Below are 113,768 nucleotides of genomic sequence, written 5' to 3' on the forward strand. Positions count from 1 at the left end.
TCCAGAAGTCGCTCAAATGCTGCAGGAGGCTATGGAGCCCGCCTCTCAAATTGACATTGAAGCGTGGCTGGCCGAGCTGTCAGAAATCGTAATTCGCCGGAGCTCTGACGATATTTCTTCGGAAATAGCCTTCGAGGCCTATCTACGACGGCTGGCTGAATACCCGGCTGACGTGGCTTACGACGCACTCCTCGTAAGGACCTGGCAATTCTGGCCCACTTGGGATGAGCTCAAGACGGTCTGTGACCAGCTCGTGTCAACGCGTCGGGTTATGCTCCGCGCCGTTTACAGCGAAGCAGCGCAATTCGACGACACTGATGCCGATAGGAAACGCGCAACGCGGGATCAGGTTGAGCAAATCCTTAAGGGAACTCGCTTTGATCCAAAAAGGATGAACAGCACGGCCGGCTGCAATCAGGAAGAGCGGGACGCCGACACCGAGCACCAACGCCATTGGTTCGAGACCGCAGCTCCGGACAGCCCGGAAGTGGCGGCGCTGAATAAGGCTCGGCAGGAGAATGAACTCATTCGTCAATCCCGAGATGCGATGGCCAAGGAGATGCGGTCCGCGCGCAAAAGTGACAATGGCTAGACACCACTTGCGAAATATCTGCGGACTCGTCGAAGCAAGCCGCTTCATGGAAGCAATTAGAAAGTAGAAAGCCCCGCATGCCGAGCAGCACAGCCAAGTCTCAACCCGGAATTCCTGAATGGGCCTTACCGTTCGTGCTCAACGCTCGACAGGCTGCGTTCGTCGACCAGTATCTGATCGACTTCAATGCGACGCAGGCCGCCATCCGCGCAGGATACAGCGCCAAGACAGCTCGAAACCAGGCATCCGCGCTCTTGGCAAAACTTAACATCCGACAGTCCGTTGAGCATCGCTTGGAGGCCCGTCTGGAGCGCATCGAGCTCGATCAGGATTTCGTGCTCAGAAGACTGCATGACGAACTCACAGCGCGCCTGTCTGAGCTCTATGACGAGCACGGCGCACTCCTGCCAGTGCACGATTGGCCGCCGGTCTGGCAGCAAGGTCTCGTGACCGACCTCGACAGTATTGAGAGGCTCGACGAGGCAGGGGCCGTGATCGAAAGCCGGCGCAAGCTGAAGATCGGCGACCGGATCAAGCGCCTTGAGCTCCTGATGCGGCATTTGGGAATGCTGGCTGACAAAGTGCAGGTGGATGCCCCGTCGCACCTATTAAGCACCACCCGCGCGGTTATCCAAGGCGCGTCCAATATGCGTCCGGGCGAGTTCGACATTGGCGACGGCGACGTCCGCTAAGTCGGGAAAAGATTGGAGATGTCGGGCTTGATCCAGACGCTTGATCAGGCTCGCGCTTGCGGATTATGTGCGTCTGCCGTCTCGTATGCCAAAAATTCGGTCGTTCCAATGGGCCGATCGTCCCACTCTACTGGTCTAAAATCGCCGAACCGGCACACTGGACATGAAAGGATGGCTCGAGTTCGGCCAATCGCGGTGGAGTCCGAGAAACAGGGCGAGATTCAAGCACTCAGGTTCTTGCGCCAGTACCGCATTCCAACTTCAAGAAGGACCGAAGCGCTGTCCCAAGCGGACATCAAACTTGTCGGTTCACTGCGGTTCCGGCCGTGCGGCAATGTTTCGGGAATGTTCGGGTACAGGATCAATTCTTCCGCACGTTTTTGAAAGGCATATAGCTTTTCGGCCAATACCTCGCCCAAAGATGGATCCATGCCACGTGTTGCGCTGCACAGGTCCGCCATCGTCTCGGAGACCGCTCGCCAGTCGGTCAGCGCCATGTGCAACAGAGAGAGCGCATAGACCTCCGAAGGATCCAGGTCGCCGAAGTCCGGCGCGTCGCTCCATTCCGGTTGATCGCGCTGGAAAACATTCCGGCGTCTCTGGACAACATACGGAAGGAACGCCCAGAAATGACCCGCTTTCCACGGTGCGCGGGATGTGATGGACGCCACGCCAGAGTCCCAGCCCGTGCGAAGATCGGAGCCCTGATGGCGCTCCGACAGGACGTCCGAGAGGCTCGCGCCGGGCTCCACCGGCGAAGGTCCGGCGGCCAGCGCCGCGGCCCACTGTTCACGCGCTTTCCGCCATGTCGACGAGCGAAGGGGCAATGCCTCGCAGGCGGCCCCGAACTGCGCGTCGTCGACGGCGTAGGGAAGACAACTGATCACCAGGCGATGTCTCGTATCATCGTTCGCGTTTTCAAGCGTCGTTTTGGAGTCGAGGAGTATGTCCTCGATCCCGTAGTGGATGCCCAGCCGCAGCCAGTCCGCATTGGAGAGCCAGGGAAAAGCAAGCCGGCTGCCCGTGCGCGGGATCGGTTTCGCCCGGTTCGGTGGGTGAGCGACGGCGCGGCAGTCATGGATCAGGCTCTCGACTTCAGCCCAGTAGCGCATTTTATTGGATCTTTGTTGCTTTCGAAACCTGTTGAATATTGTCATGCGAGCTCTAATCCGGCTGGTTGTTTGACATTCGGTAGCTGGAGAATAGGTCGGCATATCGACCCCAATGGGACCGAACTTGGATACGAACGTTGTTCGCTTCTAACGATACCAGATTGCGGCGCTGAGCCTGGTGCAGTCGCCACAGGTGCGAGTCGTTTAAATCCGAGCGCCGAAGGTCTACTTAGGGCTCAAGGGGTCATGCGCCGTCCTTGACGTCACGACCGGCCCACAGAAGGCATTCGACGCACGTTACGTTGCCGCGGCGCAGCTCACCGGACTGGCCATTCGCTACGGTTGCACGGTATGAGCAAAAGACGAACTCAACAACGCGAGGCTCTGCGGCCGTTGCCTGCAGGCCGCAGGCGTCTTGACCAAATCTATTGCGTGGAAGCCCGGAGACCTTGCCAGTAATGCCCCGCAACACCACAACCAAAACACTATGGGGCTGATGGTATGGTCAAACAACTCGTTCACAGGATCCTTTGGCGCCTTGAAAAGCTGGTGGATCGAATTGTCGGTCAACGGGACAAGCGCAGGATCATTGAACCGTATATAGGGTACGCAACGCCCGAGCATCTTATTCTCCGTGGGCGTGTGCTGACGGGGCTTCGACGCACCAAACCGAAGCCCACGCAATCGCGCTGGACAAATTTCAAGCAGATGGTCGCGCTCTTTATGACCGATGAAGTTGCCAACGTGAAAGTTGAAGCGAAAGGCGTCGTCGCGGAATCGGACGAGGAGGGGTACTTCAAATTGCTTTTGCCGCGCGGATCGCATTCGGGATGGGCAGACATCCCCTTGTCGATCTTCGGGGCTGATATCGAAACGATTTGTCCTGTGCTGATCGCTGATCACGATGCTGAATTCACCGTGATATCGGATATCGACGACACCATGCTGCAGACCGGCGCTTATTCGCTGGCGAGAAACCTTTGGACATCGCTGACCGGCAACATCAATACCCGTAAGGTTTTTCCCGACGCGGTAGCCTTTATGAACGCGGTCTCGAGGCGCGGTCTGAATCCGGTGTACTACGTCAGTTCCAGCCCATGGAACCTTTACATCTTTCTGGTCAGCGTGTTTGAGCGTTCAGGTCTTGTCAGAGGCCCCATGTTTCTGCGGGATCTTGGTCTCAGCGAAAAACAGTTCATTACCGGAAGTCATGGAGATCACAAAGGCTCGAGCATCGACGCCATTCTGGCTGCACACCCAGACCTGCCGGCGGTTCTTGTGGGCGACACCGGGCAGCATGATGCCTTCGTCTATCGGGACGCGATTGATCGCCATCCCGGACGTATCATCGCGGTCGTCCTGCGAGAGCCAGGGCCGGGGCCTGATGCTGAAAGTAAAGTAGCGATGGAAGCAATCGAAAATACCGGCACATCGCTGTTCCACGCGGTCTCCTTTGATGGTTTTGCAGAAAGAATTGTTTCTTCGACGTATCATTCGACTGCACGGTAGCGGCTGCAGCTGCAGTTCATGTGTGCCCAGCGGTACAATGCCGACTGCCGAGCCGGCGACGCCGGTTGGTAACGGAGAATTTTGAGGCGCTGTGTGGCTCGTTTTCAAGACCTTTACGTAGACGCCAATGGGTTTCGGACCCGATATTGGCATAAGGGGGATGGCGATATCCCCCTTGTGCTACTCCACGGGCTTGGCGGAACAATCGAGGATTGGGCGGGAACGTTGGCGCCCCTCGCCAAGACCCGTCGCGTCATCGCTATCGACTTGCTCGGCTGCGGTCGGAGCGACAAGCCTGTGAACTCCTCTTATTCACTTGAGGTTATGCGCGACCATGTTGTCTCGACATTGGATTCACTTGGATTGGATCGCGTCAGTTTGAACGGATGGAGCCTCGGTGGTCGGATCGCGCTTGACATATCTCATGCTGAGCCGCAGCGCGTTCACCGCCTGATCCTGACCGCGCCGGCAGGAGTTGGACGGGATACGATCCTTGACCTAGACGCGCCTGTTCTTGACATAATGAGGCAAGTTGCGACACGGCCCGGGGGCGCTGGCCTGCGGATTATGCAGAACGCAATCCGCAGCGGGGGAAGTGCCCGTTTGATGGAATTCGTCGCTCGACGTGTGTCTCTTGTCACCGATGAGACATCTCGCAACGCTTTCCTAAGGCAGCTACACAGCATTGTCGGACCTTCCGGATACCTTCCGGAACCGCGAGAGGCTCTTATAGCGAAACTGCCGCACATTTCTACACCGACACTAGCCGTTTGGGGAAGCCAGGATGTGTTCGCACCGTTTGCCCACTCAAAGATTCTAATCTCGAATATGCCGCAGTGCGCCTTGCATAAAATTGAAAGGTGCGGACATGTTCCACACATAGAATGGCCCGAACTCTACACATCGGCCGTCGATGAGTTTTTGAGATGATTATTGGCCGTGCCTACCTTCTGAAAAGACTACCCATCGACGCGACCATGCAATCGATGAAGTTGCGGACGTCACTGCCGCCGGGGGTCAGACTGTGCAGGCCGTTTTATGAGGTTGTTTGAAACCATCGCTCTGGCCCCAAATGCCGTTGGAGCGTAGGCGCCGCGGCGACTTTGGCGAAGCTGTCGTGGCAATCGGTGGGGTCGAACAGAAGGCGCAGTTTTGAGCTGAATCTGCCGCACAGCGACGCCTGCTATATCCGGGCCTCCCCGGCAGCGATGGCGGAGGCCTATGCACGGTCACGTCCGCACCTTTGTGTCCTTCGCCAGCTTGCCAGTATCGGCCCAGAGGAGACATTGATCGCCAACGCGGATGCCGCGGTGCGGCTTCGCCAAACCGGTCTTTCGCTGAACTGCAAAAGCGTGGCGAACACCCTTTTGCTAAAAGTTGCTCCGGGGAAATTTCGCGGTTGCTCGGGGTGCGACCTGAAAGCTCGCCATGAGGCGAATATTGCTGCAGTCGCCAGGTTGCAGTCCCGGCTTGAGAAGGGCTGACACTCGAAAGCCTGAAAACTAGGATTCTCCCGCGTTTGCATCACGGTCAGCTGTACTCATGAAGCGAGCTTGAGCTCCCGGTTCTGGGCTTCTAAGCCGTCCGGCCCGACAGTGGCCCGCAATAGGCGCTCACCCGGCGGCTGATGGAGGCGTTTCTGCAATATGGCGAAGTCCTCGTGTGTTGCTCCGTACTTCGCCACAGGCGCTAAGCCGACCGCTCAGGACGACCGGACCAAAGGTTCATTCGGCAGCTTTTTCCTGACGCGCTGATGCCCCCCCTCGTCCCGAGCCAGCGCGGCCAGACGGTAGAAGCCATGCGCCATCTTGGAATAGGGCGTCACCAAGAAAAAGGTCAGGACCGCGCCGAGGTGGAGCGGAAGCAGCCAAACCACCGCCACTGTCCCGGTGGCAGCGTAAAGCACCAGCCCGGTAGCGCTGACCGTGAAAAGCAGCAGCACGAAGGCCATTTCACCGCCCCAGGCCGCCGGTGCGCCAAGCTGCGGGTCGGCCTTCAGCTTCAGTGCTGCCAGGCCAGCGGTGCCGATGCAGAGCAGCACACCGCCCGGAAGGCCCAGCATCTTGGGCGGGGTGATGAGTCCATAGGGCGCTTCCCATCCCAACAAGTAGTGCATCAGCGTACCGCTCGCGGTGGAGGCAAAACAGAGCAAGAAGCCGTAGAGCACCGCGTGATGCAGAAGGCGGCGGGCCTGGGTGAAGCGGTCCTCGTCCTCGAAATTGCAACCATCACCGTGGCCGCCCTTCAGGTTCGTCATCCGGCCGGCGGAGCGCACGGCGGCGGAAAGGTCTCGTAGGCGGAGCCTGCCGCCGCCAACCGTCCGCCAGTAGCTGCGAAGGGAGACCGCGATGGCGGCGAACGGTAGCAGGAAGGCCGGCGTGAAAATCGCCACCATCAGCCCGTGCGATATGTAGGCATAGAAGCCCTCCCCGCTCTCTGGCCGCATGGCCTGCGCCAGCACGAAGATCAGCGCAAATCCCCATACCAGCCCGGAGGCCATCAGCACGCCGGAACGGTCGAAGAGATCGGCGAAGACGCGCGGCCAGGCATGGGCTTTCCAACTGTCCTGACGCACTTCGGCCAGTGCTTTCGGCAGGTTCAGGTCGAACTCGTGCGGGGCGGTGTATTGGCAAGCATAGTAACAGCCCCGGCAGTTGTGGCAGAGGTTGGCCAGTTGGGTGAGGTCTCCATCGGAGAACGCGCGTTCGCGGTGGAGCGCCGGGAAGACCGAGCAATAGCCTTCGCAGTAGCGGCAGGCGTTGCAGATTTCGGCCTGACGGCGGGCTTCCTGAAGCAGATCAGTTTGCATGGGCGGCGGCCTCCTTGCCTGCAATGCGTCCGAAGACGGTGCCGATGGTCATGCCGAACCCGGCAAGATAGCCCTGGCCAAGGATTGAACCCGCCATGGTCTCGCCCGCGGCCCAGAGGTTGGCGATGGGCTTGCCGTTTGCGTGGCACTGGGCGTTCTCGTCCACCTTGAGCCCGAGGTAGGTGAAGGTGACGCCGGTGCGCAGGCTGTAGCCATAGAAGGGCGGCTCGGTGATCGGGCGGGCCCAGTTGGTCTTGGGTGGCGTGAGGCCGGTGGTCGATACACCGTCCAGTTCCGTAGGGTGAAAGCCCGAGGTCTCGCCGCAGGCCGCGTTGAAGGTGTCGACCGTCTGGCGGAGCTGGTCGGGCGGCAGGTCCATCTTTGCCGCGAGCTCTTCCAAGGTGTCTGCCTTGATAGGCGGAAAGACCGATGGCATGAACAGTTCCAGCGACTTGGCGTCGATGATGACATAGCCCACCTGATCGGGCTGTGCCGCCACCAGACGGCCCCAGATGGCATAGCGCTTGGGCCAGACGTCTTCGCCCTCGTCGTAGAAGCGGTCTCCGTCGCGGTTCACGACGATCGAGAACGGCACGCAGTCCAGTCGCGTGACGATGCCGCCGTCGAACTTTGGCGCGCGGCCGTCTATGGCGACGGCGTGGCATTGCGTCGGGTCGCCGACTTGCTCGACGCCCTGGTCCAGCAGATCGGCCAGCACCACGCCTCGATTGTAGGGCGTGCCGCGGATCAGGAAGTTCTTTGCTGCCGGGCCCCAGGCGCGAGCCAGCCAGTCGGTGTCGGCCTGAAATCCGCCCGAGGCGACGACGACGGATTTCGGCGCGATGCGATGGCTTTCGCCGTTTTGCGTGTAGTCGACGTGAACGATCCGGTCGCCGTTCAGTTCAAGATGCGTCACGGCGGCTTCGTATTCGACCTCGACGCCGAGCACCTCTGCCGTCCGGTAGTAGGCGTTTACGAGCGCCTTGCCGCCGCCAAGGAAGAACGCATTCGTGCGCGCCAGCGACAGCGTGCCGGAGAGCGAGGGCTGGAAGCGGACGCCATGCGCTTCCATCCACGGCAGACACTCTTCCGAGGTGCGGATGGCGAGGCGGGCGAGGTGTTCGTCGGTCTTGCCGCCTGTGACCTTCATCAGGTCGCCGAGGTATTCCTCTTCACTGTAGGTCTCGACCAGCGGACCGAGAGGGCCGGAGTGCATGCAGCGGAAGTTCCGGGTGTGGCGTGAGTTACCGCCGCGATAGGGTTTCGGTGCGGTTTCGAGGATCAGCACGCGGGCACCGGCCTCGGCAGCTGTGATGGCGGCGCAGAGCGCGGCATTGCCGCCGCCGATGACGACGATGTCAGGGTTACGCTGTTTCATGAGGTCCTTAGCTTTCTTCGCCGCGGTCACGTTCGCGCAGGGCGCGGATGCGCAGACGCTGCGAGGCTTCGATATGGGCGCGCATGGCGGCTTCGGCCTCGGCCCCGTCACGGGATTTCAGCGCGGCGAGGATGCGGCGGTGTTCGACAAGCGCGTCTTCGGCGCGGGCGGCGTCCGACAGCATGGTCGGGCCAAGGATCATCAGGGCTTTCTGCAACGACATCATCGACTTGGCGAGGAAACGGTTCTTGGCGGCATCGAGCAGCGTGGCGTGGAAGATGCGGTTGAGACGGGCCGCCTCGGGCGTTGTGCCGGCCTCGGCCATACGGTCGTTGAGTGCGGAGAGTTCATCTATTTCCACGTCCGAGGCGGCCCGTGCCGCCAGCCGTGCCGCGGTCCCTTCGAGTACCGCGCGCATTTCGTAGAGCTCCATCACCTCGGCATAGTCCAGCTTGCGCAGGGTGGCGCCGTGGCGGGGGACGTGGGCGACCAGTCCGTCGGCCTCGAGCTGCCTGATCGCCTCGCGCACGGGCGTGCGGCTGACGCCGAGCCGTTCCGCAACTTCAGTCTCGCGCAGGCGGTCGCCGGGTAGCAGGCGGCCTTCGCGGATCTCGTCGAGAAGCCGGTGGTAGGAGGCATTGCCTTGCGGTCCGGGCTGCTGGTCGGGGATGTCGGTCATGTCGGGCTCTTGCGTTTTGTATCCAAGTGTATACAAAAGGACACATCACGTGTCAACGCCGTCTTTGAAGCGGCTGCGGAGGCCTCCTTGCCCGACGTTTCAACCCCTCTCTCGCCCTTGCAGCGGCGCCTTCTGACGCTGGTTCTTGCCGGGCTGGGCACCGGGGCCTTCTGGCTCACCGGTCTGCCGTTGCCGTTCCTTTTCGGGCCGATGACCGCCTGCCTGATCGCGGCGCTGGCGCATGTGCCGATCAAGGGTTTCGGCGAAGTCTCGAACGGCGCGCGCACCATTCTGGGCGTTGCGGTCGGCGCGTCGATCACCCCGGCGTTGTTCGAGGCATTGCCGCGCATGATGGCCTCGGTCGCGCTGATCCCGGTGTTCATCGCGGTGATCGGGTTGGTCGGCGTGCCGTTCTTTCGCCGCGTCTGGGGGTTCGACGCTCCGACGGCCTATTACGCGGCCATGCCGGGCGGGCTGCAGGACATGGTGATTTTCGGCACAGAGGCGGGCGGTGACCCGCGCGCGCTGTCGCTGATCCACGCGACGCGGGTGCTGATCATCGTGACGCTGGCGCCGATCTTCCTGACCTTTGCCTATGGCGCGGAACTGACTAATCCCATCGGTGCGCCCGCGACGGAGCTTTCGATGGCGGAACTGGCGCTGATGGTCGCGGCGGCCTGGATCGGCTGGAAGGGCGGGGAGCGGATCGGGCTGTTCGGGGCATCGATCCTCGGGCCGCTGATCGTGACGGCGGTGCTGTCGCTGGCGGGCTTTATCCACGCCCGCCCCCCGCGCGAGGCGATCCTGGCCGCGCAATTCTTCATCGGCTGCGGCATCGGGGTGCATTTCCTCGGTGTGACATGGCGTGAACTGAGCCGCGTCGTGGCCGCCGGAGTGGCCTATGTCGTCTTGCTGGCCTTGCTGGCGGCGGGCTTCACCGCCTTTGCCACGAGCCTGGGGCTGGCCGGGCCGGTCGAGACCTTTCTGGCCTTCGCGCCGGGCGGGCAGGCCGAGATGACGGTGCTCGCCATCGTCTCTGGCGCGGACCTGGGGTTCGTCATCACCCATCACCTGACACGGATCGTACTGGTGATCGTCGGCGCGCCGATCGTGGCGGGGATCATCCGGCGGGGCGCCAGATCTCGGGATTGATCATGTGGATCGGTTTGCCGGCGGCATAGGCGTTGATCTGCTCGAAGATGTCGGTGAATTGCAGGTCGAACTCGTCCTCGGTGACAAAGCCGATATGGGGCGTGCAGATCAGGTTGGGGTGCTGGAGCAGCGGATCGGTAGGGTCGGTCAGCGGTTCCTGGTCGAAGACGTCGATGGCGGCCATGCCAGGGCGGCCGTTGTTGAGCGCGTCAAGCAACGCGCCGGGCGCGATAATGCCGGCACGAGAGGTGTTGACGAAGAGCGCGCGGGGTTTCATCTGCGCGAGATCCTCGGCGGTGACGATGCCCTTGGTCGCGGGCTTCATCCGGACGTGCAGGGAGACCACGTCGCTCTCTGCAAAGAAGGCTACGCGGCTGTCGGCCACCGTCTCGCCATCGGCTTCGGCGCGCGCGCGACCGTCTTCTGAGGCCCACCAGACAACGTTCATGCCGAACGCGCGGGCGTAGTCCGCGACTGCACCAGCGATCCGGCCATAACCGTACAGCCCCAGCGTCCGCCCGCGCAGCGTCTTGCCGACGCCCATTTGCCAGTGCCCGGCCTTAACCGAGGCCATCTGCTGCGGGATCTGACGCATAGCGGCGAGGATCAGGCCGAAGGTCAGTTCGGCGGCGGCATAGGAGGGTGTATCGGAGTGCATGTTGGAGCAAAGCAGCACACCCCGGTCGGTGCAGGCCGGCACGTCGACATGCGGATAGACGCTGCGTTGCGAGATCAGCCGAAGGTTCGGCAGCCGCTCCAGCAGACCGCGCGTCACCTTGGTGCGCTCGCGGAACAGCACCAGCGCCTCGGCGTCCAGCAACCGGTCGGCCAGCGCGGCTTCGTCCGCGACGTGATCGGTCCAGGCCGTGACGTCATGACCGTCGAGCAGCCAGAAACAGGGCAAGCCACGCAGGGTGTCGAACCAGTCGTCGAGAATGTGGACTTTCATCGGCCTTCCACCCCTGCGCCGGGGGTCAGCGTGCGCGGGGTGGCCACGAAGACTTCGTGCTCCAGCGCGTTCAGGGCGTTTCGCAGCCGCGTCCGGGTGGCCAGCAGGTGGGTATACTGCGCGTCACAGCCCGCGATAGGGCCGGGATAGGCGGCAAGGTCGTGCTGAACCTCGTCCAGGGCGCGGCGCAGGTGGTGTGCGGCTAGCTCGATGTCGGAAAGGGCGGTCATGGCGTCACCTGATTGCGGTATACCACAGCATACATCAGGCGCGCGCCAGATCAAACCCGTCCGAGTCAGCCTTGGGCCGACAACGCCTTCAAGGCCTTACTGACCCGTTGGTGCAGGTCTGTCAGGGTCCGCTGGTCGCCTTCGTGGGCTTCCAGCTGCCGGGCCAGATCGGCGCGGAGCGCTTCGAGGCTGCGGATCGCGGCGCGGAGTTTTTCGTATTCGGGCATTGGTCTTTCCTCAATGCGACAGGAGAACAGGAATGCGGATGTCGCGCAGGACATGAGCGGTCACGCCGCCGAGGAAGTCCTCGCGGAACTTGGAATGCTCGTAGGCGCCCATTACCAAGAGCGACGGATCGTTGCGGCGGCAATAGGCGAGGATGGTCTCGGCGACGGGATGGGTTTCGGGGAAATCCTCGTGCACCGCTTCGACGTCGTGGCGGGATAGGTGGGTCATCAGGTCCTCGACTGGCCATCCGGCGCGTTTGCCGACGGTCAGCACGCTGACCTTGCCTTGGGCTTCGAGCAGGCGAAGGCTGTCCGACAGGGCGCGCGCCGCCGAACGGCAGCCATCCCAGGCAAGCGCCGCATGGCTGTGGCGCACTCCTGCGTCGTGGCCTTCGGGCACCACGATCACCGGCCGGCCCGAGAGCAGCGCGATACGGTCGGGGTGGACGGTGACATGCTCGTCGTCCTCGTCCATGTGCCGCCCGACGATGATTGCGTCGTAGTACCGCGCGGCCTCGGAGAGCGTGGTGTCGACGCGGCCGGTGATCTCGCGAAATGTCAGGGCGTCGCCGAGGTCCAGTTCCGGGCGCAGGGTCTCGAAGGCGTTTTCGATGTCCTTGACAATGCTGCCATTGGCCTCGGCCAGCAGGGCGCGGGCCTCTTTCGGGATCCAGCGGGAGGAACGGTCGATCACGTCGTGACCGCTGTGCGCCAAGAGCGCAGTGACATGCGCCTTTCGGGCCTTGGCCAGTGCCGCGGCATAGCGCAATGCGGCGGCGGAGGCCTCGGAGCCGTTGAAGGCGACGAGCAGGTTCATCACGGGCATGTCAGCGGCCCTCCCAGATATGCGCGGGCACATAGACGCGGCCATCCGCCAGCTTACGCGCGGTGCGCAGGAGACCGGCCGAGTTCAGGCTGAACCCGTTATTTTTTTCGAAATCGACTAGCACTTCGATGGTGCCGGAGGGGTGTTCCAGCACGACGTTGGCGGGGCTCTCGGTGGGGCGGTCAAGCAGCCCGTCGGCGATGGTGCCGGGTGTGAGCGCACAGGAGGCCATGCATTGGCTGCCGGTGACGGCCATGCTGGGGTGCGTGTCCCACGGCATGAAATAGCGCGCAGCGATGGTGCTGCCTCCGCGGGCCGGTGCAAAGAGGCCGAACTTGGGCGTCACCGATTTCGACACATCGCCCATGCCCATCCGTTTGCCTGCCTCGAGGCGGATAGCCTCCATGCGAGCGAAGAAGGCTCTGTTTTCGTTCAGGTCCGCCACGGTCTCATTTCCGGTCAGGCCGAAGTCGGCGGCGCGGGCGATGACCATGGGCATGGCGACGTCCATGCAGGTGACTTCGATGCCGTCGATTTCGTCGCGCAGGTTGCCCGAAGGCAGGAAGGCCCCGGTCGAGGAGCCTACGACCCCCATGAAGTTCAATGCGATCGGCGCGGCGGTGCCGGGCACCCCAGCGATCTCGGTGTCGCCATCGTAGGTCAGTGCGCCACTTGGGGTCTGCACCTTCGCCACAACTCGCGCACCGGTGTTGACGGCGCGGATCTTTACCTCCGTTTCATCGTCGGAGGGCGTGACCAGGCCCATCTCGATGGCAGCTGGGCCGACGCCGGAGAGGATGTTGCCGCAGGTCGGCTTGAAATCCACCAGCCGGTCCAGCACCGAGACCTGGGCGAAGAAATAGTCGACGTCGGCCCACTCGTCCTCCGAGGGCGAAAGCATGGCGACCTTGGTGGTCACCGCCACGCCGCCGCCTATGCCGTCGATGTTGATCGGGTGGCCCGAGCCGACGGCGGCGATCAGCACCTCGGCCAGGGTTTCCAAATCCTCGGGCAGGTCGGCGCGGTTGAAGTAGGGCCCGCGCGAGGTGCCGCCGCGCATGAAGACGAAGGGGATGCCGGTCTGTGTCATCTCACCCTCACTTCAGCGGCCAGGGCAGGTCGACCACGTCCTGCAACAGTCCCGGCGGGAAGTCGCGGTTCAGCGCGGCCGCCATGGCGCACATGAAGGCGATGCCGCAGGCGGTCAGGATCAGCGTCTTGGTCCATGAGGCCCCGGCGCGCACCCGAAGGAAGGCGACCATGAAGCCCACCAGCGCGAGGATGAAGCCCACGAAGTACGTGCCCACGATCAACGAAGCGAACCAGCCCAGCGTCGGCCAGAGGCCATAGGGCGCATCGGCGTCCTCGCCCGCAACCTCTTTGTCGGCAAAGATCACGTCGGTCTCGGGCCGCATCATCATCTGTGCCAGCATGATCAGGCAGCAGGCCAGTGCGACGCCACCGACGACCAGCGGCACGATCTTGTCGGTCAGGTTGAAGTCGGGGATCATGTAGGCGTTGATCAGCGCTGTCACCAGATAGGCGACGATGGCCAGAAGGAAGATTGTCGGCGCACGCTTCGACCCAGACTGCACATTGCCTTCGGCCATGATGGTCTTGGCCTGGCGGATGCCGAGCACGACAGAGACCACGGTGACGATGATCAGCACGATCACGATGGGCGAGAAGATGTAGTCCATGCCCTCTTCGAAGGACTTGCGGAAGCGGAACGACGCTATCTGGAACGCCTGGTTGGAGAACTTCTCGACCGGGTTGGACAGCACGAAGCCGATCAGGAAGGCCGGACGCGACCAGTCGAAGCGGCGCAGGAATACGCCGATCAACCCGATCACGAAGAGCGCCAGCAGGTCCTCGAAGTTCTGCCCCGACTGGAACGCCGCGAAGGAAATCAGCATGAACAGGAACGGTGCGAGGTAGGTGAAGCGGATCGTGGTCAGCTTGGCGATGCCGCCCGAGGCCGCGATGCACAGGAGCGTGCCGACGACGTTCGCCAGCGCCAGCAGCCAGACGATGGAATAGGTGATGTCGAGGTTGTCGCGCAGCATGGCCGGGCCGACCTCGATATCGCCGGAGCCCAGCAGCGCGATGGCGCCGATGAAGATCGCCATGGAGCCGGAACCGGGGATGCCGAACAGAAGAGTCGGAACCAGCCCGCCACCCTCCTTGGCGTTATTCGAGCTTTCCGGCCCGATGACGCCCCGGATCTCGCCCTTGCCGAATTGCCACTTGTCCTTGGTGGTCTGCACCGCGTGGCCATAGGCGATCCAGTCGACGACCGAGCCGCCGAGACCGGGAATGACGCCGACCAGCACGCCGATAATCGAACAACGCACCGAGAGCCACTTGTTGGCCACCCAGTCGCGCACGCCCTCGCCCCAGCCGGAGCCGAGCTTGGCGTCCTTGGCGATGGAGCGGTCTTGCCGCAGAAGCGAGACGATTTCGGGCACTGCGAAGATGCCGAGGCCGACGATCACCAGCGCGAGACCGTCGGTGAGGTAGGGGATGTCATAGGTCGCCATGCGCAGGCTGCCGCCCGCGTCAGCCTCGCCGATGGTGCCAATCATCAGGCCGAGGCCTGCGGCAGCGAGGCCCTTCAGCGCGACACGCCCCGCCAGAACGGCCACCATCGAGAGGCCCAGAATGGTGATCATCAGCATCTCGGGCAGGCCGAAGGCCAGCACGATGGGTCGGGCGATCAAGATGAAGACGGTCAGGAACATCGCGCCCACCAGCCCGCCGAAGAGCGACGAGGTGAAGGCGGCCGAAAGCGCCCGCGCCGCCTGGCCCTTCTTGGCCAGCGGGAAGCCGTCGAGCACGGTGGCCTGCGATGCCGACGATCCCGGGATGCCCATCAGAACGCTGGCAAACGTGTCCGAGGTCGGAACCACCGCCACCATGCCGATCATCAGCGCGAGGCCAAGGACCGGGTCCATGCCGAACATGAAGGGCAGCAGGAGCGACAGGCCGGCGATACCGCCCAGGCCGGGAAAGACGCCGACGCAAAGGCCCATGACGACCCCCAGCACCAGGTAGCCGAGGACGACAGGTTGCAGGATGAGGGCCCATGCGTCGCCAAGGGCGGGCAGGGCGGTGGCGAACGTATCCATCGCACCGGCTTTCTGACTGAGGGAAAACGAAATTGGTCCGGGGGAACGCGCCCCCGGACCGATCACTGCTCAGGCGTTACTTCAGCGAAACGCCATATGCCTCTTGCAGCCAGTTGGTCACGAAGGTCTTCGCCTCTTCCGACACGGTAGTGCCTTCCTTGGTGGCGCGCTCGGCGCCTTCGCCTACGAAGACCGGGTACTTGCCGACCTGTTGCGCGGCGCGTTCCTTGAAGTCGGGTGCGCTGCGCACGGCGTCGAAGGCCGCGACATAGGCGTCGCGCACGTCATCCGGAGTGCCATTGGGCAGGAAGGCGATCTTCTGGACCGGGAAACCGGCGATGAAGAAGGCTTTCCAGGCGTCCCACTGCTCGCCGCTGGTTTCGCAGCCCTCGGTGGCTTCGCAGACTTCCTTGAACGACGGGATGTCGGGGAAGGTCGGGTCGCGGACGATGTTGCCGTCCTCGTCCAGCGCGCCCCAGGTCATCATCGGCACGGCAGTGCCGGCATCGACGAGGTCCTGCGCGGCGCCGAGATAGGCAGAGGAGGTCTGGTAGTCGATGGTGGCCTCGCCACGCTCAAACATCAGGCGGCCATCGCCACGGCCCTTGATGCCGAACACCGGCTCGACGTTCATGCCCAGCATCTCCCAGGCCAGCAGCGGCACGAGGTCAAGGCGGGTGGCGCCCTGCGAGCCGTAGATGAAGTCGATGTCTTTCAGGTTGTTGGCGGAGCCGTCGAATTTCTTGCCGTCCTCGGCGTTCAGGTAGGCGACGCCGCCGGTGCCCGAGGCCATGACCGGCACCCAGTCGCTGTATTCATAGCGCACGCGCGGATCGCCCAGCAGGTAGGGGAATTGGGTCGAGCCGGAGGTGCCGAACATCACGGTGCCGTCCTCGTGTGCCTGCTCCTGGAACCAGTTGGCGCCCTTGGTCGAGCCTGCACCCGGCATGAACTTCACGACAACAGTCGGCTGGCCCGGCAGTTGCTCGCTGAGCAGCGGCGCGAAGAAGTTGGCCCACTTGGCCGAGCCGCCGGTTTCCGAGAACGGAATGATCCACTCGATGGTCTCGCCCGAGAAGTCGACTTCGGCGGACGCGGAGGTCGCGGCAAGAAGCGCGGCAGCGGCAACGGTGGATGCGAGTGTACGTGAAAACATGTGTGTCCTCCCTGGACGGTCTTGATCGCTTTGGGGTCTCCCGCCCGGTGCGATCGGCATTTCCTTCACGAGGGGAGCGATTCCCCTCATCCGATGTGCCCAAGATGCCGTTCCAAGCTTGCGCCAAACTTGCGCAACGTGACAAAGTTTTAACCATGCGAATTGCCGTCATCGAAGACAACGTGGAACTAGCGCATGGGATCGCCTATCGCCTGCAGGACCGCGGGCATTCGGTCGACGTATTGCATGACGGCGCAGAGGCCGACCTGTTCCTGGCCCGCGAAGGTGCGGACCTTTTAGTGCTGGACATCAACCTGCCGGGTATGTCGGGGCTGGACGTGTTGCGCGCCTTGCGGCTTAGGGGTGACGGGATGCCGGTAATCCTGCTGACTGCGCGCTCCGAAACCCAGGAGCGGGTGGCGGGGCTCGATGCAGGGGCCGACGACTACCTGACCAAGCCCTTCGAGATGGACGAGCTCGAGGCGCGGCTGCGGGCGCTGTCACGCCGCAAGAACCTGGAGTTTTCGGCGCAGGATTCCATCGGCCCGCTCGTCTTTGACCGCACCAGCCGCCAGCTCATGCACGACGGCGCGCCGCTGGAAATCCCCCGCAAGGAAATTGCCACGCTGGAATGCCTGTTCGAGCGCCGTGGCAGGATCGTGTCGAAGGCGCAGCTGATGGCGCATGTCTACGGCACCGGTGCCGAGCACGACGACAGCGCCATCGAGCCGCATGTCTCGCGTCTACGCAAGCGACTCGAGGGCTACGGCATCAAGATCAAAACAGCCCGCGGGCTGGGCTACATGCTGGACATCGGCGGCGCATGACCGCCACCTCGACTTCGCTGCGCACGCGGCTTTTCGTGACGATCCTCGCGCCATTACTGGTGGTCTCGGTGCTGCTGGGCATATGGCGTTATCACGCGGCGCAGGCCACTGCCGAGGCGCTGTTCGACCGGGGGCTTCTCTCCGCCGCTCTCGCCATCGCCCGCGACGTGGCGATCTCCGAGGGCGATGCGCTGTCGCCCCGCACCCGCGCGCTGATCTCGGACGCGGGAGGCGGCGAGGTGTTCTATCACGTGACCGGCCCCGGCGGCATCTATGTCACCGGCTACGCCTATCCGCCCCGGTCCGCCGAACCGATGAGCGAACGCGGGCCGCTCTACCTCATGGCCGAATACCGCGGCGAGGAGGTGCGTGTACTGCGGATGTCCGAGCGGACCACCATCGGCAACCTCACCGGCGAAACCGTGGTGACCGTCTGGCAGCGGTTGAGCGACCGCGCCGCTTGGGCCGCGCAGCTGGCGTGGCGCGCGGCGGCGCTGATCGCGGTGCTAATGGCGACTCTGGCCGTTGTCGTCTGGTTCGGCGTCGAACTGGGCCTGCGCCCCCTGCGCGACCTTCTGGACGCCATCGACCGCCGCTCCCCCGATGACTTGAGCCAGATCCGACGCCCCGTCCCTACCGAGCTTTCCAACATCGTCGCCACGCTGAACCGCCTGTTTGCACAGGTCGAACGCAGCCTCGAGGCGCACCAAGCTTTCATCTCGGACGCCGCGCACCAGTTGCGCAATCCGGCGGCGGCGCTGCTGTCGCTGGCCGAAACCCTGCCTGACGTACAGGCCCCCGAAGAGCGGCGTCGGCGCGAACAGGAGCTGATCACCGCCGCGCGCAAGTCGGCTCGGCTGGCCAATCAGCTGCTGTCTCTGGAGCGGCTGCGCTACGACAGCCCGGCCGCCGCCGAGCCTTTCGATCTGAACGAGGTCGCCGAACAGGTCGGCACCGATATGGCTCCCGATCTGCTCCACCGCGACATTGCCTTTTCCTTCGACCGCAGCCCTGCCCCCCTTCCCGTCGCGGGCGACCCGGTCCTGATCGGCGAAGCCATTCGCAACCTGATCCACAACGCCCTGCGCCACGGCGGACCCGGGCTGACGGAAATCCGCGTCGAGACCGCCCGCACCGACGACCAGGCAAGCCTCACGGTCGCCGACAACGGCCGCGGTCTGCGCCCCGAGGACGTCTCGGTGGCATTCCGTCGCTTCGGGCAACTCGACCCCGGCTCCGGCAGCGGCCTCGGCCTGCCCATCGTGAAGGAGGTTGCACGGCTCCACGGCGGCGACATCCGTGTGGAGCCCTCCGAGACTGGCGCGACGCTCAGGTTTCACCTGCCGATCCGGCACCAGGAAGCCCCCTGAGGGGAAACTCTCGGCCTACCTGTCCGGCACCGGTCCGGTGGTTTCGCGGATCACCAGTTCAGCCGAGATCTCGGAGACCGTCTTGGGCATGTCCGGCTCGCGAATTCGGTCCAGCAGGACCTGCGCCAACTTCCGCCCCAGCTTCTGCGGTGAAACCGCCATGGTGGTCAGCGCCGGGGTGGCCAGCGCCGCGTCGGCGATGTCATCGAAACCCACGACCGAGAGATCCCGCCCCGGCGTCAGCCCCGCCTTCTGAAGCCCGAGACAGGCGCCGAGCGCCACCATGTCGCCGTTGCAGACGACCGCCGTCACCTCGGGGTGCGCACGGCGCAATTCGCTCAGCGCCTGCATCCCGGCCAGTTTGGTATCGACCGATGGCCAGATGATCGGCTCTCCCAGATCGCGCGCCTTCATGGCACGCTCATAGCCCACGATCCTGCGCTGACGCACCACGGTCATTTCGGTGCCGCCAAGATAGGCGATGTGCCGATGACCGAGGTCGGCGAGGTGGTTGGTGGCCGTGTCGGTGGCCACCGCGTTGCGAATGCCCACATGATCGTAACTGTCACCAGCCGGGCGCAGGAAGGTCACCGTCGGGGTCGCCTGCACGCGCAGTAGCTCGAAGGTGGCGGGCGGCGTGTCCTGCGCCGGAACCCAGAGAAGCCCGCCACGGCCATTGCGGATGAAGGCCTCCAGCTGACGCCCCTGCCGCTCGGCATCGTCGCGGGTGTCGAGGATCGACACCAGGTATCCCTCGGCCTCCAACAGATCGACGGCGCCCGAGACGACCTCGGCGTTGAACGGGTTGGCGAACTGGTTGATGACGAAGCCGATCTCGCGGTTTTCGCCCGACCGCATAGAGGCGGCGCGGCTGTCGGGGACATAGTGCAGTTTCTCGGCGGCCTTCAGCACCTTTTCACGAGTCTTCTCGGAAATCCGGCCGGTGCCACGCATGACCTGGCTGACGGTCGGAATCGACACGCCGGCTTCCTTGGCAACGCTGCTCAGGGTGGGTTTGGCGGGCATGTTCCTCGAAGATAGATACATCGTTCTATCTTTTATCTGGCTCGATCCGGTCGCCAAGGCAAGAGAATTCCGAATGTTTGCAATCACTCTGCATTGCGGCGAGAAAACACCATTTGACAGAAGGTATATCGTTATATCATTGTGGTTGCATTGCAGGGGGTGAGTCGCGGGGCATCTGCACCGCTCAACCTTCGCGCGATGGCTGGCCAGGTCCGGGGCGCAAGACCCGGACCGGCCGTATGACAAGGGACCGACAAGGAGGTCGGGTCCGATAGCCACATTCGGGAGGAATGTATGACACTTCGTGGAAAACTCGCCGGCGCTGCGTCCGGTCTCGCAATCGCCCTGACCGCCGGCATGGCGCAGGCCGAAGTCCTGTTCTGGTCGACCCAGGCCAACCCGGTCGAGGAACAGCAGGCGATGCGCGACCAGGTGCTGTCCGGCCATGACGACGCCGTCGACTACCAGTCGAACGATCTCGGCCCCTTTCTCACCCGTTTCGACGCCGAGCTTCAGGCCGGGTCCGGCACCATCGGCCTTCTGGGCGCGCTGCACGGCAACTTCTCGGCGATGAACCCCGATGATCTTGTCGATCTGGACGATACCGGCGCGATGTCAGCCTCGGGCACGTTCAACGATCTCGCCAAGCTTGGCACCGACAGCATGCAGTACATGCCGTGGATGCAGGCGAGCTACATCATGGCGGCCAACAAGGAAGCGCTGCAGTACCTGCCCGAAGGCGCCGACATCGACGCGCTGACCTATGACCAGCTGATCGAATGGGCGGCCAATGCGCACGAAGCGGCAGGCGAGCCCAAGTTCGGCTTCCCCGCCGGTCCCAAGGGTCTGAAGCACCGCTTCTTCCAGGGTTATCTCTATCCCTCCTACACCGATGGCGTCGTGCGCACTTTCGCCTCGGACAAGGCCGTGACCGCATGGGAAAAGATGAAAGAGCTCTGGGAGCACACCAACCCGGCCTCGACCAACTTCTCGTTCATGCAGGAGCAGCTGCTGTCCGGTGACGCATGGATCGTCTTCGATCACACCTCGCGTCTGGCCAATGCCTTCAACGAGCGCCCGGATGATTTCGTCGCCTTCCCGGCACCCGCGGGCCCCGAGGGCCGTGGCTTCATGCCGGTTCTCGCCGGTGTCGCCATTCCGCGCACCGCGCCGGACATGGAGGCGTCGAAAGCACTGCTGGCGCACCTGATGAAGCCGGAAACCCAGATCGCCACGCTGAAAGCCACCAACTTCTTCCCGGTGGTCGACGTGACCCTGCCCGACGATCTGCCGCCCTCGGTCAAGGCGGCCGGTGACGCAGTCGCCAAGATGTCTGCCTCTGCCGATGCCAACCCGGGCCTGCTGCCTGCGGGCCTGGGCGAAAAGGGCGGCGACTTCAACCGCGTCTACGTCGACACCTTCGAGCGTATCGTGCTGGCGGGTCAGCCGATCGAAGCTGTCCTCGAGGATCAGAAGAAGCGCCTCGAAGCGATCATGAACGAAACCGGCGCGCCCTGCTGGGCTCCGGATGCTCCCTCCGACGGCGCCTGCCCGGTCGAGTAACCTCCCCGAAGGTGGGGCATCCCCGCCGCACCTTACATTTGTCCGGGCTTTCGGGCCCGGACACCCCAGACTTGCCCCCCCTGCCAACCATGGCGCGCGACGCGCCGGAACAAGGAGCGATTCCATGAACGCTCGGCTATTGCCTTACATGCTGATCCTGCCGGTGACGCTGTTTCTGTGCCTGTTCTTCCTTTACCCCTTCGTGCTGGTCGCCAAGCAGGCGTTCACCACCGGCGCGGGCTTCACGATGGACAACTTCCGCGAGGTCACCAGCTACTGGAAGTTCCCGATCTCGATGAAGAACACACTGCTTTTGGCTGCTGCCGTGGTTCCGATCCAGCTGGCGCTGTCGCTGCTGATGGCCACCATGGTCACCAAGATGGAAAAGGGCCGCGACCTGATCCTGTATGTCTGGACCATTCCGCTGGGCATTTCCGACCTTGCGGCGGGCCTGATCTGGCTAGCGATCTTCGAGCAGTCGGGCTTTCTCAACACCATGATGAGCGCGGTCGGCGTGGTCGACAAGCCGGTCAACCTGCTGACCTTCCAGAACCCCGGTCTCGTCTTCCTGGCGATTGCGCTGGCGGAAATCTGGCGCGCGACGGCGATCATGCTGGTGATCCTCGTGGCCGGCATCGGGCTGATCCCGAAGGAATATTACGAGGCGGCCGAAGTCTTTGGCGCATCACCCTGGAAGCGTTTCACCCGCATCACGCTGCCAATGCTGCGGCCGTCGCTGCAAACGGCGCTGGTCCTGCGCGTTATTATGGCTTTCGAGGTCTTCGCCGTGGTCGCGGCCCTTGGTGGCACACTCTTCCCGGTGCTGATGGGCGAGACCTATGCCTACCAGTTCGACCTTCTCAATAGCGGAGCCGCTGCCGCGATGGCGCTGATCATCCTCGCGATCTCGATTGCCGCGACCCTTGTCATCCTGCGCGTGCTGCGCGTCCCGAAAGGAGCCACGATATGACCCAGGCATCCATGGCGGCCCCCGTGCCCAAGCCGGAGAAGGAACCGGAGGTCGCACAGGCTGCAAACACACGCAGCGCAGGCCGCTTCCTCTATATCGCGGGCGTCATCCTGCTCTGTGCCTGGGTTCTGGTGCCGATCTACTTCCTGATGGTCAACACGCTCTCGTCGCCCGAAACCGTGAACAGCTTTCCCAAGCCGTTTTTCCCCGAGTTCGACTTCGGATCACTGCAGTTCTTCGCGGGCTTCGCTGGGATGCTGACGGCGCTGAAGAACTCGATCATCGTGGCGGCGATGACGATGGTGATGTCGATCCTGATCGGCGCACCGGCAGGATACGCCCTGTCGCGCTTCGACTTCCGCGGCAAGGAACTGTTCCGGCTTTTGATCCTGCTGACCCGGGCGTTTCCGCTACCGCTCCTGGCGCTGCCGCTTGCGGTGATGTTCATCCAGACGGGCCTCGACGACACCCAGTTCGGCCTTGCCCTCGTGCACACCACGCTGGCGATCCCGTTCGCGGTGCTGATCACCTTCTCGCTGTTCTCGGGCATCCCGCTCGAACTGGAAGAGGCCGCCTGGACGCTCGGCTGCACAAGGCTCACGGCTTTCACCAAGGTGGTGCTGCCGCTGATCCTGCCCGGCATCACGGCCTCCGCCATCTTTGCCTTCGTGATCTCGTGGAATGAGGTTTTCGCGGCAGCGGTGCTGACCATCGAGAACCGGACCCTGACCGCCTTCCTGCTGCAAAGCCTCGACACCTCGCCGCTGCATCTGAAGTTCGCGGGTGGCTTCATCCTCGTCGTGCCCGCGCTGATCTTCATCTTCGCGGTGCGCAAATACCTCTTCGCCATGTGGGGCATCGCCAACCGGTAGTCCGGCAAGCGAACCGATATAAGGAACCAATGATATGGCTGAAATCCAGATCAAGAACGTCGCCAAGAAGTTCGGAGCCTACCAGGCCCTGCACGACATCAACCTGACCATCGCAGACCAGGAGTTCATGGTGCTGCTCGGCGCCTCGGGCTGCGGCAAGACCACGCTTTTGCGGATCATCTGCGGTCTGGAAACCGCGACCGAGGGCGAAGTGTGGATCGGCGGGCGCCGTGTCGACCACCTCGCCCCCAAAGATCGGGGCATAGCGATGGTGTTCCAGAACTACGCTGTCTTCCCGCACCTGACGGTGTTCGAGAACATCGGCTTCGGTCTCAGGATGCAGAAGCTGCCCGACGATGAGGTCAAGCGCCGCGTCGAACGGGTGGCCGGGCTGATGCACATCGAGATGCTGCTGAAGCGCTACTCGGGCGAACTCTCGGGCGGCCAGCGCCAGCGTGTCGCCGTGGCCCGCGCGCTGGCAATGGAGCCCGACGTGATCCTGATGGACGAACCCCTGTCGAACCTCGACGCGCTCCTGCGGATGGAGATGCGGGCCGAATTGAAGGGCGTGCTGGCGGAATCGAAGACCACGGCCGTCTACGTCACCCACGACCAGGTCGAAGCCATGTCGATGGCCGACCGCATCAGCGTCATGCACAAGGGTGAAATCGTTCAGGCCGCCTCGCCCATCGAGGTCTACCGCAACCCGGCGGCCGAGTTCGTCGCCAGCTTCATCGGCAACCCGCCGATGAACTTCCTGCAGGCCACCTCGGCCGGCGACGGCAAGTGGAACGTTGCGGGCAAGGTCGTCGACGGCCCCCGCGCCGCCGCCAACCGCCCGCTGCAATTCGCCATCCGGCCGGAGGACATGCAGCCCGCCAACGAAGGTCTGGAGGCCAAGGTGCGCATCGTCGAACCGCTGGGCGCACACCTGTTGGTCACCTGCGACGTCGACGGCGCGATGTTCCGCGCGGTGCTCGACAGCGACATGGTCGTCAAACCCGGCGACACCCTGACCCTCGCGCCGCAAGCCGACCGCGTGCGCTGGTTCGATCCCGAAACCACCCTGGCCGTGGCGTGAGAGGCAAGACCCATGAACCATGACGAGATGATCCGGCACGCCCGCCAGGTGCTGACCGACAACGACCGCGGCACCTACACGGTGCCCACCCACGGCCTCTATCCGTTCCAGTGGAACTGGGACTCGGCCCTCAGCGCCTTGGGCTTTGCGCAATATGACGAACCCCGCGCATGGACCGAAATCGAGACCCTGATGGCACATCAATGGGACGACGGGATGGTGCCGCACATCATCTTCCACCAGCCCGACGATGGTTACTTCCCCGGACCGGAGGTCTGGGACACGGGTCGAGACGTACCGACCACCGGCATCACACAGCCGCCCGTGGCGGGCTTTGCCGTGGCCCGCATCCACAACCGCGCCCGCGACAAGGCATTGGCGACTGAGAAGGCAAAGGCACTGCTGCCCAAGATCCACGCCTGGCACCAGTGGTTCTACCGTGCCCGCGATCCGCAGGGTACCGGCCTGGTCGCCCTGCTGCACCCCTGGGAGTCGGGCCGCGACAACTCCGCCGACTGGGACGATGCCTTTGACCGGGTGCCCACCGAGGGTGTCGGCACCTTCACCCGCCGCGACACCACCCACGCCAACCCGGCGCACCGGCCCACCGACGAGCAGTACAAGCGCTACATCTGGCTGGTAAAGACCTTCCGCAGCATCGATTGGGACAACACCAAGCTGCACGATGCCTCGCCCTTCCAGGTGGTCGATCCCGGCTTTAACGCCATCCTGATCCGCTCCTGCGAGGAGGTGGCCGACCTCGCCCGCCGCCTCGGAATGAACGACATCGCGGCGGAGTCGCGCGCCATGGCCGACAAGGGGCTGGCGGCGATGGAGACGCTGTGGAACGAAGATTTCGGTCAGTACCTCTGCTACGACCGCAAGGCAGGCAAGCCGATCGAGATGCCCACGGTCGGCGGTATCCTCGCGGTCTTTGCCGGGGTCCCGAAAGCTCGCGCCGAGGCGATCAGCCGCCGCATCGCCATGCTCGCGGAGGCTTGCGAATACCTGATCCCCAGCCACGACCCGGCCCACCCCGACTTCGAGGGGCTGCGCTACTGGCGGGGCCCTGTCTGGCTGATCGTCAACTACATGGTCGCGGACGGGCTGGAGCGCGCAGGTGTGCGCGACATGATCCCGCGCATCATCGGCGACTGCCTGCGGCTGATCGAGGTCGCCGGCTTTGCCGAGTACCACGACCCCATCACCGCCGAACCCTGCGGTGGCGCCCACTTCACCTGGACCGCCGCCATGGTCATCGAGATCCTGCACACCCACGAGTTCGCCGCATGAAACGCTCCCGCATCAACGAGATCATGGCCCATGCCGACGCCATGATCCGCCACCACGGCTTCACCTTGCCGCCTTTCGCCTATTGGACGCCCAATGACTTCAAGGCCCGCAAGGACGACGCGGCCCACGTGATCGATGCCCGCTGCGGCTGGGACATCACCGACTACGGCGACGGCCGCTTCAACGAGATGGGGCTGTTTCTCTTCACCCTGCGCAACGGCCTGCTGGGCGATCTGCAAAAGGGCGGCGGCATGTGCTATGCCGAGAAACTGCTGATCTCGCGCCAGGATCAGCTTTCGCCGATGCACACCCATGTCATCAAGGCCGAGGACATCATCAACCGCGGCGGCGCGACGCTGGTGGTCGAGCTTTACGGCTCCGACGACGACGGCAACTTTGCCGAGGACCGCGGCGGCACCGTCTGGCTCGACGGAATCCGGCATGACTACGCCCCGGGCGAGAAGCTGAAGTTCGCCCCCGGCGAAAGCGTCACCCTGAGGCCCGGCGACTGGCATGCCTTCTGGGGCGAGGGCGGTGACGTGCTGATCGGCGAGGTCTCGACCGTCAACGATGACGAGACCGACAACATCTTCCGTGACCCCATCGGCCGCTTTGCAGAGATCGAGGAAGACGTGTCCCCCAAGCACCTCCTCGTCAGCGACTACAGGACATGGCTTGCCTGAGCCCTGCCCTCAAACCCCGCCGCGATCTCCCCGCGGCGGCGCACGTCCCGGAGAGGCCATGACACCGGGGCGTGCGGAAAACCGCGATGAGGAAACTGCACGATGACAGGTGTCGCAATTCCCGAAATTCAGGACCCCCGCGCCTTTCTGACGTCGCTCTTCACCGCAGCGGTGTCCCAGGCCGATCCGATGCGAGTGATCCCGCACCATCTTCCGGACCGACCCACGGGCCGTCTCGTGGTCATCGGCGCCGGCAAGGCCAGCGCCCGCATGGCCGAAGCTACCGAGGCGCATTACGGCCCCTGCGAGGGCCTCATTATCACCCGCTACGGCTATGCCCGGCCTTGTCAGGGCATCGAGATCGTCGAGGCCGCACACCCTGTGCCAGACGCGGCCGGCGAGGCGGCAACGCGGCGGCTGCTCGACCTGGTGTCGGGGCTTGGCCCCGATGACATGGTGCTGGCGCTGATCTCCGGTGGCGGTTCCGCGCTGCTCTGTGCCCCACGCGAAGGGATGACGCTCGACGACAAAATGGCAGTGAACCGCGCACTGCTGGCCTCGGGAGCGCCGATCGGCCAGATGAACGTCGTGCGCAAGCACCTGAGCCGCGTCAAGGGCGGGCAACTGGCCGCCGCCTGCCATCCGGCGGCGCTCAGGACGCTGCTGATCTCCGACGTGCCTGGCGACAATCCTGGGGATATCGCGTCGGGCCCCACCGTCGGCGTGGCAAGCACCGCGCAGGACGCGCTGGCGATCGTGCAGCAGTGGAATGTCGCCCTGCCCGGGAATGTCCGCGACGTGCTCTCCAAACCCTCTTCCGTCGTGCCTCCCGACGATCCCCGCCTTTCGCAAAGCGAAACCATCATCGCCGCCGCCCCGTCGCAATCGCTGGCGCGCGCCGCCGAACTGGCGGGCGAGGCAGGCGCCCGGGTGCAGGTGCTTGGCGACGCGCTGGAAGGCGAAGCGCGCGATGTTGCCGCGACGCAGGCCGAAATGGCGATGTCGATCCGGAAAACGCTTGCCGCAGGGGGCGCCCCGGTCCTGCTGCTCTCGGGCGGCGAATGCACCGTGACACGGCGCGGCGATGGCATCGGCGGACCGAACGCCGAGTTCGTGCTGGCGGCTGCGCTGGAGCTGAACGGCCAGCCGGGAATTCACGTCCTGGCCTGCGACACCGACGGCGTCGACGGCGCGGCAGAAGTGGCTGGTGCCTATGCCGGACCCGAGACTTTGAACCGTGCCCGAATTGGCGGCCTCGATCCGAAACGCGCGCTGGAGTGCAATGACGCCCACAGCTTCTTTCACGGCCTGGGCGATCAGATCGTGACCGGCCCGACACTGACCAACGTGAACGACTTCCGCGCATTTCTGATCATCCCACCCGGTTGAGGCGGCTATCTCAGACCGTTCTCGGCAAGAGAAACATCATCGCGGGTGATATCGTCAACCCGGGTCTTGCCTGCGAGCCCCATCGTCGTGCGGAATTCCTTCTGCAGGATTTCCAGCAGCCGCTCGATACCCGGCTGCCCCATGGCGCCACGCGCATAGATCATGGCCCGGCCCAAGAGCACGCCCGACGCGCCCATGGCGCGGGCGCAAAAGATGTCCATGCCGGTGCGCACTCCGGAATCCAGCATCAGTTCCACCCGGTCGCCCACCGCATCCGCGATCCTGGGCAGCTAGGAAATCGAACTCCCGGCGCCGTCCAGCTGCCGCCGGCCATGGTTCGACACCACGATGGTCTCGATGCCCATGTCCGCGGCGATTTTCGCGTCCTCGACATCCATGATCCCCTTGAGGATCACCGGCCCGCCCCATTCGCGACGGATCCAGTCCACGTCAACCCAGTCGAGCGCCGGGTCGACCATCTCGGCTGCCCAGGTCAGCAGGCTGGCGAGGTCTTCGACGCTCCTGGCATGGCCCACCACGTTGCCGAAGCTCACGGCAGGGCCGGTGGCGACGTCCCAGGCCCAGCGCGGGATTGGTGGAGAAGTTGATCAGGGGCTGACCAGCATGCTTAAGCGCCTCGATTGATCAGACCTCCACGACCACCTTGCCGATTGCCTTGCCGCCTTTCAGTCGCGCATAGGCTTCGCCGACATCCGGCAGGGCAAACTTCGGCTCATCCAGCAGCGGCTTGACCGCTCCGGCGTCAACCAGTTTGGCAAGGTCCGTCAGAATCGTACCGTGAGCCTCGCGCCGCACGTCATACAGCATCGGCAAAAGCATAAAGACGATGTGCAGCGACAGGCCCTTGAAATGCGCCGGGGTCAGGTCGAGGTCCAGCAGTGCGACCGTGGTGACGACCTGGGCATTGAGCGCAGCTGCCGCGAAGGAATTGGTCAGGTTTGCGCCGCCGACCGAGTCGAACACCACATCGAACCCGGTGCCGCCGGTGTGCGAGGCCACGTAGTCTTCGACCTTTTCGGCCATGAAGTCGATCGGCTTGGCGCCGAGCTTTTCGATTGCCGCCATCTGCCCGTCACCGGTGCCGGTCGAAGAGACCTCAGCGCCCAGGTGCCGCGCGAGTTGCACGGCGACATGGCCGACGCCACCTGCGCCGCCCTGCACGAGGACCTTCTGTCCCGCGCTTACACCCGCACGTTGCAGCCCTTCCCAGGCGGTGATCCCCACCAAGGGCAGACCCGCGGCCTCGCGCATGGTCAGCGACTTGGGCTTGTGGGCGATCAGCCGCACGTCGGCCAGCATGTATTCCGCCAGCGCGCCGCGGATATCGGCCAGACCGCCTGCGCAGCCATAGACCTCATCGCCCACGGCGTAGCCTGTGACGCCGTCGCCGATCTCTTCCACCACCCCGGCGAAGTCCATGCCCAGCACGGCGGGCAACGCGGGAGACAGCGGCAGGTCCTGACCAAGATCCTTGATCATCGTGTCGATGGTATTGATGCTGGTCGCCTTCACGCGGACAACGACATGTCCGGGCTTGATCTCGGGACGCGGCGTGTCGCTTTGCACGAAGGAGGCTTCGGGGCCGTATTCGGTCAGGGTCATGGTTTTCATTGGATTCTCCCGCTGAAGATTGCGTTTGACCCGAGATAGCCTGCCAAATTGCCGGAGATAATCCGCGCTGTTCTTATTTGAGTTTTCCGGTTTTGGATATAATCTGGCCACGGCCCGGTTTCAGCACGTCTGACTGTCCCGACCTGTCCCGAAGTGTCTCACCCTGAGACACATTACGCCTTCCGCGACCCCTCCCGCCGCTGAACCGTTGCTCGAAAATCGGTCAGCGCCAAAACTCCCACCAGTGTTTCAAGCGGCGACGCCGCCGCGTTCATGGGAGGAAGTCATGTCACCAACACGCGACGAACAACATTGGATGTATCGCAACATGGTCACGAGCCGCAGGTTCGAAGAGACCATTGCGAAGATTTATTTCGAAGGGAAAACGCCGGCGTTCAATATGGCTAACGGGCCGATCCCCGGCGAGATGCACCTGTCCGACGGGCAGGAGCCGGTGGCGGTGGGGGTCTGCGCGCACCTGACTCCCGAGGATGTGGTCACGGCCACCCACCGCCCCCATCACCAGGCCATCGCCAAGGGCGTCGACCTCGACAAGATGGCCGCCGAGATCTTCGGCAAGGCTTCTGGCCTATCGGGCGGGCGCGGCGGGCATATGCACCTGTTCGATGCGGATGTGAACTTTGCCTGTTCCGGCATCATCGCCCAGGGCATGGGCCCGGCAGTGGGCGCCGCGTTGAGCCGCAAGATGCAGGGCAAGCCGGGCGTGGCGGTGGCCTTTGTCGGCGAAGGCGCGGTCAACCAGGGCGGCTGGCACGAGGCGATGAACCTCGCCGCGGTCTGGAAACTGCCCTTCGTCTGCGTGATCGAGGACAACGCCTGGGGCATTTCGGTCGCCAAGGAAGCCTCCAGCGCCGTGGCCAACAACGCCGACCGCGCCGCCGCCTATGGCATCCCTGGCACGCGGGTCGAGGGCAATGATCCATTCGCGATCTACGAGGCCGCGGGCGAGGCCATTGACCGGGCGCGCCGAGGCGAAGGCCCCTCGCTGATCGAGGTCGAGACCTACCGCCTCGCCGGGCACTTCATGGGCGACGCCGAGGGCTACCGTCCCGAGGGTGAAAAGGACGGGCTGTTCAAGAAGGACCCGATCCCCGCCATGCGCGCGCGGCTTCTCAAGGACGGCGTCGCCAGCGAGGAAGACCTCGCCACCATCGAATCCGAGGCCGAGGCCCGTGTCGAAGCCGCGATCACGTTTGCCCGCGAAAGCGCGGATCCGGCTCCGGAAGATGCGCTGACCCGCGTCTTCGCGGCCTGAAGGGAGGAATACCAATGACCAAATCGAACGAGAGAAAACTGACCATCGCCCGCGCAATGGCCGAAGCCGTAGCCCAGGAAATGCGCGTCGACCCATCCGTCTTTGTGATGGGCGAGGATATCGCGGCCCTTGGCGGCGTCTATGGCAACACCCGCGGGTTGCTGGACGAATTCGGCAACGAGCGTATCCGCGACACGCCGATCTCCGAGACCGCCTTCATTGGTGCTGCCGTCGGCGCGGCGCAGGACGGGATGCGGCCGGTGGTGGAGCTGATGTTCGTAGATTTCTTTGGCGTCTGCTTCGACGCGATCTACAACCTGATGGCCAAGAACATTTACTTCTCCGGCGGCAACTTTAAGGTGCCGATGGTGCTAATGACCTCGACCGGCGGCGGCTATTCCGACGGCGGCCAGCATTCGCAATGCCTCTACGGTACCTTCGCGCATCTGCCCGGGATGAAGGTCGTTGCGCCCTCGAATGCCTATGACGCCAAGGGGCTGATGACAGCCGCAATGCGCGACGACAGCCCCGTTGTCTATATGTATCACAAGGGCTTGCAGGGCATGGGTTGGCTTGGAACCGAGGCCGGGGCGACGGTTCATGTGCCCGAGGAAAGTTACACTCTGGAAATCGGCAAGGCCAAGGTCGTGCGCGAAGGGAAAGACGTGACCATCGTCAGCCTTGGCATGGGTGTACACAACGCGCTCAAGGCGGCGAAAAAGCTCGAAGATAAAGGCGTCAGCGCCGAGGTCGTCGACCTTGTCAGCCTCGTGCCGCTGGACCGCGAGACCATCCGCGCCAGCGTTGCCAAGACCGGCAGGTTGATCGTGGTGGACGAGGATTACATGAGCTACGGCGTCTCGGGCGAGATCATCGCCTCGGTTATCGAACATGACATCTCGGTCCTCAAATCCGCCCCGAAACGTGTCGCCTTTCCGGATGTGCCGATCCCCTATGCCCGGGTGATGGAGCAGTTCTGCCTGCCCAATCCGGACAAGATCGTCGCCGCCTGGGACGACATGAAGGCCGCCTGACCCGAGACCACCACTCACGACACCCACACACCACCGGGGATACAAGGCCGCGTCCCCGGACAGAGGAGGAATTTCAATGGCTACAGATATCGTCATCCCGTCGGACCTTTGGGAAGAGGACGAAGAATGCGTCATCACGTCCTGGCTCGTCGATGACGGCGCAGGCGTCGAGGAGGGCGCGCTGGTCGCCGAGATCATGACCGCCAAGGTGCAATACGAGATCCATGCGCCCGCCTCGGGCACGCTGACGATCAAGGAAGAGGCCGATGCCGTCGTCGCCAAGGGCGCTGTGATCGGATCGGTCGAATGACCAGCGCGGCAAAAGTGGTGCCCCTGAAGGGCGTGCGCGGCATGATCGCCGACCGCATGGTCGAAAGCCTTCAGACCGCCGCGCAACTCACCCATCACGGCAGCGCGGATGCGACGGCGCTGATGGCCGAAAAGGCGCGGCTGGGCGAGGCGGGAACCAAGGTCTCGGTCGAGGATCTGCTGATGCTGGCGGTGGTGCGCGCGCTGAAAAAGACGCCGGACGCAAATGGCCGGGTCGAGGGGCGCGAGGTGAAGCTCACGCCGTCCATCGATCTTTCCGTCGCCATCGCCTTGCCCGGCAATCTGCTGGTTGCCCCGGCGATCTTTGGCGCGGAGGCAATGGATGTGACCCAGTTGCGTGCCGCCCGGCGGGACCTCGCGGCCCGGGCCAAGGTCAACAAGCTCAGCGTGACCGAGATGACCGGCGGCACCTTTACCGTCAGCAACCTCGGCCTGACGCGGGTGGAGCACTTCACCCCGATCATCAACGCGCCACAGATCTGCATCCTCGGCATCGGCCGGATGACCGACCGGGCGGTGCGCGGCGCGGATGGTGGGATCGAGCTGCGCCCCCATGTCGGCTTGTCCCTGACCTTCGATCACCGGGCGCTCGATGGCGCTCCGGCGGGCGATCTGCTGACCGCGATCTGCACCGAGATCGAAGAGATGCAGGTGTAAACATGGCGCTGCACCGGGTAACCGACGTGGGCGAGGGGCTGGCGCTTGAGGCCGATGCCTTTGCCGCCGGGGAGGCCCTTGTGCGGCTGTGGATGGCGCATGATCCGGCGCTTGTCTGCCCCGCATCCTTTCGCCGCAAACCGGGCTTTGCCGAGGCCGCCGCGCAGTCCGCCAAGCGCGGCTGGCCGGTGCATCAACGGCCCACGGGCGGCGGCGCGGTGCCGCAGGGCGGCGGGGTGTTGAATATCGCTCTGTCCTTTACCGCCGGGCGGGAGTTCAGCATCGAAGCAGGCTACCGCCTGATCACCGACGTCATTCGCGTCGCCAAGTCGCCGCGTGGGGCGGAACTGACCGCTGGCGCGACCCCGGACAGCTTTTGCGACGGCGCATGGAACCTGTCCGTGCGCGGCCAGAAGATTGTCGGGACCGCACAACGCATCCGTCCCTTGGGCAATGGCGCGCGGCGTGTTCTGGCCCACGCGCTGATCCTGGTGGACGGCGATGTCGGCCCCGGCGCTGAGGCGGTCAACGCCTTTCACAAGGACCTCGGCCTGCCGCCGGTGTCTACGCAGGCCCATACGACATTGGCCGAGGCCTTCGGCCCCGGCGCAGCAGACACACCCAAGGTCGCCCTGAGCCTTGCCGCAAGCGCCACGGCGGCCATCGCGGCGCTGAGCGTGCACATAACTGAATAACACCACCGCCGTTCGGAGGAAGACGGCATTCACCAAAAGGGAGACCCTCATGCAGAACGACACGATCCACATTCACCTGACCGTCGGCGTGCCGACGTCAAACGCCGCCGGGTTCGAAGCGCTGATGGCCGAATTGGTCGAACAGGCCCGGCAGGAGCCCGGCACACTGGTCTACGAATGGTATCAGACTGACGAGGGCACCTGGCATATCCTCGAACGGTACGCGGACCCAGAAAACGGCGATCTGCACGTGAAGAACTTTGCCGAGAATTATGGGGGGCGTTTCTTTGAATTGTCCGAAAGTTGCGAGGCCATCGTGTCGGCCAACGCCACCTCCTACATCCGCGGTGTGCTAGAAGGGCTATCGCCACTCTACATCTCGCAAAGGGCCGGGTTCAACCGGTTCTGACAGCGGGGTCAGCCGGGCCGCACCAGCCCGTGACGCTTGATCTTGCGATTGATCGTCGCGCGGCCCATGCCCAGGCGGCGGGCGGCCTCGCTGACGTTCCATCCGCTGGAGGTCAGCGCATCAAGGACCAACGTGCGCTCGTCACAGGCCAGCCTCGGCACCGATGCGGTGGGTAAAGCTTTCGAAACTGCACCGCGGGAACCGATGGACGTCGCCAGAAGATCAACCGCGGTGAGGCGCGTGCCAGCCGCGGTCATCAGCGCCCGTTCCAGCGCGCCGCGCAACTCGCGCACGTTGCCGGGAAAGGGGTGCGACCGGATCAACTCGACGGCCTTGTCGCTGAGGTCGATCTGCCGTCCGGCGATCCTGGTCGCCAGAACCTGCGCCAAGACCTTGGGCTGCTCGCGGTCTCTCAGGGGCGGCAGGGAAACCCTTGTGGCGCCGATCATGTAATAGAGATCATCGCGAAACCGCCCCTCGGCGACTGCTTGGTCCAGGGGGTGCCGGCTGAGCGACACGATGCGCGGGTGACCGGCCCCCGCAGCGCGGTCGGCCTCAAGCTCGTCCATCAGCCTGCGCAACTCGGCCTGCACCTTGGCCGGCATTTCGTCGATATTGTCGAACACCACGGTCGTGGGGGTGTCCGGCATCATGGCCGCGACGCGCGCTTGACCCAGCACCGCGCGCAACGTCTCGCTATCAGCTTGCGAGCCCGCCATCGAGGCGCAGTCGACCTTGAGGACCTGGGCCTCGCCCACCAGCGCCGCGACCAGTGCGGACTTGCCTGTGCCGGTCTCGCCCTCGATCAGGAACGGAGTGTTGGCGTGAAAGATCATGTCGGCCTGCGCGCAGATCGCGGCCATGGATTTGCTGCCCGTTGCCAATTGCCGAAGCGACGGCGTCAATCGCCGTTGGCGCACCGGCTTTTGCGGGAGTGCAGTGACGGGGTGCACAGGCTTGGCCTTGCCGAGCAAACGCGCCGAGAGGTTGATCGCCAACCCTGTCGTCACCGGGCCTTTCTTCATCTGCATCGACAGGACACGGTCGGGCACCTTGGCAAGCGCCTGGCTTTGCATGTCGAAGACCGCCTCGAACGCCTGACCTTTGAGCCTGCGCGGCGCTCCGTCGCCCAAGAGCCGTTCGACCGCCTGCGTCGCCCCGAGGATGATCCCGGCCTCGTCGACCGCGATCAACCCGTCCTCGGACAGCAGACGGCCCTGCGGGGCCGCGGACACCGATACCAACATCTCGTCCGCGAAGCGCTGCTCGAACAGGCGCTGCTGAATACGGTGCGTCGCCGTCTCCAGAAACTGCTGGGCAAAGAGGTGATCGGTGCGCTTGCCGTGGTCAGCCGTGACAAGGTTGACGGACCCTACAAGTGCCCCGTCGGCGTCAAATATCGGCGCGCCGGTACAGGCAAAGCCACGCAGCCTCGAATAGAAATGCTCGGCGCCGCTGACCGTGACGGCGCGCTTGGTCAGCAGCGCCATCGAAACGCCGTTGGTCCCGGCGATCCGTTCGTCCCAGCAAGACCCAAGCGCGATCCCGTTCCAGTCCTGCGTGCCGTTTCCGTTCTCCGCGGCCTCCAGCCGAACCAGCACGCCGTCAGCATCGGTGACGACAAGGCATCGGCTGACGTTCCATCCGACCGAGGCGATCTGACGAAAGAACCCCTGCCGCCCGCCGGTGCGTTCGACGATCTGTTCGAGGCGCGGCGCGACCTCCGAGCTTTGCAAACGCATGATCGGCCGCGCGGACTCTCTCACCAGCTTGTGCTGGTGCTCGCAGCGGTCCCATGATGCCGCGATGTCATCCTTGTCCCTGACGTTTGGGGGGCCTTTGGTCATGTCTCCTCCGCTTGCGAAATTACGGCATGCCTCGCGTTGCTGGCATAGTGTTCCTCCTCGTTACCGGCCTTCGCCCGCAAGCTCGCGGATCGCGGCCATGACGCCAGCCACGTGCCCCTTGTCGCGCGCGGCGGGGTTGGGCTGGGCGAAAGCGCCGCTGTCATTGTCGAAATAGCGGCCCGAGGCTTGCGCGAACTCATCCGACAGCGCGGCGCGGCGCAGGATGTCGGCCCCGATGGCCAGATCGTTGCCCGCGACGCCGAAGCCTTCCTTGACCATCTTCGAGGCCAGCAAAGAGCCCGGGTTCACCGCGATGAACGCGGGCCCGTCCGGATGCGCCCCGGCCATCTCCTGCGTCCAGATCGTGATCGCCAGCTTGCTTTGGGCATAGGCCCCCATGTCATCGAGGCCGTGTTGGCCACGCAGGGCGTCCACGTCCACGGGCGCCTGCGCCGCCGAGGAAAGGTTCACTACGCGGCCCGTCGCCGGGATGATCGGCAGCAGCCGCTGGGTCAGCACATAGGGCGCGATGGTGTTGACGACGAAGCGCACATCCTGCCCCTCCGGCGCGCGGGTCTGCGGCGTCTTCAGAACGCCCGCGTTGTTGATCAAGACGTCGAGCCGGTCATGGCGGGCGATGATCTTTTGCGCCATTGCCTCGACCCTGTCGAGCCGTGAGAGGTCGGCGCGATAGGTCTCCGGATCGCCGCCCACCTGCCTCGCCGCATCTGCCAGCTTGTCGGCGCTGCGCCCGTGGAGCAGCACCTCGTGGCCCTCGTTGGCAAGCGTCTGCGCCGTCAGCAGGCCGATACCGTCGGTTGCGCCGGTGATGAGGATGGTCTTGCTCATGATACTCTTCCTAACTGGTGAACTCGGGCAGAATCTCGGCTGCCAGCTTTTGCAGAGTGGGTTCGATCTCTGCCCCGTTGAACCGCAGGTTCAGCGCGACGTGGTTGATGCCAAGGTCGCGCACCTCCGAAAGATAGCGCCGCAGGAAATCCGTGCCCGACCTGAAGCCGAGGTGGATGGGACTGGGGGCGGCATCCGCCTGGTCAACAAGGTCGACGTAGAGCGATTGCATCACCGGCTTGTCCGGCAGACCCGCTTCGCTGATCCGGCGACGATACTCGGCCACCACGCGGCCCTGAGAGCCCGCGTCGCGCGGATAGGTCATCCAGCCATCGCCATTCTGGGCGACCCAATCAGGCGATTGCTGACTGCCGCCGGTGATCAGCAGCGGCAATTGCCCGCCCACAGGCTTGGGCAGCATGTCGATCCCACCGGAGAGCCTGCCTTGCGCGGTCTCGCGCCGGGGATGGTCGTCGGCCATTGCGCGTATGTAATCGACGCTGTCGCGGAACCGCGCGCCCCGGTCCTCGAACCCCATGTCCAGCGCCGGGTACTCGTCGGGCCGGTCGCCCGAGGCCACGCCCAGGAGCAGCCGCCCGCCCGAAAGCACGTCGGCCGAAGCCGCCGCCTTGGCCACATGCGCCGGGTGGCGCAAGGGAAGCACAATGCTGGCCACACCAAGTGCGATGTCGCGGGTCGAGGCCGCCAGCGCGCCAAGGTAGACGAAGGGATCGAAGATCTGCCCGACATCGCCGAAGGACGGCACGTTGAACGGCACATCGCGCAGCCAAAGCGCCGAGAGCCCCAATTGGTCCGCCAAACGGGCGCGTTCGAGATGGCCCGTCATGTCGGGCACCGCGCTGCCCGGGTAGCTTTCCAGCGGCACCACGAGGCCGATGCTCAACCGTCCCGGTTGAAAGACCTCGTTGTACGCGCGGTTGAGGCGCGGGAACGTCCTGGCTTCCGTGTCAAACATCTGTGGCCTCCTCTCGGCCCGATTGGCTCAAACGCCGTTCAGACCTTTTCGCGGATCGTATTCCTGTTGCACTCAGTCTAACTATTGTGAAATTCAGGAATACCGGCAGGTATCGGAATTCAATATTCGCAATCAGGATATAATCGGCATGGACATCGACAATCTGCGCTTCTTCGTCCGGGCGGCGGAGTTGCTCAACATTTCCGCCGCCGGGCGCGAACTCGGGCTTGCTCCTGCAGTCGCCAGCGCACGCCTTGCCAAGCTGGAACAGGAGCTCGGGGTCGAGCTTCTGCGCCGCACGACGCGCAAGGTATCATTATCGCTCGAAGGCTCGGATTTCCTGCCCTACGCGCGTGAGATCCTCGCGCAGGCGGATGCCGCAAAGGCCGCCCTCGGTGGCAGCGACGCCGGCCCGAAAGGCACCCTGCGGTTCGCCGCGCCGAGCAGTTTCGCCCAGCTGCACATCATGCCGCTGCTGCCGGCGTTCCACGCGCTCTATCCCGACCTGACCCTCGACCTGCGCCTGTCGGACACGCGGTTCGACGCCATCGAAGGCAGCTTCGACCTCGCCCTGCGCAGCGCGCCGCTGACCGACAGCAGCCTGAAGGGGCGCAAGCTTGCCGACGACACCCGTGTCCTGTGTGCATCGCCCGCCTACCTCGAGGCCCACGGCACGCCGGCCACGCCTTCGGAGTTGTCAGGTCATCGTCTGGTTGCCTGGAGCAATTCCGACCCGAAAGAGCTGATCTCCCCGACCGGTGAAACAGCCGTGCTCGACCCCGCAATGATGACCTGCCGGGCCATCCTCGATGACGGTGATGCGCAGCGCGAGGCAACGGCCGCGGGGGCCGGCCTGTCTGTGAACTCGCTCTGGAGCGTCGCCAAGGACTTCGGCTCAGGCCGACTCGTCCGTGTGCTGCCGGGGTGGAAGCTGAATGACCGGTCGGTGCTCTGGCTGGTCTACCCGCGCTCCAACGTGCTCACCCCCAAGACGCGGATCTTCATGGACTTCCTGATCGAACACCTGGGCAATCGGTCCGACTGGAGCGAATGACGGGCCGCGCCAGTGCTCTCCGGTCATTCCGCTATCGCCTGCAGGCCGTCCTGTTGAACACCAGGTTAAGCTACCGCCATTCTTACAATGGTGAAACGTGGCGCAGGGCGGGAAACGTCGATACTCGACTTCGCGCTCAGTTCGTTTTGCACATGCATTGTGCTTCCGCGTACTGGCCGTCCTTCCGATTGAGCGGGAAGCGGGCGAATGTCGGCTTTTATCGAGGCACATGGCAGGTTCGCTTCTGCAGCGAACGGCCGCTTTCCCGAAGGCTTTTCGAGGCCGGCCGCTGCGTGACGGCGGGCGTCCTGCGGGCCTCGGCCCGCGTTGACAAACGGCGCGGTGTTCGGTCGGTCAGTATTCAAAGTCGGCAAAAGGATCGCTCCTGCCTGGCAGCGAGCCGAGCCTCGGGGTTCTGTTCACGAATGTCGGCCTCGATCCGATAGAGAGAGAGACGCGATCTGCCTTAGCCCGTCTTCGGCGATGGCGGCGGTTGCAGCATCAGTCCCTTTAAACGCGAGATCGCTGGAGCCGCAGAGTTTTAAGCTCATTTCCGACAGGTGATCCCAGATGGCCACAATACAAAGCCACATTAGGTGGTTTCCCGGGTGGGCAGAAGATCCAATATCGCAATCAACATGCTGTAAATAATGCAATTTTATCATTGGATTGGTGCCCCCACACGGACTCGAACCGCGGACCTACTGATTACAAATTAGGCGGCATATACCGAACATAGGGTAATTTGGCGCAATCGGGTTAGTTTCCTACACGGTTGGCTCATGTAGCACGACTTCAAACATAGTCTTAGGTCCACTGAACCTGAGATCAAACTATACAAATACAAAGAGGCGGGAAAAATGCCCGCCTCTCTATAACACACTGATAGTTCGTTACTTATTGAAGAAGTCCAGCGTATCCGCTTCAGCTTGGAGATGCTTGGGAGCAAATCGTGCATAGTGACGTTCTGTCGTGGCAATACTTGAGTGCCCCATATATTGAGAAACTCGTTCCATGGCACATCCGCCGGAAACCATGTGCACCGCCGCAGTGTGACGAAGACTATGTGGCGTAATTTTTTCCAATCCTGGAGGATTGATTTTAGCGGCATCAGCAGCTTTGTTAAACGCTTTGGTTATGGTCGTTACACCCCCCCCATTATACTCCACTACATAGTCGGAATCGCATTCCTTTTTCCAATCGGTCAAAATTCTATAGAGACCGTCATTCATTGGAACAAAAGCTCGGTTTTTGACGTGCGGAACGTCTGTTACCTTTAGATCAACAGTCCTCTTCTCAAAATCAATGCGATCCCAAGTTAGTTCCAGAACCGCGCCAACGCGCCCCCCAGTTGAAACCATTAGGGCCACCGCGACGTAAATATGAGGTGCTGGGCGACATGCCTCCAGAAGCCTCTCGATTTCGTCCGCCTCCAAATAACGCTTGCGACGGTCAGGTCTCGGAGGTTTTTTCAGGCCTACCGGCTTCGTGATAATATTCTTCTTGTATGCATGATTGAGAGCACATTGGAGCAGATTAACATCTTGGAATAATGTAGTTTTCGAAGGTTCCCGGTTGTGCTTTCGTTTGAAATTGGCCGTCCTTTTCTTGAGGTATTTTTTGACGAGATCATCATCAATCTGAAGAGGATGATAAGCGCCAAGCTCAGGGCCAATATGTTTCCAGACATCAATCAGATCTCGGGCTGTCTTCCTTCCCTCCAAATCTGAAACATAACGGTCCCAAATGTCCTCTAAGGTCAATTCGTCACCCTTGAGAGCGAGCTGCGACTCGTATGTGCGCTGCCCTTCCGCCCACGCTTCAGCTTTGGTTGTTGCCTTCAACCGAAACCGTCTACGCTTCCACTTACCCTTTTTGTCTTTTTCTCTCCAAAAGACGACATAGCGCCCGTTGAGTTTACCGATTTCAATTGGTGTTACTTGCACTCTTCATATTTCCTTATGGCTTCAGCTGAAATTCGGATAAGTTTTTCGCCAACGCGGTAAGCCTCAAGCTCGCCTCGTGACACCATATTCCGAACCGTATTTGCAGAGCATGACCAGCGTTCAGCCAGCTGATCTGCAGAGAATGATTTTTCCATTGTGGTCCCATTTTTTGGGGGTGCTGCTTCCCACCAATTTCGATGCCGAAGGAGCAACCCCGATTTTATGTTTTAGGATCAGCTTTCGAGGTCCATTACCTCGCATTCCGGGACTCGCATTAGGCGCCCAATTCGAAACGCTTGAAGGCGCCCGTCATTGATCATTTCTCTGATTGTCGGGATTGAAACTTCCCATCGCTTGGAAAGCTCGTCTGGGGTGTAGACTTTTCTCATCGTCTTCCCTTCTTTCTGTGTGGTCGAGCACAGTTTCTCGGTGCAATCACAGCGATTGCTTCAAGACCAGAGCGGGTTGAGTCGGCTGTATTGGGTTGGCCGATCCGCTTGGCGGCAAGAACATTGGCTAAACAAACCAAAAACAAAGCATAAACATCAGTAAATCTTGTAACCCCAAGAATTTACTCGACTATTTTTCAAAAACCTGCGTCCAAGCCGATACGCTTTATGTCGTCGGGGCCTCTCAATGACCTGCCGCCCCAATTAACTTCTGCATTGTAATTAGGCGATTTTTCAGGAATCCAAACGACGGCCTCTAAGTTTTTCCGACCTGAACAAGCCTTTAGAAATGCCATCTGTTTATGGCATGAACCAATGAGATATCCGTTGAATGTTCGAATGCCGTTTGCGCTCGCCGGTCGTTCTGGGGAAGCAGGTCGCTCCCCCAAATATTCGGCGAAGACTGCACTGGGCGCCTAACTTGCTCGTCGCAACAACCAGCTGGCCTGCGTGACGGCAGAGATGCTGTCCTGCACGTCACATCGCGCCTTTTGGTAGGCCTTCCAGCGCTCGGCAAGCTGGCGAAGGCTTTCTATGTGATGAGAGAGAAAAACAGGTTCAGATACCTTTTCCCGCATGACAACATCACCATATTTGGGATGAAGGTCATTTAAAGCCTTTCGGATAGCCTCGCTCATGAGGCTCAGGGCGCTCTCGTCGTTGATGGCCATCGGTTCACCGGCCTTCAACCTGTCCAGTGTCTGAGGCAAAAGTCGTTTCAGTGGCTGAGAAACGTGAAGACCCACATTTAGCCAGTCTTCGGCCAACCATCGACCCTTCCTGATTGAAGACAGGACCATATGTTCGAGATCATCTTGCACCGATTTATGCATGTTTATTCCATTTCGCTTTTTTGATTTCGGAGGAACCGACCACCAGCCCACTTTTGAGAAGGTGGCCGAAATGCTCAGGCAGCGAACTTAAGCCGCGGGCCATAGTCCAGCCCCAGATCGTTGAGGCGACGAAGTTGTTCTTGCATCGCTTCTGCGAGCAGGCAGACATCACCTATGACTGGCGACGCAGGATCCAAATCGAAGAAGCACTCAGCCTCAATTCGACCCTCGTCGTGAAAGTTCTCCAGCGAAAGAAGACCGGTCAGCGATTGCATCTCGCTATCCAGTCGACGCGTCAGGATTGTCGTGTCCATGACGTCACTGATGAATGCTTGCATGCGCTTTAGCCAGGTTTGGCCTCCGAGCAAAAGTGAAGCGTTCTGAAGTGCTTCAGAATGGTCCCTCACGAAGTCCCTCAGGTCCTTCAGGGTGTCTTGAGTAAAATCCAACATATGGATCTCCTTGCAGCGGCCATCAACGGGATTGCCAATGGCTCAAGAGCGACGGATTCCTTCATTCCGATTGCGCTGGTTGGTGTTCACGGGGCTGCGATCCCGCACTTCGTAATTCTGGTTGTCTTTTCTGTGCGCGCTTTGTTTTTCCTTTTGTGGGCCTTCGATTAAATGGCCCCAAAACAGGGAAAACCAAAGCGCGACACAAACTTTTTTTGTCTACCCTACCTTTCGCAAGTGCCGACCTTCTCAAGGTCAGTCCCTTGTTGTTACGCATACGCAGCATGGCTATACCTAAGAAAAAATAGGGTGGGCCGAGCATGTTCGAAAACGCATTCAACAACATCGATAAAGAAATGAGGAACGAGCAGGGTTTGGCGTCCGAGCTCGACTATGCCGAGCAAACCTCTTGGATCCTCTTCCTCAAATACCTCGACGATCTTGAGCAAACCCGCCAAGACGAGGCTGAACTTGAAGGCAAGGACTACGCCCCGATCCTACTGCCCGAGTATCGCTGGCAGGCTTGGGCCGCACCCAAGAAGAACGGCCAGATTGACCGCAATGCGGCCATGACCGGCGATGACCTGATCGAGTTCGTCAACGCCAAGCTGTTCCCATATCTCAAGGGTTTTCACCTGTCGGCAACCGACGCCGACTCGTTGGAATACAAGATCGGCGAGATTTTTTCCGAGATCATCAACAAGTTCCGCTCAGGCTATGTCCTGCGTGACGTGCTCGAAATTGCTGACAACTTGTCCTTCAACACCCAAGCGCAGAAACACGAGCTGTCCGATCTCTACGAGACGCGCATCAAAAAGATGGGCAACGCGGGCCGCAACGGCGGCGAATACTACACGCCGCGCCCGCTCATCCGCGCGATGATCAAAGTGATCGATCCAAAGATCGGCGAAACCATCTATGACGGCGCCGCCGGTTCGGCAGGCTTCCTGTGCGAGGCCTTCACCTACCTGATGAGGCCCGACATCTCTGCCGACGACTATGGCACCCTGCAGCGGCGCACCTTCTATGGCCAAGAGAAGAAGTCGCTCGCCTATGTCATTGGGATCATGAACATGATCCTGCACGGCATCGACACGCCCAACATCATCCACACCAACACGCTCAATGAAAACGTGATGGATATTCAGGAAAAGGACCGCCACGACGTGATCCTTGCCAACCCGCCCTTCGGCGGCGGTGAGCGTAAGGAAGTGCAGCAGAACTTCCCGATCAAATCTGGCGAAACGGCTTACCTGTTCCTGCAGCATTTTATCCGCAAGCTAAAGGCAGGCGGCCGCGGCGCGGTGGTGATCAAGAACACCTTCCTGTCCAACACTGACAACGCCAGTGTCGAGCTGCGGCGCGAGCTGTTGGCGAACTGCAACCTGCACACGGTGCTGGATTGCCCCGGTGGCACGTTTCAGGGCGCTGGCGTGAAAACTGTGGTGCTGTTCTTTGAGAAAGGCACCAAGACCCGCGATGTCTGGTATTACCAGCTTGATCCGGGGCGCAGCCTGGGCAAAACCAACCCGCTGAACGATGATGACCTGAAAGAGTTTGTCGCGCTGCAAGCCACTCGCGCTGACGGCCCGCAAAGCTGGATCGTGCCAGTGGCCGATTTGGACGCCGAAACGCTGGATATGTCGGTCAAGAACCCCAACGCGCCCGAAGCCGAGGCCCTGCGCAGCCCCGAAGAGATCATCGAGGACATGTTGGCTCGTGATGCCGAGACTGCTGATATCCTGCAGAACATTCGGGGGCTGCTGTGAAGGCGGGGTGGGAAGCTCGGCCATTGAAAGAGGTCTGCCGTCTAATCAATGGGCGTGCATATAAGAAGAACGAGCTATTGAGCGAAGGCCCTTATCGCGTCCTTCGTGTCGGCAATTTTTTTACAAGCCAGCATTGGTATTTCTCGGATCTGGAACTTGCTCCCGACAAATACTGCGATGATGGCGATCTTCTCTACGCGTGGTCAGCGTCCTTTGGGCCGCGAATTTGGCATGGTGAGAAAACGATTTATCACTACCACATTTGGAAAATTGAGCCCGATGTCAGCCATGTGACGCGCGACTACCTGTTTTACTTCTTCGAGTGGGACAAGGAACTCATCAAAAAAGAACAAGGCGCTGGCGCTACGATGATCCATGTTTCGAAAGGTTCGATGGAAGCCCGCTCTATCCCACTCCCCCCACTGGAAGAACAGAAACGGATTGTTGCGGTTTTGGACGAGGCCTTCGCCGCCCTCGACCGCGCCCGCATCCACGCCGAAACCAACCTCAAAAACGCACGTGAGTTGTTTGAGAGCTGGGCGAAAGTTGAATTCAGAAAGATTGGACACGAAGCCGAAGAAAAAACACTTCCTGAAATTTCCGAAAACTTGGATCGCATCAGAGTTCCAATCACAAAGGGGAAGCGGAAGCCTGGAAGCATCCCATACTATGGAGCTTCTGGCGTGGTCGATCACGTTGAGGATTTTCTCTTTGACGAAGATTTGCTTTTGGTTTCCGAAGATGGTGCCAATCTTTTGGCCCGCACATATCCCATCGCTTTTTCCATTTCTGGGAAGACGTGGGTGAACAACCATGCCCATGTTCTCCGCTTCCCAAGTTTCGAGGATCAGGAATATGTCCGACTTTATCTGAATTCGATCTCGCTTGAGCCGTTTGTGAGCGGGATGGCGCAACCGAAGCTGAACCAGAAATCGCTGGGAAAAATCCCAATACCGTTCCCAGAAGAAACAACACGGAAAAGCTTTGTGGATCGGGCGAGCAAAATAACTGATTTGACCATAGCCGCAGCCGACGAATACACCCAAAAACTGGACGATCTCAGTGACCTCCGCCAATCCCTTCTCCAGAATGCTTTTGCCGGAGAGCTGACGTGACAGGCTCTTGGGCTGCTGGAAACAACGTTTCTCTGGACGTTTTGCATCAAGTCCAAAGCAGCCTGACCGTCGCGATGATCATGGCCCCGCGCCGCAACCTGATGACCTGCAGACCTGATGATGTGATTGCTGACGTCGTTGGCGGAAACATCGACTATTTCAGCTATCTTCCTGTGGTGAACGACGCCGAGGACATTGTCGGCCTGTTTCACGCTGAAGAGTGGTTCGAGCGCACCCCGCCAAGCGGGCCAGTTGGCGTTCGTTTTGAGCCATTCTCCGAACGGCTCGTGATCGGCTCGAATGCCAGCATCTACGACTTCATCCGCACAGCAGACGAACGCCCCATCCGGCTGGTCGTTTCTGGCGGCGAGGTATCAGGATTGGTCAGTCTGTCAGACCTGCAACAACTGCCCGTCCGTGCAGCGTTGTTTACGCTGGTCACGAGCCTCGAAATCGTCATGGCCGCACGGATTTCTAAGCATTGGAGCGCGCCTGAAGGGTGGATGGAGCAGCTTTCCGAGGGGCGGCAATCCAAGGTCAAAGAGGCCGTCGAGACCGCCAAGAAGAATGACAGCTTTGTAAGTGAAATCGCATTCACTCAGCTTGCGGACAAGGCAACTCTCGTTTGCAGCGGCGGCTTTCTTGATACGAGCAAACGGAAGGCCATTGATTGTTTCAAGAATATCCAACAACTTAGAGATGATCTTGCGCACGCAAACAGTTACGCGCAGTCGCCGGAGCAAGCTCGGAAGATCTGCGAAGTGGTTCGGGATATTCTGGAGATCAAGACCACGCTGTTGGGGCAATTGAACGAGTAAGAGATAAAAACGAGATCGCATTTGAGCATTCACAACGAGACCGAAGCCGACACCCGCGCAACACGCATTGACCCTGAACTGCTCAAAGCTGGTTGGGAGGGCCTAAATGCTGCGGCGGGAGCCAAGGTCAGCCGTGAAGAGATGCTCTGGCCCGGCCGCATTCTGGCAGGTGGCAAGCGTAAAGCCCCCAAGCCCGCTGATTATGTTCTGCGCGTCAATGGCCACGTGCTGGGCGTGGTTGAGGCCAAGAAGGCCGGCAAGGGCCACACCAGCGGAGTTGGACAGGCCAAGGACTATGCAGAACGCACCAGCGCCCGTTTCGCCTATTCGACCAACGGTATTGGTTGGTATGAAATCGACATGCACACCGGTGCAGAGCGGGACATTGAACCGTTCCCGACACCGGATGATCTGTGGACCCGCTGCTTTCCCACAGAAGACCCATGGCGCGACCGGTTCGCAGCTGTGCCGTTCGAAACAGGGGGCGGCAAGTGGGAGCCGCGGTATTACCAAGCCCGCGCCGTCAACGCAGCCCTTGAGGCAATCGCCGAAAAGAAAGACCGCCTGCTTCTGACGCTGGCGACCGGCACCGGCAAAACCTCGATCGCGTTCCAAATTGCTTGGAAGCTGTTTGAGGCAAGATGGAACCTGTCTTACGAGCCCACACGCCGCCCGCGCATCTTGTTCCTGGCAGATCGGAACATTCTGGCGGATCAGGCCTACAACTCTTTTTCCGCGTTCCCGTCCGATGCATTGTCACGAATTTCTCCGGATGAGATTCGGAAAAAAGGAAAAATGCCCAAGAACGCGAGCGTCTTTTTTACCATCTTCCAGACGTTCATGACCGAAGGAAAAGATGGTGAGGGAGAGGCGAATTACTACGACTACGAACCAGATTTTTTCGACTTCATCATCATTGATGAATGCCACCGAGGTGGGGCAAAGGACGAAAGCAACTGGCGCGGTATTCTGGAGTATTTTTCCCCGGCTGTTCAGCTTGGCCTGACCGCAACGCCCAAACGCAAGCACAATGCGGACACCTATTCCTATTTCGGCGAGCCCGTTTACACCTATGCCCTGAAAGAAGGGATTGAGGATGGCTTCCTAACGCCCTTCAAGGTGCGCCAGATGGCCAGCACGATCGATACCTATGTGTATGATCCTACGGATGACGTGGTGAAAGGGGATGTCGATCCGGATCACGAATACACAGAGGCCGATTTCAATACCAAGATCGTCATTCCCGAGCGCGAACAGAGTCGCATCCACGAATTCATGGATCAGATCGATCAGCGGCAGAAAACGCTGGTGTTTTGCGCGACCCAGCTGCACGCAGCGGCTGTTCGCGACTACATCAATCAAATCAAGGAAAGCGACGATCCGCATTACTGCGAGCGGGTGACGGCGGAGGACGGCGACCTCGGCGAACAACACCTCCGTGAATTTCAGGACAATGAGAAGTCGGTTCCAACGATCCTGACGACATCGCAGAAGCTTTCGACAGGTGTAGACGCTCGCAATGTTCGCAATATCGTCTTGATGCGCCCCGTAAAGTCGATGATCGAGTTCAAGCAGATTGTGGGCCGCGGCACGCGAACTTTCGACGGGAAGGATTACTTCACCGTCTATGACTTCGTGAAGGCATATGAGCATTTCAACGACCCGGAATGGGACGGTGAGCCGCTGCCACCCGACGATCCACGGCCTGGGCCTGATGGGCCAAAGCCGACACCGCCGGACCCACCGGTAGGGCCTGGAGGCGGGGAACCGGAACCACCGCCAGCCGAAAAGATCGTGATAAAACTCGCCGATGGAAAGGATCGAACTATCCAGTTTATTGCGGCGACCACATATTGGTCCCACGACGGGAAGCCGATTTCGGCCCAAGAGTTTATGGCGCAGCTCTTTGGAGACCTGTCATCTCTGGTGACAAGCGAAGATGAGCTTAGAAAGGTCTGGAGCGATCCAGACACACGCATTCGTTTGCTTCAGCAGCTTGGAGATCTCGGGTATGACTCAGAGAAACTCGACGAAATGAAGCGCCTGATCGATGCGCCCAATAGCGATATCTTCGATGTGCTTGCTTATGTTCGTTTCACACTACCGCCATTAGCCCGCACCGATCGTGCCGACATGGCTCGTTCGAATGGGTTGCAAGGCCAGGAAGACGAGATGCGCCGCTTTTTGGACTATGTTCTTCAGTCTTATGAGACACATGGCGTCGAAGAGCTGTCCCCCGCCAAGATTGGTGATTTTCTCAAAGTGAAATACGGCGGCACGAACGACGCCAAGCAGGTCTTGGGCTCCATTCCAGAAATCCGGCAGGCCTTCATTTCGATACAAAAGCACCTATTCAGCTAAACCAAATTCACCACCGGCCAAATGCGTTTGGTCCAGCCTAATGTTCAAGAAAGTATATTTATGATTGAAGACACTCCTCTGAAGTCGACTGATATTGACAGGCTTGGTTTTGGGGAAATGGCGCGCCATCTCGCCTCGTCGTTCTTAGAGAATGATCTTTCACGCGGCTTTGTCGTTGGTGTGGAGGGAGCGTGGGGGTCTGGAAAGTCCTCCTTGGTCAACCTGGCTTTGAAAGAATTGAGTCAGCGGAAGAGCGGTCCTCAGGTGGTTAGGTTTGCCCCTTGGTTGATTGGGAACCGGAACGAACTGTTGGCCCAACTTTTTTCCGATCTCGAGCCAGTCATTCTGGAGTCCGTGCCAGCCACCGAGAGGGAGGAAACAAAAGCAATATTGGGACGGTATTCGCAGGTCTCTTCTGGATTAGCGACCATTGCTGATCTTGCGGAAATGGGAGGGCTACCTTGGTCCGGGATCGCGGCAAAACTCTTCCGAAAAAGTAGTGAGAAAGCTGCAGAACTCTCAGAAAGTTCTCTGGGCGAACTGAATGAAGATTTACGTAAGAAACTTAAGAAACTCAATCACCCGATCGTCGTGTTCGTGGACGATCTTGACCGGTTAGAACCGACCGAAGCAGCGGAGGTTCTGCGCTTAGTCAAAGCTGTAGCTGACTTTCCAAACGTCGCCTATGTATTGGCCTATGATGTTGAAGTGTTGGCCAAAAGTATTGAGCGAGCGATCGGAATTTCAGATGGCAAAGCATATCTGGAAAAGGTTGTTCAGGCATCATTCAAAGTTCCAAAGGCCATGAGTTTTGACCTTCGCAATTGGTTGAAATCCGAAGTTTTGCAACTGCTCGCAGGATTGGACATGAGCTCTGAGTCCACTGATAGGCTGGAAGGTGTTTTTCACCAATGGTGTGGGCAGTTTGTCGAAACTCCTCGGGACGTTGTTAGAGTTCTAAATTCCCTAAATCTCAATTTCATGCCTGTGCGAAGTCAAGTAGATCCGGGAGACATGGTGTTCTTACAGATAGTGCGGGCAAAAAACAGCACGCTCTTCAATTGGATTGAAAGCTACGTGTCGGATCTTTCCGCGATTGGAGACTGGGGTCATATTACCCCAGGTTCGCATGAACGAATGGGGGCATCACTGCTGGCCGCTATCGACAGAGAAGGCGAAGAGCAAACTCGGTTTATTTACGCCTTAGAAGAGCACCTTCCAGGCTTTGACACGATGGCTCTACATCAGGAAGGAAGTGATTTCCGAGTATTTTCGCTTTCGGGAGTAGAGGAACTGCAATCGCTTGACGCAAGCAAACGCTTGGCGAGCCCAAACCACTACCGCTACTATTTCTCCTTTTCAGCCCCATCAGGTTCCCTAAGTGACCTCGAGTTAGATCAGTTTCTCAGAGCATGTGAAGCTGAGCCGTCCAAGGCACTGGCTCGCTTCCGACAAATGATCGAAATCCAGAGACCACAAGGTGGAAGGCTTGCGGAGGTTCTCCTGGACCGTATTTTGGGTGCCCGAACCAGCATTCCAGCTTCTCAAATCCAAGGTCTCTTTGGGATATTGGGTGAGGCGCTTGATGAATTAGTTCCCTTTGCGAAAACCGACTACGGGCGACCTGAATTTTTAAAGGGAAACAGGCGAGAAGTTTTCGGATTGATTGCGCAGGTTTCAAGCGCTGAACTACGATCAGAAATGCTACAAACGTTGTTTTCTGGCGGAAAGTCTGTGGCTTGGCTGGTCGGGATTATTAGGGAAGCAACTTTTGAGCATGGCGTTCACGGGGATCGGAGAGTCCCGGAAGACGATCGCTTATTGTCGATCGAAGAATATGAATTGATCAAGGGCGCGTTTCTCAAGCGCCTGTCTGAAACAAGCCCGTCGGAACTACTTCGAGTTCCACACTTTTTGTCTCTGATGTTTGCTTGGCATCAAATCGGCGATCCGAAAGGGGCTCTTGGTTGGATTTCACAGCAAACTGAAAGTGACACAGGCTTCTTGGATGTTCTGGAGAAGATGAAGAGCTGGAGCGAATCGTCCTCAGAGGGCGTTCAATTCAAACTTAGACCTGAAACGCTTGAAACATTCTTCGGCGAGGTGTCACTGGTCCGCGCTCGTCTAACCAAGATTTCCGCAAGTGGCGGCGGCGAGCGGGACCTCGAGTCAAGAGCCGCAGATTTGCTCGAAAGCATTGACAGCGGTCCTTGAGAAATTTCAAAGTTCCTGCTCTTGGCGATCTGCAATTGAACTCGTTTTGAAGCCTTGGCCACGTTGCGGCGAACCGCCTTTTTACTGAACTACTTTTCTTATGTGCCCCAACCCAACTTAGATGAGGAGATACGAGAGGCAGGTTTGTTTTTTCATAGCGCATAGCGCATCGCTCATTCAAAGCAGCACCGAGTTCACCGAACCCATGAGCATCCTATACGCCAGCAGCTAAATCGTTGAAAATATGGTGCCCCCACACGGACTCGAACCGCGGACCTACTGATTACAAATCAGTTGCTCTACCAGCTGAGCTATAGGGGCACGCCGCTTCGTCTAATTCCAAGCGGCACATGGAGCAAGCAGAAATTCACCCCCCATCGACACGGCTTTTCACCGGCCGGCACCGCGCTATAGTGCCGGCGACGGCCCCGAACCCGCAGGTCCCATGAAGATCATCCTCCACGCCGGCGCCCATGCCACCGATGACGACAAGCTTCTGCGGTGCCTGCTGCGCAATGCCGACAATCTGCGCGGGCGCGGCGTCGCGGTGCCGGGGCCCAGCCACTACCGGCAGCTTCTCAGCGGCAGCCTTAGCGCGCTCAGCAAGGCCGACCCGGCGCCAGAGGCGCGCGACATCCTGCTGGAAACCGTGTTGAGCGGCGACATCGACGATGTCGGCCGCACCGTGTTCAGCCACGAAGACCTGTTCTGCGTGCCCAAGATCGCCATCGGCCAGGGCCGCATCTATCCGCGCGCCCATGAACGCCTGCGCAACGCGGTACGGCTGTTTGACGGCGACCAGATCGAACTGTTTCTCGGCATCCGCAATCCGGCCACATGGCTTCCCGCGGTGCACGCCCGCACCCCGCTAACGGATTTCGATGCCTTTCTGCACGACGCCGATCCGACCTGGCTGCGCTGGTCGGAACTGATTGAGCGCATCCACGACACCCTCCCGGACCTGCCCGTCACCGTCTGGTGCAACGAGGACAGCCCGCTGATCTGGGGCGAGATCGTGCGCGCCATGGGCGGGCTGGCCTCGGGCACCAAGATCAAGGGCGCCTTCGACCTGCTGTCCGACATCATGTCCGACGAGGGCATGCAGCGGTTTCGGGCCTACCTCAAGCAGAACCCCGGCATGACCGAGCCCAAGAAGCGCCGCGTGATGATCGCCTTTCTCGAGAAATACGCCGTCGAGGACGCGGTCGAGGAAGAACTCGATATCCCCGGCTGGACCGACGCGCATGTCGACGTGCTGACCACGCTTTACGAGCAGGATGTCGACCGTATCGCGGCGATGCAGAATGTTACACTTCTGACGGTGTGACCGCCCAAAGCCCGGCTGAAAGCGGTTTGACGACGGATTTGCACCCGTCAGGCATGTTTACCTGCCGTTACCGAACGTCTAAGCATGCTGCAATGCAACAAACGGAAAGCCTGCCATGCCTGACTTTCAAAAGATCCTGATCGCCAACCGCGGCGAGATCGCCATTCGCATCATGCGTGCCGCCAACGAGATGGGCAAGAAGACCGTCGCGGTCTTTGCCGAAGAGGACAAGCTCGGGCTGCACCGGTTCAAGGCGGACGAGGCCTACAGGATCGGCGAAGGCATGGGCCCGGTCGCGGCCTATCTCAGCATCGAGGAAATCATCCGCGTCGCCAAGATGTCCGGCGCGGATGCGATCCATCCGGGCTACGGCTTGCTGTCCGAGAACCCCGATTTCGTGGACGCCTGCACCAAGGCGGGCATCACCTTCATCGGCCCCCGCGCAGAAACCATGCGCGCTTTGGGCGACAAAGCCTCCGCCCGCAAGGTGGCGATCGAGGCCGGCGTGCCGGTCATCCCCGCCACCGAGGTGCTGGGCGACGACTTCGACGCCATCGCCAAGGAAGCCGAAGAGATCGGCTATCCGCTGATGCTCAAGGCCTCATGGGGTGGCGGCGGGCGCGGCATGCGCCCGATCAACGGCCCCGACGAGCTGAAGGAAAAGGTGTTGGAAGGCCGGCGCGAGGCCGAGGCCGCCTTCGGCAACGGCGAGGGTTATCTGGAAAAGATGATCATCCGCGCCCGCCACGTCGAGGTGCAGATCCTCGGCGACCAACAGGGCAACATCTATCACCTCTACGAACGTGACTGCTCGGTCCAGCGCCGCAACCAGAAGGTCGTGGAACGCGCCCCCGCGCCCTACCTGTCGGAAGCGCAGCGCGAGGAACTCTGCGAACTCGGCCGCAAGATCTGCGCCCATGTGAACTATGAATGCGCCGGCACCGTCGAATTCCTGATGGATATGGAAACCGGCAAGTTCTACTTCATCGAAGTGAACCCCCGCGTGCAGGTCGAACACACCGTCACCGAGGAAGTCACCGGCATCGACATCGTGCAGGCGCAGATCCTGATCGCCGAGGGCAAATCGCTCGCCGAGGCCACCGGCAAGGCCAGCCAGTACGACATCCGCCTCAACGGCCACGCGCTGCAAACCCGCGTTACCACCGAGGATCCTCAGAACAACTTCATCCCCGATTACGGCCGCATCACCGCCTACCGCTCGGCCACCGGCATGGGCATCCGGCTCGACGGCGGCACCGCCTATGCCGGCGGCGTCATCACCCGCTATTACGACTCGCTGCTGACCAAGGTCACCGCCTGGGCGCAGACCCCGGAAAAGGCCATCGCCCGGATGGACCGCGCCCTGCGCGAATTCCGGGTGCGCGGCGTCAGCACCAACATCGCCTTCGTCGAGAACCTGCTGAAGCACCCGACCTTCCTGAACAACCAGTATCACACCAAGTTCATTGACGAGACGCCCGAGCTGTTCCAGTTCAAGAAGCGCCGCGACCGGGGCACCAAGGTACTGACCTACATCGCCGACATCACCGTCAACGGCCACCCCGAGGTGCAGGGCCGACCCAAGCCGCACCCCGATCTGAAACCGGCGAAACCGCCGCATGTGCCGATCGGTGAAGCCCCGCAAGTTGGCACCCGCAATCTGCTCGAGGAAAAAGGCCCGCAGGCCGTGGCCGACTGGATGGCCGCGCAGAAGCAGGTGCTCATCACCGACACCGCGATGCGTGACGGCCACCAGTCGCTTCTGGCCACGCGGATGCGCTCGATCGACATGATCAAGGTCGCCCCCGCCTATGCCCACAAGCTGCCGCAGCTGTTCAGTGTGGAATGCTGGGGCGGCGCCACCTTCGACGTGGCCTATCGCTTCCTGCAGGAATGCCCGTGGCAGCGCCTGCGTGACCTGCGCGCCGCGATGCCCAACGTGATGACGCAGATGCTGCTGCGCGCCTCCAACGGCGTCGGCTACACCAACTACCCCGACAACGTGGTGCAAAGCTTCGTCGCGCAAGCGGCCGAGACCGGCGTCGACGTCTTCCGCGTCTTCGATTCGCTCAACTGGGTCGAAAACATGCGCGTCGCCATGGACGCGGTGCAAGAGGCCAACAAGGTCTGCGAAGGCACCATCTGCTACACCGGCGACTACCGCGATCCCGAGCGGTCGAAGTACGACATGAAGTACTACGTCGAGATGGGCAAACAACTGCGCGACGGCGGTGCCCACGTGCTGGGCCTCAAGGACATGGCCGGGCTGCTCAAGCCCTCCGCCGCCGGTCCGCTGATCCGCGCCCTCAAGGAAGAGGTCGGCCTGCCGATCCATTTCCACACCCACGACACCTCCGGCGCGGGCATCGGCACCATCATGGCCGCCGCCGAGGCCGGGGTGGACGCGGTCGACGGCGCAATGGACGCGCTGTCGGGCAACACCTCGCAGCCGACGCTGGGCTCGATCGTCGAGGCGCTGCGCTTCACCGAACGCGACACCGGGCTGGACATCGCCGCCATCCGCGAGATCTCGAACTACTGGGAGGCCGTGCGCGGCCAGTACGCCGCCTTCGAATCCAGCCTTCAGGCCCCCGCGTCCGAGGTCTACCTGCACGAGATGCCCGGCGGCCAGTTCACCAACCTCAAGACCCAGGCCCGCAGCCTCGGGCTCGAGGAACGCTGGCACGAGGTCGCGCAGGCCTATGCCGACGTCAACATGATGTTCGGCGATATCGTCAAGGTCACGCCCTCCTCCAAGGTGGTCGGCGACATGGCCCTGATGATGGTCAGCCAAGGCCTCACCCGCAAAGAGGTCGAAGACCCCAAGACCGACGTCAGCTTCCCGGATTCGGTCATCGACATGATGAAGGGCAACCTCGGCCAGCCTCCGGGCGGCTTCCCGACGGGCATCCTCAACAAGGTCCTGAAGGGCGAGAAACCCAACACCGAACGCCCCGGCAAGCACCTCAAGCCCGTCGATATCGAGGCCGAGCGCGAGAAGCTTTCGAAAGAGCTCGAAGGCCTCAAGATCGATAACGAGGATCTCAACGGTTACCTGATGTATCCCAAGGTCTTCCTCGACTACATGGGCCGCCACCGCCAATACGGCCCGGTCCGCACCCTGCCCACGCATACCTTCTTCTACGGCATGCAGCCGGGCGAACAGATCACCGCCGAGATCGACCCCGGCAAGACGCTGGAAATCCGTCTGCAGGCGGTCGGCGAGACCGGCGAGGACGGCAACGTCAAGGTGTTCTTCGAACTCAACGGCCAGCCGCGCGTGATCCGCGTGCCCGACCGCAAGGCCGCCAGCAGCACCGCCGCGCGGCCCAAGGCCGAGCTTGGCAACCCCGGCCACATCGGCGCGCCGATGCCCGGCGTGGTGGCCAGCGTCGCGGTCAAGCCCGGCGACAAGGTCAAGGAGGGCGACATGCTGCTGACCATTGAGGCAATGAAGATGGAAACCGGCATCCACGCCGAACGCGCCGCCACGGTCAAGGCGGTGCACGTCCAGCCCGGCGGCCAGATCGACGCCAAGGACCTGCTGGTCGAACTTGAGGACTGACCTCCCCACACCCAGCACACCCAGTTTCAGACAAGGGCCCGGTCGCTAGCGTCCGGGCCTTTCACGTATCGGGCGCCCGCCGTGCCTTCATCTTGCCCGGCAAACTCCGGGGGTGAGGCCGCAGGCCGAGGGGGCAGCGCCCCCTTGTCGGCATCCTGCCCCGCCCGTCGCCCGCGCCCGCAGCAGGCAAAAAAATCGCCTGCGACACAGATTCCCCTTGCAGCCCGGGCGAGTCCTTTATAAATCCCCGACACCCAGTGGATATGCGGGCGTAGCTCAGGGGTAGAGCATAACCTTGCCAAGGTTAGGGTCGGGCGTTCGAATCGCCTCGCCCGCTCCATAGGGACCCCAGGCCAGCAATGGCCAAACGGATGCGGGCGTAGCTCAGGGGTAGAGCATAACCTTGCCAAGGTTAGGGTCGGGCGTTCGAATCGCCTCGCCCGCTCCAAAACTTCCCAATACGATGGTAGATAACGGCCTTTCGAGGCCCAAACAGGCTGCGCAACCTGTTTGCCCTGCTCGCCCGCGCAGCCATGCAGGCCTGCCGCCTGCGTCCTCGGCCAGCGCCCCGTCCAAAGGGTGTCCCGCCGCAATTCCTGCGCGCCCGCGTCGAGCCACCGCTCAAATGCAGGCTGGCTTGCAAGAGTGGCAGGCCATGACGCCGACGAACATGTCCGAAACAACGACGCACGGAGGGAAGGTCGGCACCAATCCGTCCAGCAGCGCCCGGGCCAGTCCCGCCCGGCGTGTTCTCCCCAGGTCTTCCCGTCAGCCCGGTCTCGGCAACGGTGACACCGCGGCTTAGTCCACCGCCCGGATCAGCTTGCGTTCCAGCACCCGCAGCACCGCCTTCAGGTCAGGCCCGCGCTTGAGCATCTGCCCTTCCATGCCGATCACCGCGTACATGCCCTGCCTTTGCCGCAGCTTCGGCCGCTTCTCGATCCGGTAGAGCGGGTTCTCCGCCGTGCGCCGAAATACCGAGAACACGGCCGCGTCCCGCAGGGTCGAGATGCCGTAGTCCCGCCACTCGCCCGCCGCCACCATGCGACCATAAAGCGACAGGATCACCGCCAGCTCCTGACGCTGAAAGGCCACTACCTCGGAGGCGGAGCCCGAAAACGGGGAATAGCTGTTCATGCCTTCAGACTTGCGTCCTTTCACCGTCAAATCAAGTTCCGGCAAATCCTCCGTGCTGCACCTGTGTCGCCCGCGCCCGCATTCCGGGCTCCGCCATGATCGACTCGAAAAGAGAACAAAACGTGAATATACTCACCCTCTCCGAGGATTCGGCCAGTATTTCAGCCTGTCAGATGTACGTCTCAAAATGTTCGCAGAACTCTCGATCACCTCGAATTTCACCTTTCTCACCGGGGCCTCCCACCCCGAGGAATACATGGCCCGTGCCGCCGCCTTCGGCATGCCCGCCATCGCCATCGCCGACGACAATTCCGTCGCCGGCATCGTCCGCGCCCATACCCAGGCGCGCGAGATCGCAAGACAGGTCCGCGACCGCCAGGCCTTCGACGCCGACCATGGCCTGATCGGCCCGCCCGCGCCTTTCGACACGCCGCAAAGCCCGCTGCTCACCGCCATGCCGCGGCTGATTCCCGCCGCGCGGCTCCGCTTCACCGACGCGCCCTGCGTCACCGCACTGGTGCAGACCCGCAAGGGCTGGGCCACCCTCTGCCGCCTGCTGTCGCTGGGCCGCCTCCGGGCCGACAAGGGCGCCTGCACCCTTCACCTCGCGGACCTGCTTCAATGCGGCGCGGACGGGCTGCACCTGTGCCTCCACGGCCCGCCCCAGGCGCCGTCCTCTCCCCCCGGCGCGGACGACTGGTATCCCCAGGCGCAGCGGCTGACGCGCCGGCTGGGCGAACACATGTCGCTGCTTCTCACCCCGGAATACGACGGCGCCGATCCCGCCCGCTTCGCTCGCCTCACCACGCTGGCGGACGATCTGGGCATTGCCACCGTCGCCTCCGCCGCGCCGCTGATGCACACCGGCCGCCGCCGCCGCATGGCCGACGTGCTGACTGCCATCCGCGAGGGCACCACCGTGGAAAACCTCGGCGCGCGCGCGCTGCCCAACGGCGAACGCCGCCTCCGGTCCGAGCGTGAGATGCTGCGCCTGTTCCGCGGTCATGAACCAGCCGTCCACCGCGCCGGCGCCCTCGCCGCCGCCTGCACCTTCTCGCTCGACGAGTTGCGCTACGAATACCCCTCCGAGATCGCCGAGGGCGAAACCCCCGCCCAACGCCTTTCCCGCCTTGCCCACAAGGGGTTGCGCTGGCGCTATCCCGATGGCGCGCCCGACAAGGTCCGCAAGATGCTCGAGCATGAACTCCGGCTGATCTCGAAGCTCAACTACGAACCCTACTTCCTCACCGTCCGCGACATCGTGGCCTTCGCCCGCGACCGCCACATCCTCTGCCAGGGCCGGGGCAGCGCCGCCAATTCGGTGGTCTGCTACTGCCTCGGTGTCACCTCGGTCTCCCCCGAAATCGGCACCATGGTCTTCGAACGCTTCGTCTCCGAGGCCCGCGACGAGCCGCCCGACATCGACGTAGATTTCGAACACGAGCGCCGCGAAGAGGTGATCCAGCACATCTACGAACGCTACGGCCGCCACCGCGCCGGGCTCTGCGCCACCGTCATCCACTATCGCGGCAAACGCGCAATACGCGAGGTCGGCGCCGCCATGGGCCTCAGCCAGGACACCATCGGCGCCATGGCCTCGCAGCTCTGGGGTTTCTTCTCGGTGCGCGGGCTGGAAGGCGCCCAGCGCCTGCGCGAGATCGGCCTCGACCCCGACGACCGCCGGCTCGCCCAGACCCTCGCGCTGGTCGAGGAAATCAACGGCTTCCCCCGCCACCTCTCCCAGCACGTCGGCGGTTTCATCATCACCGAAGGCCGTCTGGACGAACTGGTGCCGATCGAGAACGCCACCATGGAGGACCGCACCGTCATCTGCTGGGACAAGGACGATATCGACACGCTGGGCATCCTCAAGGTCGACGTGCTCAGCCTCGGCATGCTCACCTGCATCCGCAAGGCCTTCGACCTGATCCGCCAACATAAAGGGCAGGAGTGGCGCCTCGCCACGCTGCCGCCCGAGGACCCGGTGGTCTACGACATGCTCTGCCGCGCCGATACCGTGGGCGTCTTCCAGGTCGAAAGCCGCGCCCAGATGAACTTCCTCCCCCGGATGCGCCCGCGCTGCTTCTACGATCTGGTGATCGAGGTCGCGATCATCCGCCCCGGTCCCATTCAGGGCGACATGGTCCACCCCTACATCCGCCGCCGCAACGGCGAGGAGACGGTGCACTTCCCCTCCGACGCGCTGGGCGAGGTGCTGGGCAAGACGCTGGGCGTGCCGCTGTTTCAGGAACAGGCGATGCAGATCGCCATCGTCGGCGCCGGCTTCACCCCGGAAGAGGCCGACCGCCTGCGCCGCGCGCTCGCCACCTTCAAGAAGCTCGGCAACGTCAGCGAATTCCGCAACCGCTTCATGCGCGGCATGAAGCGCAACGGCTATGACGAGGAGTTCTCGGAACGCTGCTTTTCCCAGATCGAGGGCTTCGGCTCTTACGGCTTTCCCGAAAGCCACGCCGCCAGTTTCGCGCTGCTGGTCTATGCCTCGGCCTGGATCAAGTGCCACCACCCCGGCATCTTCGCCTGCGCGCTGCTGAACGCCCAGCCGATGGGCTTCTACGCCCCCGCGCAGATCGTCCGCGACGCGCGCGAACACGGCGTGGTGGTGCGCCCGGTCTGCGTCCAGTCCAGCTTCTGGGACAACGTGATGGAGCCCGACGGCCGCGGCGGGCTCGCGCTGCGGCTGGGGTTCCGCCAGATCAAGGGCATGAAGGAGGAAGACGCCAACTGGATCACCGCCGCCCGTGGCAACGGCTACCGCGGCGTCGCGGACGTCTGGCGCCGCGCCGGGCTGCCTGCCGCCATCCTCGCCCGCCTTGCCGAGGCCGATTGCTTCGCCGATCTGATGCCCCGCCGCGAGGCGCTGTGGGAGGCCAAGGCCCTGACCGCCTCGAAGGCGCTGCCGCTGTTCGACGGCGACATGGACGGCGAGGCGATCTTCGAGCCGGCCGCAAACCTCCCCGCGATGACGCTCGGCGAAGAGGTGGTCGAGGATTACGTCGCCACCCGCCTGACGCTGCGCGCCCACCCGCTGGCGCTGCTGCGCGACCGGCTCACCCCGCCCCGACCGCAGTCCCGGACCTGATCCGGGACCTCAGGCCCGGCCGCGGCAGGGGCGGTGTGACAGGCAGGCCGATCCCGTCGCCTGCCGATCCCGCCGCCGCAAAGCTTCGTGATCACAGGCGACATTTCGCCGGCGGGCTGCTAAACTACGAGTCCCTAACGAGGTTTCGGACCCCACGAAACCGTCCGGACCCTCCCGTGCAAACTGGCGGAAAGGACGGACTCATGGCAAAGACAATTGGCAATCCCCTCTCCTGGACGGCGCAAGCGCTCGGCAAAGGGGTCACCTCCACCGGCGAGATCGTCGGCGAATTGCGACATCACGAAGCCATCCCCGTCCGCATCCGAAAGATCGGCACCGCCGACCTGCGCATGGCGCTGTCCAAGGGCACCGAGGACTTCCTGGCCATGCGCAGCGACGTGCTGTGGATCGTGCTCATCTATCCGATCGTCGGCTTCGTGCTGATCTGGTTCGCGGCGACGCAGAGCCTGCTGCCCCTGCTGTTTCCGCTGGTCTCGGGCTTCGCGCTGCTGGGCCCGGTGGCCGGCGTCGGCCTCTACGAGATGAGCCGCCGGCGCGAGGCCGGGATGGACACCCACTGGAGCGACGGCTTCAAGCTGGCCTTCTCGTCGCGCACCGCACCGATCCTGGTGCTGGGCGGCTATCTCATGGCGCTGTTCATCGGCTGGATGATGACCGCGCTGATGCTCTACAACGCGACGCTCGGACCCGAGGCGCCGGTCTCGGCGATGGCCTTCCTGTCCGACATCTTCACCACCACCGCCGGGCTGGAAATGCTGGTCTTCGGCATGTTGCTGGGCTTCGTCTTCGCCTGCCTCGTGCTGACTACCAGCCTGGTGAGCTTCCCGATGCTGGTCGACCGACAGGTCGGGCTGCCCACCGCGGTGGCCACCTCGGTTCAGGTCGCGTGGAAAAATCCGGTCACCGTGGCGATCTGGGGCCTGATCGTGGCGGTCCTGCTGGCCCTGGGCTTTGCCACGCTGATGGTCGGGCTGATCTTCGTGCTGCCGATCCTGGCGCATGCGACATGGCACCTCTATCGCCGTGCGGTGGTGCCAGCGGAGGACACGCAGACCTGAGCCTCGCGTCCCTCCGCAAATGTAGGATGGGTGCTCAGCACCCATCCTACGTCACGGGCTGATCAGCCCAGTTCCTCGTCCAGCACCGCCTTGAACTCGGTCCAGGGCATGTTGGTGTATTTCTCGCCATTGATGATGAAGGACGGCGTGCTGGTGATCTGGTCCTCTTCGGCATTTTCCTGGAACCATGCCACCAGCGTCTTGGCCATGTCGGCATCCTGCAGGCAGGATTCCAGCGCGTCGTCGTTCAGCCCGGCCATCCGGCCGATCTTGCGCAACTCGCCCACGATGGTCGACGGATCGCCCGAGGAAATCCAGTCCGACTGTCCCTTGTAGATCAGGTCGGTGATGCCGAAGAACCGCTCTTCACCACCACAGCGCGCGATCATCGACGCCCAAAGCCCATAGCGGTCGAAATAGACCTCGCGGTAGACGAACTTCACCTTGCCGGTGTCGATATAGTCCGCCTTCAGGTCCTTGTACTGGTTGGCATGGAAGTTTGCACAATGCGGACAGGTGTAGCTGGCGTATTCGATCACCGTCAGCGGCGCGTCCTCGTCGCCCAGCACCATGTCCTCGATGACAGAGGTGTCGATAGCGTCATCGCTTTCCTGCGCATCAAGCGCGCCTGCGGGAATCTCGGTCTCGCCGGCACCCTGGTTGAGCAGCCACCAGCCGCCCCCGGCCAGCAGGACCAGCGCCAGTAGCGCGGCGGGGATCATACGCTTCATATCTTCTTTCCTCTCGGGGTCGCTCATGATTTCGCCTTGGATAGAACGTTCCGGGCCAGGGCTTCAAGCGCCCCCTTGAGCCCTTCGTCGGTCACATCTTCGGCATAGGCCCGTGCATCCGCCGTGACCTTGGGGTCCGGGGCCGGCGTTTGTTTGGGCTTTTTCGCATAGCTGAACTGCGCCTGCCCCTCGGCGAAACCGGTCGGCGCCGTCTGGGTGATCCTGATCCGCGCGATCGCGTTATAGCCGTAAGCGGCGTTCACCCGTTCGCGCAGCCGGTCCTTCTGCATCTCCAGCATCGGCGCCATCGCCCCGGTGGTCAGCAGGGTCAGCGTCGCGCCGATTCCGCCGCGCCCGTAGGACACGTTCACCGGCCGCGCCATGGCCGCCACGTCCTCGCCTGCGATCTCCGGCCAGTGGGTCAGCAGCCGCGTCTCGGCAAATCCCCGGCTTTCGCTGGCCCGCCGGATGCGCTGGCTCAACAGGTTCGACGTCCGGGCAAAGCCCCGCGTCGTCGCTCTTCTCCGCTCGGTCACGATTGACTCCCTCTCGCTGGCGCTATTCTAGTGCCCCTCGCGCTCCGCGCCAGCAAAACCCGACATCCGCAAGGTTTCCTGACATCCCGTGAACACCTCTCTGAAATGCACCACATCGGCCCAAAAGGCGCGAGTGCGCCCTGCCCGACCTCGGGAGGGCCTCTCAGTCTCATGGGGCCTCTGTTTCGAAGCACCCCAAGCTGTCCCATGCGTGACCGATGTCGGAATCTGCCCTCCCGGGGGGGAGGTCGGGCAGGGCGCATTCGCGCCGGACGCAGCATCTCGGAAACACACCACCCAGCCAGCCCCCGCCCATGCGTAACCCCGCCACCCTCTCCGCAGATCTCCTAAGTTGGTACGACCACCACGCCCGCCAGCTCCCTTGGCGCACCCCTCCACGCGCCAACACCAGACCCGACCCCTATAAGGTCTGGCTCTCCGAGATCATGCTGCAACAGACCACCGTTGCCGCCGTCCGCGACTACTTCAACCGCTTCACCACCCGCTGGCCCACCGTCACCGCGCTGGCAAACGCCCGGGACGCCGAGGTCATGGCCGAATGGGCCGGCCTCGGCTACTACGCCCGCGCCCGCAACCTGCTGAAATGCGCCCGCACCATCACGACCGAGCACGACGGCCACTTCCCGGCCGATCACGCCCAACTTCTGAAACTCCCCGGCATCGGCCCCTATACCGCCGCCGCCATTGCCTCGATCGCCTTCGACCTGCCGGAAACCGTCCTCGACGGCAATGTCGAACGTGTCATGGCCCGCCTGCACGATGTCCATACGCCGTTGCCCGCCGCCAAGCCCGAGCTGATGGCGCTGGCCGCCCTACTCACGCCAGAACATCGCCCCGGAGACTACGCGCAGGCCGTGATGGACCTCGGCGCCACCATCTGCACGCCCAGAAACCCTGCCTGCGGCCTCTGCCCGTGGCGTTCCGACTGCCAGGCGCGGCTTGCCGGCACCGCCGCAGACCTCCCGAAAAAGACACCCAAGAAGCCCAAGCCCACGCGCCACGGCATCGCCTATATCGCGCGGCGCGTCGATGGCGCCTTCCTGCTCGAAACCCGTCCCGACAAGGGCCTCTTGGGCGGCATGCTCGGCTGGCCCGGCTCCGACTGGACCGAGACCCCTGCCGAGGCCCCTCCGATCCGCGCCGAATGGAAGACCCTGCCCGGCGAGGCCCGTCACACCTTCACCCATTTCCACCTGCGCCTCACCGTCAAGACAGCCCTCGTTCCGATGGACCGCACCCCGGCGCGCGGCGATTTTCACGAGGACTTCCGCCCCGGCGACCTGCCCACTGTCATGCGCAAGGCCTTCGACCTCGCCCACAAGTGACCCGGGCCAGCCCCAGCGCGGAATCAAGGCCGCAGGCCGCCGCGCATCGCCGGGCCGCCCCCCGGCATGGCGATATGGCTGATGGACGTCTGAACATCTGAAGTCGCACGGGGAGGCAGGCATAAAGTGCCCTCCATCCCCGTCGGATCGCCGCACCAAGGCCCGCCGACGCGCGGCTCACCCCCCGGTCTCAAACGAAAAGGGGGTGTCCGCAAACTGTGTTGGTGCGCTTCGGATTTGGGAAAGAGGGCCAACCTTCTTCCGTGAAGCCCACCTACGCCAGTTCATCAAGCCCTTCTGCGGACCGGCTACGAAGTATCTCAGCGGCTACATACGGTGGCTTGAGGTGCGACTGGCAGGGATGCGACCGGCGAACGTAATGCAAGCTTCGTAGGGCGGCGTAGCCGGGGCCATATGTCAGCTTGGAGACCATTGGAGCCAGTTGCTGCTCAGAGCGAACGGTTCGGGGCGCCCATTGCTTCAAGCATGGCCGGAAGTGACTGCACCGCGCCCGTTTGGAGATACTCCATGGCCCGCAATGCCGCCTGGTGCGCCTCGATGGACGACCCGCCGACGCAGTCCTCGACGACGCGGCAGAAGTAATCGGACTGGTGACCGTCCACGAAGGTGTAGTGAACGCAGACGTCCGTCAGGCCCCCGCAGAGTATGAGCGTGTCGACCTTGAGGCCCCGGAGCAGGATTTCCAAGTCGGTCCCGAAAAAGGCCGAGTAGCGCCGCTTGGGGACTTCGTAGTCCCCGCGCCGAAAGCCCATCTCCTCCTTCGCGATCGCGGTGCGCGGATCGCCCTCCAGGCAATGCACGTCCTCGTCGCCGTCGAGCTCCCGCCCGAAGTCGACATGGTCGTCGCGATGGACCTCCTGGATAAAGATCACCGGGATGTCGCTTTCATGCGCCGCCTCCACGAGATCGCGGGCGGCGATCATGCGATCCTTGTAGCCCGGCATGTTGTCGATCGACCGGACCTCGCTGTTGTCGATAAATGTGCTCTTCTGTATGTCGATGACGAGAAGGGCGGCCCGACCATCGATCAGGGCACGTTTGGTCTTGGTTTCGTTCGCCATGATGGTGGCTCCTCTCTTGTCAATGAAATTCGTTGCCGATCAGCAACATGCCCGCGACCAGTAGCGCAACACCGAGCATGCCGTTCATGCCCGGCGTCTGATCGTAAAGCATCACGCCCATGACGACCGATCCGACCGCTCCGATGCCCGTCCAGATCGGGTAGGCCACGCCAATAGGGAGCCGTGCCATGGCAGCGTAGAGGCCGACCAGGCTCGCGATCATGGCGATCGCGGTCAAGGCGCCAACGCTCCACGAGAAGCCCAAACCGAGCCGTTTCAGACCTGTCGCCCAAGCGACTTCGAGCAAACCGGCCATAATAAGAAAAAGCCAAGCCATTTCGACCTCCTGAGTCTCAGGTCGTCCTGACGAAGGCCGTGGGGATGCCGGGTCGTCCCGGCTGGCATGCTCGAGCCTTTATCTTATGGAGGGGCGCAGGTCAACGTCCCCGTTTAGAAGTTCCACTGGTCAAACTCGCAAGATCTGTTCTGCGCTTGGAAGATCTTCGGATCGCCCCGCTGCGCGGACCAACACGACTTGCGGACACTCCCAACGAAAAAGACCCCCGCGCACCAACGCGAGGGCCTTCCTCAACTCAGGCAGCCTGCTTGCACCGCCACCAGTACACCGCGCCGCCCAGCGCCGCACCGATGATCCAGGCATAACCGGCCAGCGTGTTCAGCCCCGGCACCCAGACCGTCGCGATCGAGAACACCGCCCCGATACCAAACGCAACCAGCGCGTTGTCATGCCAGCCGTTGCCATAGCGATAGACCCCGCCCGACATGTTATACAGGTCGTCGCGCTTCAGCTCCTGCTTCCGGATCAGGTAATAATCCACCACCAGAATCCCGTAAAGCGGCGCCAGCGTCGCCCCCAGCGTGTTCACGAAGCCGGAGATCCCGATCTCGGAAATCACCGCCGTCCACAGCCCGCCGATCACCAGCGCAAAGCCCGAGGTAATCAGCCCGGCCTTGCGGAACCCGATCTTCTCGGGCGCGAGGTTGGCGATGCCGTTCACCGCCGGGATGAAGTTGGCCACAAGGTTGATCCCCACCGTCGCGGCAAAAAAGGTCACCGCCGCGATGATCCCCAGCAGCACCGAATCGGTCCGCTCCACGATCTCGGTCGGGTTGATGATCTTCTCGCCGTAGACCACGGCGGCCCCGGCCGTCGTCAGCAGCGCCAGGGCCGAAAACAGGATCATGTTGAACGGCAGCCCGGCCAGGTTGCCCGCCGTCATCGCCCGCTTGTCCTTGGCATAGCGCGAGAAGTCCGAGAAGTTGATCATCACGGCCGCGAAGTACGCCACCATCGTGCCGATGATCGCCACGAAACCGGTGAACTCGGTCCCCCAGGTGCCTTCGGGGTTGGCAAAGATGGTCTGCGCCTGGCTCAGAAGCTGGCCGTCCGACTTCACCCAAAGCACCGCCAGCAGCCCGATCATCACCAGATAGACGAAGGGACCGGCGACATTCAGGAAACCTTCGACCCAGTCCATGCCGCGCCAGAAGATGAAGATGTGGAAGGCCCAGACGATCACGAAGGACAGCCAGTCCACAGCGCTCAGCCCCAGAAATTCGGCCCCGCCGGTGATCCCGGTCACCGACTTGATCAGCAGCGCCAGCGCGGTCGAGGCGAAATAGACCTGCACCCCGTACCAGAACACCGCCACCGTCGCCCGCAGGACCGAGGGCAGCTTGGCCCCCTTGGTCCCCATGCTGGCACGGGCGAACACCGGATAGGGGATGCCGTATTTCTCGCCTGCGGCACCCGACAGGTTCACCAGGAACATCACCATCAGCCCGGCGGTGATCAGCGCGGCAAAGGCGGTCCAGCCGCTCACCCCGTAGGAGATGAACAGCGACGCGACCAGCGAATAGCCGAACAGCGACTGGATGTCGTTGGCCCAGACGTTGAAGATGGCGAACCAGCCCCAGGTCTTCTCTTGCGGTGTGACGGGGCGCAGCGCGTCCTCGTCGGCGACGAATAGGTCGCTTGCGGTCGTGTCCATGATCTGACCTCTCCATTCAGATGACATTCAGACACCCACCCGCCGCAGTTCAGCGCCTCCCAACGCCTGCCACGGGCCTCCTGACCAGCACAGCGCATGCTACAGGAGCGGCGTAACCGGCGGCAGACAGGAAAATCCGACAGGACCTTCAGGAAAGCACGAACAATCCCGGCGCTGAACCTGACATCACGGAAATCTTGATCCGGCCCCGGTCCGGCGCGATACTTCCCGCCGCAGGGTGCCGAAACGTCAGGCCCTGCCCGTCAAACAGGCAAATCCGAGCGATCATGACCGCGAACCCCACCGCCCTGCAAAGCGCCCTGCCGTTCTGGGCCTCGTTCCTGCTGATCCCGCTGGCCTGGATCGGCGCGGCCTGGGGCGGCTGGACGGTCTTCCTGCTGCCGCTCTGCACATGGTATCTGTTCTCGGCGCTCGACGCGCTCACCGGTCTCGACCTGTCGAACGCCGACCCCGCGACACCGGACTCGCACCTCACCTGGTACAAGCGCCTCACATCCCTCTGGGTGCCGGCACAGGCGGTCACCCTCTTCGGCCTGCTCTGGTACGTCCCGCGCGCCGACCACCTCGCCACATGGGAGGCCATCGCGCTGTTCTTCGGCATCGGCGTGCTGACCGGCACCATCGGCATCAACTACAGCCATGAACTGATGCACCAGAAAAACCGGCTCGAACGCTGGCTGGGCGACATCCTGCTGGCCATGGTCCTCTACAGCCACTTCCGGTCCGAGCACCTGCTGGTGCACCACCGCTACGTCGGCACCCCGCGCGACCCGGTCACCGCGCGCTACAACGAGAACTTCCACCGCTTCTTCCCGCGCGTGCTGCGCCAGTCGCTGGTCTCGTCCTTCAAGGCCGAGGCCGCCATGCTGGCCCGCAAGGGCAAGTCCTGGCATGCCCGCGAAAACCCGTTCTGGCGCTACTGGGCGCTGCAGGCCCTGATGCTGGGCCTCGCCGTTCTGCTCTCGGGCTGGGCCGGTCTCGGCCTCTTCCTCCTGCAGGCGCTCACCGCGGTCTGGCAACTCGAACTCGTCAACTACGTCGAACATTACGGGCTGACCCGAAAGCACCTCGGCGACGGCAAGTACGAACACGTGCTGCCCCGCCATTCGTGGAACGCCGCCCACCGCGCATCGAACTGGCTGCTCATCAACCTGCAACGCCACTCGGACCACCACTACAAGCCCGACCGCCGCTTCCCGCTGCTGCAGAACTACGGCGCGGACGAGGCTCCGCAGCTGCCGTTCGGCTATCCGGTGATGACCATCGCCGCCCTGATCCCGCCGCTCTGGCGCCGCGTCATGAACCCCCGCGTCCGTCAGTGGCGCCGCACCTTCTACCCCGAGATCACCGACTGGACACCCTACAACACGGCCCAGACCCCGCTGCCCCGCTAAGCGCGACCCTCCCTGGCATCCACACCGTAGGCCGGGCTTCAGCCCGGCACCCCCGGCAACCGCGCCACGGCCCATCGCGCCGCATCCGCCACCACTGCATCCTCATCCTCGCAAAGCCCGCGCGCCACCTCGCGCAGCCGAGCGTCGCCGGAATTCCCGATCGCATAGAGCACGTTGCGCACGAACCGCCCCCGCCCGATCCGCTTGATCGGAGACCCCGAGAACAGCGCCCGGAACCCGGCATCGTCCAGCCCGGCCAGTTCCCCGAGATCCGGCGCCAGAAGCTCCGGCCGGGCGTGGTACTTCACCTCCGCCGAGGCTTCCGCGAACTTGTTCCACGGACAGACCGCAAGGCAATCGTCACAGCCGTAGATCCGATTGCCCAGAAGCGGCCGCAGATCCGCGTCCACCGGCCCCTTGTGCTCGATCGTCAGGTAGGAAATGCAGCGCCGCGCATCCAGTTGATAGGGTGCCGGAAAGGCATCCGTCGGGCAGACGTCAAGGCACTTCCGGCACGATCCGCAATGATCCACCTCCGCCGCATCCGCCGGCAGGTCCAGCGTGGTGAACACCGCCCCCAGAAAGAACCACGACCCCAGCTCGCGGCTCACCAGGTTGGTGTGCTTGCCCTGCCAGCCCAAGCCCGCCGCCTGCCCCAGCGCCTTTTCCGGCACCGGCGCGGTGTCGACAAACACCTTCACTTCGCCGCCGGCTTCCGCAATCAGCCACCGCGCCAGCCGCTTCAGCCGCTTCTTCACCACGTCATGGTAATCGCGGTGCTGCGCATAGACCGAAATCGCCGCCCGGTCCCGCTGTTCCAGCACCGCCAGCGGATCATGCGCCGGCCCGTAGTTCTCGGCCAGCATGATGACAGATCGCGCCTCCGGCCAGAGCGCCGCCGGGTCGCCGCGCCAATGCGCCCGCTCCGCCAGCCATCCCATCTGCCCGTGATATCCGGCATCCAGAAAGGCCGCCAACCGCGCCGCCACCTCGGGCACCGCCTCGGGCCGACAGATCCGCGCGGCGGAAAACCCGATCTCCCGCGCCTCGCGCACCAATCTGTCCTTCAGCGCGTCCATGTGCTTCTTCTGGCTGAAAATATCCCGGGGACTCCGGGGGCAGCGCCCCCGAAACTCCGACACCGGCGTATCAGAAATCCAGGTCGTTGTAATGTCGCGGCGGCGGAAACCCGGGGATCTGGTCGGCCAGAATCGACCGGAACGCCGGCCGCGACTTGATCTTCGCGTACCAGTCCTTGACGACGCCCGACCGGTTCCAGTCCACGTCCGAGATGTAATCCAGCGCCGACAGATGCGCGGCGGCGGCGAAGTCCGCCAGCGTCATCACGTCGCCCGCCAGCCAGCGCCGGTGGTCCAGCAGCCAGGTCAGGTAATCCAGGTGATACTTGATCGCCTTGGCCCCGGCCTTGACGTTCTTGCTGTCGGGAAATCCCTTGCCCTGCACCTTCTTGTTGACCCGCTCGTAAAGCAGGTTCGACGTCACCTCGTTGTGGAACTTGTCGTCAAACCATCCCACCAGCCGCCGCACCTCATAGCGCGCGTCCGTCGCCTTCGGCATCAACGCCGGCTCGGGATATTTCTCCTCCAGCCATTCGCAGATCGCCGCGCTCTCGGACATGGTCTTGCCGTCGATCTTCAGCACCGGCACCTTGGCGGCCGGGTTGCGGCGCAGGAAATCCGGGTCCTGAAGCCAGTAGCGTTCTTCCACCAACTCGCAATCGATCTTCTTCTCGGCAAGGCTCAGCCGGACCTTGCGGCAGAAGGGCGACAGGGGAACGTGATAGAGCTTGGCCATGAAAACAAACGGTCCTGAATGCGGGGTACCCTGCCTCTTTGCCGTGAAACAGGCACCAGTTCAACCACCCAAGCGGGGCCGATACGCGGCCTGCCGCCGGCTCGGGTTCACCTAAACCGCAGCCGGAAACCGTCAACCGCCACGGTGCCGCGCGCACGCATTCCGTCGACGGATTTGCGCCCTCCGCCGACGGATCGCGGCTATTGGAAACATGCGGACCGTCCGTCGCGGTCGATGGTCGCCGCGCCGTCGCGGACCATCTCGGCCCGTTGCCGCAACCGCGCCGACAGGTTTCTGGCCGACCGGCCCTTGGGGTCCGGCAATACCACCGCCAGCCGCGCCGCCTGTACCTCGCTCAACTCGCCCGGCCCGACGCCGAAGTAATGCCGTGCCGCCGCCTCCACGCCGAACACGCCCTCGTCGAACTCCGCCACGTTCAGATAGACCTCGAGGATACGCCGCTTTGGCCACACCGCCTCGACCAGCGGCGTGATCAGCGCCTCCAGCGCCTTGCGCAGCCAGTTGCGGCCCTGCCAGAGATAGACGTTCTTCACCACCTGCTGGCTGATGGTCGATGCTCCGCGCCCCGAGCCTTCCTCGAGCGCCGCCTTGATCGCCACCACGTCAAATCCCCAATGCTCGCAGAAATTGGCGTCCTCCGCCGCCACCGCCGCGCGCGCCATCGCCGGTGCGATGTTCTCCATCCGCACCCAGGCGTGATCGACCTTTCCCAGCCGCGCCTTTTCCTGAGCCATGTAGAAGGTCGTCGGCGGATTGAAGACCGCGAAAAGCACCACGAGGAACGCCACCAGCAGAAACGCCAGCGCCACGACGCGCCAGAACCAGCGCCGGATCCACCGGTGCGGACGGAACGGCGCGCGCTTCGCCGGTTTCTTCGCTGTATCTGCCTTGCCTGCCATGGCCGCACAGTAACGCGGGACTTGGGGCAATCCTAGGCCACAAGACAAACCGCTTCGTGACGTTTCGCCACCCGCCGCGCCAGCCCGGCCCGCAGACCGCGCAAGGCAAGCTCGGGGAACAGCCGCAACACCTCGGCGCGGACCGCCGGGTCGCCGTGCTCGGCCGACGGGAAGTAGCTCTCCGACCAGACGCCACCAGCCTGAACAATCTCGTGCCGGTTAAACAGCAGGTGCACATAGCGCACCACGCCGCCTTGCCGCAGCACGATATCGCGCCCGTTCACAAGGTGTTTCGCGGCCACCAGCACCTCTTCGGTCCCGGCAAACAGCTCTGCCTGCCAGCCGGTCACGAGCATCCGGTGCTGCTGCGACACTACCAGCGCCACGTCGTTGCCCAGCGCCCCCGGCGCAAAGACCACCGGCGCATGAGACCCCAGCGCCCGTGTCGCCTCGCTTCCGATCCAGCGCAGCACCTGCGCACCCCGGTCCCGTGTGCTGACCCTGTCGCCGGCCCGCAAGGTCTCGATCGCGACCGGCCCGCCCGGCGTCTCGATCAGCGTGCCGGGGGTAAAGCAGGCGGGGGCCGGAAACGGCTCCGGCTGGCCCGTCGTCAAATCGTTGGTGGTCAGCTTGGTGTTGCCGGGCTGCAGGTTCGGCGTCTGGTCGCCGTCGGCGTTCATGTCGACCGCAATGGTGGTGAAGGTGCCGTCGCCATTGTCGACCCGGATAAAGGCCGCGCGCATCAGCGGGTCGCCACGCACGTCGCCGAAACCGAGGAACTCATAGGTCAGCCCCGAGATACCATTCACGGTGATGGTCTCACCCGGAACCGGATCGCCGATCCGCCCGTCGACCTCGTCAAAAATAAGCACGGGAAAGGTATTCGTGGTGATGTTGATGTTGCCGCCCGAGACGAACGGATCGCCGTTCACCAACTGACCGGTCAGGATTTTCGTCGGCATGCCTGCGCCTCCGGATCGGGGCAACCATGCCACGGGCGCGGCGCAAGCCGATCAACCCGTCAACGCATCTGCCCAAACTGCACTGCCCGGGCGATTCCGCCGGCATTCTGAGGCCGGTCGCGCATCACCCTATCCCGGCCACAATCGGCCCAAATTGTGGCACATTTGAGGCAAACGTTAGCGAACCGCCCCCGTAACCGACAAACCCGCCAAAAACGAAAACGGCGCGGCACCCTCAGGATGCCGCGCCGCAGTCCAGTCAGGCCAAAGCGGCTTACTCCGCCGGCACCGCCGTCTCCTCCAGCCGCAGCGGGTGGGTCAGCTTGTCGAGCATCTCCAGCGGACAGATCTGAAGGAAGTTGCCGCGCTCGGCCTCCCAGTGCTGCAGGATGTCCAGCGCGGTGCGGCTGCCGGTCTCGTCGGCGTGGCGCTCGATCAATTCGTGCAGCTGGGTCTCCCAGTGCGGCACCTCGACCGGGTTGATGGTCACCGTCTCCATGTTGATCAGCTTGGGCGCCACGCCGTCGGGATCGTGCACATAGGCCATCCCGCCGGTCATCCCGGCCCCGAAGTTGGCGCCGATCTTGCCGAGGATCACCGCGACCCCGCCGGTCATGTATTCGCAGCCGTTCGAACCGCAACCCTCGATCACCACCTTGGCGCCCGAGTTCCGCACGGCAAAGCGCTCACCCGCACGACCCGCTGCGAAGAGGTAACCATCGGTCGCGCCGTAAAGAACGGTATTGCCGATGATCGTGTTGTCCCGCGCCACCAGCGGCGACACCATCGGCGGGCGCACCACGATGGTGCCCCCCGACAGGCCCTTGCCGACATAGTCGTTGGCATCGCCCGACACCTCCAGCTTCAGCCCCGGCGCCGCGAAGGCCCCCAGCGACTGGCCGGCCGAGCCTTGCAGCTTCACCGTCAGGTGGTCCGGCTGGAGCGCGTTGCGCATCCCGAAATTCTTGACGATGTGCGAAGAGGTCCGCGTGCCCACAGTCCGGTGCGTGTTCTGCACCGCGTACTGAAGCTGCATCTTCTCGCCATCTTCCAGAAACCGCTGCGCATCGCGCACGATTTCCGCGTCCAGCGTATCCGGCACCGCGTTGCGCGGCTTCTCGCGGTCGTACTTGATCTCATGCGCGCCATCGACGGTGATCAGCAGCGGGTTGAGGTCCAGGTCGTCCAGATGGTCCGAGCCGCGCGACACCTGCGTCAGCAGGTCCGCCCGTCCGATCACGTCGTCCAGACTGCGGGCACCGATGCTGGCCAGCACCTCGCGCACTTCCTGCGCGTAGAAGGTGATCAGGTTCACCACCTTGTCGGCATTGCCGGTGAACTTGGCGCGCAGGCTCTCGTCCTGAGTACAGACGCCCACCGGGCAGGTGTTCGACTGGCACTGACGCACCATGATGCAGCCCATCGCGATCAGCGCGGCGGTGCCGATGCCGTATTCCTCGGCGCCCATCATCGCCGCCATGACGATGTCACGACCGGTCCGCAAACCACCATCGGTCCGCAGCGTGACGCGGCCACGCAGGTTGTTCATGGCAAGAACCTGATGCGCCTCGGTCAGGCCCATCTCCCACGGCAGCCCGGCATATTTGATCGAGGTCGCCGGCGACGCCCCCGTCCCGCCGTTGTGCCCCGAAATCAGGATCACGTCGGCCTTGGCCTTGGCCACACCGGCAGCAATGGTGCCGACGCCGCTAGAGGCCACCAGCTTCACCGTCACCTTGCAACGCGGGTTGATCTGCTTGAGGTCGTAGATCAGCTGCGCGAGGTCCTCGATCGAATAGATGTCATGGTGCGGCGGCGGCGAAATCAGCGTCACGCCCTTGGTCGAATGCCTGAGACGCGCGATCAGGTCGGTGACCTTCATCCCCGGAAGCTGGCCGCCCTCGCCGGGCTTGGCCCCCTGCGCCACCTTGATCTCCAGCTCTTCGCACTGGTTCAGGTATTCCGCCGTCACGCCAAAGCGACCGCTCGCCACCTGCTTGATCTTGGCTGACGGGTTGTCGCCGTTGGGCTCCGGCACGAAATGCGCCGGGTCTTCGCCGCCCTCGCCCGAGTCGCTGCGCGCCCCGATCCGGTTCATCGCCACGTTCAGCGTCTTGTGCGCTTCCGGGCTCAGCGCCCCCAGCGACATCCCCGGAGTCACGAACCGCTTGCGGATCGCGGTGACGCTCTCGACCTGCTCCACCGGCACCGCCTCGCCCAGCGGCTTGATCGCCAGCAGGTCGCGCAGGTGGATCGGCGGGTTGGTCTGCATCGCGCGGCTGTACTTCTGCCACAGCGCATAAGAGCCCTTGTTGCAGGCCATCTGCATCATGTGCATGGTCTGCGCGCCCCAGGCGTGGGTCTCGCCCGATTTCCGCGCCTTGTAGAAGCCGCCGATCGGCAGCACGTCGCGGTTCTCGCGATAGGCCAGCGCATGCACGTCGCGCAGCTTTTTCTGGATACCGGTGATGCCGATGCCCGAGATGCGGCTCAACATGCCGGGGAAATACTCCGCGCACATGGCGCGGCTCAGCCCCACCGCCTCGAAGTTCAGCCCGCCGCGATAGGACGACAGCACCGAGATCCCCATCTTCGACATGATCTTCAGCAGCCCGGCATCCACCGCCGCGCGATACCGCGCAACGTTCTCCGAAAGCGAGCCGTCCAGAAGCCCGCGCCCGATCCGGTCAGCCAGCGAATCCTCGGCGAGATAGGCGTTCACCGTGGTCGCCCCGGACCCGATCAACACCGCGAAGTAATGCGGGTCGATGCATTCGGCCGACCGCACGTTCAGCGAACAGAAGGTCCGCAGCCCCTTGCGCGTCAGGTGGGAATGCACCGCGCTGGTCGCCAGAATCATCGGCATCCCGATGCGCTCGGCACCCAGCCCCTCGTCGGTCAGCACCAAGTGGCCCGCGCCCGAGCGCACTGCGTCCTCGGCCTCGGCCCGGATGCGCTCCAGCCCCTGCCGCAGTGCGCCGTCACCGCCGTCCACAGCGAAGGTACAGTCGATGCTCACCATGTCGGCGTTGAATTGCTTGGTCAGCAGCTCGAACTGCGCATTGCCCACGAAGGGCGACCCCAGCACCAGAATCTCGGTCTGCGAGCTACTCTCGTCCAGCACGTTCTTGAGATTGCCGAAGCGGGTCTTCAGGCTCATCACCCGGTACTCGCGCAGGCTGTCGATCGGCGGGTTGGTCACCTGGCTGAAGTTCTGCCGGAAGTAATGGCTCAGCGGGCGATACTTGGTCGACAGCACCGCCGAGGGCGTGTCGTCGCCCATCGAGGCAATCATTTCCTTGCCGTCCTCGGCCATCGGCGCGAGCACCTGCTCAAGCTCTTCGATGGAATAGCCCGCGGCGATCTGGCGGCGGCGCAGGTCCTCGCCCTCGTGCAGTGCCTTCTCGGTCACGTCGGACAGGTCCTCGTCCAGTTCCTTGATCTTGCCGACCCATTCACCGAAAGGCCGCGCCTCGGCCAGTTGGTCCTTGATCTCGGTGTCGTGGAACAGCTTGCCTTCCTTCATGTCGACCGCAAGCATCTGCCCCGGGCCCAGTGCGCCCTTCTCGACCACCGTGGCCTCGTCCACCGGCACCATGCCAGCCTCGGACCCCGCGATCACCAGCCCGTCGCCGGTCACCACATAGCGCATCGGACGCAGGCCGTTCCGGTCGAGCCCCGCGCAGACCCAGCGCCCGTCAGTCATCGCCAAAGCGGCGGGGCCGTCCCACGGCTCCATCACCGAGTTGCAATAGGAATACATGTCGCGCCAGCTTTGCGGCAGCTCCACCGCCTGCTTCGACCACGACTCCGGCACCAGCATGGTCTTCGCCATCGGAGCCGAGCGCCCGGCCCGCACCAGAACCTCGAACACCGAATCCAGCGCCGCCGAATCCGACGATCCGCCCGGCACGATGGGTTTGATGTCGTCCGCAAAGTCACCGAACGTGGCCGAAGCCATGCGGATCTCGTGGCTTCTCATCCAGTTCAGGTTGCCCTTCAGAGTGTTGATCTCGCCGTTGTGCGCCAGCATCCGGAACGGCTGCGCCAGCCACCACTGCGGGAAGGTGTTGGTGCTGTAGCGCTGGTGATAGATCGCGAAGGCGGATTCAAAACGCTCGTCCTTCAGGTCGGGATAGAACTCCGCCACCTGCTCGGCCAGCATCATGCCCTTGTAGATGATCGACCGGCAGGACAGCGACGCGATGTAAAGCTCCTTCACGCCCGCCGCGATCGCCGCCTTCTCGATCCGCCGGCGGATCACGTAAAGCTCGCGCTCGAAAGTTTCCTCGTCGACGCCCTTGGCGTTGGAAATCAGGATCTGCTCGATCTCGGGCCGCGTCGCATTGGCCTTTTCGCCCAGCACGCTGATATCGACCGGCACATGCCGCCAGCCATAGATGTAATGGCCCATCCGCAGCACTTCGGTCTCGACGATGGTCCGGCAGATCTCCTGCCCGCCGAAATCGGTCCGCGGCAGGAACACCTGGCCCACGGCCAGCAACTGGTTCTGGCGCGGCTCGTGCCCGGTACGGCGCACCTGATCGTAGAAGAAGTTCACCGGGATTTGCACGTGAATGCCCGCGCCGTCGCCGGTCATGCCATCGGCATCCACCGCGCCCCGGTGCCAGATCGCCTTGAGCGCGTTGATCCCGTTCTCGACGACCTTCCGCGTCGGCTTGCCATCCTGCGCCACCACGAGGCCCACGCCGCACGATGAATGCTCGTGCTCTTCGCGGAACAGCCCGTTGTCTTCCATCCACTTGCGCTTGGCTTCCTCGGCGCGCACCCAGTCGGCATCGTATTTGGTCATGTCAGGCTCCTTCCACGCTGGCACCAGAGGGGGCTTGTCTCAGCCCGGACCGTCGGCGCGCCGTTAACGTCTGTTGTTCTTTTTTCGCGGCTTGCGGGTCAGCATCAGTGACCCTTCTCGCCGTCGGGACTTCACAAAGGGGGCATTTGTACAAAACAGGGGGTCGTTTTGTACAAATTGTACAAAACTACTCGGCCGCGATGGGCGAGGTCACTTGGGCATCCAGCCGCTTCAGGATCGCTGCCGCACAGTCGCGCCCGTCGCGGATGGCCCAGACCACAAGGCTGGCACCGCGCACGATGTCACCAACCGCATAGACGCCGTCCAGATCGGTTGCCCCGGTCTCGAACTCGGCCTTGACGGTGCCCCAGCGCGTGACCGACAATTCCGGGCAATCCCAAAGGGTTGGCAGGTCTTCCGGCTCAAATCCCAGCGCCTTGATCACTAGGTCCGCGCCCTCGACATAGTCGCTGCCCTCGATCACCTCGGGCGCCTGACGCCCGGTTGCGTCCGGGTGCCCCAACCGCATCCGCTGCACCATCACTCCTTCGACGGTGTCGCCGGTGAAACCCTGCGGCGCCGTAAGCCATTCGAATTGCACGCCTTCTTCCTCGGCGTTGGCCACCTCGCGTTGCGATCCGGGCATGTTCGCCCGGTCCCGGCGATACAGGCACTTGACGCTGTCTGCACCCTGCCTGACGGCGGTCCGGACACAATCCATAGCGGTATCACCGCCACCGATCACAACAACTCGTTTGCCCTTGGCGTTCAACTCGCCGCTTTCGAACTCTGGCACCGTGTCACCAAAGTTCGCCGCACGGTTCGACGCGGTCAGGTAATCGATCGCCTTCACGATCCCCTGAGCCCCGGACCCCGGCCCTTTCAAGTCGCGCGATTTGTAAACGCCCGTGGCGATAATCACAGCATCATGTGCCTCACGGATCTCGTTGAACGAGATATCGCGTCCCACGTCGCAGTTCAGCTTGAAGGTCACACCGCCGTCCTCAAGCTGCTTGTTGCGCCGCTCGACCACGTGTTTCTCCAGCTTGAACCCCGGAATCCCGTAGGTCAGAAGCCCGCCGGCGCGGTCGTAGCGGTCATAGACCGTCACCTGCACGCCCGCGCGCCGCAGCATGTCCGCTGCCGCCAGCCCCCCCGGCCCCGCACCGATGATGCCGACGCTCTGCGCGCGCTCATGCGCCGGGTTCGCGGGTTTGACCCAGCCATTTTCCCAAGCAGTATCAGTGATATACTTCTCGACCGACCCGATCGTCACCGTGCCGTGGCCGGACTGCTCGATCACGCAATTGCCTTCGCAAAGCCGGTCCTGCGGGCAGATGCGCCCGCAGATTTCGGGAAAGGTGTTGGTGGCCTGGCTGATCTCATAGGCCTCTTTCAGACGGCCGGTCGCGGTCAGGCGCAGCCAGTCGGGGATGTTGTTGTGCAGCGGGCAATGGCTCTGGCAATAGGGCACGCCGCACTGGCTGCAGCGCGAGGATTGCTCTTCGGCCTTGGCGCGGGCAAACTCCGCATAGATCTCATCAAAGTCCGAGTTCCGCACCTTCGCGTCGCGCTTCTCGGGCATATCGCGTTCGATCTGTACAAACTTCAACATCGCCTGCTTGGCCATATCGCTAACGCTCCGCTCGCTGAATTAAGATGACTGCCTTCTAACGCAGAGCTTGACGCTTGAAAAGTCAGCAATGCTGACCCTTTATTGACCCAGACGTCGGTTTTCGACGCATTTTATGCCGCACGACAGAATATTAATGTCCGCATCGGACCCAATTACGCGTTTCCTTTTGATTTCGTTGCCGTTTATACAGTGCCACAATTCTCGCCGAGGCTGCCTATATGTCGCTCTTCCACCTACTGCTTGTTGCTGTAATTCAGGGAGTTACCGAGTTTCTGCCGGTGTCGAGCTCAGGCCACCTGATTCTCCTGCCGAATCTGACCGGTCTGGAAGATCAGGGTCAGGTCATCGACGTCGCGGTGCATGTGGGCACGTTGGGCGCGGTGATCCTTTACTTCTGGCGCGACGTCCGCGAAGCGCTTCTCGGCCTGCCGCGCCTGATCCGGGGCCAGATCGACACGCCGGGCGCGCGGCTGGCTTTCCTGCTGATCGTCGCCACCGTCCCGGTTGTTCTCGCCGGGCTGGCGCTGAAGCTGACCGGCCTTGACGAGGCCCTACGCTCGGTCACCGTGATCGGCTGGACCATGCTGCTTTTCGGTCTCGTCCTGTGGTGGGCCGACCAGAGAGGCCCGGTCACCCGCGAAGCAAAGGACTGGAGCCTCCGCCACGCGGTGATCATGGGCCTTTGGCAGACCATCGCCCTGATCCCCGGCACCTCGCGCTCGGGCATTGTCATCACCGGTGCGCGCTGGCTGGGATATGACCGGACCTCATCGGCGCGGCTGTCGATGCTGATGTCGATCCCCACCATCCTCGCGTCGGGCACGCTGCTGGGTGCGGAAGTGGTGGGTGCGGCCGACTGGGACATGCTGCGAGTGGCCGCCATCGGCGCGGCCCTCGCCTTCGTTTCGGCCCTGCTGGCGCTGGCGCTGATGATGCGGTTGCTGCGCTCGGTCAGCTTCACACCCTACGTCATCTACCGTGTCCTTCTGGGCATCTTTCTGCTCTGGTGGGGTTATACGGGCTGAGCCCTCTGGCCCCCGGCCCTCACCGCGCTACAATGTCATCCAAATGGGCGCCGACCGTCCTTTACATCCTCACAGGAGACTCAAATGTCCCGCCGCCTGACCGCCGCACTTGCCCTCACCCTCCTGCCTGCCGCCGCCATGGCGCAGAGCGCCCAGCTTGCCTTTGAACTGGGCGGCGGGTTGTCCTACGGCCCGGCCTATGAAGGCTCGGACGAATATGAATCTTCGCCCAAGATCCAGGGCGCGCTGAATTCCGTCAGCTTCGGCACCTTCGGCATCAGCCGGGGCGAAACGCTGGGCTTTTCCTTTGGTCCGTCCTTCGGCTTCGTCGGGGCGCGCGATTCGTCCGAGCACCGCGAATTGAAGGGCATCGACGATATCGACTGGGCGGTCGAGGTCGGTGCCAAGGTCGGTTACACATGGGACTACGCCGAAGTCTCCGCCGCCGTGCGCCGGGGCTTCAACGGGCACGAAGGCGTGGTTGGCGAACTAACCGCCAATGCCATCCTGCGCCCGGACGACGTGACGACAGTGCGCGTCGGCCCCAAGGTGAGCTTCGCCGATGGCGAATATGCCGACACCTACTTCTCGGTGCCTGCGTCGGCCGCGAACCTCAGCCCCTATTCGGCAGAGGGCGGTCTGAAATCCGTGGGCGTCGCCATGGTGGCACGTCGTGAATTGACCGCCGACTGGTCCATCGAAGGCGCGTTGAGCTATGACCGGCTGATGAACGACTTCGCCGACAGCCCGATCACCCAGTCCGAAGATCAATACAAGGCCAGCGTGACGCTGATCAGGTCGTTCGACTGGCGGTTCTAAGGCTTGACGCAGGATGGGTGCTGGGCACCCATCCTATCCTCAGCCCTGCAGGGATTTCACCACAAGTTCCCCTTCGCTCCGCGCCTGCATGGCGCGCGCGGCCGCATGGGCCGCTGCCGCCGTGGTGAAGTAGGGGATCTTGTCGTAAAGCGCGACCGAGCGGATTTCGCGTGAGTCCTCCACGGCTGCCGCGCCTTCGGTGGTGTTCATCACCAGGGAAATCTCGTCGTTCTTGAGCATGTCGACCACGTTGGGACGGCCCTCGTAGACCTTCTTGACCACGTCCGCCTTCAGCCCGTGTTCGCCGAGGAAGGCCGCCGTGCCGGAGGTCGCCACTATGGAAAAGCCCAATCCGTCGAGGATCTGCGCGGTTTCCACCAGCTCCGGCGTCTTGTCGGCGTCCTTGATCGAGAAGAACACCTTTCCGGCCTCGGCCCCGCCCTCGGGCAGCACCATGCCCGCGCCCATCTGCGCCTTGAGGAAGGCCCGCGCGAAGCTGCGGTCCCAGCCCATGACCTCACCGGTCGAGCGCATTTCGGGGCCAAGGATCGTGTCGACGCCGGGGAACCGGGCGAAGGGCAGTACGGCCTCTTTCACCGAGAACCACGGCATGTTCGGATCAGCCAGCGTCATCGGATCGGCAAGCGGCAGCACGGTGTCGTAGTCCGCGTTCTCCGGGTAGGGCGGGCGCATCGGGAAAGACGAGAGCTTCTCGCCTGCCATCACCCGTGCCGCGATGGAGGCGATGGCGCTGTCAGTGGCCTTGGCGACGAAAGGCACGGTGCGCGAGGCGCGGGGGTTGACCTCGATCAGATATATTTCGCCGTCCTTGATCGCGAACTGGATGTTCATCAGCCCGACCACGTTGAGCGCCTTGGCCAGCGCCTCGGTCTGGACCTTGATCTCGTCCAGCACCTCTTTCGACAGCGAATAGGGCGGCAGCGAGCAGGCGGAATCGCCCGAGTGTACGCCGGCCTCTTCGATGTGCTGCATGATGCCCGCGACGTGCACCTGCTCACCGTCACAAAGCGCGTCGACGTCAAGCTCCACCGCGCCGGACAGGTAGCTGTCGAGCAGCACCGGGCTGTCGCCCGAGACCACCACGGCCTCGGCGATGTAGCGTTCCAGATGCGCCATGTCGCGGACGATTTCCATCGCGCGGCCGCCCAGCACGTAGGACGGGCGGATCACCAGTGGGAAGCCGATGTCCTCGGCAATCGCCATGGCCTGTGCGTCGGTCGAGGCGATGCCGTTCTTGGGCTGCTTCAGCCCCAGTTCGTTGACCAGCGCCTGAAAGCGTTCGCGGTCCTCGGCCAGGTCGATGGCGTCGGGCGTGGTGCCGAGGATCGGGATGCCCTCGGCCTCCAGAGCATTGGCCAGCTTCAGCGGCGTCTGGCCGCCGAACTGAACGATAACGCCGTGCAGGGTGCCGTTCTGCTGCTCGACGCGCAAGATCTCCATCACGTGTTCGAAGGTCAGCGGTTCGAAATACAGCCGATCCGAGGTGTCGTAGTCGGTCGAGACCGTCTCGGGGTTGCAGTTGACCATGATGGTTTCATACCCGGCATCGGTCAGCGCGAAACAGGCGTGACAACAGCAATAGTCGAATTCGATCCCCTGCCCGATCCGGTTGGGGCCGCCGCCGAGGATGACGACCTTGGTCTTGTCCGAGGGACGCGCCTCGCATTCAACCTCGCCCATCATCGGGGCCTCGTAAGTGGAATACATGTAGGGGGTCTGCGCCTCGAACTCGGCGGCGCAGGTGTCGATGCGCTTGAAGCTGGCAACGACGCCCTTTGCCGTACGGCGGTTGCGCACGTCCTTTTCCGAAAAGCCGGTCAGCTTGGCCAGCCGCGCGTCGGTGAAGCCCATCATCTTGAGCTTGCGGAGGCCGTCGGCGTCGCCCGGCAGGCCCTCGGATTTCACGCGCTCTTCCGTTTCCACGATCTCGCGAATGCGGGCGAGGAACCAGGGGTCGAACATGGTGACGCCGTGAATCTCGTCGTCGCCCAGACCGTGGCGCATCGCCTGCGCGATGGTGCGCATCCGGTCCGGGGTCTGCTGGCTGATTGCCTTGATGACGGCCGATTTCTCGGGCGCGCCCTCGATCTTGACCTCGTCAAAGCCGGTGAGGCCGGATTCCATCGACGCCAGCGCCTTTTGCAGCGACTCGTGGATGGTGCGGCCGATGGCCATCGCCTCGCCCACCGACTTCATCGCGGTGGTCAGATAGGGCTTGGAGCCGGGGAACTTCTCGAATGCGAACTTCGGGATCTTGGTGACCACATAGTCGATGGTCGGCTCGAAGCTGGCGGGCGTGACCTTGGTGATGTCGTTGTCCAACTCATCCAGCGTGTAGCCTACCGCCAGCTTGGCGGCGATCTTGGCGATCGGGAAGCCGGTGGCCTTGGACGCCAGCGCCGATGACCGGCTGACGCGAGGGTTCATCTCGATCACCACCATGCGGCCGTCTTCGGGGTTCACCGCCCATTGTACGTTGGAGCCGCCGGTTTCGACCCCGATCTCGCGCAGGACGGCGATGGAGCCGTTGCGCATGATCTGGTATTCCTTGTCGGTCAGCGTCAGCGCCGGGGCCACGGTGATCGAATCGCCGGTGTGGACGCCCATCGGATCGACGTTCTCGATGGCGCAGACGATGATCGCGTTGTCCGCCTTGTCGCGGACGACCTCCATTTCGTACTCTTTCCAGCCCAGCAGCGACTCGTCGACGAGGATCTGGTTGACCGGCGAGGCATCCATGCCGGTGCGGCAATAGTGGATGTAATCCTCGCGGTTATAGGCCACGCCGCCGCCGGTGCCGCCCAGCGTGAAGGCAGGCCGGATGATTGCCGGCAGACCGATCTCTTCCAGTTCGTCCAGCGCCATCTGCACGCCGGCGTCCAGATCGGCAGACCCGTTGGCGCGCTTCGGCGCGGTGATGATCGTGGCCTTGGGGTTCTCGAGCCCGATCCGGTCCATCGCCTCGCGGAACAGCTTGCGGTCTTCGGCCATCTCGATGGCCTCGCGCTTGGCGCCGATCATCTCGACGCCGAATTTATCAAGCACGCCCATCTCTTCCAGCGCCAGAGAGGTGTTGAGCCCGGTCTGCCCGCCCATGGTGGGCAGCAGCGCGTCGGGGCGCTCTTTCTCGATGATCTTGGCAACGACCTCGGGGGTGATCGGCTCGATATAGGTAGCATCGGCCAGCCCCGGATCGGTCATGATGGTCGCGGGGTTCGAGTTCACCAGGATCACCCGGTAGCCCTCTTCGCGGAGCGCCTTGCAGGCCTGTGCGCCGGAGTAGTCGAATTCGCAGGCCTGCCCGATGACGATGGGCCCCGCGCCAATGATCATGATCGACTGGATATCGGTTCTTTTGGGCATGGCAGACCTCGGGATGCGGCAGGGTGCGGCGCGACGGCGGGGGCATCGCGCAAATTGTCGTGGGTTATAGACATGAAGCGCCGGGGTTCAAGGCCGAAAGGCCCTGTTTGCACGGGCTCCGCGCAGGGTGCCTGTAATTTAGCCTTTACTTAAATAGCGTCCGGGCAAATAGTGAGGAGAATCCGACACAACCTCCGGTGTGCCATGACCGCCCTGCACCAGACCTTTGCCGCGCTGTCCGATCCGGTCCGCTTTGCGATGGTCGAACGACTGCTGAACGAGGGCGAGCTTTCGGCGGGCGAACTGGCCGGAGGCTTCGACATATCGGCGCCGGCGGTATCACAGCATCTGGGCGTCTTGCGACAGGCCGGGCTGGTGAAGCGTCGGGCGCGGGCCCAGCAGCGGCTTTACTCCATTGAACCGGCCGGGCTGATGGCGGTGGCAAACTGGGCCGACGACGCAAAGCGATTCTGGCAGGCCAGCCTTTTCCGGCTAGAACAGGCATTGCAAGGAGAGGCAGACAAACATGAATGACGTGACGCTTGAGCGCCGTTTCAGGGCATCGCAGGCACGGGTGTTCGATGTGGTCACCCGGCCCGAGTACATGCTGGACTGGTGGGGCCACGACGGCTGGACCGTCGAGGAGCAGACCCTGAACTTCACCCGCACCGGATGTTGGCATTCGAAGATGCTCAGCGACGAAGGCAACGTCTTTCACATCAGCGGCGAAGTGCTCGAGGTCTCTCCGCCCGAGCGTGTCCGCTTTACCTGGGCCTGGCACGACGCCGAGGGCAGGCGCGGCCACGAAAGCCAGGTCACCTTCACCGTCACGCCCGACGGCGCCCACACGATCTTCACCCTGCATCACACCGGGTTGCAGGACGAGGAAACCGCCAAGGCACATGGCGGCGGCTGGACCCATGTGATGGCCCGGCTGGAACGACAATTTCCCGGTTGACCTACCCACCCTTCACAGGAGGAATTTAAGATGGCCAAATACGTTTTTGCATATCACGGCGGAAAGATGCCGGAGACGCCCGAAGAGGGTGAAAAGGAAATGGCGGCCTGGGGCGCCTGGATGCAGTCGATGGGCGACAAGCTGGTCGACGGCGGCAACCCCGTCGGCAAGTCGCACACGCTGACCTCCGACGGGCTGAGCGAGGGCGGCGGCGCCAACCCGCTGTCGGGCTATACCATCGTCGAGGCGGGATCGGTCGAAGAGGCCGCCGAGATGGGCAAGGGCTGCCCGATCCTCAAGGGCGGCCAAGGGTCGATCGAGATCGCGCCGGTGATGGAGATGTAGGATCGGCAAGGGGGGCGGCCCTCCGCCCCTCTTCGCTTGACTTTCGACCCCGCAGCATGTGTATCGGCGCGAACCTGAGATGACCCCCGGAGCCGCCAGATGCACGCCTATCGCAGCCATACCTGCGCCGAACTGAACAAATCCAACGTCGGCGAAACCGTCCGCCTGTCCGGCTGGGTCCACCGCGTGCGCGATCACGGCGGCGTGCTCTTCATTGACCTGCGCGACACCTATGGCATCACGCAGGTGCTCTGCGACAGCGACAGCCCGGTGTTTGCCGAGGTCGAAAAGCTCCGCTCGGAATGGTGCATCCGCATCGACGGCAAGGTGAAGGCCCGCGACGACAGCCTGGTGAACCCCAAGCTGCCCACCGGCGAGATCGAGGTCTACATCCGCGGGATGGAAGTTCTCGGCGCGGCTGACGAACTGCCGCTGATTGTCTTCGGCGATCAGGAATACCCCGAGGAAACCCGCCTGCGGCATCGTTACCTCGACCTGCGCCGCGAGGCGATGCAGGAGAACATCAAGCTGCGGTCGGACGTGGTGGCCTCGATGCGCCGCCGCATGTGGGATACGGGTTTCCGCGAATACCAGACCCCGATCATCACCGCGTCGTCCCCCGAAGGTGCGCGCGACTTTCTCGTGCCATCACGCCTGCACCCGGGCCGCTTCTACGCGCTGCCGCAGGCGCCGCAGCTGTTCAAGCAGCTGATCATGGTGTCGGGCTTTGACAAATATTTCCAGATCGCGCCCTGTTTCCGCGATGAAGACCCGCGTGCCGACCGCTCTCCCACCGATTTCTACCAGCTCGACATGGAGATGTCCTTTGTCACCCAGCAGGACGTCTTCGACACCATCCAGCCGGTGATCGCGGGCATCTTCGAAGAGTTCGGCGGCGGCAAGACGGTGGACGCCGAGTGGCCGCAGATCTCCTACAAGGATGCGGCCAAGTGGTATGGCACCGACAAGCCCGACCTGCGCAACCCGATCAAGATGCAGGATTGCTCCGAACATTTCCGCGGCTCAGGCTTCGCCATCTTCGCCAAGCTGCTGGAGCAGGACGGCACCGAGGTCCGCGCCATTCCCGCGCCGGGCGGCGGGTCGCGCAAGTTCTGCGACCGGATGAACAAGTTCGCGCAGCAGGAAGGCCTGCCCGGCATGGGCTATATCTTCTGGCGCGATCAGGGCGAGGGCATGGAAGCCGCCGGTCCGCTGGCCAAGAACATCGGACCCGAGCGCACCGAGGCGATCCGTGAACAACTGGGCCTCGGCGTCGGCGACGCTGCGTTTTTCCTTGGCGGCAAGCCAAAGGCGTTCGAGACCGTCGCCGGCAAGGCCCGCACCGTGATTGGTGACGAGCTTGGCCTGACCGAAACCGACCGTTTCGCCTTTGCCTGGATCGTCGATTTCCCGATCTATGAAAAGGACGCCGAAACCGGCGAAATCGACTTTGAACACAACCCGTTCTCCATGCCGCAGGGCGGGATGGAGGCGCTGCAGGGCGACCCCCTCGCGGTGAAAGGCTTCCAGTATGACCTGGCCTGCAACGGTTACGAGCTGGTCTCAGGCGCGATCCGGAACCACAAGCCCGAGATCATGCTGAAGGCCTTCGAAATCGCGGGCTACGGCGAGGACGAGGTGAAAAGCCGCTTCGGCGCGCTTTACAATGCCTTCCACTACGGCGCCCCGCCGCACGGTGGCTGTGCCGCCGGGATCGACCGGATCGTGATGCTGCTGGCGGAAGAACAGAACATCCGCGAGGTCATCATGTTCCCGATGAACCAGCGCGCCGAGGACCTGATGATGCAGGCGCCGGGCGAACCGACCTCGGACCAGCTGATGGAGCTTGGGCTGCGGGTTATTCCGCAGGAGTAGAGGAAACCGAAACCGCAGATCGGCGTTTATCCGGCAGGAGGACACGCCAATGAAGAAGTTTCTGAAGTATTTCGCGGTCTACAAGCTGGTCAAACGCTTCATGCGCCGCCGTTGAACGCGAAAAACGCCCCGGCCATCGACGGCGGGGGCGTTTTCGCATCAACCGCCCCGGACCTGATCCGGGGACTCGTGGCCGGCGCTGACGTGGAGGTCCCGGCGCGGGGGCCGGGACACGGGTTTCTTCGCCCGAGACGTCAGTCTTCCAGCGAATCCTCGCGCTTTTCCTCGATGATCTTCAGTTCCTCGTCCTTGCGCTCGCGGAACCGCTTGCCATAGCCCTCGATCTCTTCGTCGGGGATGACCTCTTTCGCGCGGGTGAACACCTCATCCTCTTCCTCGTCGATGTGGTGTTCGTAGTCGTGACGCAGCTGCTTGAACTTCTGCAGCCATGCGCCCTGCGACATGTCCATCTCACGCAACTCTTCAAGAAGGTCGTCAATCTGCTGGTGCTCGTGCACCGAATGCCGTGCCGAATCCTGTCCCCAGGTCTTCGAGATCAGCTTGGAATAGAAGGTCTCTTCCTCCGCCGCCCCGTGCGCCTTGACGTCGCGATAGAACTCTTCCCATGCCTCCTTGCGCGCGGCCGAGGCGCCCTGCGTATCCTCGATCTTGTCGAGCAGCTCGCGGTGGCGGTCGTGGTCGGACTTCAGGGCGGTGTAGATATCAGACATGGGGGACTCCTCGTTGTTCTGCGCACAACGTTTCTTCGGGCGTGACGGTTCCCCGGCGGCCGGGACGCTTCCCTTTTGCCGACGGATGCCTATCCTTGGGCAGAGCCGCGTAGAAGGTTGATTTATGGACCAAACGAGACCAGTCGGAGCGCCCGTGCCGGGCTGGACCCCGCCGCCCCGGCCCTCGGGCAAGGTGCTGCAAGGCCGCTACGTCCGGCTGGAACGGCTGGACGCGGACGCCCACGCCGCGCTGCTTGCCCGCGCCTTTGCCGGGCAAGACGAGCTTTGGACCTACCTGCCGTGGGGTCCGTTCTCCTCGGCCTCGCAATTTCACCGCTTTGTCCGAGAGATCGCGCAGGATCCGCAGTATGTCTACTATGCCATTGTCGATGCCGCCGACGACGTGCCCCGCGGCATCGCCACCTACCTGCGCATCGCCCCCGAGGCCGGCTCGATCGAGGTCGGCGGGATCTGCCTTGCGCCCGGGTTGCAGCGCAGCCGTGCCGCGACCGAGGCGATGTACCTGATGATGGCCCATGCCTTCGACGCCGGCTATCGCCGCTATGAGTGGAAGTGCAACGCGCTGAACCTGGCCTCGCGGCGCGCGGCGCAGCGGTTGGGTTTCAGCTTCGAGGGCGTGTTCCGACAGGCGGCGGTCATCAAGGGACGAAACCGCGATACCGCGTGGTTCGCCTGCATCGACAAGGAATGGCCGGCGCTGCAAGAGGCTTTCGCGGCTTGGCTGTCGCCCGCCAACTTCGATGCCGAGGGGCGGCAGAAGGAACGGCTGGGCGACCTGACGGGCCTGGTCCGGTCGACCAGCGATCCGGCCGTCCAGCAGGGATAGCAACCGCCCCGCGCCTGTGCCCCCGGCGCGGGGCGCGTTGCCGCGGCCTCAGATCGCCACGCGGCGCGTCAGCCTTTCCTGCACCAGGCCTGCGATGCGCGCGGCTTGGCTGGCGGTGGGGCGGCCATCGCGACGCATGGCAAGCAGGTCGCTTGCCGCGTTGCCCAGTGCTTCGTCATGGGCGATCCGTGCCACACCGCTGAGGAACTGGCCGACATAATCCATGGTCTGGTCGTCGGTGCCGTCGCCGAGAATGCCGGCGATATGGGCCATGTCGTCCTGAAAGGCGATCTGGTCGGGCTGCACCTCTTCCTCGGACAGAGGGCGGGGTCCGCTGGGCTGGCGTTCGGGCGGCAGCAGCGACAGGATCACCTCCTGGAAGCTGACCAGAGAGGTGATCGGCTTCATAAGGAATCCGTCCGCCCCTGCGGCCACCGCCAGATCTTCGGCAAAATCGTCGCCGCTGGTGCCGAGGATCACCGGGATGCGCGGGCTGGCGGTGGCCAACTCCGATATCAGCTCCGCCCCGGACCCGTCCGGCAACCCGAGATCGACCACCACCACCGAAGGCCGATAGACCCGCAGGTGCCGCCGCGCCGAGCGCAGGCAATCGGCCCGCCTGATGCGAGCGCCCGATCGCAGGCACAGCAGTCGCATTGCCTCGCAGGCGAAGCGACTGTCCTCGATCACCAGAATGGTCAGGCCCAACAGCGGCCGATCCGCCGAGGGCTGTCGTGTCTTGTCGAAGGTATCCGGATCATCCATGACGGTGCTCTCCTCACGTCCACATGCAGAATGACCCGATGGAGGTTACCAAGCGCTTAACGCGGCTTGCCTGTCGCGGCCGGGCACGCAATAACCGCCCCCAGCCGTTTTTTCGCAAGGAGCCTGCCCCATGATCGGACGCCTGAACCATGTCGCCATCGCCGTCCCCGACCTCGACGCCGCTGCCGCGCAATACCGTGACGCGCTGGGCGCCAAGGTCGGCGCCCCGCAGGACGAGCCCGACCACGGCGTCACGGTGATCTTCATCGAGCTCCCCAACACCAAGATCGAGCTGCTCTATCCGCTGGGTGACGAGTCTCCGATCCAGGGCTTTCTCGACAAGAACCCCTCGGGCGGCATCCACCACATCTGCTACGAGGTCGACGACATCCTCGCCGCGCGCGATCACCTGAAATCCACCGGTGCGCGGGTGCTGGGCTCGGGCGAGCCCAAGATCGGCGCCCACGGCAAGCCTGTGCTGTTCCTTCATCCCAAGGACTTCAACGGCTGCCTGGTCGAGCTGGAGCAGGTCTGATGTCGATCACCTCGGCCATCGTGCTGTTCGCGGTTCTGTGGTTCCTGACCTTCCTGGTGGTGATCCCGTTCCGCATCCAGACCCAGGGCGATCTAGGCGATGTGACCGAGGGCACCCACGCCGGAGCGCCGCAGGTCCACAACCTCAAGCGCAAGGCCTGGCTGACCACCGGCATCGCGGGGTTGCTCTGGGTCGTCGCCTTCACGGTGATCACGCTGGAGGTGGTGACGGTGCGCGACATCGACAGCTGGATGTTCCAGCGAATGGACCGGTCAGCCACGCAGTGAGCCGCCGTCCCGGCCCCCGCGCCGGGACCTCATGGCCGGCGGAAAGGCCCCGGAACCGGGTGCGCGGCTAGAGCGCCAGCCCTGTCAGGCGTCCGTCGTAGATCGCCGCCGCCGCAAGCCTCGGCGCCGAGGCGTCGCCGATCCGCCGCGCCTTGATCCCCCGCGCTGCCAGCGCCTCGTGGAGCGACTGGTCCGCCACGTTACCCGTCGCCAGCACCAGCGCATCGGCCGCGAGCGTCTGGGTCTCGCCGGTCAGCAGCGACAGGCAGTCCGCGCCCTCCGGCCCCCATGCGGTCAGCGCCGCCTCGGTCACGAAGCGCACCCCAAGCCGCGCCAGCGCCTGTCGCGCGGGAACGTCGGTGGCCGAGCGCACCAACTCCCGGCCGACCATCGCATCTGGCGTGACAACGGTGACGGCGTGCCCCGCCTGGGCCAGGTGCCACGCGGTGCCGATGCCGCGCCAATGGCCGCCTTCGTCCAGCACCAGCACCCGCCGCCCCGGCCGCGCAAGGCGCATCATCACGTCTTCCGCCGACCAGACGTTGGCCGCCGTCACGCCCGGCAGTTCCGCCACATGCGGCAGGGCCTTCTGGAATCCCGTCCCGGCGGGCTGCGATCCGGTTGCCAGAACCACCGTGTCCGCGCCGGCGGCGACGATATCCTCCTCGCCCAGATAGGCGTTGAACAGAACCTCCACCCCCAGTCGATCCAGCTGGCGGGCGTACCATGCGATCAGCTCGGTCACCTGCCCGCGCCGCGGTTGTAGCCCGGCAAGGCGGAACTGCCCGCCAAGCTCCGGCCCCGCTTCGGCCAGTGTCACCCGATGGCCGCGCTCGGCCGCGACCCGCGCGGCCTCGAGCCCCGCCGGGCCGCCGCCGACCACCAGCACGGTCTGCGCCACCTTTGCCGGCGTGAAGCGGTCGCCGCCCCAGAGGTATTCATGCCCCGCCGAGGGGTTCACGAGGCAGGAAATGTAGTAATCCCGTCCCCGCCGCCCCCAGCATTGCTGGTTGCAGGACAGGCATCCCCGGATGTCCTCTGCCCGGCCGGCCCCGGCCTTGGCCACAAGGTGAGGATCGGCGATCTGTCCGCGCACGATCGACACCATGTCGGCCTGCCCGGCGCCCAGCAGCGTGTTGGCATTGTCGGGGGTGCGGATATTGGCCTCGGCGGTGACACGCGCGCGCAATTGCGCCTGCTTCAGCCGTTCCGCCAGATCGGCGCCAAGGTTCTCGGCGTACTGAAACGACGGCAGCAGCTTGTGGAAATCGAAGTAGCTGCCGACGCCGATGGTAACGTAATCCATCAAACCCTCGGCATCGTGCAGCCTGACCACCTCGACCATCTCGTCGCGGCTCAGGCAGACCGGCATCTCGGCGTCGTCGTTGACCGCCAGACCGACGATGAAATCCGCGCCACAGGCGTCCCGGATGCGCCGCAGGATCTCGCGCGAGAAGCGGGTGCGGTTCTCCGGCGATCCGCCCCAGTCGTCGTCTCGGGTATTGGAAAACGGCGTCCAGAACTGGTCGAGCAGGCAATGATAGGCGGCCCAGACCTCGACCCCGTCGAACCCGGCCTTCCGGCAGCGCACGGCCGCCTGCACGAAATCCTCGATGGTGGCCTCGATCTCACCCGGCGTCATCGCGCGTGACCCGTCGTTGTCGTGATAGCTCGGTCCGCCGGACGGCGACACATTGGCGCGCCACGAGTTGTCCCAGTCCCCATGTGCGCCGACGTGATAGAGCTGCTGGATCATAACCGTGCCATGAACCTTGCAGGCTTGGGTGATGCGGGCGAAGTGCGGGATCACATCGTCCGATGAATGGCGGAAGTTGCCGCGGGTCAGAACGGCTTCGGCGTTCACCGGCATCGGTTCAATGACGATCATCGCGGCGCCGCCGGTGGCGCGTTCCTCGTAATAGGCAAGATGCTGGTCGCCGGGCAGGCCGTCCTGCGCCATGTTGGTGGTATGGGCGCCGAAGACGATGCGGTTCTTCAGCCGCCGGTGCCGCAGATCGAGCGGCTGAAATACATGGGCAAACGTCACCTGCGGCCTCCCCTTGCTGATCGGGTGAGCCTGCGTCACATCGCGAAGACGCGCAAGCGGGGATGGCGGGCCGGTTAGGCGCAGGGACGCGTTACTGGCTTGGAGCGGACGTTCAGCGCAGCCGGGAAGGTCGGCGATCGCGCGAAGGCCTGCGGCTTTGTGTCCGCACCGTCAAACCATTGCGCTTCAATCCTGCCCCGTCCGGGACACCCGCCCCCGATCAGGATCGAGCGGCACCACCTTGCCGGCGCCGCCCTTGTGCGCGTGATCCTCGGGCGTGGCCCCGTTCAGACGCTTGGCGAACCATCCGGCGTCGAGATCGCCGAACTCGCGCTCAATGTCGGCGGGCGCGGTGCCGGACTGCAGCGCCGACAGGATATCCTGCGAGATGTCCCGCGTGGCCAGGGCCGCCGACATGGAGGTCCCGCGCCAGGACACCACCGAGCCGTTCCGCGCCCCGGCACCCAGCAGCCCGAAATGGGCGGCCGTGGTATCGCCGGGATAAAGCGCCGACTTGTTCGCCCGTCCGCCGCCGCGCTTTTTGTCGCCGTCGAAGCTGGCGGAGTAGAGCGCGGGTTTTCCATCGCTGACCCGGTAGCTGCCAATCACCACGACCTCTTTCCACGACGCCAGCGCATTCTGCGTGCCCTTGCGCTGCACCGGGCCGACCTTGTCCCAGGGCTCGGCGTTTTTCATGCCGGTGTAGCTGTCGGTCAGCCGGCCGGCCTCGTCATGGGTGCGATAGGCGTGGTGATCGAAATAGGACGGCACCCCCGCCTGCCCGCCGGGTGTGCCGGCGTCATCGGTCTGCACCGAGAAGGTGCATTCCTGCGGGATCGTGCCATCATAGCTCAGCCGGACCTTCCAGCGACCGGCGGGGGCCTCGGCGCCGCCGTCGGGATGCAGCGTGGAGGCCACGCAGATCACGAAGTTGGGGCGGGTCTGGCCGGTGTTCCGGTGACAGTAGACCCGCGCGATATCACCCAGGTCGGAGTAGGTTCCGGGCGTCAGCCCCGACACCTCGATCTCGGCCAGACCGGGCGGGGTGACGAACAGGCGGAAATCGGTAGCGGCGGCCTCGGGCGGCGTGGGGTCGGCGTCGGTCGGCTGCGACTTGGCCCAGATCTCGACGAAGTTCGATGTCGCGTCGGCGGGCGGGACCGCCCATGGCAGCATGATTTCGGTGTCCAACTGGCGCGCCGTCCGGCCCGGCGGCTTATGCGCCCCGGTGCCCAGCATGGCGCGGGCGTTGCCGCGCGACAGGTTGCGGTTGCCGGCGGGCATGACGATCTGCGTCGGCACCGGGCGGCGGCTTTGCAGAAGCGCACGCATGGCGTTTTCCCACGGGGCCTGCCCGTCCTTCTGGCCGGCCTGACGCCCGAAGGAGAAATTCACCACCAGCGGATACCCGCCCCGGGCACCGCCCTTCTGGCCCTGCCAGACCGCATCGGCAAGGCAGAACATCCGGTGCATCGCAAGACCTGCATAGTGGGTGATGAAATTGCCGGCCGAGCCGTGCATCGACAGCGGCGGCAGGTTGACGGCAAGGATGCGGATGTGCTCGGCCCGCTGGCCTCCGTGGTAGCCCGCCGCGAGGTCGAGCACATGCGCGCCATGACTGGTGCGGTGGTCCAGATCGCGGGGGCCGTAGGGCTGATCGCGTTCGACCAGCCCGGCACGCAGGTTGAAGGTGTCCTCGTCCTCGCCGCACTGGCCCAGCATCCGGTCGATGTCGCCGGCATAGAGCTCACGCCCGAACGGCAGGCCGTCCTGCCCGCCCCAGCCGCAGGCCTGTTGCCACGACGCCAGGATGCGTGTGCCGCCATCGGCCAGTCGCGTCCGGTGGTGACAAAGCGGCATACCGACGTCGATGACGCCCACAAGGACCGTGGTGTCCGGCAGCGTCCCGATCTGCGCGGGCGCAAAGTTCCCGGCCACCTCTGCCGGATCGAATGTCCGGTCCCAGGTGCTGCCGGGCTGGCGCAGGTCCCTGTGCAGCGTGTGGCGCGACAGGGGCAGCTTCAGGTGGCGGTCCGGCAGACCCGGCTGCGGCGGAACGCGAAAGCGGGTGACGGCGAAATCGGCCCTTTGCCCGATCTCGTGGTCAAGCCACCAGTGGACATAGGGCGGTTCTTCCGCCGGGGTCCAACCGGCGCTGGTCGGGGCGCTCCAGGCAAGAGGGCTCATGTCAGCGCCACTCCTTCTCTGCCTCGCCCCAGAGCCAGGCCAGCGGGGCGACTGCGGACAGCGCCGCCGACTGCGAGGTTTCCTTGTAGATGCTGCCGAACTCCGAGAGCAGGAAATCCGGCGTCGGCGCCTGCGTGGGATCGACCCGGTCGGCATTGAGGAAATCGCCCGTGCAGGGCGCGGCGCCCTTGGCCAGCGCATGCACCAGTTCGCCGATCAGGCAGCCGGCCTGCGCGCCGGCATGGCTGTCGATCGGAAAGTGGACCCCGGCGACGGTGCGGTTGGCGGCAAGACGGTGCGCCACCTTGAACGGCAGCGCACGGGCCTTGACGCCGTCTGACGCACGCGGCGCGCCCGGCGTCATCAGCTTGTAGAGCACCGTGGCCAGCGTGAACGCTTCGAGCGCGTGGCCGGAGGGAAAGCTGGAATGCGTCGGCGTCTGGATCATCGGCTGCACCTCGGCGGCCAGATCGACCGGACGCAAGGCGCGGCAGTAGTATTTCAGCTGCGTCTCGATCTGGATCGCGAAATCCTGCGCGGTGGCCAGCAGCATCAGCGTGTGCCGCCGCCGGCCCGGATCGAGAAAGGCCAGCGCGCCGTAATAGGACAGGAAGTCCTTGAGCTGTACGTTGATCTCGTTCAGGCGGTCGGACCGCAGGTCGGAATAGATCTGCAGCCACACGAGGTCCTTCTTGAAATACCCCATGTCCGGCCGTTCCAGCCGAAGGATGCGTGTCACCTTCTGGGTGCCGGCGGTGGCGTCAGGGGCTGCGGTCGCGACAAAGACATCGGCCGCGCCGTCTTGCCCGGTCACCCAGACGGTGCCGCGAAGCGCGGCGCGCACCACCTGCGCCTTGTAAGAATCCGCCAGCTGGTTCAGATGCGCGTCATCCGTCTTGTAGACCGGCACGTGCTGCGCGGTGGCAGCGCCGTCCCAATGGCCGAGTATGGCGTCGCGCGTCTGCACCAACGTGCGGCTGAGCATCGGCGAGGCGGCGCTGCCGGCATGCGCGCTGGACGGGGCGAAGGCGCCCTCTGCACTGCCTTCGGCACTTCCCTCGGCGCTGCCCTCTGCACTGCCTTCCGCGCTGCCCTCGGCACTTCCCAAAGCTGCCATGATGAAATCCCCTTCCTGAAATACCCGTGGCGAAAATTCTATGCAAAGCCGCGTCCGAGACAATCCCGTCGTCCGAAATTCACAAATTAATGACGTGTGTGGAATCCTTGAGATTCCGACGGTTTAGGGCTAGCCTTCTCGGCAACCGGACCGCGAAAGGCCCGACCATGACAGCGGCCAGACCGAAAATCTTTCTGACCGGCGGTTTCCGGATCGAAACCGCAGAAGGCACGCGCGTGGACATCACCGCCGCGAAGTCGCAGGGACTGCTTGCCTTGCTGGCAACCGCGCACAAGGGCGAACGCAGCCGCGCCTGGCTGCAATCGAAACTGTGGAGCGATCGTGCCCCCGAACAGGCCTCGGGCAGCCTGCGTCAGGCCCTGTCGCAGACCCGCAAGCTACTGAAGGTGGCGGGCATCCGTCTGGAGACCAGCCGCCAGCGCGTCGGGCTGGACCTGGACCAGATCGAGATCATCGACAACAGCGACGGCGAATTCCTCGAAGGGCTGGACGTGCGCGACCAGGAATTCGAGGCCTGGCTGACCGTCGAGCGGCAGAAACGCGGGGGCATCCCGCTGGCCACGCCCGACCAAGTGCAGGACGACAGCAACGAGGTCTGGGCGGTCCGCATCGTCACCGAAACCCGCGAACGGACGTCGGAGCGCTGGTTCGAGACGGTCTTCGCCGACGCCCTGTCGCGCAGCCTGCGCGAGATCTTCTCGGCGCCGGTGTCGGTCGGCGACGAGCCGGAGGTCAGCGCGCGGATGATCACCATCCGCGTCGAGGGCTACCCCGGCCCGCCCGGTCACATGGCGCTGCGGGTGCGGGCCGACCATCCGGCGGCACGGCATCAGGTCTGGTCCGGCCACCGCGCCGTGCGCTATCAGGGCGCGCCCAACCTTGAAGACCCCGAACTGCTGCGCCTGACCAATGAACTGGTCGAAGCGGTGGGCGACTACCTGATCCAGGTCGGGCGTGGCATTGCGCCGTCGAACGATCCGGACCGCATCTGCCGGCAGGCGCTGCGGTCGTTATTCTCGATGTGCCCCGACCGTCTGCAACTGGCAGACGAGCAGTTCCAGCGCGCCTTCGAAATGCAGCCGCGCGGGCTCTATCTGGCGTGGCGGGCGCAACTGCGGGCGATCCAATCGGTCGAGCGACATCCGGCCGACCCCGATACGCTGGTCGAGGAGGGCCGCTATTTCTGCGCCCGTGCGCTTGAAATGGAACCGGGCAATTCGATGGTGGTGGCGACTCTGTCCAATGCGCTGCGCCGGTTCGACCGCGACGATCAGCGCAGTCTGGCGCTGGCGCGGCGCGGGGTTCAGTTGAATCCGGCCAACCCGATGGCGTGGTGGGCGCTTTGCGCGGCGCATTCCTACGTCGGCGAGGACAAGGCATCGCTGCGGGCCGGCGTGCTGGCGCGGCAGTTGGCCATCCTGTCGCCGCACCGCTTCTGGTGGGACAACCAGCGTTTCGTGCCCTCGCTGCTAGAAGGCGATTTCAAGCGGGCGCTGGAACTGGCCGAGCAGGCCCATGCCGGCAATCCCAATTTCCGCCCGCCCTTGCGGCATCTCGTTGCGCTCTATGCCCATGCCGGACGCTATGCCGACGCCCAGCGCGCGGTGGACAAGCTGAAGAAGCTGGAGCCGGATTTCGAAGTCGAGCGGCTGATCCACGACGGAGACTATCCGTCGTCTATCCTGCGACGGGTGCCGAAACTGGATACCGGCAAGATCCTCTCGGTGGGCTGAGCCGGCTGGCGGTTGTTGCCTCCCGGCAATGTCGGTATGACGCGGCGGTATGCAATTGCCTCGAAAGGCGCCGCCATGACCCTTCCCCCACTCACGCTCGACAGCGATACCGGCATCACGGCGCCCGACCTGTCGGATTTTCTGGCGGCGCAGGTGAACGGCGACGCGGTGCGGCAGGCGCTGGTGCAGGTGATCGAAACCATCGCCAAGGCGGCGATCCCGCTGGCGGCCCGGCTGGCGCAGGGGCGGATGCCCGGCGATCCCACCGCCATCGTCGGCGTCAACGAAAGCGGCGACAGGCAGAAGGCGCTGGACATGGCGGCGCATCACTATCTGATAGAGGCGCTGCGCGAGGTCTCGGTTGCCAACGTGCTGTCGGAAGAGGCCGACGACCCGATCAGGCTGAGCGACGACGGGCTTTTCGACGTCGCCATGGACCCGGTGGACGGCTCGGGCAGCATCGGCATCGGCGCACCGCTGGGGGCGCTGTTCGCGGTGTTTCCCAAGGGCGAAAGCTTCTTGCGGCCGGGGCGCGAGATGATCGCCGGCGGCTACGTGTCCTTCGGGCACTCGGTCGATCTGGCGGTGAGCCTCGGCAACGGGGTGGCCATCGCCACGCTCGACCCCGCGACCGGACGGTTCCACGTCGACACGCCCGAGGTGACGCTGCCCGAAGAAACCTCGATGATCGCCTTCAACGCCTCGAACGTGCGACGCTGGACGCCGGACCTGCAACGCTATGCCGAGGACCTGCTGCGCGGACCCTTTGGCCCGCGCGGGCGCGAATTCAACATGCGCTGGCTGGGCGCGGCGGTGGGCGATCTGCACCGCATCCTGCGCAACGGCGGCATGTTCCTCTATCCGGCAGATACCCGCGACGGCTATGAGAACGGCTTTCTGCGGCTGGCCTATGAGGCCTTTCCCATCGCCTTCCTCGTCGAACAGGCCGGCGGCATGGCGACCGACGGTCGGACCCCGATCCTCGATCTAACGCCCGGACACGTGCACGATCGGGTGCCGCTGATCTTCGGTGCAAAAAGCGAAGTCGCCATGTTCCGCGACTACCTTGATCACTAGGCGAAGACGCCGCCGCGTCGCCACTGCACGCAGCGGCTTCCCAATCCTGCGAAAACCCTGTATGTCCCCGCCCATCTGAGACGTGACGCCCTGACCCCGGCGCATGGAATGATAGAGGGGTCGGCGGCAATGGGGCCGCCAATCAAACGGGGACCCGGGATACGCCCGGGAGTGCCCCATACAGGATACGATGATGTTCAATATCTCGAAGAAAAGCATGCAGTGGGGCGAGGAGACGCTCACACTGGAAACCGGCAAGGTTGCCCGTCAGGCGGACGGTTCGGTCATTGCCACGCTGGGCGAAACCTCGGTCATGGCCAACGTGACCTTCGCCAAGCAGCCCAAGCCCGGTCAGGACTTCTTTCCGCTGACCGTGCACTACCAGGAAAAATACTATGCGGCCGGTAAAGTCCCCGGCGGCTTTTTCAAGCGCGAGGCGCGTCCGACCGAGAAAGAGACGCTCACTGCCCGCCTGATCGACCGCCCGATCCGCCCGCTGTTCGTCGACGGCTTCAAGCATGAAGTCCTCGTGATGTGCACCGTGCTGTCGCACGATCTGGTCAACGACCCCGACATCGTGGCGATGATCGCCGCCTCTGCCGCGCTGACAATTTCCGGCGCCCCCTTCATGGGTCCGATCGCCGGTTGCCGCGTCGGTTACGTGGACGGCGACTACATTTTGAACCCGGAAGTCGAGGACATGCACGACCTGCGCCTCAACCCGGAACAGCGTCTGGACCTCGTCGTCGCCGGCACGAAAGATGCCGTGATGATGGTGGAATCGGAAGCCTACGAGCTGACCGAAGAGGAAATGCTGGGCGCCGTGACCTTCGCGCACGAGCAGATCCAGCCGGTGATCGACCTGATCATCAGCCTCGCCGAAGACGCCGCGAAAGAGCCCTTCGACTTCCAGCCGCCGGACTACTCGGACCTCTTCGCAGCGGTGAAAGCCGCCGGTGAAGAGCAGATGCGCGCCGCTTTCGCCATCACCGACAAGCAGCAACGCACTACGGCCGTCGCCGAGGCCCGCACTGCGATCAAGGAAGCGCTGTCCGAAGAGCAGCTGGAAGACCCGAACCTCGGGTCGGCGCTGAAGAAGCTGGAAGCGTCCATCCTGCGCGGTGACGTGGTCAAGACCGGCAAGCGGATTGACGGACGCGGCACCGCCGACGTGCGCCAGATCGTCTGTGAAACCGGCCTGCTGCCGCGGACCCACGGGTCGGCGCTGTTCACCCGTGGCGAAACGCAGGGTCTGGTCGTGACCACGCTGGGCACCGGCGATGACGAACAGTTCATCGACGCGCTGCACGGCAACTTCAAATCCAACTTCCTGCTGCACTACAACTTCCCGCCCTACTCGGTCGGTGAAGCGGGTCGCGTGGGCCCTCCGGGCCGCCGCGAAATCGGTCACGGCAAACTGGCATGGCGCGCGCTGCAAGCGGTGCTGCCGGCGCCCACCGATTTCCCCTACACCGTGCGCGTGGTGTCCGAGATCACCGAATCGAACGGTTCGTCCTCGATGGCATCCGTCTGCGGCGGCTCGTTGTCGATGATGGACGCGGGCGTTCCGCTGAAATCGGCGGTGGCCGGTGTGGCGATGGGCCTGATCCTCGAAGAGGACGGTGACTATGCCATTCTGACCGACATCCTTGGCGACGAGGATCACCTCGGCGATATGGACTTTAAGGTCGCAGGCACCGAAAACGGCATCACCTCGCTGCAGATGGACATCAAGGTGGCGGGCATCACGCCTGACATCATGAAGAACGCCTTGGCGCAGGCCAAGGAAGGCCGGATGCACATCCTGGGCGAGATGTCCAAGGCGCTGACTGGCGCCGCGGAATTCTCGGTCCACGCGCCGCGCATCGAAACGATGCAGGTGCCGACCGACAAGATCCGTGAAGTCATCGGCTCGGGCGGCAAGGTTATCCGCGAGATCGTGGAAGTGTCGGGCGCCAAGGTCGACATCAACGACGACGGCATCATCAAGATCGCTTCCCCCAACGGCGAAGCCATCCAGAAGGCCTATGACATGATCTACTCGATCGTGGCAGAGCCCGAGGAAGGCAAGGTCTACAAGGGCAAGGTCGTGAAGATCGTCGATTTCGGCGCCTTCGTGAACTTCTTCGGCAAGCGCGACGGGCTGGTGCACGTCAGCCAGATCGAGAACCGCCGCCTGAACCATCCTTCGGATGTGCTGAAGGAAGGCCAGGAGGTCTGGGTCAAGCTGCTGGGCTTCGACGATCGCGGCAAGGTGCGCCTGTCGATGAAAGTCGTCGATCAGGAGACCGGCGAAGAAGCCAAGAACGAAGAGAACGCGGAGTAATCCGCCCTCTTTCGCAAGACAGAAGCCCCGGTGGAGACACCGGGGCTTTTTTCATGGCTGTGTGGAATGACAGCGTCCCGGACCTCGTGGCCGATGCCCGCCAAGAGGTCCCGGCGCGGCGGCCGGGACGAGGATGCGCTCAGATGATCTCGTCCTCGTCGAACAGCGGCGAGGCCTCGCGCTGCTCGGAGACATGGTCCACCACCCGTTCCGCCGCCGCCTCGGACGGCGTCAGGGCGATATGGAACAGCGCGTCGCCCTCGTTCAGCACCGGCATGTTGGTGCGGCCGATGATAATGCCTTCCATGTCGCTGACGATCTCGATGTCGACATCGCCTGCCGGGTCGGCCACCGCGCCCAGCACGTCGCCCTCGGTCACGTAGTCGCCGATGGTGCGATAGGTGCGCAGCAGCCCGCCCGAAGGTGCTCGCAACCAGCTGGAACGGTCCGACAGCAGCGGCGCCACCTTGGCCTGCGGCACCCCGCGTGCGCCGATCATGCCCAGCTTGTGCATCACCCTGAGGATCCCGGCGACACCGGCGCGGGCAGCGTATTCGTCAAAGCGCAGCCCTTCGCCCGCCTCGTAGAGCAGCACGTCGCAGCCCGCTTCCTCGGCGGCGTGGCGAAGCGACCCGTCGCGCAGTTTCGATTGCAGCATCACCGGCGCGCCGAAGGCCCGGCCAAGGTCGGCAAGGCGCTCGTTGCCGGGGGTCAGCCGGATCTGCGGCAGGTTCTCGCGGCGGATTGCGGCAGAGTGCAGGTCGATCCCGAGGTCCGAGCGCTGGACGATTTCGGTCATGAACAGATGCGCCAGCCGCGCCGCCAGAGACCCCGACGGATGCCCGGGAAAGCAGCGGTTGAGATCGCGGCGGTCGGGCAGATAGCGGGAATGGATCAGGAACCCGAAGGAGTTCACGATCGGCACCGCCAGCAGCGTCCCGGCAAGGCGCGCGACCGGCCGGGCGCGGAGCAGGCGGCGGACCACCTCGACCCCGATCACCTCGTCGCCGTGGATAGCCGCCGAGACGAAGACAACCGGCCCGTCGCGGCGGCCGTGGACCACGTGGACCGGCATGGTGACCGGCGTGTGATCAGGCATCTGGCTGACCGGCAACTCCACGATGGCCCGGCTTCCCGGCGTGATGGACTGACCGCCGATCTCGAATGCCTTGCGCTTGGTCATGACTGCCCTCTGATGTCCTGCCCCCCTTGCGATAGGAAATCGCGGCGGGCTTGTCCATCATCGTGGTCAGCTTGCCCCAAGCTTCTGCTTTACAGCGGAAAAATAGGGCGGGCTGTTGCCCACCGGCATCTGGATCTCGGAAATTCCGTCTGCATCCGCCTTCAGACCGGCCTCGACGCCGGCAAAGATCGCCAGCGCCACCTGGTCGAGTGACACCCCTTGCTTGCGATAGATCGACGACGAATACATGCACAACCGGATCGCCGCCACCACGCTGGCACCGTTGGATTTGGCCCAGCCGTTGTAAAGCGCGGTGGCCGCCACCGCATTGGTGCCCACCGCCGCGACATCGTCAAGAAAGCTCTTGTCGGTGGCGTAGGATGATCCATTGGGCGGCGCGACGTAGATCATCGCGCGGTTCGAGGTATTGCCGGCCGGGCAGTGCCTGTCCGAGAAGACATCGAGGCACGCCAGCCCCGTGTAATCCTTCTGGGAATCGACCCGGGCATTCAGCAGCGCCATCACCGCCGCTGGATCGGCGTTACCGAAGGGTTGCACCACCGTCTGGCCCACCGCCACGTTATCGGCCAGCGCGACATGCAGGTTCTGATAGGCGTCGGTCGCCTGTCCGGCCTCGCCCAGCGCCTGCTTGAAACCGGCATTGATGCCGCCGCCGCCCACATAGAGCGCCTGCGAATTGCCCGCGTTCATCGAAGCGATTGCCGCACCGCTGTCCTGCGCCGCGTAGTAAAGATGGGGATAGGCGCCATCGTCCACCTGCTGGAAGACGGCTTTGACCTTGGTGCCGGGAATGAGTGTCATGGGGAATTCCTTGATCTGAACCTTGTCAGACTATCGGAAACCCTGTCCACGCTTGTGATACAGGTCACACAGAAAGCCCGCAAGAGTTGATCTTGCGGGCTTTCGTGCAGTTTCTGGGAGATCAGGCCGGAGCCTTCGTCTTGCGGAGATAGGGAAGGATGGTCTCGAACTCGCCGAACTTCTCCTTGGCGTCCGCATCACTGACCGCCGCCGGAATGATCACGTCCTCGCCGGGGTTCCAGTCGGCGGGGGTGGCGACGCCCTTGGTGCCCATCTGCAACGCGTCCAGCGCCCGCAGCACCTCGGCGAAGTTGCGCCCGGCCGTCATCGGGTAGGTCATCGACAGCTTCAGCTTCTTGTCCGGCCCGATGATGAAGACCGCCCGCACGGTGGCGCTGTCATTGGGGTTCGGGTTGTCGGGCAGGTAGTATTCCGCCGGCAGCATGTCGAAGGCCTTGGACACCGCCAGTCCCTTGTCGGCGATGATCGGAAAGGCGGGATCGGCACCGCCGACCTTCTCGATGTCCTTCTTCCACTTCTTGTGGTCCTCGACGCCGTCGACAGAGACGCCGATCACTTTGGTGCCGCGCTTTTCCCATTCGTCCTTCAGGCGCGCCACGGCGCCGAATTCGGTGGTGCAGACCGGCGTGAAATCCTTGGGATGAGAGAACAGGATCGCCCAGCTATCACCGATCCAATCGTGAAAGGTGATGGTTCCTTGGTCGGTCTCGGCGGTAAAATTCGGCACGGTTTCGTTGATGCGCAGTCCCATGACTTGCTCCTGTCCGTTGCTTTCCGGAAACACCCGGAAATTTGATCAAATTACGTCGGCCGCGTATTGCGACCTTCCACATGTGGTGACACAGTGCCGTCATTCCTAGGGAGGTCAACCAATGATCGAGAAACGCCAGTTCTACATCGACGGGGCCTGGGTCGACCCGGCCGCGCGCAACGATTTCGAGGTCATCGACCCTTCGACAGAAGAACCCTGTGCGGTGATTTCGCTGGGCGGTCAGGCCGACACCGATGCCGCCGTCGCCGCGGCGCGGGCGGCCTTTGACGACTGGGCCTTTACGCCCATCGAGGACCGCGTGGCGCTGCTGGAAAAGCTCTACGGGATCTACAAGTCGCGGGCCGCCGAGATGGGCGCAGCAATCAGCAAGGAGATGGGCGCGCCGATCGACTATGCCAACGCCAACCAGGTCGGCGCGGGCACTTGGCATATGAGCGGGTTCCTAAAGGCGCTGAAGGATTTCCGGTTCGAGCGTGATTTCACCGCGACCGAGAAGACCCTGCTGGAACCCATCGGCGTCTGCGGGCTGATCACGCCGTGGAACTGGCCGATGAACCAGGTGGTGCTGAAAGTCTTTCCGGCGCTGGCGGCGGGCTGCACCATGGTGCTGAAACCGTCCGAGATCGCGCCTCTGTCGTCGCTGCTTTTCGCGGAATTCGTCGACGAGGCCGGCTTCCCCAAGGGGGCCTTCAACCTGGTGAACGGCGATGGCGCGGGCGTCGGATCCCAGTTGTCGGCACACAAGGATGTCGACATGATCTCCTTCACCGGCTCGACCCGTGCGGGCATCGCGATTTCCAAAGCGGCGGCCGATACACTTAAGCGGGTGTCGCTGGAACTGGGCGGCAAGGGCGCGAACATCATCTTCGCCGACGCCGACGACGGCGCGGTAAAACGCGGCGCGCGCCACTGTTTCGCCAACTCGGGCCAATCCTGCAACGCACCGACGCGAATGCTGGTGGAACGCTCGAAATACGACGAGGCGGTAGAGGTGGCCGCGAAGGTGGCCGGGGAAACGCGCGTGGGACCAGCCTCGGACCCCGGCAAATTCATCGGGCCTGTGGTGTCCAAAACCCAGTTCGACAAGATCCAGGCGCTGATCGAGACCGGCATGGGCGAAGCGCGGCTGGTGGCTGGCGGACCGGGCCGACCAGAGGGGTTGAACCGCGGCTACTTCGTGCGCCCGACGGTGTTTGCGGACGTGACCAACGACATGACCATCGCGCAGGAAGAGATCTTCGGCCCGGTGCTGTCGATTCTGCCCTTCGACACCGAGGACGAGGCGATCCGCATCGCCAACGACACCCCCTACGGGTTGGCGGACTACGTGCAGACCGAAGACGACGACAAGCGCCGCCGGGTGGCGCGGCGCCTGCGTGCGGGGATGATCGAGACCAACGGCCAGGGCTTCGCCAAGGGATCGCCTTTCGGCGGTTACAAGCAGTCGGGCAACGGGCGCGAAGGCGGCACCTACGGGATCGAGGAGTTCCTCGAGGTCAAGGCGGTGTCCGGCTGGTCGAAGGATGATGGGTGAAGATCACCCATCCCGCGGGGCGCCGCGCATGACTTCATCGCGCAGCGCCTCCATCAGGGTGCGCAGAGTTTTCTCATAGCGCTCGCTGGTCAGGCGCCCGGCGTCGTTGAACTGGTCGCGGCCCTGTGCCACCAGCACCTCGGGCCCCTGCAGGATGCGGGTGCGGAACGGCACGAGGCAGGCGCGCAGCATGGTCTGCGTGCGCTCGCCCCCGGCGCGGCCTGCCGCCGCCGACATGATCGCCACGGGCTTGCCGGCCAAGGGTTTGCCCTCGGCCCGGCTGACCCAGTCGAGCGCGTTCTTCAGCACGCCGGAAAGGCCCTTGTTGTATTCGGGTCCGGAAATGACCACCGCGTCGGCGACGGCGATCTGATCGGCGAGACGCTGGACCTCCGGCGGGATGCCCTGCGACGTCTCGAGGTCTCCGTCGTAAAGCGGCAGGTGCAGGTCGGCCTCTGCGGTGCGGGCTTCTCCGAACAGGCGCAGCGCCTCGCGCATCAGCTTGGTATTGGCCGAATCGCGCCGGAGTGATCCGGAGATGCCCAGAAGGTTTGTCATGATGCGCCGTTCCCTGCCCTTGGCCACGGACCTACCGTGAAACGGCCAAATGGCAAGGCGCAAGCCACCCGGCATGAAAAACCCCGGCCCGCGCGTGGCGCGGACCGGGGCGATGTCTTTCAGCCGACCGGGATCAGTTCGGCAGGATCACGATCTCGACCCGGCGGTTCTGCGCCTTGCCGGCAGCCGTCAGGTTGTCGGCGACCGGCTGGCTTTCGCCGCGACCGATGGTCTGGATCCGCGCGCCCGACACACCCGAGGCGGTCAGAACGTTGGCGACCGATTGCGCCCGGCGCTGCGACAGGCCGATGTTGTAGGATGCCTCGCCGTCGCTGTCGGTGTGGCCGATCACCTGAATGGTGGAATTCGGGTAGTTGTTCAGCACGCCCGCCGCCGCCCGCAGGTCGGCTTGCAGTCCGGGGCGCAGGCTGGCGTCGTCCACGGCGAACAGGATGTCGTTCGGCATGGTGACGATCAGTCGGTCGCCGGTGTTGACGATCTTGATGTTGGGGTTCTGGATCGCGTCGCGCAGCGCCTGCTCTTGCTGGTCAAGCTGGTTGCCGATCACGGCGCCGGCACCGGCGCCGACGATCGCGCCGCCGATGATGCGGTTGCGCTTCTCGACCTCGTTGCCGCCAACGGCCGCACCAGCGGCTGCGCCGGCCAGACCGCCCAGGATCGCACCAGCGCGGGCGTTCTGGTTCTGGTTCGGGCCTTGCGTGGTACAGGCCGCCAGACCGAGGGTGGTGGCGGTTGCCAGAAGGATGGGTTTATTCAGAAGTTTCATTCGTTTGCCTCTTGTTCCGCGATATCGCGTCGCGACGCGCTATACACTGGCGCGGAGACTGCTACCCGTCACAACTTCGTGCAAGGGCTAATCGGCGGATGTTTGCCAAACGGCGGCCTTTCGCCCCGACCGGACAGCCCCGGAGCGAGCGCATGGCTGCGCCGGGACGTCCCGATGCAGCGCCGTTCGTGTGGCACGGCGCTCAAGCCTCGGCCCGCGCCGATTCATAGGCCAGCAACGCCCGCTTCACCGGCAGCCCCCAGTGATAGCCCCCCAGTGCACCCGATTTTCGCAATGCCCGGTGACACGGGATCAACCACGAGATCGGGTTGCGCCCGACCGCCGTCCCCACCGCGCGCACCGCGCGGGGCGCGCCAATGGACTGGGCAATCTCGGAATAGGTCGTCACCTGACCCGACGGGATCGACAGAAGCGCCTCCCAGACCTTTATCTGGAACGGCGCGCCGATCAGGAAAAGCGGCGTCTCGCCATCCGCGACCTCTCCGAACGCGGCCCCGACCCATGGCGCAAGTCGCTCCGGCGCCTCGACATAGGCAGCCTCGGGCCAGCGCGCGCGCAGGTCCTCCATGCAGGCGGCCTCGCCCATCTCGGCGGCGAAGCCCAGACCGCAGAGCCCCTTGTCGGTGCCCATGATCAAGGCGCGGCCAAACGGGCTGTCGAACCAACCCCAGAAGATCGTCAGCCCGGCGCCGCCACGGGCATAGTCGCCGGGGCTCATCGCCTCCCACCGCAGGAACAGGTCGTGCAGCCGCCCGCCGCCCGAAAGCCCCGCCGCGTCCGCCGCCTCGAGCGTGGTGAAACGCTCACGCAACAGCGCCTTGGCATGGCCCAGAGACAGGTACTGCTGATACCGCTTCGGTGACACGCCCACCCAGCGTGAGAACAGCCGCTGGAAATGCGCCGGCGACATGTTCATCTCGGACGCCAACTGTTCAAGCGTCAGCGGCGCGGCGCTGTGGTCGATCAAGTCGATGGCGCGGCGCATGACCTGATAGTGATAGCCGTTTTCCTGAACCGTCATTGGCGTGCTCCTTTGACCTCAATCTAGGCACCCGTGCCCGGCCCTGCGACCCGAATGTTGCGCTTCCCGCCGCCCTGCGCCATAGACCCCGCCATGGCCAGACAGCTCGATTACCACACGATCCGCGAGATCTTCGACCGCTTTCATGCTGCGGAGCCCGAGCCCAAGGGCGAACTGGAACACGTCAATGCCTATACGCTGGTTGTGGCGGTGGCCCTCTCGGCTCAGGCCACCGACGCCGGCGTCAACAAGGCGACGCGCGCCCTGTTCAGGATCGCCGACACGCCGCAGAAGATGCTCGACCTCGGCGAAGAGGGCCTGATCGAACATATCAAGACCATCGGCCTTTACCGCAACAAGGCCAAGAACGTCATCAAGCTGAGCCGCATCCTTGTCGACCAATACGGTGGCGAGGTGCCCAACAGCCGCGCGGCGCTGGTCTCGCTGCCCGGGGTGGGCCGCAAAACCGCCAACGTGGTGCTGAACATGTGGTGGCGCCAGCCCGCGCAGGCGGTGGACACCCATATTTTCCGCGTCGGCAACCGGACCGGCATCTGCCCGGGCAAGGACGTCGACGCCGTCGAACGCGCCATCGAGGATAACATCCCTGCCGACTATCAACTGCACGCCCATCACTGGCTGATCCTGCACGGCCGCTATACCTGCAAGGCCCGCAAGCCGGCCTGTGCCGCCTGCCTGATCCGCGATCTCTGCCTATACGAGGACAAGACCCTATGAAAACCTATCAGGTTGTCGGCATCGGCAACGCCGTCGTGGACGTGCTGACCCAGGCCGACGATTCCTTCCTCGATCACATGGGCATCCACAAGGGCATCATGCAGCTGATCGAACGCGAACGCGCCGAGCTGCTCTATGGTGCCATGGGCGAACGCAAGCAGGCGGCCGGGGGCTCGGTGGCCAATACCATGGCCGGGATTGGCAACCTCGGCTTGCGCACTGCCTTTGTCGGCAAGGTGCACGACGACGCGCTAGGCCGGTTCTACGCTGACGCCATGGAGACGACCGGCACCACCTTCGTCAACACGCCGGTGCCGGGCGACCAGCTGCCAACCTCGCGCAGCATGATCTTCGTCTCGCCGGATGGCGAGCGGTCGATGAACACCTACCTCGGAATTTCCGCCGAACTGGGCCCCGAGGACGTCGACGAGGACGTGGCCCGCAATGCCGAAATTGTCTTTCTTGAGGGCTACCTGTTCGACAAGGACAAGGGAAAAGAGGCCTTCACCCGCATGGCAAGGGCCTGCCGCGCCGCGGGCGGCAAGGCGGGCATCGCCATCTCCGATCCGTTCTGCGTCGAGCGGCACCGGGCGGATTTCCTGCGTCTGATCGAAGACGAACTGGACTACGTGATCGGCAACGAGGCCGAGATCCGCTCGCTTTACCAAAGCGATAACCTTGAGCAAGCGCTGGCGCAGGTCTCGGCGATCTGTCCGCTGGTGGCCTGTACCCGGTCGGGCGAGGGCGTGACGATCCTGGCGGACGGCGTGCGGACCGAAGTCGGTGTGCAGCGCATCGTGCCTGTCGATGCCACCGGCGCGGGCGACGGGTTCGCGGCGGGCTTCCTCTACGGGCTGGCCTCGGGACAAGACATGCAGACGTGTGGGCGGATGGGCTGCACCGTGGCGGGCGAGGTCATCCGCCATATGGGCCCGCGCGCCGAGACCGACCTGAAACAGGTGTTCGAGGCGGCCGGCCTGGCCAGGTAACCCGCGGAACCAACGGAAGTCCGCACCGCGTCCCGGGCGTGACCCGGGATCTCACCGCACGCGTTGCACAAGAGGTCCCGGATCAGGTCCGGGACTGCGGCGCTTGCGGGACATGCGTGTCGACCCCCGCGCGGGGCGTCACTCCCCCAACTTGGCGTGCACCTCGTCGAGGTCAATTTCGCCCACCGGGTGCTTGTTCGAGGGGTCCGAGGGATCGTACTTGAAGACCTCGAAGTCGCGTTTGTACATCTCGTAGACCAGATGCATCGACAGGTCGTCGAAATAATCCTCGACCGGGTGCAGGCGCTTGGGGCCATGGCCTTCGCTTTCGTTGAAGCGCGGGATCTGCTCCAGATCGACGGCGTGCGGGGTCTCGACCGCGGCCAGCACGTCGGCCATGCCGTCGTTGAACCTCTCAGTCCAGATGATCTTGTCGTAGCGGCCGCCATTGCAGATGAAGGTCGACACGTGGCCGCTGGTCGCCGACCAGTGGATGTCCGGGTCCATCGGCTTGCGGAACTTGATGGTGTCGCGCGCAAACAGCAGGAAGCGGCGGAAGCTGGCGATCTGGTCGAACTCGCCCTTGCCGTCTTCGCCGCCGACGTCGATGCCGTATTTCTGGATCACCATCGGCACCAGGTTGCCGCGATATCGGTTGCCGTTGCGTTGGATGCCGCAAATCTTGTCGAAGAACGACGACAGGACGCGGGTGTAGGGATTGCGCACGCAGGTAAAGGCATAGGCCGCGTGGGTCTTGACGTTGGCGTTGATGACCTGCTGGCTTTCCTCGCGCGCCCATTTGTGCAGGCCATCGGTGGCGTCGTGGATGTCACCGTCGAAGAATTCGCCGTGGTCCGAATAATACAGGATCTGGCCGATGGTCGAGCAGGCACATTTCGGCACCACCCGGTAGACCACGCTTTCGCTCTCTGTCATCCATGTCCCGGGAAAGCCCACGGTCTGCCGCCTCCTGCCGCCCTTGTTGTTGCATTCGTTATAGACTGCTTTGAAATTCTGAATAAAGCATGTTTATTCAACAGGGATTCAGCATTAGCTGATACCCGGGCAGGAACTGAGGAATATCGCGCACAGGCATGGCCAGGATCGCCTTTATATTGCTTTGTCACAAGGACCCCGAGGCCATCATCAAGCAGGCCCAGCGGCTGACGGCGAAGGACGACTTCATGTCGATCCACTTCGACGCGCGCGCGCCGAAGGCGGCCTATGATCGCATCCGCAAGGCGCTTGACGGCAACGACAGGGTGACGTTCGCGAAAAAGCGGATCAAGTGCGGCTGGGGCGAATGGAGCCTCGTGCAGGCCACGCTGAACGCCGTCGAGGCGGCGGTCGAGGCGTTTCCGAAAGCCACACATTTCTACATGCTTTCAGGCGATTGCATGGCGATCAAGTCGGCGGAATACACCCATGAGTTTCTGGACGACAACGAATTCGACTTCATCGAAAGCTTCGATTTTTTCGAAAGCGACTGGATCAAGACCGGCATTCAGGCCGAACGGCTGATCTACCGCCACTACTTCAACGAGCGCGAGAACAAGGCGCTGTTCTACGCGTCGATGAACCTGCAGAAGCGGCTGGGCCTTCAACGCGAGGTGCCGCACGACCTTCAGGTCATGATCGGCAGCCAGTGGTGGTGCCTGCGCCGCCGAACCATCGAATGGATCCTGAGCTTCACCCACGAACGACGCGACGTCATGCGGTTTTTTCGCACCACCTGGATCCCGGACGAGACGTTCTTTCAGACCCTCGTGCGCCATCTCGTTCCGGAGGACGAGATCCGCTGCCGCACGCTGACCTTCCTGCTGTTCTCGGACTACGGCATGCCGGTCAGCTTCTACAACGATCATTACGATCTGCTGCTCAGCCAGGATTACCTGTTCGCCCGCAAGATCAGCCCCGAGGCGCAGGAGCTGAAGCGGCGGCTGGGTGTGCTCTATTCCTCGGAAGGGACCGAGTTCCAGATCTCGGACGAAGGCCGCAGCCTGTTCCACTTTCTCAGCAACCGGGGCCGTGAAGGCCGTCGGTTCGCGCCGCGCTTCTGGGAGAACGAAGGCTCTCTGGGCCGCGACCGCGAGATGCTGATCGTGGTGTGCAAGAAATGGCACGTCGCCAAGCGGCTGGTCCGGCGCATCCAGCAGCAGACCAACATTCCGGCGGTCGAGTACCTGTTCAACGAGGAATCCTGCGACCTGCCCGATCTTGGCGGCATCCAGTCGACCATGGGCAAACGTCACCGTCACCGCCGCGCGCTGATGCGGATGCTGTTCGATTATTACGACACCGAGCGGCTGATGGTCTGTCTCGACCCGGCGAACCTCGACCTGTTGCAGGACTTCCACGGCGACCGGTCGGTGACGCGGCTTCTGGAGGTGCAGTGCAATTTCACCGACGAATACCTCGTCGGTCATGCCAAGCGCGTGGGGCTGGCGGGCGACCATACCAAGCCCGACGCGCTGCGCCGCCTGCTGCCGACGATCCGCAACGACGTGCTGTTCGAAAGCGAAGCCATCCGTGACGCCCGCTTCGCCAACCATGGCCAGGTGCGCGAATGGGACGGGCCGGAGCTGAATGCCAAGACCATCGCCGAATTCCTGCAGGTTCCGCCAGAAACCGCGCTGGAGATTGCGCGCACCGATCATCTTTTTGCCGACTGAGGACCCTCCATGGCCTATGCCTACGACGACCAGAACATCTTCGCCAAGATCCTGCGCGGCGAGATTCCCAATGACACCGTGATCGAGACCGAACATTCGCTGGCCTTCAAGGACATCACTCCACAGGCCCCGACGCACGTGCTGGTGATCCCAAAGGGCGCCTATGTCAGCTTCGATCACTTCGCGCTCGAGGCCAGCGAGGCCGAGATCGTCGATTACACCCGCACCGTCGGGACCGTCGCCAAGATGTGCGGCGTGACGCTGGACGCAGGCGGTTTCCGCCTGATCGCAAACGCCGGCCGTGACGGAGTGCAAGAGGTGCCGCACCTGCACGTCCACATCCTTGGCGGGCGCGTGCTGGGGCGGATGCTTCAACCGGCGTGACGCGCGGCCGCTGGACATAAAAACCCCCGGCGCGAAGACCGGGGGCGATAATCGTCACACGAAAAACCGGTATCACCAGTCCGTCGGACCCTTGTCGGCGAAGGCGTGGACGAGGAAGTCAATGAAGGCGCGGACCTTGGGCTGGGTGAAACGTCCCGGCGGATAGACCGCATAGATGCCCTGCGTCTCGACCGGAAGATCAGGGATCGCATCCTGCACCAGCCCCTTGTCCATCGCCTCGGCGTAAAGGAACGACGGAAGATAGGCGATACCGAGACCCGCGATCGCGGCGTTGAGCAGCGATTGCCCGTCATTGACGCTCAGCCAGCCGGCGGTGCGCACCTGTCGCTTCTCGCCCGAGGGCGCGGTCACCTTCCAGACGTTGCCGCTGGACTGGTTTGAATAATGCAGCAGCTTGTGTTCGTTCAGATCGTCGATGCGCTGAGGCCGGCCGTATTTTTCAAAGTAGGCGGGGCTCGCGATCATGCGCTTGTTGGTTTCGGTCAGCTTGCGGGCGCGCAGCGTGCTGTCCTCAAGCTCACCGATGCGCACGGCCATGTCGAAGCCTTCCGAGATCAGCTCGACGTAGCGGTTGTTCAGCACCATGTTGACCGTGATATCGGGGAATTCTGACAGGAATTCACCCAGGATCGGCGACATGTGGTTCACGCCGAAATCGGTGGCCACGGAAATCCGCAGCAGCCCCGACGGCGCCGACTGCATCGAGGTCACAAGCGCGTCCGCTTCGCCCGCGTCGTTCAGCACACGCCGGGCGCGGTCATAGTAGGCCAGACCGATTTCGGTCGGGCTGACGCGGCGCGTGGTGCGGTTCAGCAGGCGTGCGCCAAGACGCGCCTCAAGCGATGAGACATGCTTCGAAACGGCAGATTTCGAGATTCCCATTTTCTTGGCCGCATCGGTGAATCCGCCTTGGTCAACGACGGTTGCGAAAGCTTCCATTTCGGTCAGACGGTCCATGAAGGTACCTCGTTTATGACATCCCGAGGATCAGGTATGACGGTGAAATGGGGCAGCATGTGGGCCGGTGCCTGACAATATCGGGGTTAAGAGACGACTGTCGCGCTCGCGGAAACGCGCCGAGCCGGGCGGAATTGCTTGACGCCCTGCCACGTCGCGGAACCAATGGTGCAGAACGCCACATCCGAAAGGAGCCGCCGATGTCCACCCGCAGCCTTGTGACCGCAGTATTCTGCGCCACCGCCAGCCTGACGTGGGCGGGCGACTCTCCGTCCCCGCATGGGGCGCGGGTCTATTTCGTCAGCCCCGAGGACGGCGCCACTCTGACCGCGCCGGTCAAGGTGATCTTCGGCCTGTCGGGCATGGGTGTGGCCCCTGCCGGGGTCGAGCAGGAAAACACCGGCCATCACCACCTGCTGGTCAACCGCCCCGAACTGGGTGAGGGCGAGGAAGGCGAAGCCGAGCTGCAGAACGGCCTGCCCTCGGACGAGAACCACATGCATTTCGGCGGCGGTCAGACCGAGGTGATGCTCGACCTGCCGCCGGGCACGCACCGGCTGCAGCTGGTCTTGGGCGATCACGGCCATGTTCCGCACAATCCCCCCGTCACCTCGGACGTCATCAACATCACGGTGGAATGATGGAGCGGGTGACGGGCATCGGCGGCGTCTTCATCCGATCCTCCGATGCCGATGCCCTGGCGGCTTGGTACAGTGCGCACCTCGGCCTCGACACCGGGATGTCGATATGGACGCAGGCGGGGGGGCCACCGTGTTCGCGCCGTTCCGGCAGGACAGCGACTATTTCCCGTCCGGCCAGCAGGTGATGCTCAATTTTCGGGTGGGGGATCTGGACGCGATGATCGCCAAGCTGCGCACGGCGGATATCGCAGTCGAGACACGGGCCGAGTGGGACGACCCACAGATCGGCCGCTTCGCCCGTGTCCACGATCCCGACGGTAACGCCATCGAACTGTGGCAACCGGCGGCGGGTTGATCCGCCACCGGTACAAGGGCGTCACGCGGCGTGGCGCTCGTGTTTGCCCTCTTCGATCTCTTCGACGATCTTCGACACGAAGGCCTTCAGGTCTTCCGGCTGGCGCGAGGTGACGATGCCGTTGTCGGCCACAACTTCCGCGTCCTGCCATTTGCCGCCGGCGTTCTTTACGTCGGTTTTGATCGACGGATAAGAGGTCACGTCGCGGTCCTTCAGGATGCCGGCCTCGACCAGCACCCAGGGGCCATGGCACACGGCGGCAATCACCTTACCGGCCTCGTGGAACGACTTGACCCGCGACACCACGTCGTCCTCGACGCGCAGCAGGTCGGGGTTGATCTGGCCACCGGGAATGACGATGGCGTCATAGTCATCGACCCGCGCATCCGAAACCTTCAGGTCGGCCTCGGCCTCGCGGCCCCAGTCCTTGCCTTCCCAACCAGTGATGGCCTTGCCGTCCAGCGTGGCGACAGCGACCGCCGCACCCTTCGCGCGCAATTGGTCGCGC

101 protein-coding genes, 3 tRNA genes and 2 pseudogenes (1 of these 106 running past the window's edge) are annotated in these 113,768 nt (G+C 63.4%); 56 read left to right on the plus strand and 50 right to left on the minus strand.

Annotation, left to right across the window (positions count from 1 at the left end):
• Nucleotides 1-16 precede the first annotated feature (16 nt).
• On the plus strand, nucleotides 17-592 hold the full coding sequence (locus AC04PT_RS14985; protein ID WP_482874528.1) for a hypothetical protein: 576 nt from the start codon (nucleotides 17-19) through the stop codon (nucleotides 590-592).
• Nucleotides 593-669: 77 nt separating this feature from the next.
• Nucleotides 670-1,284 carry a terminase small subunit gene (locus AC04PT_RS14990; protein ID WP_482874529.1) on the plus strand — a complete coding sequence of 205 codons (615 nt, stop codon included), beginning with the start codon at nucleotides 670-672 and terminating at the stop codon, nucleotides 1,282-1,284.
• 221 nt (nucleotides 1,285-1,505) lie between these two features.
• Here AC04PT_RS14990 and AC04PT_RS14995 read toward each other — a convergent pair whose 3' ends face one another.
• On the minus strand, nucleotides 1,506-2,441 hold the full coding sequence (locus tag AC04PT_RS14995) for a hypothetical protein (RefSeq protein ID WP_482874530.1): 936 nt from the start codon (nucleotides 2,439-2,441) through the stop codon (nucleotides 1,506-1,508).
• A 456-nt stretch (nucleotides 2,442-2,897) separates the two neighbouring features.
• Between AC04PT_RS14995 and AC04PT_RS15000 the strand changes: the two genes are divergently transcribed.
• The 3 genes and pseudogenes from AC04PT_RS15000 to AC04PT_RS15010 form a co-directional block, all read left to right on the plus strand.
• On the plus strand, nucleotides 2,898-3,905 hold the full coding sequence (locus AC04PT_RS15000; protein WP_482874531.1) for a phosphatase domain-containing protein: 1,008 nt from the start codon (nucleotides 2,898-2,900) through the stop codon (nucleotides 3,903-3,905).
• Between the two features lie 177 nt (nucleotides 3,906-4,082).
• Complete coding sequence (locus AC04PT_RS15005; RefSeq protein ID WP_482874532.1) at nucleotides 4,083-4,835, plus strand: alpha/beta fold hydrolase; 753 nt, start codon at nucleotides 4,083-4,085, stop codon at nucleotides 4,833-4,835.
• 163 nt (nucleotides 4,836-4,998) lie between these two features.
• Nucleotides 4,999-5,177, plus strand: a pseudogene (locus tag AC04PT_RS15010) (IS21 family transposase); the annotation flags it as partial.
• A 430-nt stretch (nucleotides 5,178-5,607) separates the two neighbouring features.
• Here AC04PT_RS15010 and tcuB read toward each other — a convergent pair.
• From tcuB to AC04PT_RS15025, 3 genes are read right to left on the minus strand one after another with little or no spacing between them, the layout of a single operon-like run.
• Nucleotides 5,608-6,714, minus strand: a complete 1,107-nt coding sequence (gene tcuB / locus AC04PT_RS15015; protein WP_482874533.1) for a tricarballylate utilization 4Fe-4S protein TcuB — start codon at nucleotides 6,712-6,714, stop codon at nucleotides 5,608-5,610.
• On the minus strand, nucleotides 6,704-8,092 hold the full coding sequence (gene tcuA / locus AC04PT_RS15020) for an FAD-dependent tricarballylate dehydrogenase TcuA (protein WP_482874534.1): 1,389 nt from the start codon (nucleotides 8,090-8,092) through the stop codon (nucleotides 6,704-6,706). Before tcuA ends, tcuB begins: the two co-directional genes overlap by 11 nt.
• Nucleotides 8,093-8,099: 7 nt before the next feature.
• Nucleotides 8,100-8,771: a GntR family transcriptional regulator gene (locus tag AC04PT_RS15025; protein ID WP_482874535.1), complete on the minus strand. Its 672-nt coding sequence runs from the start codon at nucleotides 8,769-8,771 to the stop codon at nucleotides 8,100-8,102.
• A gap of 117 nt (nucleotides 8,772-8,888) precedes the next feature.
• On the opposite strand from AC04PT_RS15025, the gene AC04PT_RS15030 reads away from it, so the two are divergent.
• Nucleotides 8,889-9,923: an AbrB family transcriptional regulator gene (locus AC04PT_RS15030; RefSeq protein WP_482874536.1), complete on the plus strand. Its 1,035-nt coding sequence runs from the start codon at nucleotides 8,889-8,891 to the stop codon at nucleotides 9,921-9,923.
• Here the strand turns inward: AC04PT_RS15030 and AC04PT_RS15035 are convergent.
• The 7 genes from AC04PT_RS15035 to AC04PT_RS15065 all read right to left on the minus strand — a co-directional run bounded on the left by AC04PT_RS15035 (nucleotide 9,892) and on the right by AC04PT_RS15065 (nucleotide 16,439).
• Nucleotides 9,892-10,872 (minus strand): D-2-hydroxyacid dehydrogenase family protein, encoded by a 981-nt coding sequence (locus AC04PT_RS15035; RefSeq protein ID WP_482874537.1) that lies wholly within the window; start codon nucleotides 10,870-10,872, stop codon nucleotides 9,892-9,894. The genes AC04PT_RS15030 and AC04PT_RS15035 overlap by 32 nt on opposite strands.
• Nucleotides 10,869-11,102 carry a hypothetical protein gene (locus tag AC04PT_RS15040; protein WP_482874538.1) on the minus strand — a complete coding sequence of 78 codons (234 nt, stop codon included), beginning with the start codon at nucleotides 11,100-11,102 and terminating at the stop codon, nucleotides 10,869-10,871. Before AC04PT_RS15040 ends, AC04PT_RS15035 begins: the two co-directional genes overlap by 4 nt.
• Before the next feature lie 65 nt (nucleotides 11,103-11,167).
• The gene (locus AC04PT_RS15045) at nucleotides 11,168-11,329 is read right to left on the minus strand and encodes a hypothetical protein (protein WP_482874539.1); all 162 of its coding nucleotides are present in this window, start codon (nucleotides 11,327-11,329) and stop codon (nucleotides 11,168-11,170) included.
• A 10-nt stretch (nucleotides 11,330-11,339) separates the two neighbouring features.
• Nucleotides 11,340-12,155, minus strand: a complete 816-nt coding sequence (locus tag AC04PT_RS15050; RefSeq protein WP_482874540.1) for a universal stress protein — start codon at nucleotides 12,153-12,155, stop codon at nucleotides 11,340-11,342.
• 1 nt (nucleotide 12,156) lies between these two features.
• Nucleotides 12,157-13,245 (minus strand): 4-oxalomesaconate tautomerase, encoded by a 1,089-nt coding sequence (locus tag AC04PT_RS15055; protein WP_482874541.1) that lies wholly within the window; start codon nucleotides 13,243-13,245, stop codon nucleotides 12,157-12,159.
• Nucleotides 13,246-13,252: 7 nt separating this feature from the next.
• Complete coding sequence (locus AC04PT_RS15060; protein ID WP_482874542.1) at nucleotides 13,253-15,283, minus strand: tripartite tricarboxylate transporter permease; 2,031 nt, start codon at nucleotides 15,281-15,283, stop codon at nucleotides 13,253-13,255.
• A 76-nt stretch (nucleotides 15,284-15,359) separates the two neighbouring features.
• Nucleotides 15,360-16,439, minus strand: coding sequence for a tricarboxylate transporter (locus AC04PT_RS15065; RefSeq protein ID WP_482874543.1), 1,080 nt, complete (start codon nucleotides 16,437-16,439; stop codon nucleotides 15,360-15,362).
• 155 nt (nucleotides 16,440-16,594) lie between these two features.
• Between AC04PT_RS15065 and AC04PT_RS15070 the strand changes: the two genes are divergently transcribed.
• Together AC04PT_RS15070 and AC04PT_RS15075 are read left to right on the plus strand one after the other, a co-directional pair.
• Nucleotides 16,595-17,266, plus strand: coding sequence for a response regulator transcription factor (locus AC04PT_RS15070; RefSeq protein WP_482874544.1), 672 nt, complete (start codon nucleotides 16,595-16,597; stop codon nucleotides 17,264-17,266).
• Complete coding sequence (locus AC04PT_RS15075; RefSeq protein ID WP_482874545.1) at nucleotides 17,263-18,636, plus strand: sensor histidine kinase; 1,374 nt, start codon at nucleotides 17,263-17,265, stop codon at nucleotides 18,634-18,636. Before AC04PT_RS15070 ends, AC04PT_RS15075 begins: the two co-directional genes overlap by 4 nt.
• A gap of 15 nt (nucleotides 18,637-18,651) precedes the next feature.
• On the opposite strand, the gene AC04PT_RS15080 is transcribed toward AC04PT_RS15075, so the two are convergent.
• A complete protein-coding gene (locus tag AC04PT_RS15080) occupies nucleotides 18,652-19,617 on the minus strand; it encodes a LacI family DNA-binding transcriptional regulator (protein ID WP_482874546.1) in 966 nt (321 codons plus the stop codon).
• Here AC04PT_RS15080 and AC04PT_RS15085 point away from each other — a divergent pair.
• From AC04PT_RS15085 to AC04PT_RS15120, 8 genes are all read left to right on the plus strand, one after another.
• Nucleotides 19,589-19,825 carry a hypothetical protein gene (locus tag AC04PT_RS15085; protein WP_482874547.1) on the plus strand — a complete coding sequence of 79 codons (237 nt, stop codon included), beginning with the start codon at nucleotides 19,589-19,591 and terminating at the stop codon, nucleotides 19,823-19,825. The two genes, AC04PT_RS15080 and AC04PT_RS15085, sit on opposite strands and share 29 nt — an antisense overlap.
• 131 nt (nucleotides 19,826-19,956) lie before the next feature.
• Nucleotides 19,957-21,225 (plus strand): ABC transporter substrate-binding protein, encoded by a 1,269-nt coding sequence (locus AC04PT_RS15090; protein WP_482874548.1) that lies wholly within the window; start codon nucleotides 19,957-19,959, stop codon nucleotides 21,223-21,225.
• Between the two features lie 124 nt (nucleotides 21,226-21,349).
• On the plus strand, nucleotides 21,350-22,195 hold the full coding sequence (locus tag AC04PT_RS15095; RefSeq protein WP_482874549.1) for a carbohydrate ABC transporter permease: 846 nt from the start codon (nucleotides 21,350-21,352) through the stop codon (nucleotides 22,193-22,195).
• Nucleotides 22,192-23,067 (plus strand): carbohydrate ABC transporter permease, encoded by an 876-nt coding sequence (locus AC04PT_RS15100; protein WP_482874550.1) that lies wholly within the window; start codon nucleotides 22,192-22,194, stop codon nucleotides 23,065-23,067. The genes AC04PT_RS15095 and AC04PT_RS15100 overlap by 4 nt, the downstream gene beginning before the upstream one ends.
• 34 nt (nucleotides 23,068-23,101) lie before the next feature.
• Nucleotides 23,102-24,148 carry an ABC transporter ATP-binding protein gene (locus AC04PT_RS15105; protein WP_482874551.1) on the plus strand — a complete coding sequence of 349 codons (1,047 nt, stop codon included), beginning with the start codon at nucleotides 23,102-23,104 and terminating at the stop codon, nucleotides 24,146-24,148.
• A gap of 12 nt (nucleotides 24,149-24,160) precedes the next feature.
• Nucleotides 24,161-25,441 carry an amylo-alpha-1,6-glucosidase gene (locus tag AC04PT_RS15110; protein ID WP_482874552.1) on the plus strand — a complete coding sequence of 427 codons (1,281 nt, stop codon included), beginning with the start codon at nucleotides 24,161-24,163 and terminating at the stop codon, nucleotides 25,439-25,441.
• The gene (locus AC04PT_RS15115; RefSeq protein ID WP_482874553.1) at nucleotides 25,438-26,124 is read left to right on the plus strand and encodes a D-lyxose/D-mannose family sugar isomerase; all 687 of its coding nucleotides are present in this window, start codon (nucleotides 25,438-25,440) and stop codon (nucleotides 26,122-26,124) included. The genes AC04PT_RS15110 and AC04PT_RS15115 overlap by 4 nt, the downstream gene beginning before the upstream one ends.
• Nucleotides 26,125-26,226: 102 nt before the next feature.
• On the plus strand, nucleotides 26,227-27,513 hold the full coding sequence (locus AC04PT_RS15120) for a glycerate kinase type-2 family protein (protein WP_482874554.1): 1,287 nt from the start codon (nucleotides 26,227-26,229) through the stop codon (nucleotides 27,511-27,513).
• Nucleotides 27,514-27,518: 5 nt separating this feature from the next.
• Here the strand turns inward: AC04PT_RS15120 and AC04PT_RS15125 are convergent.
• Both AC04PT_RS15125 and AC04PT_RS15130 read right to left on the minus strand, forming a co-directional pair.
• Nucleotides 27,519-28,106: pseudogene (locus tag AC04PT_RS15125) on the minus strand (alpha-hydroxy acid oxidase).
• A gap of 52 nt (nucleotides 28,107-28,158) precedes the next feature.
• On the minus strand, nucleotides 28,159-29,145 hold the full coding sequence (locus tag AC04PT_RS15130) for a zinc-dependent alcohol dehydrogenase family protein (RefSeq protein WP_482874555.1): 987 nt from the start codon (nucleotides 29,143-29,145) through the stop codon (nucleotides 28,159-28,161).
• Nucleotides 29,146-29,431: 286 nt separating this feature from the next.
• On the opposite strand from AC04PT_RS15130, the gene AC04PT_RS15135 reads away from it, so the two are divergent.
• The 6 genes from AC04PT_RS15135 (at nucleotide 29,432) to AC04PT_RS15160 (ending at nucleotide 33,546) form a co-directional block, all read left to right on the plus strand.
• The gene (locus tag AC04PT_RS15135; RefSeq protein WP_482874556.1) at nucleotides 29,432-30,421 is read left to right on the plus strand and encodes a thiamine pyrophosphate-dependent dehydrogenase E1 component subunit alpha; all 990 of its coding nucleotides are present in this window, start codon (nucleotides 29,432-29,434) and stop codon (nucleotides 30,419-30,421) included.
• A gap of 14 nt (nucleotides 30,422-30,435) precedes the next feature.
• Nucleotides 30,436-31,455, plus strand: a complete 1,020-nt coding sequence (locus tag AC04PT_RS15140; RefSeq protein ID WP_482874557.1) for an alpha-ketoacid dehydrogenase subunit beta — start codon at nucleotides 30,436-30,438, stop codon at nucleotides 31,453-31,455.
• 76 nt (nucleotides 31,456-31,531) lie between these two features.
• Entirely contained in the window at nucleotides 31,532-31,765 is a 234-nt protein-coding gene (locus AC04PT_RS15145) for a lipoyl domain-containing protein (protein WP_482874558.1), read from the plus strand.
• Entirely contained in the window at nucleotides 31,762-32,442 is a 681-nt protein-coding gene (locus AC04PT_RS15150) for a 2-oxo acid dehydrogenase subunit E2 (protein ID WP_482874559.1), read from the plus strand. The genes AC04PT_RS15145 and AC04PT_RS15150 overlap by 4 nt, the downstream gene beginning before the upstream one ends.
• 2 nt (nucleotides 32,443-32,444) lie before the next feature.
• Entirely contained in the window at nucleotides 32,445-33,137 is a 693-nt protein-coding gene (locus tag AC04PT_RS15155) for a lipoyl protein ligase domain-containing protein (protein WP_482874560.1), read from the plus strand.
• Between the two features lie 49 nt (nucleotides 33,138-33,186).
• Nucleotides 33,187-33,546 carry a putative quinol monooxygenase gene (locus tag AC04PT_RS15160; protein WP_482874561.1) on the plus strand — a complete coding sequence of 120 codons (360 nt, stop codon included), beginning with the start codon at nucleotides 33,187-33,189 and terminating at the stop codon, nucleotides 33,544-33,546.
• Nucleotides 33,547-33,554: 8 nt separating this feature from the next.
• Here AC04PT_RS15160 and AC04PT_RS15165 read toward each other — a convergent pair whose 3' ends face one another.
• From AC04PT_RS15165 to AC04PT_RS15175, 3 genes are read right to left on the minus strand one after another with little or no spacing between them, the layout of a single operon-like run.
• Nucleotides 33,555-35,393: a sigma-54-dependent Fis family transcriptional regulator gene (locus tag AC04PT_RS15165; RefSeq protein WP_482874562.1), complete on the minus strand. Its 1,839-nt coding sequence runs from the start codon at nucleotides 35,391-35,393 to the stop codon at nucleotides 33,555-33,557.
• A 60-nt stretch (nucleotides 35,394-35,453) separates the two neighbouring features.
• Complete coding sequence (locus AC04PT_RS15170; RefSeq protein WP_482874563.1) at nucleotides 35,454-36,242, minus strand: SDR family NAD(P)-dependent oxidoreductase; 789 nt, start codon at nucleotides 36,240-36,242, stop codon at nucleotides 35,454-35,456.
• A gap of 10 nt (nucleotides 36,243-36,252) precedes the next feature.
• Nucleotides 36,253-37,218 (minus strand): LLM class oxidoreductase, encoded by a 966-nt coding sequence (locus AC04PT_RS15175; protein WP_482874564.1) that lies wholly within the window; start codon nucleotides 37,216-37,218, stop codon nucleotides 36,253-36,255.
• Nucleotides 37,219-37,366: 148 nt separating this feature from the next.
• On the opposite strand from AC04PT_RS15175, the gene AC04PT_RS15180 reads away from it, so the two are divergent.
• On the plus strand, nucleotides 37,367-38,272 hold the full coding sequence (locus AC04PT_RS15180) for a LysR family transcriptional regulator (RefSeq protein ID WP_482874565.1): 906 nt from the start codon (nucleotides 37,367-37,369) through the stop codon (nucleotides 38,270-38,272).
• Between the two features lie 893 nt (nucleotides 38,273-39,165).
• Here AC04PT_RS15180 and AC04PT_RS15185 read toward each other — a convergent pair.
• The 5 genes from AC04PT_RS15185 to AC04PT_RS15205 all read right to left on the minus strand — a co-directional run bounded on the left by AC04PT_RS15185 (nucleotide 39,166) and on the right by AC04PT_RS15205 (nucleotide 41,952).
• A complete protein-coding gene (locus AC04PT_RS15185; protein WP_482874566.1) occupies nucleotides 39,166-40,218 on the minus strand; it encodes a tyrosine-type recombinase/integrase in 1,053 nt (350 codons plus the stop codon).
• A complete protein-coding gene (locus AC04PT_RS15190; RefSeq protein WP_482874567.1) occupies nucleotides 40,209-40,373 on the minus strand; it encodes a helix-turn-helix domain-containing protein in 165 nt (54 codons plus the stop codon). Before AC04PT_RS15190 ends, AC04PT_RS15185 begins: the two co-directional genes overlap by 10 nt.
• A 78-nt stretch (nucleotides 40,374-40,451) precedes the next feature.
• The gene (locus AC04PT_RS15195) at nucleotides 40,452-40,607 is read right to left on the minus strand and encodes an excisionase family DNA-binding protein (RefSeq protein WP_482874568.1); all 156 of its coding nucleotides are present in this window, start codon (nucleotides 40,605-40,607) and stop codon (nucleotides 40,452-40,454) included.
• Nucleotides 40,608-41,083: 476 nt separating this feature from the next.
• Nucleotides 41,084-41,500: a hypothetical protein gene (locus tag AC04PT_RS15200; protein WP_482874569.1), complete on the minus strand. Its 417-nt coding sequence runs from the start codon at nucleotides 41,498-41,500 to the stop codon at nucleotides 41,084-41,086.
• A 74-nt stretch (nucleotides 41,501-41,574) separates the two neighbouring features.
• A complete protein-coding gene (locus tag AC04PT_RS15205) occupies nucleotides 41,575-41,952 on the minus strand; it encodes a hypothetical protein (RefSeq protein ID WP_482874570.1) in 378 nt (125 codons plus the stop codon).
• On the opposite strand from AC04PT_RS15205, the gene AC04PT_RS15210 reads away from it, so the two are divergent.
• The 6 genes from AC04PT_RS15210 (at nucleotide 41,953) to AC04PT_RS15235 (ending at nucleotide 50,229) form a co-directional block, all read left to right on the plus strand.
• On the plus strand, nucleotides 41,953-42,123 hold the full coding sequence (locus AC04PT_RS15210; protein ID WP_482874571.1) for a hypothetical protein: 171 nt from the start codon (nucleotides 41,953-41,955) through the stop codon (nucleotides 42,121-42,123). It abuts the gene before it with no gap.
• 149 nt (nucleotides 42,124-42,272) lie between these two features.
• A complete protein-coding gene (locus tag AC04PT_RS15215; RefSeq protein ID WP_482874572.1) occupies nucleotides 42,273-43,721 on the plus strand; it encodes a class I SAM-dependent DNA methyltransferase in 1,449 nt (482 codons plus the stop codon).
• Nucleotides 43,718-44,836, plus strand: coding sequence for a restriction endonuclease subunit S (locus AC04PT_RS15220; RefSeq protein ID WP_482874573.1), 1,119 nt, complete (start codon nucleotides 43,718-43,720; stop codon nucleotides 44,834-44,836). The genes AC04PT_RS15215 and AC04PT_RS15220 overlap by 4 nt, the downstream gene beginning before the upstream one ends.
• Nucleotides 44,833-45,654 carry a DUF294 nucleotidyltransferase-like/CBS domain-containing protein gene (locus AC04PT_RS15225; RefSeq protein ID WP_482874574.1) on the plus strand — a complete coding sequence of 274 codons (822 nt, stop codon included), beginning with the start codon at nucleotides 44,833-44,835 and terminating at the stop codon, nucleotides 45,652-45,654. The genes AC04PT_RS15220 and AC04PT_RS15225 overlap by 4 nt, the downstream gene beginning before the upstream one ends.
• A 21-nt stretch (nucleotides 45,655-45,675) precedes the next feature.
• Entirely contained in the window at nucleotides 45,676-48,015 is a 2,340-nt protein-coding gene (hsdR, locus tag AC04PT_RS15230) for an EcoAI/FtnUII family type I restriction enzme subunit R (RefSeq protein WP_482874575.1), read from the plus strand.
• A 60-nt stretch (nucleotides 48,016-48,075) separates the two neighbouring features.
• A complete protein-coding gene (locus AC04PT_RS15235; RefSeq protein ID WP_482874576.1) occupies nucleotides 48,076-50,229 on the plus strand; it encodes a KAP family P-loop NTPase fold protein in 2,154 nt (717 codons plus the stop codon).
• Nucleotides 50,230-50,474: 245 nt separating this feature from the next.
• Here AC04PT_RS15235 and AC04PT_RS15240 read toward each other — a convergent pair.
• Nucleotides 50,475-50,550: transfer RNA gene (locus AC04PT_RS15240), tRNA-Thr, on the minus strand.
• Between the two features lie 124 nt (nucleotides 50,551-50,674).
• Here AC04PT_RS15240 and AC04PT_RS15245 point away from each other — a divergent pair.
• From AC04PT_RS15245 to AC04PT_RS15260, 4 genes are all read left to right on the plus strand, one after another.
• Nucleotides 50,675-51,556 (plus strand): hypothetical protein, encoded by an 882-nt coding sequence (locus tag AC04PT_RS15245; protein ID WP_482874577.1) that lies wholly within the window; start codon nucleotides 50,675-50,677, stop codon nucleotides 51,554-51,556.
• A gap of 115 nt (nucleotides 51,557-51,671) precedes the next feature.
• Nucleotides 51,672-55,121, plus strand: a complete 3,450-nt coding sequence (locus AC04PT_RS15250; protein ID WP_482874578.1) for a pyruvate carboxylase — start codon at nucleotides 51,672-51,674, stop codon at nucleotides 55,119-55,121.
• A gap of 265 nt (nucleotides 55,122-55,386) precedes the next feature.
• A tRNA-Gly gene (locus tag AC04PT_RS15255) sits at nucleotides 55,387-55,461 on the plus strand.
• Between the two features lie 33 nt (nucleotides 55,462-55,494).
• Nucleotides 55,495-55,569, plus strand: a tRNA-Gly gene (locus tag AC04PT_RS15260).
• A gap of 353 nt (nucleotides 55,570-55,922) precedes the next feature.
• Here the strand turns inward: AC04PT_RS15260 and AC04PT_RS15265 are convergent.
• A complete protein-coding gene (locus AC04PT_RS15265; protein ID WP_482874579.1) occupies nucleotides 55,923-56,258 on the minus strand; it encodes a DUF2794 domain-containing protein in 336 nt (111 codons plus the stop codon).
• A 187-nt stretch (nucleotides 56,259-56,445) separates the two neighbouring features.
• On the opposite strand from AC04PT_RS15265, the gene AC04PT_RS15270 reads away from it, so the two are divergent.
• Together AC04PT_RS15270 and AC04PT_RS15275 are read left to right on the plus strand one after the other, a co-directional pair.
• A complete protein-coding gene (locus tag AC04PT_RS15270; protein ID WP_482874580.1) occupies nucleotides 56,446-59,358 on the plus strand; it encodes an error-prone DNA polymerase in 2,913 nt (970 codons plus the stop codon).
• 203 nt (nucleotides 59,359-59,561) lie between these two features.
• Nucleotides 59,562-60,437: a DUF2189 domain-containing protein gene (locus AC04PT_RS15275; RefSeq protein ID WP_482874581.1), complete on the plus strand. Its 876-nt coding sequence runs from the start codon at nucleotides 59,562-59,564 to the stop codon at nucleotides 60,435-60,437.
• Between the two features lie 62 nt (nucleotides 60,438-60,499).
• Here AC04PT_RS15275 and AC04PT_RS15280 read toward each other — a convergent pair whose 3' ends face one another.
• Nucleotides 60,500-61,168, minus strand: coding sequence for a DsbA family protein (locus AC04PT_RS15280; RefSeq protein WP_482874582.1), 669 nt, complete (start codon nucleotides 61,166-61,168; stop codon nucleotides 60,500-60,502).
• A gap of 23 nt (nucleotides 61,169-61,191) precedes the next feature.
• A complete protein-coding gene (locus tag AC04PT_RS15285) occupies nucleotides 61,192-61,704 on the minus strand; it encodes a DUF721 domain-containing protein (protein WP_482874583.1) in 513 nt (170 codons plus the stop codon).
• A gap of 314 nt (nucleotides 61,705-62,018) precedes the next feature.
• On the opposite strand from AC04PT_RS15285, the gene mutY reads away from it, so the two are divergent.
• Nucleotides 62,019-63,050 carry an A/G-specific adenine glycosylase gene (gene mutY / locus AC04PT_RS15290; protein ID WP_482874584.1) on the plus strand — a complete coding sequence of 344 codons (1,032 nt, stop codon included), beginning with the start codon at nucleotides 62,019-62,021 and terminating at the stop codon, nucleotides 63,048-63,050.
• Nucleotides 63,051-63,499: 449 nt separating this feature from the next.
• Here the strand turns inward: mutY and AC04PT_RS15295 are convergent, their stop codons facing one another.
• The 3 genes from AC04PT_RS15295 to AC04PT_RS15305 all read right to left on the minus strand — a co-directional run bounded on the left by AC04PT_RS15295 (nucleotide 63,500) and on the right by AC04PT_RS15305 (nucleotide 66,144).
• Nucleotides 63,500-64,132: a cysteine hydrolase family protein gene (locus AC04PT_RS15295; RefSeq protein ID WP_482874585.1), complete on the minus strand. Its 633-nt coding sequence runs from the start codon at nucleotides 64,130-64,132 to the stop codon at nucleotides 63,500-63,502.
• 19 nt (nucleotides 64,133-64,151) lie between these two features.
• On the minus strand, nucleotides 64,152-64,469 hold the full coding sequence (locus AC04PT_RS15300; protein WP_482874586.1) for a DMT family transporter: 318 nt from the start codon (nucleotides 64,467-64,469) through the stop codon (nucleotides 64,152-64,154).
• A 256-nt stretch (nucleotides 64,470-64,725) separates the two neighbouring features.
• On the minus strand, nucleotides 64,726-66,144 hold the full coding sequence (locus AC04PT_RS15305; RefSeq protein ID WP_482874587.1) for an NCS1 family nucleobase:cation symporter-1: 1,419 nt from the start codon (nucleotides 66,142-66,144) through the stop codon (nucleotides 64,726-64,728).
• A gap of 287 nt (nucleotides 66,145-66,431) precedes the next feature.
• On the opposite strand from AC04PT_RS15305, the gene AC04PT_RS15310 reads away from it, so the two are divergent.
• A complete protein-coding gene (locus tag AC04PT_RS15310; protein WP_482874588.1) occupies nucleotides 66,432-67,559 on the plus strand; it encodes an alkane 1-monooxygenase in 1,128 nt (375 codons plus the stop codon).
• Between the two features lie 38 nt (nucleotides 67,560-67,597).
• Here the strand turns inward: AC04PT_RS15310 and queG are convergent, their stop codons facing one another.
• The 6 genes from queG to AC04PT_RS15340 form a co-directional block, all read right to left on the minus strand.
• A complete protein-coding gene (gene queG / locus AC04PT_RS15315) occupies nucleotides 67,598-68,638 on the minus strand; it encodes a tRNA epoxyqueuosine(34) reductase QueG (protein ID WP_482874589.1) in 1,041 nt (346 codons plus the stop codon).
• 70 nt (nucleotides 68,639-68,708) lie between these two features.
• The gene (gene fzlA / locus AC04PT_RS15320; protein ID WP_482874590.1) at nucleotides 68,709-69,374 is read right to left on the minus strand and encodes an FtsZ-binding protein FzlA; all 666 of its coding nucleotides are present in this window, start codon (nucleotides 69,372-69,374) and stop codon (nucleotides 68,709-68,711) included.
• Between the two features lie 200 nt (nucleotides 69,375-69,574).
• Nucleotides 69,575-70,294, minus strand: coding sequence for a monofunctional biosynthetic peptidoglycan transglycosylase (gene mtgA / locus AC04PT_RS15325; RefSeq protein ID WP_482874591.1), 720 nt, complete (start codon nucleotides 70,292-70,294; stop codon nucleotides 69,575-69,577).
• Nucleotides 70,295-70,326: 32 nt separating this feature from the next.
• Nucleotides 70,327-71,256: a Hint domain-containing protein gene (locus AC04PT_RS15330; protein ID WP_482874592.1), complete on the minus strand. Its 930-nt coding sequence runs from the start codon at nucleotides 71,254-71,256 to the stop codon at nucleotides 70,327-70,329.
• 274 nt (nucleotides 71,257-71,530) lie between these two features.
• On the minus strand, nucleotides 71,531-76,069 hold the full coding sequence (gene gltB, locus AC04PT_RS15335; RefSeq protein WP_482874593.1) for a glutamate synthase large subunit: 4,539 nt from the start codon (nucleotides 76,067-76,069) through the stop codon (nucleotides 71,531-71,533).
• A gap of 187 nt (nucleotides 76,070-76,256) precedes the next feature.
• Nucleotides 76,257-77,699 (minus strand): NAD(P)-dependent oxidoreductase, encoded by a 1,443-nt coding sequence (locus AC04PT_RS15340; RefSeq protein ID WP_482874594.1) that lies wholly within the window; start codon nucleotides 77,697-77,699, stop codon nucleotides 76,257-76,259.
• A 224-nt stretch (nucleotides 77,700-77,923) separates the two neighbouring features.
• Between AC04PT_RS15340 and AC04PT_RS15345 the strand changes: the two genes are divergently transcribed.
• Entirely contained in the window at nucleotides 77,924-78,730 is an 807-nt protein-coding gene (locus tag AC04PT_RS15345; RefSeq protein WP_482874595.1) for an undecaprenyl-diphosphate phosphatase, read from the plus strand.
• Nucleotides 78,731-78,814: 84 nt separating this feature from the next.
• Nucleotides 78,815-79,549 (plus strand): MipA/OmpV family protein, encoded by a 735-nt coding sequence (locus AC04PT_RS15350; RefSeq protein ID WP_482874596.1) that lies wholly within the window; start codon nucleotides 78,815-78,817, stop codon nucleotides 79,547-79,549.
• 39 nt (nucleotides 79,550-79,588) lie between these two features.
• On the opposite strand, the gene carB is transcribed toward AC04PT_RS15350, so the two are convergent.
• Entirely contained in the window at nucleotides 79,589-82,933 is a 3,345-nt protein-coding gene (gene carB, locus AC04PT_RS15355) for a carbamoyl-phosphate synthase large subunit (protein WP_482874597.1), read from the minus strand.
• 204 nt (nucleotides 82,934-83,137) lie between these two features.
• Here carB and AC04PT_RS15360 point away from each other — a divergent pair, with 204 nt between their 5' ends.
• From AC04PT_RS15360 to aspS, 4 genes are all read left to right on the plus strand, one after another.
• A complete protein-coding gene (locus AC04PT_RS15360; RefSeq protein ID WP_482874598.1) occupies nucleotides 83,138-83,467 on the plus strand; it encodes an ArsR/SmtB family transcription factor in 330 nt (109 codons plus the stop codon).
• A complete protein-coding gene (locus tag AC04PT_RS15365; protein ID WP_482874599.1) occupies nucleotides 83,460-83,891 on the plus strand; it encodes an SRPBCC family protein in 432 nt (143 codons plus the stop codon). The genes AC04PT_RS15360 and AC04PT_RS15365 overlap by 8 nt, the downstream gene beginning before the upstream one ends.
• 30 nt (nucleotides 83,892-83,921) lie before the next feature.
• Nucleotides 83,922-84,236 (plus strand): YciI family protein, encoded by a 315-nt coding sequence (locus tag AC04PT_RS15370; protein ID WP_482874600.1) that lies wholly within the window; start codon nucleotides 83,922-83,924, stop codon nucleotides 84,234-84,236.
• Between the two features lie 99 nt (nucleotides 84,237-84,335).
• Nucleotides 84,336-86,111 carry an aspartate--tRNA ligase gene (gene aspS / locus AC04PT_RS15375; RefSeq protein ID WP_482874601.1) on the plus strand — a complete coding sequence of 592 codons (1,776 nt, stop codon included), beginning with the start codon at nucleotides 84,336-84,338 and terminating at the stop codon, nucleotides 86,109-86,111.
• 254 nt (nucleotides 86,112-86,365) lie between these two features.
• On the opposite strand, the gene AC04PT_RS15380 is transcribed toward aspS, so the two are convergent.
• Complete coding sequence (locus tag AC04PT_RS15380) at nucleotides 86,366-86,842, minus strand: hemerythrin domain-containing protein (protein ID WP_482874602.1); 477 nt, start codon at nucleotides 86,840-86,842, stop codon at nucleotides 86,366-86,368.
• Between the two features lie 124 nt (nucleotides 86,843-86,966).
• On the opposite strand from AC04PT_RS15380, the gene AC04PT_RS15385 reads away from it, so the two are divergent.
• Entirely contained in the window at nucleotides 86,967-87,689 is a 723-nt protein-coding gene (locus AC04PT_RS15385; protein ID WP_482874603.1) for a GNAT family N-acetyltransferase, read from the plus strand.
• A gap of 48 nt (nucleotides 87,690-87,737) precedes the next feature.
• Here AC04PT_RS15385 and AC04PT_RS15390 read toward each other — a convergent pair whose 3' ends face one another.
• A complete protein-coding gene (locus AC04PT_RS15390) occupies nucleotides 87,738-88,454 on the minus strand; it encodes a response regulator (RefSeq protein ID WP_482874604.1) in 717 nt (238 codons plus the stop codon).
• 130 nt (nucleotides 88,455-88,584) lie between these two features.
• Here AC04PT_RS15390 and mce point away from each other — a divergent pair, with 130 nt between their 5' ends.
• Both mce and AC04PT_RS15400 read left to right on the plus strand, forming a co-directional pair.
• Nucleotides 88,585-88,989 (plus strand): methylmalonyl-CoA epimerase, encoded by a 405-nt coding sequence (mce, locus tag AC04PT_RS15395; RefSeq protein ID WP_482874605.1) that lies wholly within the window; start codon nucleotides 88,585-88,587, stop codon nucleotides 88,987-88,989.
• Entirely contained in the window at nucleotides 88,989-89,276 is a 288-nt protein-coding gene (locus AC04PT_RS15400) for a DUF1467 family protein (protein ID WP_482874606.1), read from the plus strand. Before mce ends, AC04PT_RS15400 begins: the two co-directional genes overlap by 1 nt.
• Nucleotides 89,277-89,343: 67 nt before the next feature.
• On the opposite strand, the gene AC04PT_RS15405 is transcribed toward AC04PT_RS15400, so the two are convergent.
• The 3 genes from AC04PT_RS15405 to AC04PT_RS15415 form a co-directional block, all read right to left on the minus strand.
• Nucleotides 89,344-91,323: an oxidoreductase gene (locus AC04PT_RS15405; protein WP_482874607.1), complete on the minus strand. Its 1,980-nt coding sequence runs from the start codon at nucleotides 91,321-91,323 to the stop codon at nucleotides 89,344-89,346.
• Nucleotides 91,324-91,509: 186 nt separating this feature from the next.
• Nucleotides 91,510-93,510 carry a S8/S53 family peptidase gene (locus AC04PT_RS15410; protein WP_482874608.1) on the minus strand — a complete coding sequence of 667 codons (2,001 nt, stop codon included), beginning with the start codon at nucleotides 93,508-93,510 and terminating at the stop codon, nucleotides 91,510-91,512.
• 1 nt (nucleotide 93,511) lies between these two features.
• Nucleotides 93,512-94,627, minus strand: coding sequence for a phosphatase PAP2 family protein (locus AC04PT_RS15415; RefSeq protein WP_482874609.1), 1,116 nt, complete (start codon nucleotides 94,625-94,627; stop codon nucleotides 93,512-93,514).
• Between the two features lie 167 nt (nucleotides 94,628-94,794).
• Between AC04PT_RS15415 and AC04PT_RS15420 the strand changes: the two genes are divergently transcribed.
• From AC04PT_RS15420 to pnp, 3 genes are all read left to right on the plus strand, one after another.
• Nucleotides 94,795-96,381, plus strand: a complete 1,587-nt coding sequence (locus AC04PT_RS15420) for an AfsR/SARP family transcriptional regulator (protein ID WP_482874610.1) — start codon at nucleotides 94,795-94,797, stop codon at nucleotides 96,379-96,381.
• 75 nt (nucleotides 96,382-96,456) lie between these two features.
• Nucleotides 96,457-97,458, plus strand: a complete 1,002-nt coding sequence (locus tag AC04PT_RS15425) for a class 1 fructose-bisphosphatase (protein WP_482874611.1) — start codon at nucleotides 96,457-96,459, stop codon at nucleotides 97,456-97,458.
• Between the two features lie 193 nt (nucleotides 97,459-97,651).
• On the plus strand, nucleotides 97,652-99,784 hold the full coding sequence (gene pnp / locus AC04PT_RS15430) for a polyribonucleotide nucleotidyltransferase (RefSeq protein WP_482874612.1): 2,133 nt from the start codon (nucleotides 97,652-97,654) through the stop codon (nucleotides 99,782-99,784).
• A 139-nt stretch (nucleotides 99,785-99,923) separates the two neighbouring features.
• Here pnp and AC04PT_RS15435 read toward each other — a convergent pair whose 3' ends face one another.
• The 3 genes from AC04PT_RS15435 to AC04PT_RS15445 form a co-directional block, all read right to left on the minus strand.
• Complete coding sequence (locus AC04PT_RS15435; RefSeq protein ID WP_482874613.1) at nucleotides 99,924-100,967, minus strand: succinylglutamate desuccinylase/aspartoacylase family protein; 1,044 nt, start codon at nucleotides 100,965-100,967, stop codon at nucleotides 99,924-99,926.
• A 66-nt stretch (nucleotides 100,968-101,033) separates the two neighbouring features.
• Nucleotides 101,034-101,789 (minus strand): hypothetical protein, encoded by a 756-nt coding sequence (locus tag AC04PT_RS15440; RefSeq protein WP_482874614.1) that lies wholly within the window; start codon nucleotides 101,787-101,789, stop codon nucleotides 101,034-101,036.
• A gap of 121 nt (nucleotides 101,790-101,910) precedes the next feature.
• On the minus strand, nucleotides 101,911-102,561 hold the full coding sequence (locus tag AC04PT_RS15445; protein ID WP_482874615.1) for a peroxiredoxin: 651 nt from the start codon (nucleotides 102,559-102,561) through the stop codon (nucleotides 101,911-101,913).
• Between the two features lie 121 nt (nucleotides 102,562-102,682).
• On the opposite strand from AC04PT_RS15445, the gene AC04PT_RS15450 reads away from it, so the two are divergent.
• Complete coding sequence (locus AC04PT_RS15450) at nucleotides 102,683-104,116, plus strand: aldehyde dehydrogenase family protein (protein ID WP_482874616.1); 1,434 nt, start codon at nucleotides 102,683-102,685, stop codon at nucleotides 104,114-104,116.
• Between the two features lie 3 nt (nucleotides 104,117-104,119).
• Here the strand turns inward: AC04PT_RS15450 and AC04PT_RS15455 are convergent, their stop codons facing one another.
• From AC04PT_RS15455 to AC04PT_RS15465, 3 genes are all read right to left on the minus strand, one after another.
• A complete protein-coding gene (locus tag AC04PT_RS15455; protein WP_482874617.1) occupies nucleotides 104,120-104,674 on the minus strand; it encodes an NADPH-dependent FMN reductase in 555 nt (184 codons plus the stop codon).
• A gap of 133 nt (nucleotides 104,675-104,807) precedes the next feature.
• Entirely contained in the window at nucleotides 104,808-105,461 is a 654-nt protein-coding gene (locus AC04PT_RS15460; RefSeq protein ID WP_482874618.1) for a YiaD family glycine zipper/OmpA-like lipoprotein, read from the minus strand.
• Between the two features lie 202 nt (nucleotides 105,462-105,663).
• On the minus strand, nucleotides 105,664-106,503 hold the full coding sequence (locus tag AC04PT_RS15465; RefSeq protein ID WP_482874619.1) for a methylated-DNA--[protein]-cysteine S-methyltransferase: 840 nt from the start codon (nucleotides 106,501-106,503) through the stop codon (nucleotides 105,664-105,666).
• 93 nt (nucleotides 106,504-106,596) lie between these two features.
• On the opposite strand from AC04PT_RS15465, the gene nth reads away from it, so the two are divergent.
• Complete coding sequence (nth, locus tag AC04PT_RS15470) at nucleotides 106,597-107,241, plus strand: endonuclease III (protein ID WP_482874620.1); 645 nt, start codon at nucleotides 106,597-106,599, stop codon at nucleotides 107,239-107,241.
• Complete coding sequence (locus tag AC04PT_RS15475; RefSeq protein WP_482874621.1) at nucleotides 107,238-108,230, plus strand: adenosine kinase; 993 nt, start codon at nucleotides 107,238-107,240, stop codon at nucleotides 108,228-108,230. The genes nth and AC04PT_RS15475 overlap by 4 nt, the downstream gene beginning before the upstream one ends.
• Nucleotides 108,231-108,368: 138 nt before the next feature.
• Here AC04PT_RS15475 and AC04PT_RS15480 read toward each other — a convergent pair whose 3' ends face one another.
• Nucleotides 108,369-109,187 (minus strand): sulfotransferase family protein, encoded by an 819-nt coding sequence (locus tag AC04PT_RS15480; RefSeq protein ID WP_482874622.1) that lies wholly within the window; start codon nucleotides 109,185-109,187, stop codon nucleotides 108,369-108,371.
• A gap of 137 nt (nucleotides 109,188-109,324) precedes the next feature.
• On the opposite strand from AC04PT_RS15480, the gene AC04PT_RS15485 reads away from it, so the two are divergent.
• Both AC04PT_RS15485 and AC04PT_RS15490 read left to right on the plus strand, forming a co-directional pair.
• Nucleotides 109,325-110,902, plus strand: a complete 1,578-nt coding sequence (locus tag AC04PT_RS15485) for a DUF5928 domain-containing protein (RefSeq protein WP_482874623.1) — start codon at nucleotides 109,325-109,327, stop codon at nucleotides 110,900-110,902.
• Nucleotides 110,903-110,911: 9 nt separating this feature from the next.
• Complete coding sequence (locus tag AC04PT_RS15490) at nucleotides 110,912-111,286, plus strand: HIT domain-containing protein (RefSeq protein WP_482874624.1); 375 nt, start codon at nucleotides 110,912-110,914, stop codon at nucleotides 111,284-111,286.
• A 72-nt stretch (nucleotides 111,287-111,358) separates the two neighbouring features.
• Here AC04PT_RS15490 and AC04PT_RS15495 read toward each other — a convergent pair whose 3' ends face one another.
• Nucleotides 111,359-112,264 carry a LysR family transcriptional regulator gene (locus AC04PT_RS15495; RefSeq protein WP_482874625.1) on the minus strand — a complete coding sequence of 302 codons (906 nt, stop codon included), beginning with the start codon at nucleotides 112,262-112,264 and terminating at the stop codon, nucleotides 111,359-111,361.
• A 200-nt stretch (nucleotides 112,265-112,464) separates the two neighbouring features.
• Here AC04PT_RS15495 and AC04PT_RS15500 point away from each other — a divergent pair, with 200 nt between their 5' ends.
• A complete protein-coding gene (locus AC04PT_RS15500) occupies nucleotides 112,465-112,905 on the plus strand; it encodes a DUF4399 domain-containing protein (protein WP_482874626.1) in 441 nt (146 codons plus the stop codon).
• Nucleotides 112,906-113,011: 106 nt separating this feature from the next.
• On the plus strand, nucleotides 113,012-113,260 hold the full coding sequence (locus tag AC04PT_RS15505; RefSeq protein WP_482874627.1) for a VOC family protein: 249 nt from the start codon (nucleotides 113,012-113,014) through the stop codon (nucleotides 113,258-113,260).
• 21 nt (nucleotides 113,261-113,281) lie between these two features.
• Here the strand turns inward: AC04PT_RS15505 and AC04PT_RS15510 are convergent, their stop codons facing one another.
• Nucleotides 113,282-113,768: the 3' portion of a type 1 glutamine amidotransferase domain-containing protein gene (locus AC04PT_RS15510; protein WP_482874628.1), read on the minus strand. 74 nt of this gene lie beyond the right edge of the window; the window shows 487 of its 561 coding nt (coding positions 75-561); its start codon lies off the right edge, out of view — the gene reads right to left on this strand; the stop codon is at nucleotides 113,282-113,284.

The sequence above is a fragment of the Litorisediminivivens sp. KMU-197 genome, from assembly GCF_056858395.1.

Coding starts and splice junctions, on each gene's coding strand:
- AC04PT_RS15350 (WP_482874596.1), top strand. CDS start 78,815: ATGTCCCGCCGCCTGACCGCCGCACTTGCCCTCACCCTCCTGCCTGCC.
- AC04PT_RS15390 (WP_482874604.1), bottom strand. CDS start 88,454: ATGGATGATCCGGATACCTTCGACAAGACACGACAGCCCTCGGCGGAT.
- AC04PT_RS15245 (WP_482874577.1), top strand. CDS start 50,675: ATGAAGATCATCCTCCACGCCGGCGCCCATGCCACCGATGACGACAAG.
- AC04PT_RS15340 (WP_482874594.1), bottom strand. CDS start 77,699: ATGGCCAAGCAGGCGATGTTGAAGTTTGTACAGATCGAACGCGATATG.
- AC04PT_RS15140 (WP_482874557.1), top strand. CDS start 30,436: ATGACCAAATCGAACGAGAGAAAACTGACCATCGCCCGCGCAATGGCC.
- AC04PT_RS15075 (WP_482874545.1), top strand. CDS start 17,263: ATGACCGCCACCTCGACTTCGCTGCGCACGCGGCTTTTCGTGACGATC.
- AC04PT_RS15490 (WP_482874624.1), top strand. CDS start 110,912: ATGGCCTATGCCTACGACGACCAGAACATCTTCGCCAAGATCCTGCGC.
- AC04PT_RS15345 (WP_482874595.1), top strand. CDS start 77,924: ATGTCGCTCTTCCACCTACTGCTTGTTGCTGTAATTCAGGGAGTTACC.
- AC04PT_RS15175 (WP_482874564.1), bottom strand. CDS start 37,218: ATGTTTGACACGGAAGCCAGGACGTTCCCGCGCCTCAACCGCGCGTAC.
- AC04PT_RS15380 (WP_482874602.1), bottom strand. CDS start 86,842: ATGTCTGATATCTACACCGCCCTGAAGTCCGACCACGACCGCCACCGC.
- AC04PT_RS15295 (WP_482874585.1), bottom strand. CDS start 64,132: ATGGCGAACGAAACCAAGACCAAACGTGCCCTGATCGATGGTCGGGCC.
- AC04PT_RS15385 (WP_482874603.1), top strand. CDS start 86,967: ATGGACCAAACGAGACCAGTCGGAGCGCCCGTGCCGGGCTGGACCCCG.
- AC04PT_RS15435 (WP_482874613.1), bottom strand. CDS start 100,967: ATGACCAAGCGCAAGGCATTCGAGATCGGCGGTCAGTCCATCACGCCG.
- AC04PT_RS15060 (WP_482874542.1), bottom strand. CDS start 15,283: ATGGATACGTTCGCCACCGCCCTGCCCGCCCTTGGCGACGCATGGGCC.
- AC04PT_RS15485 (WP_482874623.1), top strand. CDS start 109,325: ATGGCCAGGATCGCCTTTATATTGCTTTGTCACAAGGACCCCGAGGCC.
- AC04PT_RS15040 (WP_482874538.1), bottom strand. CDS start 11,102: ATGACCGCCCTTTCCGACATCGAGCTAGCCGCACACCACCTGCGCCGC.
- carB (WP_482874597.1), bottom strand. CDS start 82,933: ATGCCCAAAAGAACCGATATCCAGTCGATCATGATCATTGGCGCGGGG.
- AC04PT_RS15280 (WP_482874582.1), bottom strand. CDS start 61,168: ATGAAGCGTATGATCCCCGCCGCGCTACTGGCGCTGGTCCTGCTGGCC.
- AC04PT_RS15455 (WP_482874617.1), bottom strand. CDS start 104,674: ATGACAAACCTTCTGGGCATCTCCGGATCACTCCGGCGCGATTCGGCC.
- AC04PT_RS15165 (WP_482874562.1), bottom strand. CDS start 35,393: ATGACCAAAGGCCCCCCAAACGTCAGGGACAAGGATGACATCGCGGCA.
- AC04PT_RS15115 (WP_482874553.1), top strand. CDS start 25,438: ATGAAACGCTCCCGCATCAACGAGATCATGGCCCATGCCGACGCCATG.
- tcuA (WP_482874534.1), bottom strand. CDS start 8,092: ATGAAACAGCGTAACCCTGACATCGTCGTCATCGGCGGCGGCAATGCC.
- AC04PT_RS15065 (WP_482874543.1), bottom strand. CDS start 16,439: ATGTTTTCACGTACACTCGCATCCACCGTTGCCGCTGCCGCGCTTCTT.
- AC04PT_RS15445 (WP_482874615.1), bottom strand. CDS start 102,561: ATGGGACTGCGCATCAACGAAACCGTGCCGAATTTTACCGCCGAGACC.
- AC04PT_RS15160 (WP_482874561.1), top strand. CDS start 33,187: ATGCAGAACGACACGATCCACATTCACCTGACCGTCGGCGTGCCGACG.
- AC04PT_RS14990 (WP_482874529.1), top strand. CDS start 670: ATGCCGAGCAGCACAGCCAAGTCTCAACCCGGAATTCCTGAATGGGCC.
- AC04PT_RS15150 (WP_482874559.1), top strand. CDS start 31,762: ATGACCAGCGCGGCAAAAGTGGTGCCCCTGAAGGGCGTGCGCGGCATG.
- AC04PT_RS15235 (WP_482874576.1), top strand. CDS start 48,076: ATGATTGAAGACACTCCTCTGAAGTCGACTGATATTGACAGGCTTGGT.
- AC04PT_RS15045 (WP_482874539.1), bottom strand. CDS start 11,329: ATGCCCGAATACGAAAAACTCCGCGCCGCGATCCGCAGCCTCGAAGCG.
- AC04PT_RS15460 (WP_482874618.1), bottom strand. CDS start 105,461: ATGAAACTTCTGAATAAACCCATCCTTCTGGCAACCGCCACCACCCTC.
- AC04PT_RS15035 (WP_482874537.1), bottom strand. CDS start 10,872: ATGAAAGTCCACATTCTCGACGACTGGTTCGACACCCTGCGTGGCTTG.
- AC04PT_RS15415 (WP_482874609.1), bottom strand. CDS start 94,627: ATGGCAGCTTTGGGAAGTGCCGAGGGCAGCGCGGAAGGCAGTGCAGAG.
- AC04PT_RS15000 (WP_482874531.1), top strand. CDS start 2,898: ATGGTCAAACAACTCGTTCACAGGATCCTTTGGCGCCTTGAAAAGCTG.
- AC04PT_RS15085 (WP_482874547.1), top strand. CDS start 19,589: ATGACCTGGCTGACGGTCGGAATCGACACGCCGGCTTCCTTGGCAACG.
- AC04PT_RS15070 (WP_482874544.1), top strand. CDS start 16,595: ATGCGAATTGCCGTCATCGAAGACAACGTGGAACTAGCGCATGGGATC.
- AC04PT_RS15305 (WP_482874587.1), bottom strand. CDS start 66,144: ATGGACACGACCGCAAGCGACCTATTCGTCGCCGACGAGGACGCGCTG.
- tcuB (WP_482874533.1), bottom strand. CDS start 6,714: ATGCAAACTGATCTGCTTCAGGAAGCCCGCCGTCAGGCCGAAATCTGC.
- AC04PT_RS15135 (WP_482874556.1), top strand. CDS start 29,432: ATGTCACCAACACGCGACGAACAACATTGGATGTATCGCAACATGGTC.
- mce (WP_482874605.1), top strand. CDS start 88,585: ATGATCGGACGCCTGAACCATGTCGCCATCGCCGTCCCCGACCTCGAC.
- AC04PT_RS15425 (WP_482874611.1), top strand. CDS start 96,457: ATGACCCTTCCCCCACTCACGCTCGACAGCGATACCGGCATCACGGCG.
- AC04PT_RS15050 (WP_482874540.1), bottom strand. CDS start 12,155: ATGCCCGTGATGAACCTGCTCGTCGCCTTCAACGGCTCCGAGGCCTCC.
- AC04PT_RS15475 (WP_482874621.1), top strand. CDS start 107,238: ATGAAAACCTATCAGGTTGTCGGCATCGGCAACGCCGTCGTGGACGTG.
- AC04PT_RS15055 (WP_482874541.1), bottom strand. CDS start 13,245: ATGACACAGACCGGCATCCCCTTCGTCTTCATGCGCGGCGGCACCTCG.
- AC04PT_RS15110 (WP_482874552.1), top strand. CDS start 24,161: ATGAACCATGACGAGATGATCCGGCACGCCCGCCAGGTGCTGACCGAC.
- AC04PT_RS15275 (WP_482874581.1), top strand. CDS start 59,562: ATGGCAAAGACAATTGGCAATCCCCTCTCCTGGACGGCGCAAGCGCTC.
- AC04PT_RS15365 (WP_482874599.1), top strand. CDS start 83,460: ATGAATGACGTGACGCTTGAGCGCCGTTTCAGGGCATCGCAGGCACGG.
- AC04PT_RS15105 (WP_482874551.1), top strand. CDS start 23,102: ATGGCTGAAATCCAGATCAAGAACGTCGCCAAGAAGTTCGGAGCCTAC.
- pnp (WP_482874612.1), top strand. CDS start 97,652: ATGTTCAATATCTCGAAGAAAAGCATGCAGTGGGGCGAGGAGACGCTC.
- AC04PT_RS15400 (WP_482874606.1), top strand. CDS start 88,989: ATGTCGATCACCTCGGCCATCGTGCTGTTCGCGGTTCTGTGGTTCCTG.
- AC04PT_RS15170 (WP_482874563.1), bottom strand. CDS start 36,242: ATGAGCAAGACCATCCTCATCACCGGCGCAACCGACGGTATCGGCCTG.
- AC04PT_RS15205 (WP_482874570.1), bottom strand. CDS start 41,952: ATGTTGGATTTTACTCAAGACACCCTGAAGGACCTGAGGGACTTCGTG.
- AC04PT_RS15215 (WP_482874572.1), top strand. CDS start 42,273: ATGTTCGAAAACGCATTCAACAACATCGATAAAGAAATGAGGAACGAG.
- AC04PT_RS15270 (WP_482874580.1), top strand. CDS start 56,446: ATGTTCGCAGAACTCTCGATCACCTCGAATTTCACCTTTCTCACCGGG.
- AC04PT_RS15330 (WP_482874592.1), bottom strand. CDS start 71,256: ATGCCGACGAAAATCCTGACCGGTCAGTTGGTGAACGGCGATCCGTTC.
- AC04PT_RS15180 (WP_482874565.1), top strand. CDS start 37,367: ATGGACATCGACAATCTGCGCTTCTTCGTCCGGGCGGCGGAGTTGCTC.
- AC04PT_RS15210 (WP_482874571.1), top strand. CDS start 41,953: ATGGATCTCCTTGCAGCGGCCATCAACGGGATTGCCAATGGCTCAAGA.
- AC04PT_RS15145 (WP_482874558.1), top strand. CDS start 31,532: ATGGCTACAGATATCGTCATCCCGTCGGACCTTTGGGAAGAGGACGAA.
- AC04PT_RS15265 (WP_482874579.1), bottom strand. CDS start 56,258: ATGAACAGCTATTCCCCGTTTTCGGGCTCCGCCTCCGAGGTAGTGGCC.
- AC04PT_RS15130 (WP_482874555.1), bottom strand. CDS start 29,145: ATGAAAACCATGACCCTGACCGAATACGGCCCCGAAGCCTCCTTCGTG.
- AC04PT_RS15310 (WP_482874588.1), top strand. CDS start 66,432: ATGACCGCGAACCCCACCGCCCTGCAAAGCGCCCTGCCGTTCTGGGCC.
- aspS (WP_482874601.1), top strand. CDS start 84,336: ATGCACGCCTATCGCAGCCATACCTGCGCCGAACTGAACAAATCCAAC.
- AC04PT_RS15300 (WP_482874586.1), bottom strand. CDS start 64,469: ATGGCTTGGCTTTTTCTTATTATGGCCGGTTTGCTCGAAGTCGCTTGG.
- AC04PT_RS15025 (WP_482874535.1), bottom strand. CDS start 8,771: ATGACCGACATCCCCGACCAGCAGCCCGGACCGCAAGGCAATGCCTCC.
- AC04PT_RS15495 (WP_482874625.1), bottom strand. CDS start 112,264: ATGGACCGTCTGACCGAAATGGAAGCTTTCGCAACCGTCGTTGACCAA.
- AC04PT_RS15095 (WP_482874549.1), top strand. CDS start 21,350: ATGAACGCTCGGCTATTGCCTTACATGCTGATCCTGCCGGTGACGCTG.
- gltB (WP_482874593.1), bottom strand. CDS start 76,069: ATGACCAAATACGATGCCGACTGGGTGCGCGCCGAGGAAGCCAAGCGC.
- AC04PT_RS14995 (WP_482874530.1), bottom strand. CDS start 2,441: ATGACAATATTCAACAGGTTTCGAAAGCAACAAAGATCCAATAAAATG.
- AC04PT_RS15090 (WP_482874548.1), top strand. CDS start 19,957: ATGACACTTCGTGGAAAACTCGCCGGCGCTGCGTCCGGTCTCGCAATC.
- AC04PT_RS15250 (WP_482874578.1), top strand. CDS start 51,672: ATGCCTGACTTTCAAAAGATCCTGATCGCCAACCGCGGCGAGATCGCC.
- AC04PT_RS15505 (WP_482874627.1), top strand. CDS start 113,012: ATGGACGCAGGCGGGGGGGCCACCGTGTTCGCGCCGTTCCGGCAGGAC.
- AC04PT_RS15440 (WP_482874614.1), bottom strand. CDS start 101,789: ATGACACTCATTCCCGGCACCAAGGTCAAAGCCGTCTTCCAGCAGGTG.
- AC04PT_RS15155 (WP_482874560.1), top strand. CDS start 32,445: ATGGCGCTGCACCGGGTAACCGACGTGGGCGAGGGGCTGGCGCTTGAG.
- AC04PT_RS15190 (WP_482874567.1), bottom strand. CDS start 40,373: ATGGAAAAATCATTCTCTGCAGATCAGCTGGCTGAACGCTGGTCATGC.
- AC04PT_RS15500 (WP_482874626.1), top strand. CDS start 112,465: ATGTCCACCCGCAGCCTTGTGACCGCAGTATTCTGCGCCACCGCCAGC.
- queG (WP_482874589.1), bottom strand. CDS start 68,638: ATGGACGCGCTGAAGGACAGATTGGTGCGCGAGGCGCGGGAGATCGGG.
- AC04PT_RS15370 (WP_482874600.1), top strand. CDS start 83,922: ATGGCCAAATACGTTTTTGCATATCACGGCGGAAAGATGCCGGAGACG.
- nth (WP_482874620.1), top strand. CDS start 106,597: ATGGCCAGACAGCTCGATTACCACACGATCCGCGAGATCTTCGACCGC.
- AC04PT_RS15360 (WP_482874598.1), top strand. CDS start 83,138: ATGACCGCCCTGCACCAGACCTTTGCCGCGCTGTCCGATCCGGTCCGC.
- AC04PT_RS15195 (WP_482874568.1), bottom strand. CDS start 40,607: ATGAGAAAAGTCTACACCCCAGACGAGCTTTCCAAGCGATGGGAAGTT.
- fzlA (WP_482874590.1), bottom strand. CDS start 69,374: ATGGCCAAGCTCTATCACGTTCCCCTGTCGCCCTTCTGCCGCAAGGTC.
- AC04PT_RS15420 (WP_482874610.1), top strand. CDS start 94,795: ATGACAGCGGCCAGACCGAAAATCTTTCTGACCGGCGGTTTCCGGATC.
- AC04PT_RS15200 (WP_482874569.1), bottom strand. CDS start 41,500: ATGCATAAATCGGTGCAAGATGATCTCGAACATATGGTCCTGTCTTCA.
- mutY (WP_482874584.1), top strand. CDS start 62,019: ATGCGTAACCCCGCCACCCTCTCCGCAGATCTCCTAAGTTGGTACGAC.
- AC04PT_RS15410 (WP_482874608.1), bottom strand. CDS start 93,510: ATGAGCCCTCTTGCCTGGAGCGCCCCGACCAGCGCCGGTTGGACCCCG.
- AC04PT_RS15100 (WP_482874550.1), top strand. CDS start 22,192: ATGACCCAGGCATCCATGGCGGCCCCCGTGCCCAAGCCGGAGAAGGAA.
- mtgA (WP_482874591.1), bottom strand. CDS start 70,294: ATGGCAGGCAAGGCAGATACAGCGAAGAAACCGGCGAAGCGCGCGCCG.
- AC04PT_RS14985 (WP_482874528.1), top strand. CDS start 17: ATGCTGCAGGAGGCTATGGAGCCCGCCTCTCAAATTGACATTGAAGCG.
- AC04PT_RS15450 (WP_482874616.1), top strand. CDS start 102,683: ATGATCGAGAAACGCCAGTTCTACATCGACGGGGCCTGGGTCGACCCG.
- AC04PT_RS15120 (WP_482874554.1), top strand. CDS start 26,227: ATGACAGGTGTCGCAATTCCCGAAATTCAGGACCCCCGCGCCTTTCTG.
- AC04PT_RS15465 (WP_482874619.1), bottom strand. CDS start 106,503: ATGACGGTTCAGGAAAACGGCTATCACTATCAGGTCATGCGCCGCGCC.